This is a genomic window from Thermostichus sp. OS-CIW-31 (genome assembly GCF_054060305.1).
The window spans coordinates 1-103,608 of the sequence record NZ_JBSSDA010000011.1 but is presented as its reverse complement, the minus strand read 5'-3'; the positions used below and the strand labels follow the sequence as shown (position 1 = coordinate 103,608).

Annotated in this window: 88 protein-coding genes, 2 pseudogenes, 1 CRISPR repeat array and 1 riboswitch; of the genes and pseudogenes, 63 read left to right on the top strand and 27 right to left on the bottom strand. The window is 58.3% G+C overall.

Features of this window, described 5'->3' with window-relative positions:
• Window positions 1–394: 394 nt before the first annotated feature.
• Window positions 395–667 (top strand): annotated as a pseudogene (locus tag ACVWY9_RS08375) (N-ethylammeline chlorohydrolase); the annotation flags it as partial.
• 68 nt (window positions 668–735) lie between these two features.
• The gene (locus tag ACVWY9_RS08370; RefSeq protein WP_041436618.1) at window positions 736–957 is read left to right on the top strand and encodes an amidohydrolase family protein; all 222 of its coding nucleotides are present in this window, start codon (window positions 736–738) and stop codon (window positions 955–957) included.
• Between the two features lie 210 nt (window positions 958–1,167).
• Here ACVWY9_RS08370 and ACVWY9_RS08365 read toward each other — a convergent pair whose 3' ends face one another.
• The 3 genes from ACVWY9_RS08365 to ACVWY9_RS08355 all read right to left on the bottom strand — a co-directional run bounded on the left by ACVWY9_RS08365 (window position 1,168) and on the right by ACVWY9_RS08355 (window position 4,430).
• Window positions 1,168–1,971 carry a hypothetical protein gene (locus ACVWY9_RS08365; RefSeq protein ID WP_457388050.1) on the bottom strand — a complete coding sequence of 268 codons (804 nt, stop codon included), beginning with the start codon at window positions 1,969–1,971 and terminating at the stop codon, window positions 1,168–1,170.
• 263 nt (window positions 1,972–2,234) lie between these two features.
• Complete coding sequence (nrdR, locus tag ACVWY9_RS08360) at window positions 2,235–2,777, bottom strand: transcriptional regulator NrdR (RefSeq protein ID WP_011433544.1); 543 nt, start codon at window positions 2,775–2,777, stop codon at window positions 2,235–2,237.
• A 75-nt stretch (window positions 2,778–2,852) separates the two neighbouring features.
• Window positions 2,853–4,430: a cryptochrome/photolyase family protein gene (locus ACVWY9_RS08355; RefSeq protein WP_457388049.1), complete on the bottom strand. Its 1,578-nt coding sequence runs from the start codon at window positions 4,428–4,430 to the stop codon at window positions 2,853–2,855.
• A 136-nt stretch (window positions 4,431–4,566) separates the two neighbouring features.
• Between ACVWY9_RS08355 and ACVWY9_RS08350 the strand changes: the two genes are divergently transcribed.
• Complete coding sequence (locus tag ACVWY9_RS08350) at window positions 4,567–6,990, top strand: hypothetical protein (protein ID WP_457388048.1); 2,424 nt, start codon at window positions 4,567–4,569, stop codon at window positions 6,988–6,990.
• Here ACVWY9_RS08350 and ACVWY9_RS08345 read toward each other — a convergent pair.
• On the bottom strand, window positions 6,872–7,900 hold the full coding sequence (locus ACVWY9_RS08345) for a LysR substrate-binding domain-containing protein (RefSeq protein ID WP_457388047.1): 1,029 nt from the start codon (window positions 7,898–7,900) through the stop codon (window positions 6,872–6,874). The two genes, ACVWY9_RS08350 and ACVWY9_RS08345, sit on opposite strands and share 119 nt — an antisense overlap.
• A 263-nt stretch (window positions 7,901–8,163) precedes the next feature.
• On the opposite strand from ACVWY9_RS08345, the gene ACVWY9_RS08340 reads away from it, so the two are divergent.
• Together ACVWY9_RS08340 and ACVWY9_RS08335 are read left to right on the top strand one after the other, a co-directional pair.
• Window positions 8,164–9,885: a hypothetical protein gene (locus ACVWY9_RS08340; RefSeq protein ID WP_457388046.1), complete on the top strand. Its 1,722-nt coding sequence runs from the start codon at window positions 8,164–8,166 to the stop codon at window positions 9,883–9,885.
• Window positions 9,886–9,922: 37 nt separating this feature from the next.
• Window positions 9,923–10,288: a hypothetical protein gene (locus ACVWY9_RS08335; protein ID WP_011433539.1), complete on the top strand. Its 366-nt coding sequence runs from the start codon at window positions 9,923–9,925 to the stop codon at window positions 10,286–10,288.
• Between the two features lie 283 nt (window positions 10,289–10,571).
• Here ACVWY9_RS08335 and argS read toward each other — a convergent pair whose 3' ends face one another.
• On the bottom strand, window positions 10,572–12,368 hold the full coding sequence (gene argS, locus ACVWY9_RS08330) for an arginine--tRNA ligase (protein ID WP_457388045.1): 1,797 nt from the start codon (window positions 12,366–12,368) through the stop codon (window positions 10,572–10,574).
• Between the two features lie 320 nt (window positions 12,369–12,688).
• Between argS and ACVWY9_RS08325 the strand changes: the two genes are divergently transcribed.
• The 3 genes from ACVWY9_RS08325 (at window position 12,689) to ACVWY9_RS08315 (ending at window position 16,415) form a co-directional block, all read left to right on the top strand.
• Entirely contained in the window at window positions 12,689–13,771 is a 1,083-nt protein-coding gene (locus ACVWY9_RS08325; protein ID WP_457388044.1) for an ABC transporter substrate-binding protein, read from the top strand.
• Between the two features lie 479 nt (window positions 13,772–14,250).
• Window positions 14,251–15,075, top strand: coding sequence for an electron transfer flavoprotein subunit beta/FixA family protein (locus ACVWY9_RS08320; RefSeq protein WP_414416737.1), 825 nt, complete (start codon window positions 14,251–14,253; stop codon window positions 15,073–15,075).
• 221 nt (window positions 15,076–15,296) lie between these two features.
• Window positions 15,297–16,415 (top strand): electron transfer flavoprotein subunit alpha/FixB family protein, encoded by a 1,119-nt coding sequence (locus ACVWY9_RS08315; protein WP_457388043.1) that lies wholly within the window; start codon window positions 15,297–15,299, stop codon window positions 16,413–16,415.
• A 22-nt stretch (window positions 16,416–16,437) separates the two neighbouring features.
• On the opposite strand, the gene ACVWY9_RS08310 is transcribed toward ACVWY9_RS08315, so the two are convergent.
• Window positions 16,438–16,722, bottom strand: coding sequence for a YggT family protein (locus ACVWY9_RS08310; RefSeq protein ID WP_011433534.1), 285 nt, complete (start codon window positions 16,720–16,722; stop codon window positions 16,438–16,440).
• 233 nt (window positions 16,723–16,955) lie between these two features.
• On the opposite strand from ACVWY9_RS08310, the gene ACVWY9_RS08305 reads away from it, so the two are divergent.
• The 6 genes from ACVWY9_RS08305 (at window position 16,956) to ACVWY9_RS08280 (ending at window position 28,084) form a co-directional block, all read left to right on the top strand.
• Window positions 16,956–18,098 carry a response regulator gene (locus ACVWY9_RS08305; protein WP_414350115.1) on the top strand — a complete coding sequence of 381 codons (1,143 nt, stop codon included), beginning with the start codon at window positions 16,956–16,958 and terminating at the stop codon, window positions 18,096–18,098.
• A 188-nt stretch (window positions 18,099–18,286) separates the two neighbouring features.
• Window positions 18,287–18,664, top strand: a complete 378-nt coding sequence (locus ACVWY9_RS08300; protein WP_457388042.1) for a response regulator — start codon at window positions 18,287–18,289, stop codon at window positions 18,662–18,664.
• Complete coding sequence (locus tag ACVWY9_RS08295) at window positions 18,661–19,026, top strand: response regulator transcription factor (RefSeq protein ID WP_011433531.1); 366 nt, start codon at window positions 18,661–18,663, stop codon at window positions 19,024–19,026. The genes ACVWY9_RS08300 and ACVWY9_RS08295 overlap by 4 nt, the downstream gene beginning before the upstream one ends.
• A 115-nt stretch (window positions 19,027–19,141) precedes the next feature.
• The gene (locus ACVWY9_RS08290; protein ID WP_011433530.1) at window positions 19,142–19,660 is read left to right on the top strand and encodes a CheW domain-containing protein; all 519 of its coding nucleotides are present in this window, start codon (window positions 19,142–19,144) and stop codon (window positions 19,658–19,660) included.
• 291 nt (window positions 19,661–19,951) lie between these two features.
• Window positions 19,952–22,444 (top strand): methyl-accepting chemotaxis protein, encoded by a 2,493-nt coding sequence (locus tag ACVWY9_RS08285; RefSeq protein ID WP_457388041.1) that lies wholly within the window; start codon window positions 19,952–19,954, stop codon window positions 22,442–22,444.
• Window positions 22,445–22,636: 192 nt separating this feature from the next.
• The gene (locus ACVWY9_RS08280; RefSeq protein WP_457388040.1) at window positions 22,637–28,084 is read left to right on the top strand and encodes a response regulator; all 5,448 of its coding nucleotides are present in this window, start codon (window positions 22,637–22,639) and stop codon (window positions 28,082–28,084) included.
• Window positions 28,085–28,156: 72 nt separating this feature from the next.
• Here ACVWY9_RS08280 and upp read toward each other — a convergent pair whose 3' ends face one another.
• Window positions 28,157–28,792 carry a uracil phosphoribosyltransferase gene (gene upp / locus ACVWY9_RS08275; RefSeq protein WP_457388056.1) on the bottom strand — a complete coding sequence of 212 codons (636 nt, stop codon included), beginning with the start codon at window positions 28,790–28,792 and terminating at the stop codon, window positions 28,157–28,159.
• A gap of 114 nt (window positions 28,793–28,906) precedes the next feature.
• On the opposite strand from upp, the pseudogene ACVWY9_RS08270 reads away from it, so the two are divergent.
• Window positions 28,907–29,560, top strand: a pseudogene (locus tag ACVWY9_RS08270) (metallophosphoesterase family protein); the annotation flags it as partial.
• A 440-nt stretch (window positions 29,561–30,000) separates the two neighbouring features.
• Window positions 30,001–31,612: direct repeats of the CRISPR family, unit length 36 nt; unit sequence GTTTCCAATTTCTAGGGATCCCCCCGAAGGGGGAAC.
• 549 nt (window positions 31,613–32,161) lie between these two features.
• On the opposite strand, the gene ACVWY9_RS08265 reads toward ACVWY9_RS08270, so the two are convergent.
• The gene (locus ACVWY9_RS08265) at window positions 32,162–33,067 is read right to left on the bottom strand and encodes a cation diffusion facilitator family transporter (RefSeq protein WP_457388039.1); all 906 of its coding nucleotides are present in this window, start codon (window positions 33,065–33,067) and stop codon (window positions 32,162–32,164) included.
• Window positions 33,068–33,202: 135 nt separating this feature from the next.
• Here ACVWY9_RS08265 and ACVWY9_RS08260 point away from each other — a divergent pair, with 135 nt between their 5' ends.
• Both ACVWY9_RS08260 and ACVWY9_RS08255 read left to right on the top strand, forming a co-directional pair.
• Complete coding sequence (locus tag ACVWY9_RS08260; RefSeq protein WP_457388038.1) at window positions 33,203–34,609, top strand: UDP-glucose dehydrogenase family protein; 1,407 nt, start codon at window positions 33,203–33,205, stop codon at window positions 34,607–34,609.
• Between the two features lie 24 nt (window positions 34,610–34,633).
• Window positions 34,634–35,581: a UDP-glucuronic acid decarboxylase family protein gene (locus ACVWY9_RS08255; protein ID WP_457388037.1), complete on the top strand. Its 948-nt coding sequence runs from the start codon at window positions 34,634–34,636 to the stop codon at window positions 35,579–35,581.
• Window positions 35,582–35,629: 48 nt separating this feature from the next.
• Here ACVWY9_RS08255 and ACVWY9_RS08250 read toward each other — a convergent pair whose 3' ends face one another.
• Complete coding sequence (locus tag ACVWY9_RS08250; RefSeq protein ID WP_457388036.1) at window positions 35,630–36,010, bottom strand: ArsR/SmtB family transcription factor; 381 nt, start codon at window positions 36,008–36,010, stop codon at window positions 35,630–35,632.
• A 128-nt stretch (window positions 36,011–36,138) separates the two neighbouring features.
• Between ACVWY9_RS08250 and ACVWY9_RS08245 the strand changes: the two genes are divergently transcribed.
• The 4 genes from ACVWY9_RS08245 (at window position 36,139) to ACVWY9_RS08230 (ending at window position 39,926) form a co-directional block, all read left to right on the top strand.
• A complete protein-coding gene (locus tag ACVWY9_RS08245; RefSeq protein ID WP_414413400.1) occupies window positions 36,139–36,855 on the top strand; it encodes an MBL fold metallo-hydrolase in 717 nt (238 codons plus the stop codon).
• A gap of 139 nt (window positions 36,856–36,994) precedes the next feature.
• Window positions 36,995–37,477 carry a DUF29 domain-containing protein gene (locus tag ACVWY9_RS08240; RefSeq protein WP_414352140.1) on the top strand — a complete coding sequence of 161 codons (483 nt, stop codon included), beginning with the start codon at window positions 36,995–36,997 and terminating at the stop codon, window positions 37,475–37,477.
• 56 nt (window positions 37,478–37,533) lie between these two features.
• On the top strand, window positions 37,534–38,115 hold the full coding sequence (locus ACVWY9_RS08235) for a rhodanese-like domain-containing protein (protein WP_414330942.1): 582 nt from the start codon (window positions 37,534–37,536) through the stop codon (window positions 38,113–38,115).
• Window positions 38,112–39,926, top strand: coding sequence for a SulP family inorganic anion transporter (locus tag ACVWY9_RS08230; protein ID WP_457388035.1), 1,815 nt, complete (start codon window positions 38,112–38,114; stop codon window positions 39,924–39,926). The genes ACVWY9_RS08235 and ACVWY9_RS08230 overlap by 4 nt, the downstream gene beginning before the upstream one ends.
• Here the strand turns inward: ACVWY9_RS08230 and ACVWY9_RS08225 are convergent.
• Window positions 39,904–41,163, bottom strand: a complete 1,260-nt coding sequence (locus ACVWY9_RS08225; RefSeq protein ID WP_457388034.1) for a hypothetical protein — start codon at window positions 41,161–41,163, stop codon at window positions 39,904–39,906. The genes ACVWY9_RS08230 and ACVWY9_RS08225 overlap by 23 nt on opposite strands.
• 227 nt (window positions 41,164–41,390) lie before the next feature.
• Between ACVWY9_RS08225 and trxA the strand changes: the two genes are divergently transcribed.
• Together trxA and lipB are read left to right on the top strand one after the other, a co-directional pair.
• Window positions 41,391–41,711, top strand: coding sequence for a thioredoxin (gene trxA, locus ACVWY9_RS08220; protein ID WP_457388033.1), 321 nt, complete (start codon window positions 41,391–41,393; stop codon window positions 41,709–41,711).
• A gap of 13 nt (window positions 41,712–41,724) precedes the next feature.
• On the top strand, window positions 41,725–42,480 hold the full coding sequence (gene lipB, locus ACVWY9_RS08215) for a lipoyl(octanoyl) transferase LipB (RefSeq protein ID WP_457388032.1): 756 nt from the start codon (window positions 41,725–41,727) through the stop codon (window positions 42,478–42,480).
• Here lipB and ACVWY9_RS08210 read toward each other — a convergent pair.
• Window positions 42,477–42,926 (bottom strand): tetratricopeptide repeat protein, encoded by a 450-nt coding sequence (locus ACVWY9_RS08210; protein ID WP_457388031.1) that lies wholly within the window; start codon window positions 42,924–42,926, stop codon window positions 42,477–42,479. The two genes, lipB and ACVWY9_RS08210, sit on opposite strands and share 4 nt — an antisense overlap.
• 291 nt (window positions 42,927–43,217) lie before the next feature.
• Complete coding sequence (locus tag ACVWY9_RS08205) at window positions 43,218–43,799, bottom strand: Uma2 family endonuclease (protein WP_011430559.1); 582 nt, start codon at window positions 43,797–43,799, stop codon at window positions 43,218–43,220.
• A 133-nt stretch (window positions 43,800–43,932) separates the two neighbouring features.
• Between ACVWY9_RS08205 and purB the strand changes: the two genes are divergently transcribed.
• The 7 genes from purB to ACVWY9_RS08170 all read left to right on the top strand — a co-directional run bounded on the left by purB (window position 43,933) and on the right by ACVWY9_RS08170 (window position 52,201).
• The gene (gene purB, locus ACVWY9_RS08200; RefSeq protein WP_457388030.1) at window positions 43,933–45,228 is read left to right on the top strand and encodes an adenylosuccinate lyase; all 1,296 of its coding nucleotides are present in this window, start codon (window positions 43,933–43,935) and stop codon (window positions 45,226–45,228) included.
• Window positions 45,229–45,238: 10 nt separating this feature from the next.
• Entirely contained in the window at window positions 45,239–46,219 is a 981-nt protein-coding gene (locus tag ACVWY9_RS08195) for an aspartate carbamoyltransferase catalytic subunit (RefSeq protein WP_457388029.1), read from the top strand.
• A 508-nt stretch (window positions 46,220–46,727) separates the two neighbouring features.
• Window positions 46,728–47,789: a phosphate ABC transporter substrate-binding protein PstS gene (gene pstS, locus ACVWY9_RS08190; protein ID WP_457388028.1), complete on the top strand. Its 1,062-nt coding sequence runs from the start codon at window positions 46,728–46,730 to the stop codon at window positions 47,787–47,789.
• A gap of 148 nt (window positions 47,790–47,937) precedes the next feature.
• Window positions 47,938–48,921 (top strand): phosphate ABC transporter permease subunit PstC, encoded by a 984-nt coding sequence (gene pstC / locus ACVWY9_RS08185; protein WP_457388027.1) that lies wholly within the window; start codon window positions 47,938–47,940, stop codon window positions 48,919–48,921.
• 38 nt (window positions 48,922–48,959) lie between these two features.
• Window positions 48,960–49,853 (top strand): phosphate ABC transporter permease PstA, encoded by an 894-nt coding sequence (gene pstA, locus ACVWY9_RS08180; RefSeq protein WP_414521868.1) that lies wholly within the window; start codon window positions 48,960–48,962, stop codon window positions 49,851–49,853.
• A 70-nt stretch (window positions 49,854–49,923) separates the two neighbouring features.
• Window positions 49,924–50,721 carry a phosphate ABC transporter ATP-binding protein PstB gene (gene pstB, locus ACVWY9_RS08175; RefSeq protein ID WP_099883872.1) on the top strand — a complete coding sequence of 266 codons (798 nt, stop codon included), beginning with the start codon at window positions 49,924–49,926 and terminating at the stop codon, window positions 50,719–50,721.
• 112 nt (window positions 50,722–50,833) lie between these two features.
• Window positions 50,834–52,201, top strand: a complete 1,368-nt coding sequence (locus ACVWY9_RS08170; protein WP_457388026.1) for an FAD-binding oxidoreductase — start codon at window positions 50,834–50,836, stop codon at window positions 52,199–52,201.
• Between the two features lie 158 nt (window positions 52,202–52,359).
• Here the strand turns inward: ACVWY9_RS08170 and ACVWY9_RS08165 are convergent, their stop codons facing one another.
• From ACVWY9_RS08165 to ACVWY9_RS08155, 3 genes are all read right to left on the bottom strand, one after another.
• Window positions 52,360–52,794 carry a DUF29 domain-containing protein gene (locus ACVWY9_RS08165; protein WP_457388025.1) on the bottom strand — a complete coding sequence of 145 codons (435 nt, stop codon included), beginning with the start codon at window positions 52,792–52,794 and terminating at the stop codon, window positions 52,360–52,362.
• A gap of 355 nt (window positions 52,795–53,149) precedes the next feature.
• Window positions 53,150–54,205: a permease gene (locus tag ACVWY9_RS08160; protein ID WP_457388055.1), complete on the bottom strand. Its 1,056-nt coding sequence runs from the start codon at window positions 54,203–54,205 to the stop codon at window positions 53,150–53,152.
• Between the two features lie 79 nt (window positions 54,206–54,284).
• Entirely contained in the window at window positions 54,285–55,421 is a 1,137-nt protein-coding gene (locus ACVWY9_RS08155) for a citrate synthase (protein WP_457388024.1), read from the bottom strand.
• A 321-nt stretch (window positions 55,422–55,742) separates the two neighbouring features.
• Here ACVWY9_RS08155 and ACVWY9_RS08150 point away from each other — a divergent pair, with 321 nt between their 5' ends.
• The 3 genes from ACVWY9_RS08150 to ACVWY9_RS08140 all read left to right on the top strand — a co-directional run bounded on the left by ACVWY9_RS08150 (window position 55,743) and on the right by ACVWY9_RS08140 (window position 56,787).
• On the top strand, window positions 55,743–56,234 hold the full coding sequence (locus tag ACVWY9_RS08150; RefSeq protein ID WP_457388023.1) for a hypothetical protein: 492 nt from the start codon (window positions 55,743–55,745) through the stop codon (window positions 56,232–56,234).
• Window positions 56,188–56,478, top strand: a complete 291-nt coding sequence (locus ACVWY9_RS08145; protein WP_148202743.1) for a hypothetical protein — start codon at window positions 56,188–56,190, stop codon at window positions 56,476–56,478. Before ACVWY9_RS08150 ends, ACVWY9_RS08145 begins: the two co-directional genes overlap by 47 nt.
• A gap of 108 nt (window positions 56,479–56,586) precedes the next feature.
• Window positions 56,587–56,787, top strand: a complete 201-nt coding sequence (locus ACVWY9_RS08140) for a hypothetical protein (RefSeq protein WP_414380794.1) — start codon at window positions 56,587–56,589, stop codon at window positions 56,785–56,787.
• 97 nt (window positions 56,788–56,884) lie between these two features.
• Here ACVWY9_RS08140 and ACVWY9_RS08135 read toward each other — a convergent pair whose 3' ends face one another.
• Together ACVWY9_RS08135 and ACVWY9_RS08130 are read right to left on the bottom strand one after the other, a co-directional pair.
• Window positions 56,885–57,613: an SDR family oxidoreductase gene (locus tag ACVWY9_RS08135; RefSeq protein WP_457388022.1), complete on the bottom strand. Its 729-nt coding sequence runs from the start codon at window positions 57,611–57,613 to the stop codon at window positions 56,885–56,887.
• An 84-nt stretch (window positions 57,614–57,697) separates the two neighbouring features.
• The gene (locus ACVWY9_RS08130) at window positions 57,698–58,933 is read right to left on the bottom strand and encodes an anion transporter (RefSeq protein WP_457388021.1); all 1,236 of its coding nucleotides are present in this window, start codon (window positions 58,931–58,933) and stop codon (window positions 57,698–57,700) included.
• 315 nt (window positions 58,934–59,248) lie between these two features.
• On the opposite strand from ACVWY9_RS08130, the gene thrB reads away from it, so the two are divergent.
• Window positions 59,249–60,175, top strand: coding sequence for a homoserine kinase (thrB, locus tag ACVWY9_RS08125; RefSeq protein WP_414329601.1), 927 nt, complete (start codon window positions 59,249–59,251; stop codon window positions 60,173–60,175).
• A gap of 24 nt (window positions 60,176–60,199) precedes the next feature.
• Here thrB and ACVWY9_RS08120 read toward each other — a convergent pair whose 3' ends face one another.
• Genes ACVWY9_RS08120 through ACVWY9_RS08110 form a run of 3 tightly spaced genes read right to left on the bottom strand, consistent with a single transcriptional unit; the run spans window position 60,200 to window position 61,971 of the window.
• Window positions 60,200–60,757: a diacylglycerol kinase family protein gene (locus ACVWY9_RS08120; protein ID WP_457388020.1), complete on the bottom strand. Its 558-nt coding sequence runs from the start codon at window positions 60,755–60,757 to the stop codon at window positions 60,200–60,202.
• On the bottom strand, window positions 60,741–61,232 hold the full coding sequence (ybeY, locus tag ACVWY9_RS08115) for an rRNA maturation RNase YbeY (RefSeq protein WP_457388019.1): 492 nt from the start codon (window positions 61,230–61,232) through the stop codon (window positions 60,741–60,743). The genes ACVWY9_RS08120 and ybeY overlap by 17 nt, the downstream gene beginning before the upstream one ends.
• 25 nt (window positions 61,233–61,257) lie before the next feature.
• The gene (locus tag ACVWY9_RS08110; protein ID WP_414423894.1) at window positions 61,258–61,971 is read right to left on the bottom strand and encodes a bifunctional 4-hydroxy-2-oxoglutarate aldolase/2-dehydro-3-deoxy-phosphogluconate aldolase; all 714 of its coding nucleotides are present in this window, start codon (window positions 61,969–61,971) and stop codon (window positions 61,258–61,260) included.
• A 677-nt stretch (window positions 61,972–62,648) separates the two neighbouring features.
• Between ACVWY9_RS08110 and ACVWY9_RS08105 the strand changes: the two genes are divergently transcribed.
• Window positions 62,649–63,782 carry a peptidoglycan DD-metalloendopeptidase family protein gene (locus ACVWY9_RS08105; RefSeq protein ID WP_457388054.1) on the top strand — a complete coding sequence of 378 codons (1,134 nt, stop codon included), beginning with the start codon at window positions 62,649–62,651 and terminating at the stop codon, window positions 63,780–63,782.
• Here the strand turns inward: ACVWY9_RS08105 and ACVWY9_RS08100 are convergent.
• Entirely contained in the window at window positions 63,773–64,423 is a 651-nt protein-coding gene (locus ACVWY9_RS08100) for an ABC transporter ATP-binding protein (RefSeq protein WP_011433492.1), read from the bottom strand. The genes ACVWY9_RS08105 and ACVWY9_RS08100 overlap by 10 nt on opposite strands.
• A gap of 168 nt (window positions 64,424–64,591) precedes the next feature.
• On the opposite strand from ACVWY9_RS08100, the gene ACVWY9_RS08095 reads away from it, so the two are divergent.
• From ACVWY9_RS08095 to ACVWY9_RS08070, 6 genes are all read left to right on the top strand, one after another.
• A complete protein-coding gene (locus ACVWY9_RS08095) occupies window positions 64,592–64,774 on the top strand; it encodes a DUF3285 domain-containing protein (RefSeq protein ID WP_457388018.1) in 183 nt (60 codons plus the stop codon).
• 226 nt (window positions 64,775–65,000) lie between these two features.
• Window positions 65,001–66,134, top strand: a complete 1,134-nt coding sequence (locus ACVWY9_RS08090) for a histidine kinase (protein ID WP_457388017.1) — start codon at window positions 65,001–65,003, stop codon at window positions 66,132–66,134.
• A gap of 574 nt (window positions 66,135–66,708) precedes the next feature.
• Window positions 66,709–67,809 (top strand): serine hydrolase, encoded by a 1,101-nt coding sequence (locus ACVWY9_RS08085; RefSeq protein ID WP_457388016.1) that lies wholly within the window; start codon window positions 66,709–66,711, stop codon window positions 67,807–67,809.
• Window positions 67,810–67,938: 129 nt separating this feature from the next.
• On the top strand, window positions 67,939–69,345 hold the full coding sequence (locus ACVWY9_RS08080) for an NAD-dependent succinate-semialdehyde dehydrogenase (RefSeq protein ID WP_457388015.1): 1,407 nt from the start codon (window positions 67,939–67,941) through the stop codon (window positions 69,343–69,345).
• Window positions 69,345–69,671, top strand: a complete 327-nt coding sequence (locus ACVWY9_RS08075) for an RNA-binding S4 domain-containing protein (RefSeq protein WP_457388014.1) — start codon at window positions 69,345–69,347, stop codon at window positions 69,669–69,671. Before ACVWY9_RS08080 ends, ACVWY9_RS08075 begins: the two co-directional genes overlap by 1 nt.
• Window positions 69,668–70,861, top strand: a complete 1,194-nt coding sequence (locus ACVWY9_RS08070; RefSeq protein WP_457388013.1) for an RNA-guided endonuclease InsQ/TnpB family protein — start codon at window positions 69,668–69,670, stop codon at window positions 70,859–70,861. Before ACVWY9_RS08075 ends, ACVWY9_RS08070 begins: the two co-directional genes overlap by 4 nt.
• Here the strand turns inward: ACVWY9_RS08070 and ACVWY9_RS08065 are convergent.
• Complete coding sequence (locus tag ACVWY9_RS08065) at window positions 70,833–71,174, bottom strand: hypothetical protein (RefSeq protein WP_457388012.1); 342 nt, start codon at window positions 71,172–71,174, stop codon at window positions 70,833–70,835. The genes ACVWY9_RS08070 and ACVWY9_RS08065 overlap by 29 nt on opposite strands.
• Before the next feature lie 205 nt (window positions 71,175–71,379).
• On the opposite strand from ACVWY9_RS08065, the gene ACVWY9_RS08060 reads away from it, so the two are divergent.
• Together ACVWY9_RS08060 and ACVWY9_RS08055 are read left to right on the top strand one after the other, a co-directional pair.
• Complete coding sequence (locus ACVWY9_RS08060) at window positions 71,380–72,129, top strand: WecB/TagA/CpsF family glycosyltransferase (RefSeq protein WP_457388011.1); 750 nt, start codon at window positions 71,380–71,382, stop codon at window positions 72,127–72,129.
• 193 nt (window positions 72,130–72,322) lie between these two features.
• Window positions 72,323–73,009 carry a cell division ATP-binding protein FtsE gene (locus tag ACVWY9_RS08055; RefSeq protein WP_011433482.1) on the top strand — a complete coding sequence of 229 codons (687 nt, stop codon included), beginning with the start codon at window positions 72,323–72,325 and terminating at the stop codon, window positions 73,007–73,009.
• A 177-nt stretch (window positions 73,010–73,186) separates the two neighbouring features.
• Here the strand turns inward: ACVWY9_RS08055 and metE are convergent, their stop codons facing one another.
• The gene (metE, locus tag ACVWY9_RS08050) at window positions 73,187–75,451 is read right to left on the bottom strand and encodes a 5-methyltetrahydropteroyltriglutamate--homocysteine S-methyltransferase (RefSeq protein ID WP_011433481.1); all 2,265 of its coding nucleotides are present in this window, start codon (window positions 75,449–75,451) and stop codon (window positions 73,187–73,189) included.
• Window positions 75,452–75,907: 456 nt separating this feature from the next.
• Window positions 75,908–76,112: riboswitch (cobalamin riboswitch) on the bottom strand.
• 248 nt (window positions 76,113–76,360) lie between these two features.
• Here metE and ACVWY9_RS08045 point away from each other — a divergent pair.
• From ACVWY9_RS08045 to ACVWY9_RS07990, 12 genes are all read left to right on the top strand, one after another.
• Window positions 76,361–77,986: an ABC transporter substrate-binding protein gene (locus tag ACVWY9_RS08045; RefSeq protein ID WP_457388010.1), complete on the top strand. Its 1,626-nt coding sequence runs from the start codon at window positions 76,361–76,363 to the stop codon at window positions 77,984–77,986.
• Window positions 77,971–78,972, top strand: coding sequence for an ABC transporter permease (locus ACVWY9_RS08040; protein ID WP_457388009.1), 1,002 nt, complete (start codon window positions 77,971–77,973; stop codon window positions 78,970–78,972). The genes ACVWY9_RS08045 and ACVWY9_RS08040 overlap by 16 nt, the downstream gene beginning before the upstream one ends.
• A complete protein-coding gene (locus tag ACVWY9_RS08035; protein WP_011429071.1) occupies window positions 78,969–79,862 on the top strand; it encodes an ABC transporter permease in 894 nt (297 codons plus the stop codon). Before ACVWY9_RS08040 ends, ACVWY9_RS08035 begins: the two co-directional genes overlap by 4 nt.
• Before the next feature lie 4 nt (window positions 79,863–79,866).
• Window positions 79,867–80,796, top strand: coding sequence for an ABC transporter ATP-binding protein (locus tag ACVWY9_RS08030; RefSeq protein ID WP_457388008.1), 930 nt, complete (start codon window positions 79,867–79,869; stop codon window positions 80,794–80,796).
• Entirely contained in the window at window positions 80,783–81,457 is a 675-nt protein-coding gene (locus tag ACVWY9_RS08025; RefSeq protein ID WP_011433476.1) for an ABC transporter ATP-binding protein, read from the top strand. Before ACVWY9_RS08030 ends, ACVWY9_RS08025 begins: the two co-directional genes overlap by 14 nt.
• 93 nt (window positions 81,458–81,550) lie before the next feature.
• Window positions 81,551–82,462 (top strand): cell division protein FtsX, encoded by a 912-nt coding sequence (locus ACVWY9_RS08020; RefSeq protein WP_457388007.1) that lies wholly within the window; start codon window positions 81,551–81,553, stop codon window positions 82,460–82,462.
• Between the two features lie 61 nt (window positions 82,463–82,523).
• Window positions 82,524–83,126, top strand: coding sequence for a hypothetical protein (locus ACVWY9_RS08015; RefSeq protein ID WP_238376736.1), 603 nt, complete (start codon window positions 82,524–82,526; stop codon window positions 83,124–83,126).
• Window positions 83,127–83,183: 57 nt separating this feature from the next.
• Window positions 83,184–84,368, top strand: coding sequence for a pyridoxal phosphate-dependent aminotransferase (locus tag ACVWY9_RS08010; protein ID WP_414399639.1), 1,185 nt, complete (start codon window positions 83,184–83,186; stop codon window positions 84,366–84,368).
• 158 nt (window positions 84,369–84,526) lie between these two features.
• Complete coding sequence (locus ACVWY9_RS08005) at window positions 84,527–85,327, top strand: ParA family protein (protein WP_414351212.1); 801 nt, start codon at window positions 84,527–84,529, stop codon at window positions 85,325–85,327.
• Between the two features lies 1 nt (window position 85,328).
• On the top strand, window positions 85,329–86,162 hold the full coding sequence (locus tag ACVWY9_RS08000; protein ID WP_457388006.1) for a hypothetical protein: 834 nt from the start codon (window positions 85,329–85,331) through the stop codon (window positions 86,160–86,162).
• A 303-nt stretch (window positions 86,163–86,465) separates the two neighbouring features.
• Window positions 86,466–88,091, top strand: coding sequence for a peptide chain release factor 3 (locus ACVWY9_RS07995; protein WP_457388005.1), 1,626 nt, complete (start codon window positions 86,466–86,468; stop codon window positions 88,089–88,091).
• Window positions 88,092–88,361: 270 nt separating this feature from the next.
• Window positions 88,362–89,498 (top strand): aminotransferase class V-fold PLP-dependent enzyme, encoded by a 1,137-nt coding sequence (locus tag ACVWY9_RS07990; protein WP_457388053.1) that lies wholly within the window; start codon window positions 88,362–88,364, stop codon window positions 89,496–89,498.
• 422 nt (window positions 89,499–89,920) lie between these two features.
• On the opposite strand, the gene ACVWY9_RS07985 is transcribed toward ACVWY9_RS07990, so the two are convergent.
• Window positions 89,921–90,916, bottom strand: coding sequence for a hypothetical protein (locus ACVWY9_RS07985; protein ID WP_457388004.1), 996 nt, complete (start codon window positions 90,914–90,916; stop codon window positions 89,921–89,923).
• Window positions 90,917–91,222: 306 nt separating this feature from the next.
• Between ACVWY9_RS07985 and ACVWY9_RS07980 the strand changes: the two genes are divergently transcribed.
• The 3 genes from ACVWY9_RS07980 (at window position 91,223) to ACVWY9_RS07970 (ending at window position 94,557) form a co-directional block, all read left to right on the top strand.
• A complete protein-coding gene (locus tag ACVWY9_RS07980; RefSeq protein ID WP_457388052.1) occupies window positions 91,223–92,416 on the top strand; it encodes an RNA-guided endonuclease InsQ/TnpB family protein in 1,194 nt (397 codons plus the stop codon).
• Window positions 92,417–92,548: 132 nt separating this feature from the next.
• Complete coding sequence (locus ACVWY9_RS07975) at window positions 92,549–93,562, top strand: ABC transporter ATP-binding protein (protein ID WP_414380813.1); 1,014 nt, start codon at window positions 92,549–92,551, stop codon at window positions 93,560–93,562.
• Window positions 93,563–93,702: 140 nt separating this feature from the next.
• The gene (locus ACVWY9_RS07970; protein ID WP_011433465.1) at window positions 93,703–94,557 is read left to right on the top strand and encodes an ABC transporter permease; all 855 of its coding nucleotides are present in this window, start codon (window positions 93,703–93,705) and stop codon (window positions 94,555–94,557) included.
• Between the two features lie 24 nt (window positions 94,558–94,581).
• On the opposite strand, the gene ACVWY9_RS07965 is transcribed toward ACVWY9_RS07970, so the two are convergent.
• Window positions 94,582–94,797, bottom strand: a complete 216-nt coding sequence (locus ACVWY9_RS07965; protein ID WP_011433464.1) for a hypothetical protein — start codon at window positions 94,795–94,797, stop codon at window positions 94,582–94,584.
• Between the two features lie 116 nt (window positions 94,798–94,913).
• Between ACVWY9_RS07965 and ACVWY9_RS07960 the strand changes: the two genes are divergently transcribed.
• The 4 genes from ACVWY9_RS07960 (at window position 94,914) to ACVWY9_RS07945 (ending at window position 99,104) form a co-directional block, all read left to right on the top strand.
• Window positions 94,914–95,564 carry a class I SAM-dependent methyltransferase gene (locus tag ACVWY9_RS07960; protein ID WP_011433463.1) on the top strand — a complete coding sequence of 217 codons (651 nt, stop codon included), beginning with the start codon at window positions 94,914–94,916 and terminating at the stop codon, window positions 95,562–95,564.
• Between the two features lie 114 nt (window positions 95,565–95,678).
• Window positions 95,679–96,701 carry a thiamine-phosphate kinase gene (gene thiL / locus ACVWY9_RS07955; RefSeq protein WP_457388003.1) on the top strand — a complete coding sequence of 341 codons (1,023 nt, stop codon included), beginning with the start codon at window positions 95,679–95,681 and terminating at the stop codon, window positions 96,699–96,701.
• A 201-nt stretch (window positions 96,702–96,902) separates the two neighbouring features.
• Window positions 96,903–97,496: a hypothetical protein gene (locus tag ACVWY9_RS07950; protein WP_457388002.1), complete on the top strand. Its 594-nt coding sequence runs from the start codon at window positions 96,903–96,905 to the stop codon at window positions 97,494–97,496.
• An 84-nt stretch (window positions 97,497–97,580) separates the two neighbouring features.
• Window positions 97,581–99,104, top strand: coding sequence for a S10 family peptidase (locus ACVWY9_RS07945; RefSeq protein WP_457388001.1), 1,524 nt, complete (start codon window positions 97,581–97,583; stop codon window positions 99,102–99,104).
• Between the two features lie 370 nt (window positions 99,105–99,474).
• Here ACVWY9_RS07945 and ACVWY9_RS07940 read toward each other — a convergent pair whose 3' ends face one another.
• Window positions 99,475–101,451: a protein kinase domain-containing protein gene (locus ACVWY9_RS07940; RefSeq protein ID WP_457388000.1), complete on the bottom strand. Its 1,977-nt coding sequence runs from the start codon at window positions 101,449–101,451 to the stop codon at window positions 99,475–99,477.
• Between the two features lie 142 nt (window positions 101,452–101,593).
• On the opposite strand from ACVWY9_RS07940, the gene ACVWY9_RS07935 reads away from it, so the two are divergent.
• Window positions 101,594–102,475: an inositol monophosphatase family protein gene (locus tag ACVWY9_RS07935; RefSeq protein ID WP_457387999.1), complete on the top strand. Its 882-nt coding sequence runs from the start codon at window positions 101,594–101,596 to the stop codon at window positions 102,473–102,475.
• Here the strand turns inward: ACVWY9_RS07935 and ACVWY9_RS07930 are convergent.
• Entirely contained in the window at window positions 102,430–103,413 is a 984-nt protein-coding gene (locus tag ACVWY9_RS07930) for a glycosyltransferase family 2 protein (RefSeq protein WP_457388051.1), read from the bottom strand. The genes ACVWY9_RS07935 and ACVWY9_RS07930 overlap by 46 nt on opposite strands.
• Between the last annotated feature and the right edge of the window lie 195 nt (window positions 103,414–103,608).

Sequence of the window (103,608 nt, the reverse complement as noted above, 5' to 3'; positions counted from 1 at the left end):
AACTCGGACGTGAAACGCATCAGCGGCGAATCTACTGGCAGGGCGACCTGCTGGCAACCTAGCTCGGTGCCAGGCCCACCACCCTAACCCAATCAAGAGGAACCCAATTAATAGGGGGGTTGGCTTCCGTCAAGCCTCTCTACCTGAAAGCTGACACCATTGGGTGAAGGCAAGCTAGTGAGGTAACAGTTTTGTCGACCATTAGCTTGCCATGTTACCTGCTCTACACCAGTTGGCTCGTTCTGCTAGAGCGGTCTTCGTGTACGGCATGGGAGAGGGGGGGGATGTAATCCAACTTCACGATCCCTATCCGTAGTTACTCTTGGCATCTATCGACATCTAGCAGCAGCAGTGAGCTTGCAGTCGGGGTTACGTAGGGATCCTCAGCCCACAGGTGATCGACGAACCGAGGGGAGTGGGAGAATCCCTGGCGGACACGGAGGCTTTGATCCAGGTTTGGCATGGACGCGGGGAGGGGCAAATTTACATCTGGGTCAGGTTCCATGCTCCTTATTCTGGCCATCCTGAGAGTTTTGTCCAGGGATCCGCTCTAGCCCAAAGGTATGGAGTGGGGCTGCACACCCACTTGGCGGAAACTCGCCGGGGAGTGGAAACTCTACAGGCTCGCTATGGATTGACCCCGGTGCAGTGTTTGAAACGCTGGGGATCCCTGAGTGCTCAGACCTTGGCCGCCCACTGTGTGCATGTGGGGGCTGAAGAAATCGAATCGAGGAGATGCGGTTGGCGGTGTTTCTGCAGCGGTTGGGATCGGGGGATGGAGCTGCTCTGCCGGCGCAACAGGCTTTGTGGATGGCTACACAAGGCAGTGCCGCCTGTCTGGGTCTGGAAGGGGAAATCGGCAGCTTGGAGGTGGGCAAAAAAGCGGATTTGATCTTGCTGGATTTGCGCGTGGGCACCGCTAACCGCTATGCCAAAAAGCTCGCCACCTGCTTGTGAGAACCTGTGGGCTGCATTTTGACCGTGACTCTATTGCACAGCTCAAAGCGGCCCTCGTCGGGCATATGCTCGAAGAATGTGTTAGGCGTCAGAGGAGCAGCGACAGCCTGGATCACAGATATAACCCCTGGTCATTCGTCAGTGGTGCGGAGCGCATTGGGGGCATCCTAACCCCGCCAGCGGGCTTTTGGAGCATCCTGTGAATAGCTCTCAGGGTGCTTGCACGGGCGGTGGGTTGTTGCGCAAAAATGGCTGTACGGCTACAAATCCCAACCCAAACGATCCAATGACTAAGACGACTGCAGCGGCCATCCAAAGTACGGCAGAGCCCTGGGATCCGTGATGTTGCTCCCGTACCCGCTGATAAATGCCGGTGGAATAGGCTGAGGAGTCTGCCTCGCCGAGATAGGGATCCGGGCCGCCCCTATCCTGCATCAACTCGTCCAGGGAAGGAACCTGGTAGCCAGTGCGGGGGTAGGGCTCGGCAGAGGTGTGGGTGGAAGGGTGGCGAAGGGAATCAAAGGAGGACGGGGCAAAGCCGTTGGATGAGAAGGAGGGGGTCTCGTTGCGGGTCTGTCGGCGCTTGAGGCGATTCAAAAAATCGTAGCTGGGAGGGGCTTCCGGTTGGCCGGGATTGGCAGTCGGGCTGTTCTGTTGGAAAGAGGCTTCAGAAGCTGCAGCAACTTGGGCAGCCTGGCCATTTGCGTCAGCAAGCCGTAGGCTGATTTGCTGCAGGCGCTTCAGGGTGTGGCCCAATTGCCCCTGGAACTCTCGGGTGATGGCAGCGAGCTCTCCAGACAACTGCTGATGCAGAGCGCGCAGGTGCTGGTTTTCCGAGGAAAGCAGGCTTACCTGCTGACGGGCAGACTCCAACTCTTCGGCCACTTGTTGATACACCTGAATCGGCACCACCCCTGGCCCCGTCTCCATTGCGGCAGGGGAGCGAAAGCCACTGGGGTTACTGTTGCTGTTGCGAGCGCCAGAGGGGCTAGAACCCCGAAAACCGTATTGCATAAATTGGGATCGACTCGGAAGGACAGGGGGCTGGGACAGCTTGACACAGAGGGATCCAAGATATCAGGGATCTCCAAGGATAGTGCTGAACACCGGCAATCTAAAGGCGTGCAGCTCTAGCGTTAGTGTAAGCCGCAATTACTACCCCAAGCATACCGCTAAGCCTTTGGAATGGGCGATCCCTTCACAGCAATTTTTCCCGCCCACAAGCGCCATTTCCCCGCTGCTTCCAGGGAGGGCCGGCTTGCGCTGTCGTTCCCACGTCACGAATACTCTCCCACCAAGTCCGGGGAGCCTGAAGATTCGGAATCTGAGGCAGAGGAGTCCTGCAGCAGCCGCTCCAGATCCCGTCGCAGAGGTGGTTCCAACTGTTCCAGCTCATTGACAAAGTCTTTTATACCCTGAAACTGGCGATAAACGGAGGCAAAGCGCACGTAGGCCACCTCACTTAGGTGTTGCAGGCGCTCCAGCACCATCTCGCCGATGCGCAGGCTGGTTACCTCTTGGGCATCTTCCAATTGCAGTTTTTCTTCGATCTCATTGACCAGCTCTTCCATCTGTCTGACGGTGACGGGGGTTTTTTGGCAGGCACGCATCACCCCTTGCAGGATCTTGTTGCGGTTGAAACTTTCGCGGGATCCATCCCGTTTAATGACCATGATGGGCATGAACTCGATGCGCTCATAGGTGGTGAAGCGGTAGCCACAGGACATGCATTCTCGCCGCCGCCGCACACTCTGGCCACCTTCTGCCGAACGAGATTCCAAAACTCGGATTTCTTGTTTGCTGCAGCGGGGACATTTCATGGCTTGCAGTCCTTACAAAGCGACAGGTGGGTAGGAGGGTGCCTCAATTTTACCGGATGCTTAATCTTCTGGTGCTTAGACAGATTGCAAATGAGATGGACTCTGTTCGTCGAGTGCAGATTGCAAGGGATCCCACCAAGCAGCGGCTTGCGCCTGGATCTGGGCCTTCAGCTCCGGTTCCATGCGATCCAAATGGATCAATACCCATTTCATTCTGCCCAAGGGGGCTAAAAGGGATCGCTGACGCAACAGGAAGTCCCAATACAACGTATTGATGGGGCAGGCTTGTTTGCCAACCTTTTCGCTGGGATTGTAGCGGCAATGGCGGCAGTAGTCACTCATTTTGCGGATGTACTGAGCAGAGGCGGCATAGGGTTTGGTGGAGAGCATGCCCCCATCGGCAAAAAGGCCCATGCCGATGACGTTGGGCTGCATCACCCAGTCGTAGCTGTCGATAAACACATCCTGAAACCACGCTTCTACTGCCTGGGGCTGAATGCCACTGATGAGGGCGAAATTGCTGAGCACCATTAGCCGCTGGATGTGGTGGGCATAACCATGACGGCGAATTTGATCCAGGGTGTGCTGCAGACAGGCCATGTCGGTTTTGCCCGTCCAAAAAAACTCTGGCAGGGGTCGCTGGTGGCCAAAAAAGTTGTTCTGGGCATAGCCGTTGGGCATTTGGTATTCGTAGAAGCCGCGCATGTACTCCCGCCAGCCCAGGATCTGGCGGATGAAGCCTTCGGCGGAGGGCAGGGGGATCCCACCCTGATAGTAAGCCCGTTCGGCGGCGGCAATGACTTCGTGGGGGGTGAGCAGGCCCAAGTTGAGGTAGGGAGAAAGCAGCGAGTGGAAAAGGAAGTCTTCCCCGGCTTGCATGGCGTCTTGCCAGGGGCCGAAGTGGGGCAGGCGCTCGTGAATGAAATGATCAAGCACTTGCAGGGCTTGGGCGCGGGTGACGGCCCAGCCAAATCCTTCTAGAGATCCGAAGTGATGGCCGTAGTGTTGCTTAACTTTTGCGATGACAGCCTGGGTAATGGCATCGGGGGAAAAGGTGAGGGGCTGGGGGTAGCGCATTCCCGGTTTGGGGGGATGGCGGTTTTCCCGGTCGTAGTTCCAGCGCCCCCCCAGGGGCTTGGGGCCGTCCATGAGAATGCGAAAGCGTCTTCGCCCTTCGCGGTAAAAGTCTTCCAGGAGCAGGCGCTTGCGACCTGAGGCCCAGTCGATAAATTGACGAGTACTCCAGAGGAAGTGGTTGTTTTCCACAACCAAGAGGGGGCAGGGGAGGGTGGATCTCAGATTTTCCACCTCCTCCCGGATGGGAATATCGGCGGGCTGCATGAGGCGGATCTGCTGCAGTTGATGTTGCTTGGCCCAGGTTTGCAGGGGCTCGGCATAGCTGTCGGCTTCCACATAGGTGACCGGGTAGCCCCGCTGTTGCAGTTCTTGGGCAAAGTGACGCATGGCCGACCAGACCAGCACCAGTTTCTGCTGATGGTGGTTGCGGGAGCTGGCCCACCGGTGAGATTCGATGAGAATGACGGGAACTCGGTCTGGGGATAGGGTCGAGAGGGAAGCGAGGGCGGATTGCTGGGGGTGGAGTTGATCCGCAAGGATCCAAACCCCTTCTGGGCCGGCAGATGGAGCGATCATGGGATGCTGAAGCTCTCGGTCTATGGGAGGAGCGCTGAGAATGACACAGGTTGAGTTTAGCTCTGGGGGGCAAGGCCAGGTGGCAGTTGCAAGGGATCCCAATGTCTGCTGAATCTCTGCGGATTGTTTTCAAAGCATGAACGGTAAAGACGAGGAGAGAGAGACATTGCCGGAGAGACCCCACAGGCCGGGGATCCCTTTCCTGCGGTGGTGGGCCGGGCTGGGGATGGTGGCCCTGCTGCTGCTGGTGATCTGGAATTGGACGGATCCCTTGCCGCCAGCCTGGGATGAGGCGCAGCATTTGTTGCAGGCGCAGGCTTTTGGGCTTCACCTGCAGCGGTTTCGCTGGGATGGGCTGTGGGGGCAGCAGTTTTTGCATTTGAACCAGCGCTACCCCCCTTTGGCCTATTGGCTGGGGATCCCCTTGGCGGCTCTGCATCCCTTCAGCCGGGCGGACGGGCAGTTGCTCAACTTGGTGTTGCTGGGGGTTCTGGTTCTGGCAACCCAGCGGCTGGGACAGCGGGTCTATCGCTCCTGGGAAGTGGGCTGGCTGGCGGCGGCGCTGCTGCTCCTCTATCCGGGGATCACGGCTTTGGCCCACGTGTACATGTTGGAGTTGCCGCTGGTGGTGGCGGTGACGCTGGCGTTTTGGGCGCTGTGGGCCTATGGGGAGAAGCCTTCCTGGTGGGGGGCGGTGGGGGTGGGGGCGGGGGTGGCGGCGGTGCTGCTCACCAAGTGGACAGGGGTGCTGTTTTTGCTGCTGCCTTTGCTGGGGATCCCGCTGTTGCCGGGCAAGAGGATCCCTTGGTTGGTGCGGCTGGCCCACTTGGCCTTGGGGATGGGTGTGATGCTGCTTTTGTGCTGGCCCTGGTATGGGGCCAATTGGCTGTTTGTGCTCAGCAATGGCTGGGCTTACGCCGAGACTGCCCACTACTACATCACTTGCCCAGCGGGATCCCTGTGCTGGTGGACTGCCTACTTGCGCCTTTTGCCCCTGCAGATGAGCCCTTTTTTGTGTGGGTTGCCGCTGCTGAGCGGGTGGGGATCCCTGGACAGGCGAGAGGCAGTCTTGTGGGCCACCTACGGTTCGGGCTACCTTCTCTACACCCTGGTGGACATCAAAGATGTGCGCTTCACCCTACCCCTGCTGCCTCTCTTGGCCGTGTTATCAGCAGGCGGGATCCAAAAGGCTTGCCGGTGGTTGGAGGAACGCTGGGGTGCGTGGGCTTTGCAAAGGGGAGTCTGTGCAGGGCTAGTTCTGGGCTGCTTGGCCTTGGCCAATTTGGGTCGGCCCCTCACCCCAGGGGTGGCCCCTCTGTGGACGGGGATCCAAATGCATTGGCAGGGGAAGCACCCCACGCAGGAGCTGACCCAGTGGATCCAATCCTTGATCCAGCCAGGCTTGACCACCACGCTGGGGGTTCTCCCCAACACAGAGCTGATCTCTTCCGAAACCCTCACCTACTTAGCAGCTCTCCAGCGCTGGCCGGTCACGTTCCGCGCTGCCGGGCAAACCCCCTGGCCGGAGTTGGAGCTATCCTTGCTGGATGGGTTTGTGGATGCCGAAGGGGAACAGGGAATTATCGGCCCTTATGGCCCGACTAAGGAGCAGATCCGGCAGCACCTGCGCAGCAGCCCAGACTGGCGACAAGATCCGGCAGTGGAGTTGCCTACCTTGGGTCGGCTGCACACCTACTTCCCTCGCATGCCAAGAGTGACGGTGCAGAAGTGGCCTCTGGAAGCTGAGGAGGTGGAGCTGGTGGAGGTTGAGACGCTGTCGGAGCTGGGGATCCCCGCCTGGAAGTTACGCTGGCAAGGCCCAGCTCAGAACTTGGCCCAAACGCTGGTTTGGGCGCGGCTGGAAGACGGGCAAGGACGGGTTTTGGAGAAGCGGGCCTGGGTGCTGGGGCAGAATCGCCTGCAGCTCAACTCAACAGGCGGCTGGCTGGTGGAAGAGATCTTGACGCTGCCCACAACCGACTTCCCAAGAGGTGGCCTTCTCCACCTGGAATGGCAGTCGCCCAAAGGGATCCGGCATTCCCTACACCAATCCTGGAGAGGATCCCTGTCGAGCTTCCCGAAGGAGGGATCCCCCCTTGTAACGGATCCCTTGTTTCCTCTCCGCGAGGCGGCCAGAGCTGCTGCCGCTGGGGATCTGCAGGCCCTCTCCCTTTACCTCAATGCCTGGACAACCCTGCAATACCCGACTTTTTTGACGGATCCAGATCGCATCCTGGTACGGCAACTGCTGGAGGGGGAACGGCAACAGGCTGCTGCCCAAGGCCAACCGAGCCAGCAAATCCAAAGCCACTACCAACTGGGCTTGATGTTGGCGGCGCTGTTACAACCAGAAGCAGCTCAGTTGCATTTTCAACAGATCGTCGAGCTGGATCCGGAAGACGAGTGGGCGCGGGCTTACCTGGGGTTTTTGCGAGTATTGTTCACTCACGACTTTGAGGGGATCCGGGGGTTGCGACAAGAGCTCTCGGCTGTGCTTCAGCCTCTTTGCCGGAAAGCGGATTTGGATTGGGATTTGAATTGGATTTGTGCTGCTCTTTAGCCACAAAGTCCAGCTCCATTTGAGAAACCTGGGAAAGAAGAAAGTCGGCAAAAGCTTTGGCCACCACCGAAAGACGTTTAGAGCGCAAATAGACCAAATGCCAGAACCCCCGAATGGGAAACTCTTCCACATCCAAAATAGCCAGATGATGCTGCCACCCCCCCAAGGCCAACACATGCTGAGACAAAACCGAAATGCCCAATCCACCCACAATGCCCTGGCGAATGGCTTCGCTGCTGCCTATCTCCATGCGGATGTTGAGCTTTAGGTTATGCTTCTCAAAAAGCCGCTCTACAGCCATGCGGGTGCCGGAGCCGGGTTCACGGGCTAAAAAAGGTTCTTGGGCAATGCGCGCCAGAGGGATCCGCTTTTGGCCCACCAGCGGATGATGAATGGGGGCCATCACCACCAAGGGATTTTCCAGAAAAGGTTGCGCCACCACGTCCAGATCTTCTGGCGGCATCCCCATCACGTAGAGATCGTCCATGTTGTTGCTCATCCGCTCCAAAACCTGCTGGCGGTTGAGCACCTTAAGAGCTACGTCAATGCCGGGATACTGCTGACAAAATGGCCCCAGCAGACGGGGAATAAAGTATTTGGCAGTGGTGACCACTCCAATGCTCAGCCGTCCCTGCTTTAACCCCTTCAGGTCGGCAAGGGTCATCTCAAATTGATTCAATTGTTCAAAAATCTTCTCGCAGGTTTGGTGTAAAGCTTGCCCCGCTTCGGTGAGATACAGCCGCTTGCCCACCTGTTCAAACAACGGTAACCCCACGGCTTTGCTCAATTGCTTGATCTGCATGGAAATCGTGGGTTGGGTCAGGTAGAGCTCTTCGGCAGCGCGGGTAAAGCTCAGGTGGCGGGCGGCAACCTCGAAGATTTGCAGTTGATGCAGGGTAATGGCCTTCATGGACAATCAAGAAAAGCTAAAGGTTTACTACTAAATCATAAGCGCTAATCTATGCCTTTTGGCGAGATCCCCATGAGAGCCTGGCTAACGGTCACAGTGGCGGAAGGGGCAAAACCGAAGAGCAACCCCCTACCACTCGGACTTAAGGTAGAGATCGACCAAGGGATTGCGCCGGTCTGGGCACGGGCGGCTGTTTTTTTTCAATAGCCGCTCTCTGGGCAGGAGAAGAGTACGATCGCAGACATTCTCGGTGGAGGTTGAGGGTGCTGAGACTGCCGAAAAACCAAGGGATCCGCTGGCTTGCGGGTGTGCTGGGCGCGCTGATGTTGCTGGGATCCGGAATCACGGCCCAGGCTCAGTTCTTGTGGCCCGGCCATTCCCTTTTCCCCAGCTCTGGTTCCGTAGACAGTGCGGAACAGAGGGGATCCCACTTGGCTGCTCGGCTCGACGCCTACTGCCGACAGCCGCCCGAGGAGGTAGCGCGCAAGGCTCAACTGCGCCAGCAGGCTGCCCAGTCGAATGCTGCTTGGGCCGAGTACACCCAAGTTTTGGCCGAACATGGCGCTGCCTTGGTCGCCTGCCGCAGCCAACGCTGGCCCCAGATCCAGGCCATCTGGGTACGTCTGCACCCTTGTGATGCCAATCCGGGCGTGTTGGATCAGGTATTCGACCAAGTAGTGAACCTGGGCTACAACCGCGTCTTTATCGAGACCTTTTACGATGGCCGCTCCATTTTGCCGGATGGCGCAGGGGGGATCTGGCCCAGCTTACAGCCCAACGCCGACTTGTTGGATCTGGCTCTGAAGGCGGCACGACGCCGCGGTTTGTCTGCTTATGCTTGGGTGTTTTCCCTCAACTTCGGCTACACCTACGGACAACGGCCCGATCGACAGGTGGCCCTGGCCCGCAACGGTCGCGGCATCACCACCGTCTTGGATCCCGCTACAGCCCTTTCGGAAGACCTGGGCAGTCCTGGCGAGGTATTTGTGGATCCCTTTCATCCCTTGGCACGGCGGGATTTTGCCGAGTTGGTCCGCCGCATTCTACAGCGACAGCCGGATGGGATCCTTTTCGACTACATTCGCTATCCGCGTGGCTCAGGGGGATCCAGCGTGGCAGCCACCGTCCGAGACTTGTGGATTCATGGAGAGGCCGCTCGGAAAGCCTACCTCGATTTGGCAGAAAATCCAGCAGGTCGGGCGCTGCTGGAGCGCTATTTGAGCCAGGGCTACATTGCAGTGGCAGATGTTCTCCATCTGGATGCCACCTATGCCGAAGAGCCCAGATGGCGTCAGCCAGGGGATCCCTGGCCCAGCCCGACCGAGAAATGGGCGCTTTCCCCAGAGTTACTGGACTGGGCTGCCCAAGACATGGCCAGCAGGAATTGGCAGGGGGATCAGCTTTCCTCTGCAAAAGATTTACCAGAGAGTCTGGAGAAACCGGCGGATTCCAGTTCTGAGGCAGCAGCACCAACTCCTGCCCCTTCCCCCACCCCCAGCGCCGCCGTTCGCCAAGAACGTTGGCAGCAGCAGCTTTGGCAGCTGAGCGTCGAGTTTGCCCGCTACGGCGTTCTCGATTATCTACAGCAGGCCGCCCAACCCGCCCAGAGGCTGGGGATCCCGGTGGGGGCTGTCTTCTTCCCAGAAGGCAACCAAGCAGTAGGAGAAGGGTTTGACGCTCGTCTGCAACCCTGGGACCGCTTTGATCCGGGTATGGAATGGCACCCAATGGCCTATGCCAAGTGCGAGGATAGCTCCTGTGTGGCGCAGCAGGTGGAGCAGGTCCTGGCTGTGGCCTCTCCCCAAACCTTTGTCTGCCCGGCCATTGCCGGTCTATGGGGACAAGCCCAGCGGCAACGCCCCAGCCTGGAAACCCAAACAGCAGAGCTGGCCCGCCGCTTCCCGCAGTTGCCCTGTGTGAGTCACTTCGCCCTCTCCTGGATCGAGCCGGAGCTGGAGCGCAGCCGTCGCACCTGTCAACTCTAACGCCCATCCCAATCTGAAAGTTAGGAATTCTGAACTTATGAGCCCTGAGCAATTTGATCTGATTAACCGCCTGTTTCAACTGACCTTTCAGATCGGGGATCGCTTGGGCTGTGAATCCTCAGATCCTGCTCAATTGTTGCTGACCAACCGGCCCAGCCTGGAATCCAGTTGCACATTCTTTCCTTCCGATTTCACCTACGAAGCCTTGGATCCCCAAGTGTGGGCCGACTACATGGCGGAAGTTCCGGCCTTAGCGCAGATGGCGAATATTTTGCAACCTTATCCTTTCACCTGTGGCATTTATCGCCAAGACGAGGTTTCGTGGTGGATTTGCGCCTTTTGGGCAGCCCAAGAGGACTTGGGAACCAACTTGCTCTTGCGCGCCCACAGAGTCGAAACTTAGGCGCTTGAGCCCTATCTCCTCTCCCTCATCGAGACGGGGATCGGCGTTACCGGAATCAAAGGGGCTGATAGCAGTCGTGGTTTTTATTACCATCTATTTCAACTGATCGCGCTAGCGGGCCAGAGGCCTTAGCAGGAAGCAACCGGTCGTTTGTTTCACCTTGACGGTGAGATAAATGACTATGCGTTGTGGAACGGTTTATTGCAATTGACCTACTCGCGACCGCTATAGCTGGCTTCCGCCCAGAGCGTGAGCTGGGGGCCTTACGGCACTCCTTCGTAAATCACATAGACTCCGGCGCGCTCAGGCCGAGAATGCCGGTGAGGACGTTAAACAAAACCTGCTGCGTGGCCTGCACCAATTGGATGCGGGCTTGGGCCAAAAGGGGATCCTCTTTCAAGAGCGGCAAAATACGGCAGTTGTCGTAAAACTTGTTGAAATCGGCGGCGATGGCTTCTGCATAGCGGATGATCTTGTGGGGAGCGCGCTCTTCGGCAGCGGCGATCAGCTCATCCGGCAAGGCCAACAAGCGCAGCAGCAGGGCCCGCTCTTCTGGCTCTTTGTAGGGCAGTTTTTGTTGCTCCGTCAAAGGGACTTTGTTGGTCAGTTCAACCTTTTCTTCTTCCTGTAGCCGCCGCAGCAGAGTGCAACAGCGGGCATGGCTGTAGTGAACATACACGACCGGGTTATCGAAAGTTTGCTTGACGGCCAAATCCAAATCGAAGTTGATGGGGCTGTCCATGCTGCTGCTAAGCAAAAACCAGCGGGCTGCATCGACCCCCACGCCAATTTCTGGATCTTCGATCAGGTCATTGAGTGAGACAAAGTTGCCGGTGCGCTTGGACATGCGCACTTCGGTTTTCTCACCGGTTTGCGGGTCGGTTTTGAACAATTTGACAAATTGTCCAATCAAGATTTCCAGCTTGACATCTGGGCTGAAGGCACCCACCGCCGCCTTTAAGCGGCCGATATAGCCATGGTGATCCGAGCCAAGAATGTTGATCAGCCGGTGATATCCCCGCTGCACTTTATCCCGGTGGTAGGCAATATCGGCGGCTAGATAAGTGAACGAACCATCGGCCTTTTGCACCACCCGATCCTTGTCGTCGCCAAATTCTTGGGTTTTGAAATAGACGGCCTCTTCGGCCCCTGGCTTGGGATCCTCACCCCGCGGCGCTTTGGCTTTGTAGAGAAAGCCGCGCTCTTGCAGCTCCTGCAAAGCTTGCTGGATGGCGCTCAGGCCTGTCTGGGGATCGGGGGTGTGCAGGCGGCGCTCGCTAAACCAGTGATCAAACTCGGTGCGTAGTTGTTGCAGGGTCTGCTTTTGCCAGGCCAGCATTTCCCCATAGGCAAAATCGGTGTACTCCTCTAGGGTGGTGGGCAGAGGGCGGATCCCGGCCTTGACCTGACCCAACAGCCGCCGGGCAATATCGACCAAGTAACTGCCATGGTAGGCATCTTCGGGCAGAGCCACCTCTTCCCCCTGCAGTTGCCGCACCCGCACCTCCAGAGACTGGCCCAAGAGCCGCATCTGGTTGCCGGCATCGTTGATGTAAAACTCCCGCTCCACCTGGTGGCCCGTCCAGTGCAGCAAGTTGGCCAACGTAGAGCCAACGGCAGCCCAGCGCCCATGGCCGACGTGCAAAGGCCCCGTCGGGTTGGCGGAGACAAACTCCAGCAGAATGCGCTCAGGATGGGGAATGGCTGTTTTGCCGAAGTGTTCTCCCAGATGCAGCAGCTCCTGCAGGCGCTCGGCCAAAAAGGGATCCCCCAGCCGGAAGTTGAGATACCCTCCTCCCGCCACCTGAGTTTCGATGTCCGGCAGATCCAAGTGTTTTTGCAGGGTTTGGGCGATCTGGGCCGGTGCTAGGCGGCAGAGCTTGGCCATGCCCAGGGGGGTGGGACAGGCGTAATCGCCGTAGCGAGGGTCGCTGGGGATCTGGATCACGGGGGCAATCGCTGTGGCTTGCTGGGGGGCCAGGGATCCCAGTTGCCCCGCCTCTGAGGCCCGTCGAATGCTCTCGGCTACGGCGGCGGTGAGAAACCGAATCAGCGAGGTGGATACGGGTTGAGTGGCCATGGCTGTTCGTGTCGGCAGACGTCGAGAGAGGTTCCAGGGATGCCTGGGGCAGTAAAAGCATCATCATATCGACAGCCAACCGGCTCTGACAAAATCTGACAAAAGAATAGATGCTCCTCCAGCCAAACTTTGCTTTTGCTCGCCTGCTTTGCGAAGATGGCTCTGACAAATTGACGGGACAGAGCTTTAGGCCAAGCTTTTGGGTACAAAGTATCACCGAATACAAAAGTTTAACTCTGCTTTGCTAAGTTGTTTGGCGGTAATGCTCGCCTTCCCGCTTGCGGATTTCTGCTGAGACAGCTGCTGTGGAGTTTACTAGTATGTCCATCCCGAAATCGTCGCGTCGTCAATTCCTTCAATCTGCTGCTGCGGCTGCCTCTTGGGTTGCCGTTGGAGGGCTAAAGGCGAGGGCTCAGAGCCGCGGGCCGCTTCTGGTTTCCCAGGGACTGACGCCCCTGAAGTTTACCCTCTCTTGGTTGCCCTCTTCGATGGATACCCCCCTTGTAACGGCGATCTTGAAGGGCTACTTCGCCGAAGAGGGGCTGGAGGTCACCTACGAGCGCGGCTATGGCTCCGCCGATTCCATCACCAAGATTGCCGCTGGCCAGTACGACCTGGGGGAAGGGGATCCCTACTCCATGATCGAGTTCAATGCCAAAAATCCGGACGTGCCCTTGGTAGCGATCTATGTCCACTTCAATCGCTCTCCCTTTGGCATCTACACCTTGAAAGATAAGGGCATTGGGGAGCCGGCCCAACTGGCGGGCAAGAAGCTGGGAGCGCCAGCAGGGGATGCGCCGCGTCGGCTCTGGCCGGTCTTTGCCAAGCAAGTCGGCATCGATCCGGGGTCGGTGGAGTGGCTGACCATGGAGCCACAGTTGCGCGAACCTTTCCTCATCCAAGGTCGGGTGGATGCCATCAGCGGCTTTATGACCTCAGCCATGCCCAATCTGGTGCGGGGCGGCGTCAGCTTGGAGGACATCACGGCTTTCCTTTACAACGACTACGGCCTTGAGCTGTATGGCAATGCTGTCATCACCCGTGTGCAATTGCTGCGTGAGAAGCCTGAGCAATTCAAAGCTTTCTTGCGGGCCTATGTCAAGGGTTGGCAAGACACTATTCGTGATACCGATGGCAATATGTTGGCCCTTCTGGACAAAGCCAAGGCCGACGGACAAGTGCTGGATACGGCAATTGAGAAATTGCGCCTTACCCTGGCAATGCCGCGCCTGTTTGTTACCGATGAGGTGCGACAAATTGGTTTGGGGGATGTAGTGCCCGCGCGTATGGAAACCTCGATTGCTCAGGTGGTGGATGGCTTTGGCTTGCCCACTAAGCCCTCTCTAGAGCAAGTGTTTGATGGAAGTCTGCTCCCACCCAAGTCTGAGCGGATGATTGGATAATCTGGGTTAGGCCAGCAACGATTTTGAAGCCTCTGTCTATTGGCTTGCCGGTGCAGGCCAACTTATCCTGCTTGCTGGGAGGCTATTTCTGGCTGCAGGTGCGGTCTGCGTCCTTATTGGATCCCTCATCCGCGAAGTATCCCCAAAGCTTTTCGTGGCAGGGATCCCAGGCTGCTCCCGAAAGAGGCCGACGGGAGACCTGTTCGCGTTGGTGGATGGGAGACCGGAAGCGGCATGGAGCAGTAGGGGAGTGTCTCGAACTTTGTTTAGGGTTACCCAAGAACGCCGTAAGGCCCCTGCCTTTGGGCATGGGGAGCATGTCAATGAAATCAAACCTGAGAAACAGATGTATTGGGAAGAGTAGCTTAGGGGTGCTTGAAGTCGAGATAGCTTTTCCGATCCCGAAAAAAAGCTGAATAAGTTTGTGGTGCTCAGGGATCCCTTTTAACCTGGAGGGGATCACTAGGGAGTTTAGGCCCTTGGAAACTTTTGTTCTGATTAAGCAAGTTCCCGATCAAAACGCCAAGGCCGGCATCAACAGTGACGGCACGATCGATCGCGCCAAGGCCAAGCGGATGTTAAACCCTTTTGATCGCTATGCACTGGAAGCAGCTCTGCAAACCAAACGGCAACACGGGGCGAGAGTAACGGCAATTACAATGGGGCCACCCCCGGCCATTGAGGTGCTCTACGAGGCCATTGCCCACGGGGTGGATCGGGGTATTTTGATGACCGACCGCCGCTTGGCCGCTTCCGATACCCTAGCCACAGCGTATACCCTGGCCCAGACGGTTCGCTATGCTGGCCGGCCCGATGTGATCTTCTGTGGGCTCCAGACCACCGACGGCGATACGGCCCAGGTGGGGCCGCAGTTGGCGGAGCGGTTGGGGATCCCTCAGGTCACCTATTGCGAAGCCTTCGAGATTCGGGATGGGATCCTGGTGGCGCGGCGGGCCATCGAAGGGGGATCCCAAATCGTGATGGTGCCCCTGCCGGTTTTGATCACGGTGGCCAATTCCGCTCGGCGTTTGGCCTACCCCACCCTACGGGGTGTGCAGCGGGTGCAGCGGCTGATGCGGGATGAAATGGCACGGGCCGAGGCGATCCAGATCCTCAACTTGGACGATGTGGGGGCAGACCCGGAGCGCTGCGGTCTCAAGGGATCCCCAACCATCGTGGCTGCCACCGAAAAAGTGGGGGAAATTGGCGGCAACTGTCAGGTCTTTCAGGGACAATCCGTCCCCCAACTGGTCAACCAACTAACTCAGGCCGTTGACCTCTTCCGCTACGCGGCAACTTCCTAGATCTTCTGCCTTGCATCCCTCTGGCCAATTCTTATCCCCATCACCTTTCAATCCTCATCGTCTCATCTATCGATCCCAGGGTGGCTAGCCGGCGAAAGCTCCCGGTTTTGGGCAGTGAAAAGTTAACTCAGAAAGACTCTGCTGACCTCGTCGCAATTGCAACACCCAAGATTGCCCTCGACCCGATTCAATCCCGATCTCAACCTAGGAGTCACAGTTTTATGGATCGCAAGCGGATATTGGTCTTCGCGGAGCAGGTGAATGGAGAATTGCAGCCCATTGGCTTAGAGTTGTTGGGGGCCGGGCGGCGGCTGGCCGATAAGCTGGGAGCCACCTTGAGCGCTCTTGTGCTTGGATACAACATTGCCCACTTGCCCCCAATTCTGATCGGCCACGGGGCAGATCAAGTCTTCATCGCCGATCACCCCGAGTTGGCCGAATACCGCACCCTGCCCTACCGCCGGGTGATCACAGACTTGATCAAAAGCTGGCCCCAACCACCCCACATCATCCTGCTGGGATCCACCACCACCGGGCGAGATCTGGCCCCTCGCTTGGCCGCCCACCTGGAGACCGGCCTGACCGCTGACTGCACCGAGCTGGACATTGGCCCCTTCGAGTACACCAACAGCAAAGATCCCAGCAAGTCCGGCCTCTTCCCCGACTGCCTTTATGCCATCCGGCCCAGCTTCGGCGAATCTCTCAAGGCCCGCATCCTTGGCCCCTGGAAAAACCCGCAAATGGCCACGGTGCGCCCAGGGGTGATGGTGCCTCTGCCCTGGGATGGATCCCGCCAGGGGGACGTGATCCCGGTGCCGGTCAACTTGGATCCCGGCGATCTGCGCCTGCAGATTGTGGAAACGGTGCGCAACCTGTCCCAGGCGGTAGATCTCACCCGCGCCAAGGTGATCGTTTCCGGCGGCTACGGGCTGGGATCCCCAGAGGGATTTGAGCTGTTGAGGGAGTTGGCCGCTTGTTTCCCCAACAGCGCCGTCGGCTCCTCCCGCAAGGCCGTGGATTCTGGGTGGATCCCCTATGCCCACCAGGTGGGCCAAACCGGCAAGACCGTCCGCCCCCAGCTCTACATCGCCTGCGGCATTTCTGGGGCCATTCAACATCGCGTGGGCATGGACAAATCCCAGACGATCATTGCCATCAACAAAGACAGCGCCGCTCCTATCTTCAAATTTGCCCACTACGGCATTGTCGGGGATCTCTACCAGGTGGTGCCGGAGCTGATCCGGCAACTGCGACAGAGACAGGAGGAGCTCCGAGAAGGCGCCGAGGGCCAGCCTTTCCAGAGCCTCGGCGAGCGGATCCCAATTTTGCAGAGTCGATGAGAGATGGTTGGCAAAAACGCTCTCAGTGCAGGGCCATTGTCAGCAGCCCCTGCTGCCCCAGCAACACCTCCCGCAACAGGGTAACCAGGCCCACCCAAACCACAGGGGCCATGTCCACACCTCCCAGCGGCGGGATCAGGCGACGGGTCGGGCGCAACAGAAACTCCGTCAGGCCGACCACCAACGAGTAGGGCAACCGAGAAGTATCCAGTTGCGGATACCACGACAGAAAGATGCGCAGCACAAACAGGAGGGTGTAGAGCGCCAACAGTGGGCCAAGCACCCAAGAGGTGAGAATTGGCAGCATAGGTTACTCAAAGAACAGGTTTACTGGTGGCAGTTCTCTCCATTCTGCTCTAATTGGGAGGGTCTGCTGGAGTCCAGAGATACCTCGGGGAATGCAGGCGCTCGGCCCAAGTCAAACCCCAACTTTTTTAAACTTTAACCCTCTTCCCGAAAATGGCCTTACCGGCGGGGCAGCAACAGTTAAAGACTAGCGTCATAATGGACGTATCTTGCTGGACTGCAGGCAGGGATCCCATGCAAGGAAAACTACAAGAGATCGATATCCGCAGCATCCTTCAGCTCATCGAGCTGGGCCAGCGCACCGGTGAGCTTTTTGTAGAGGCCAGCCCCTCTGTCTACTGGTTTGTCTTCTTCCTGAATGGGCGGATTATCTACGCCTCTGAAACGGAAGGGAACATTGCCCGCCTCAGAGACTATCTGCACCGCTTCAAGCTGGAAGCCGCCCTGGAGGAAATTCAAATTCCCCACAAAGCCGCGGTCAACGCCCCCGAATACAACCGCCTCTGGTCTTTGCTGGAAAGCCACAAGCTCAACCCCAACCAGGGCAAGCAAATCCTGCTGGGCATGGTGCGGGAAGTCCTCTTCGACCTGCTCAGCCTCCACCAGGGTTCCTTCATTTTCGAGGCTGGATCCCCCCTGGCCCCCCAATTGACCACCTTCCCCGTTACCCCCCTGCTCACCGAGATCGTAGCCCAAGTGCAGGAGTGGAAAAAGCTGCACCCCTACATCCAAGCTCCCAACCAAGCTCCCACCATCGTCAACCCCCTGCCGCTCCAGCAAAACCTGCCCGCCCCCGTCTTCAAAGCCCTGAGCGAGTGGTCAGACGGCAAAACCAGCATTCGCCAGATGGGTCGCTACCTGGGTCGAGACACCCTGGCGGTGGCCAAGGCCATCTATCCCTACGTCCGCCAAGGGGCCATTCAACTGTCCGAGCCCGTCTTGATCGCGGAGCCCAAGCCCAGCCGTCCCCTCAAACCCAGCGATAAGCCCAGCCACATCCTTTGCATCGACGACTCCATGGCCATCCAAAAAACCGTAGAGTTCATCCTGCAAAACGAGGGCTACCAGGTTACCACCATCGGCAATCCTCTCAAAGCGCTGGGACAGGTGTTTCTTCTCAACCCCGACATGATTCTCTGCGATGTGGCCATGCCCAAGTTGGATGGGTATGAGCTGTGCGCCATGTTGCGCAAATCCAGCCAGTTCCGCGAAACCCCCATGATCATGCTGACCGGCAAGGATGGCTTCACCGATCGGATTAAGGCCCGCATGGCCGGAGCGAACGAATTTTTGAGCAAACCCTTTGCGGAAAAGGAGTTGTTGACCATTGTCGAATCCTACGTGGGCCCTCCCCCCAAACGGGGCGGTGGCGAATAGGCGTTGGGGTAGCCAAAATGTTGGCACAGAAGACTATAGGCGAAGTACTGGACAGAAGAGTGGCCTCACCGAAACAATAGGGGTAGCATGGCCGGCCCGGAGCCAGGGAGCCAGGTGAGGTTACAAGAGCAAACCTCAGTCAAAGCAGCCCGACGGTTGCGCGGGAGTGCAAAAGGAGCAAGACGGCGATGAGCAAAGTGCTGGTGGTGGATGACAACCGTACCTACCTGGAGACCATTTCCAGCTTGCTTTCCGAGAACGGTTTGGAAGTCTCCACAGCAACAGACGGCGTAGAGGCAATGGAGTGCATTCGCCAGCAGAAGCCTGATGTGGTGGTGCTGGATATTGTCATGCCGCGCATGAACGGCTACGAGGTATGCCGGGAAGTGAAGGGGGATGAAGGTACCAAACACATTCGCATCGTCATGTGTTCCACCAAAGACCAGACCTTTGATATCGAGTGGGCCAGGCGCAACCAGGCGGATGCCTATGTAACCAAGCCCTTTAAGCCCCAAGAGCTCCTGGCGACCATCAAACATCAATTGCGGGAGATGAATCGGAAATGAGTCGCGTTTTGGTGGTGGAAGATAGCCAATCCCAGCGGGAGATGATCAGCAAGCTGCTGCAGGAAAACGGCTTCGAGGTGATGACTGTGGAAGACGGGGTGGAGGCCGTAGAGGCGGTGAAGCAAAACAAACCCGACCTGATCGTGCTGGACATCGTCATGCCGCGCATGAACGGCTATGAGGTGTGCCGTCTTCTCAAGGCCGACCCTCTCACCCAAAAAACGCCCATCGTCATGTGTTCTTCCAAGGGCGAAGAATTTGACCGCTACTGGGGGATCCGCCAGGGAGCGGATGCCTACATTGCCAAGCCTTTCCAGCCCCAGGAACTGGTGGGTACGATTAAGCAATTACTGAGAGGCTGAGAGCTGCCCCTTCTGCTTCCACGCCTTTCGGTAGGTCCTGAGAACGACTCTGCGTTTTAAGCAGGGAGGGGGGCGGGATCAACAGTCCACAAGACTATCCATGCGGGGGAGCATCATGCTGGGGGATCTGGATTTATTGATGGGGGATGAGACCCAAGAGTTGCGGGAGATGGAGGCTCCCGAAGGTGAGCTATTCCTAAAGTTCAAGATTGCCACCGGGGAGGAATTTGCGCTGCCAGCGGTATCGGTTGTGGAGGTGATGAGCATTGGCCCAGAGAAAATCACCCCCATGCCCAATGTGGCCCCAGTTTTGCTGGGCACGCTGAATTTGCGGGGCGAGATCATCTGGGTTGCAGACCTGGGGCAATTTTTGGGGATCAGCCCGCCCCTGAACATCGACCGAGCCGAGATTCCTGTGGTGGCCGTGATGGATCAACAGGATTTGCTCATGGGCTTGGCTGTGGATTTAATTGTAGGCATGGAGTGGCTGAAGACTGAATTGGTGCGGCCTGCCCTCACGGCTCCTGAGTCCATGGCTCCTTTTTTGCGAGGGGAATGGGTGGTGCCCGGAACGGGATCGCGCTTGCCATTGCTGGATCAGTCGGCCATCCTGCGATCCAATCGTTGGGGTTGACAGACGGCCCCCTGGGAGCTCAGCGGGAGGAAAGTGTATAGTTCCTATCAAAGATCCAAGCTAACTCCAGCCACAATGGGGAAAGTTGGACCAAATCTATCCCCTACCGATGCGTGTCGAGGCTGTTGAGGGTAAGCCCTGAGACGGCGGCAGAAAGGCCCACTCTTGCTTGACTGAATGTGGAAAAGGGGGGATAGCCTGCATCCATGGGGTTTTGAGGTGTTGGGGGCGTTCCGTTTGCATCTGTGTTGACGCGTGAACAGAGGTAGGCAAGCAGTGAAGGGAGGATCCATGGTTCCGAGCGCGAACAGTCAGAGAGACTACACCGATGCGATGGCCGCCTTTTGGCAGGGAGACTACGTCCGGGCGGTGCGGTTGTTCAACCAAGTGGCCGCTGCTGAACCGCAAGATACTGCTGTCAAGCTGCTGCTGGCTTTGGCACAAAAACAAGCTGGGCAGTTGTTGGAAGCTCGCCAAACCTACAACACCATTTTACAAACAGCCAGTGATCCCGATGAGCTGGAGTCGGCCCGGAAGGGTCTAGAAGAGCTGTTGCAAATGGCACCGGAGCTGGCGGATCTTCCCGATTCCCCAGAAGCGGACGAGTTTCGCCCTCCAGATGAGTTTGCACCTGGGTCGGATGCCTTTTCGGAAGAGGCTTTCTCTGCTCCCGATCCCTTCTTGCAGTTCGAGGAGATGGGGGAAGAGGAGGCGGATCCCTTTGCTCAGAATCCCTTTCCACTGGAGGCAGACAGCCTTGGCAGCGATTTCATGGGGGAAGAGAGATTCAGGGATCCCTTGGAGACCGGGCTGCAAATGCCGGAGGCTGATCCGCTGGGTTTATCTCACCCGATGCCGACCCATCCTCGGGTAACACCACCGGCCCTCTCGCGACGGGCAGGCTTGGAAGAGGGCGGGCCTCAAACCGATCCGGTGGTCGAAGATGACTTTGCCTTCCTCAACGAGTTCGATCGAGAGCATCTGGAAGCCCTAGAAGGCGACTCCGACTCCATTACGCAGTTGGCCGGCGATGCCGATTTTCCCGATGAGATGGGCTTCTCCCTGCCCGGTCTTGAGGAAGAGGAAGGGGGATCCCTGGAAGAAGGCCTGCCGACCGAATTGGCTGCCCCCATGAGTGAGCCGATCCCCGCTCCCGACGAAGATACTGCCAGTCCCAGCCCTGGTCTTTTCGATCTTGACGAGCTAGACAGCTTGGATGGTGAACTTGCCGGCATGGATGGCGGCGAGCCGGTGGGGGCCTTCCACCCAAACGAGGGGGCGATTGGGGGGATGAGCCCAATGGCGGAGACCGGCAGCGGAGCGGCCCAAGTTCTGCTGCCCACGGCCTCCCTCCCTATTCCCAGTGTAGGTGAACAAGGGGCAAGAACCTCTGCCGGGATCGCCAACCGACCGATTGGGGATCGGCAATTGGCCATAGCGCTTATCCAAGGAGCTGTGAGTTTGGCTGCCGGCTTGGCGATTGGCCTTGGGATCCCGGCCAATGGGGGAGCTCGCTTGATTGCCGGGGTGATTGGAGGCGGGCTGATCGGCACAGGAGCAGGGGTTATCCTCGGGGCCAGCAGTGCCAAACAAATTCGCTCCACCGCCCAAGAGCTGGCCGGCCACTTTGCCGCCTTGGCCCAGGGGAATTATTCAGTACGAGCCACAGCCAACACCCAAGATGAGCTGGGGCGCTTGGCCGACAGCTTTAACCAGATGGCGGCTGCCCTTGAAGCCAACTTCGCCGAACTGAGCCAGCGGGCTGCCGAGCAAGGGCAAGCTAAGGAAGACCTACAGCGCCAGGTGATTCGCCTGCTGGACGACGTGGAAGGGGCTGCCCGTGGAGACCTGACGGTGCGGGCAGAGGTGACTGCCGACGTGCTGGGGGCTGTGGCCGACTCCTTTAACCTGACCATTCGCAGTCTGCGAGACATTGTCAGCCAGGTGAAGCGGGCCGCCGCCGCCGTGAACGATGCCGCCTTGCAGAACGAGGACTTTGCCCGCAGCCTCTCTGCCGACGCCTTGCGCCAGGCGGAGGAGATTTCCAACTCCCTCAACTCCATTCAGGAGATGACGGACTCCATTCAAGAGGTGGCCAGCAACGCCCGCGAAGCGGCCAACGTGACTGCCCAAGCCACAGAAGCAGCCGCTCGGGGTGGAGAAGCTGTGGACCGCACGGTAAGTGGCATCCTGGAAATTCGCGAAACCGTGGCAGAAACCACCCGCAAAGTGAAGCGATTGGCGGAATCCTCGCAGGAAATTTCCAAAATTGTGGCTTTGATCTCTCAAATTGCCTCGCGCACCAACCTGCTTGCCCTCAACGCCAGCATCGAGGCGGCACGAGCCGGGGAATCGGGACGGGGCTTTGCCATCGTGGCCGATGAGGTGCGACAACTGGCCGACCGAGCTGCCAAAGCCTCGAAGGAGATCGAGCAGATCGTGTTGCAGATTCAATCGGAAACCGGCAACGTGATGACGGCTATGGAAGAAGGCACCCAACTGGTGATCGAGGGGACGCGGCGGGCCGAGCAGGCCAAGAACAGCCTGGACGAGATCATCGAGGTCAGTCGCCGGATCGACGAGCTGGTGCGGGCGATCTCTCAGGCCACCGTGCAACAGACGGAAACCTCTCGCTCTGTGGCGCAGGTGATGCAATCGGTGGAGTTGACCGCCAACGAGACCTCTAAGGAGGCGCAGAAGGTGGCAGCTTCGCTCCAACAGTTGGTGAGCATCGCCCGCGAGTTGCAAACTTCTGTCGGTCGCTTCCGGGTTGGGGATGAATGAGCAAATCTGCTGTTTTGAGGGCATTCTAGGGACAAGGATCCCCATGCAGGAGACGTTATCGATCCTTAGCAAATGGCACCGGGATCCCCCTGTTGCAACTGTTGGCCGGACTCTTCGCTCAGGCGAGCCTCACCCTGTCCGGTCTGTTATCACTGAATGAAGACTTGTGGGCTGTAGGAAGGGCCTCCTGCCATGAATGAAGAAGCACAGAAGCGGATCCTCAGTTATTTCATCGAAGAAGCCCGCGACCACTTGGCAACAATTGAACAAGTGCTCCTCAGCTTGCGGGACAGTATGAGCGATCCCGAGCTGATCAACGAGCTGTTCCGAGCCGCTCACTCCATCAAGGGGGGAGCTGCCATGCTGGGCCTCACCAGCATCCAACGGACGGCCCACCGCATGGAAGATTTTTTCAACATCTTTCGCTCCCGTCCAGGCGGAGTGCCTGTCGATCAGCACCTGGAAACCCTGCTGCTGCGGGCTTTTGATGGGCTTTCGATGTTGTTGGAGGAGCTGCAGAGCCCCCGCGGCCTCACCCAAGAAGTCAGCAACACCACCCTGGCGGAACTGGAGCCGGTTTTTCAAGAGACCGAAAGGCACATTCAAAATCTTCTCGGCGAGGGCCCTGTTCCCAGCCTTGCTCCAACTCCCGTCTCGTCGCCGGCGGTTCGCACCCTGCAGCAGGACATGGCGGAGGTGGTGCCGCAGCAGTTGCGCCAGATGCTGGAGCTGTTTAAACAACGGGATCAGCCAGATGTCCGAGAGCGCTTGGCAGCGGCGAATGCCGTTCTCAAGGAGATCGGACAAGTCCATCATCTGGCGGGCTGGCAACAGTTGACGGAAACTTTCGAGCAAGCCCTGGGCAACCCCGATGCCGACCTGCGAACTTTGGCTTTGGTTGCCTTGCGGGATTTGAAGCAGGGACAGCAGCTCATCCTAGACGGCAAGGCCGAACAGGTTGCCCCTTCTTCAGAACTGCAACAATTGGCTCGCCCTGCCGCTCCCCCTGCCCCACCGGATCCTCTTGAGGTGGTGGTGCATCAGCAGATCCCGGCCTTGTTGCGCCAGATGCTGGAGCTGTTCAAACGTCCCGACGACCCAGCCACTCGACCGGCCCTGCAAGCTCTGGCCCAATCTTTGCAGGATTTGGGGCAATCTTCGGCTCTGGAACTGGGAGGCTGGACAGACTTGACCCGCTTGGTGGGCGAGATTTTGGCGGATCCCAGCCAGGATTTGCGGCAGTTGGCCCTGCCGGTGCTGCGAGATCTGAAGCAAGCCCACCAGGCTCTGGCCAATGGAGCGGCAAACACCATTCAGCCCTCGGCTGAGCTGCTGGCTTTCCGCCCTGTTCCGGCAGCCCCTGAAGAGCCAGAAGTCTGCGAGCCCTTCGAGCTTGGTCTGGCTTGGGAGTCTGAGGCAGAGCCGCTGTTCCCCCAACCCGAGGAGGGTGCCTCGGAGGATTGGGCTGTGGCTGCTGGGATCCCTGCGGAGGAAGGCGCTACCCCCGATCTGAGCTGGGAAGCGGTAGCCCTCGCCGAGACATCCTTTCAAGAGGATGAGCCCGGAGCTGCCCTGTCGCCGGAGCAGGAGAGCGCAGAGGCAAGTGGAGATCTGGCGGCGGAACAGCCCTCATCCCTTTGGGAAGTGGGCACTGCTGAGGACTCCGTCCCGCTGGCGGGAACAGATTCAGAGCACCGATCTGCTCCCGCGGAAGAGGGGGATCTGGATCTGAGTTGGCCAGGGATCCGAGCCGAAGCGGCTTGGGAGGAAGACTGGAGGACAGCTGCCGTGCCGGCAGAAAGCCCAGAAGAGGACGGGCAGGGAGCTGACTTGGCCTCTGTTGCGGACGACTTCGGTCGCGTTAGCGGAGCGGAGCTCTATGCCACTCCCTTGGATCTGGAGGAAGAAGCCACCTCAGCCTTTGACGAGCTGTTTGCCAACGCAGAAGCGCTGTCTGATATTGAAGAGTTCCCAACAGAGCTGATCCCCTCCTCTCCTGAGCCCCTCTTGCAGACCTTTGAGGATCTGAGCCCAAGGTTGGATGAGGAGAGAGCTGAGGCCGATCTGGCGGAGCTGTTTGCCGAAGTGGTGGGTGAAGGGGCAGAGGGGTTTGTCTCTGCTGAGCCTGCCTGGGATGCTGAACAGGAGCCGACTGCCCAGAGCGTTGCTGCGGAAATGGGCGAGGGATCCGGCTTTGTCCCAGACGAAGCCGCAAGTGCCGGGGTAGAGGCCCTATTTGAGCTGGAGGAACTTCCCGTAGAGAGTGCTTTCCGGCAGGAAGGGTCTCAGCTTCCGGACTTGGAGGCCGTTCCCGCTGGTGAGCTGGAGGCCGATCCTTGGGCGGCTGAGCCGTCTCCACCCCTTCAGGAAGCCCTTGAGGATGGGGAAATCGCAGCAGACCTTTGGGCTGAATTTCCCGCAGATATCCAGCTAGAGGATTTTTCCATCCCAGCAGATTATCTGGCAGAGTCGGGATCCGACGAGGTGGGATCCTCAGAGTTCGCTGACTCTGCTGCCTTCGATACTGCCGAAGACAGCCTGGAGAGCTTTTTTTCCACCCCTGCGGCAGAAGCCGATCCGGCTTGGTCGATGCCGGAAGCAAGTGAACCTTCCGTATTTTTGGATCCCTCTTTTGGCCCATCCCTGGACATCGCTGAGGCTGATGCTGCCGAAGCTGAGCAACTGGGGGATCTCTTTATCGGCGAACCCTTCCCCACGTCGCCCGACATGGCCAACGAGCCGAGGGAATCGCCAATTCCAGACTTCGGAGCCGAGCTGAGCCTAGGGGATCTCTTCGCCGGCGAGACCCTCGAGGAGGCGTCCGATGGGGACTCCATCCCCCTGACCCAATCAGCAGCTGGGGACACAGCAGAAGCCCAGGAGTGGGCGCTTCTGGAGGATCTGTTCCCGGTCCAGGAGGAGTCTTTCGCAGACCTGCAACCCACGGCTGAGGAGGCAGTCGCCCCTTCCCCCGAGCTCTCCTTCGACCGTCTCGATGCTCTGTTTAGCCAGGAATCCGACCCAGAAGAACTGAGCCTGGGGGCCAGGGGATCCCTCTCGGCCATGGATAGCGACAGCCAGGTGGATCTGGATGAGTTGAGCCAGTTCTTTGCAGAAGGGGAAGCGCCCCAAGAAGAACCCCCCTTGGATCTTGCCACCTTCCTGGAGGACACAGAAGCTTTGCAAGCGAGCAGCCTGGCGGAAGTGCCCGTGTCTGAGCCAGAGCCGCCGGTTGCCGCACTGGAGGAAGAAAATGCCCTCCAGCCTGCGGAGGACGATCTGGAAAGCCAGTTGGCCAGCCTGTTTGCAGAGGATGAATCCTTAGCCGTTCCTGTTGGCGAGGCCGAGACCCCAGAGGAAGAGGCGCTGGAAGCTGCTCCGGCTCCCCGTTTGGACGATTTGGCAGCTCTTTTCGATGCTGCTGAACCGGCGGCGGCTTTTGAGGAGACATTTGCTCCCACCCTAGAGCCTGCTGCTGCAGTGCCGGGCGAGGCTGGAAGCGATTTTGAAGCCCAACTGGAGTCTCTCCTGGGGGATCTCGATCGCGTCAGCGGTGCGGAGCCCTTTGTAGCTCCCAAAGCGCCTGCCGCTGCTCCTACACCTTCACCATCTGTTGCTGCTCCCGCTCCGGCGGTGACTGGGCCAACCTCACGGCGAGCTGCTGCCCTCAGCAACCCCGTGATGCGGGTGGAAGTACGTCACCTCGACTCCATCAACAACCTGGTAGGAGAGTTGGTGGTCATCCGCAACAGCATGGAGCAAAACCAAACCCGTCTGCGCCAGTTTCTGGATGGCCTGTTGGGCCGTGTGCAACAGCTAGGGGATCTGGGCCAGCGCATGCGGGATCAGTATGACCGCTCCTTGCTGGAATCGGCTTTGTTCTCCAGCCGCAGCAGCTCAGCCTATGGCGGCACGGTAACGGTGGGCTTCGGTCGAAATGGGGAGGGATCCAGCCGAGGAAGGCGGAGCCATTCCTCCGGCCAAGAGTTCGACAAGCTGGAGATGGATCAGTTTACGGCCTTCCACGCTCTGGCCCAGGAGATCATTGAGCTCATCGTGCGGGTGCGCGAGTCCTCCTCCGACATCGAGTTTGCCGTGGATGAGGCCGAGCAGATCACCCGCCAATTTCGCCAGGTGACCACCCAACTGCAAGAGGGCCTGAACCGGGCGCGCATGGTGCCCTTCTCGCAAGTTGCCGACCGCTTGCCCCGCGCCATTCGGGATCTCTCCATCAAAACGGGCAAGCAGGCCAGCCTGGTGGTGGAAGGCCGTGACACGCTCATCGACAAGGCCATCCTGGAGGAGCTCTATGACCCCATGACCCACTTGGTGAACAACGCCCTGGTACACGGGATCGAGACCCCTGAGGAGCGGCGGCGGGCGGGCAAGCCCCCTGAGGGCAAGATCACCGTCAAGGCCTTCTATCAGGGCAACCAGACGATCATCATCGTCTCGGACGATGGCGCCGGGATCCCGGTGGAGAAGGTCAAGGCCAAGGCCCAAAGGCTGGGGCTGCTGTCGGAGCAAGCCGACGAGGACGAAGTGTTCAACGTTCTCTTCCACCCCGGCTTCAGCGTTCGCGAGGCCAGCGAGGTGGACGATCTGGCCGGGCGGGGGGTTGGCTTGGATGTGGTGCGCCGCAACATCACCGATCTGCGCGGCAGTATCCAAGTGGATTCTGTGCGGGGCAAAGGAACCACCTTCACCATCCGTCTCCCCCTCACCCTGAGCATCTCCAAGGCCATGGTGTGTGTCAGCGACAAAGCCCTGATCGCCTTCCCCCTGGATGGCGTGGAGGAGATGCTGGATGTTCCTGCCGACGAAGTTCAGCCGGATGAGCAGGGGCGGCCCTCGATTCTCTGGCGGGATCAGCGCCTTCCCTTCCAGCCCCTCTCAAATCTGCTGGCCTACAGCCGCAGCCACAGCCGCAGCCGTTCCGAGGTGTACAGCATCACCCAGGATGAGGGCATTATTCCCATTGTCATCCTGCAAAGTGCCGGCCAGTATGTTGCCCTGCAGGTGGACAGCTTCGTGGAAGAGCAGGAAATCGTGATCAAGCAACTGCGCGGGCCTGTGCCCAAGCCGCCGGGCATTTCTGGGGCAACGGTGTTGGGGAACGGGCGGGTGCTGCCGATTGCCGACATCATCGAGCTGGTGGACATAGCCCACGGTCGCCGTCGGGATCTCAACCGCTTCTGGCTGGATCACCGGGATGAGGAGCCGACCCCGGAAGAGGTGCGTCAGACCACGGTGCTGATCGTGGACGACTCGATCACCGTTCGGGAGCTGCTCTCGATGTCTTTCCAGAAGGTGGGCTACCGGGTGGAACAGGCGCGGGATGGCCAGGATGCCTGGGAAAAGCTGCGCGGCGGCCTGCCCTGCGACCTCATCTTCTGCGACATCGAGATGCCGCGGATGGACGGCCTAGAACTGCTCACCCGCCTGCGGGAAGACAGCAACTTCAAGCATCTTCCGGTTGCCATGCTCACCTCGCGGGGGGCAGAACGGCACCGGCAAACAGCACGGGAGCTGGGAGCAACTGCCTACTTCACCAAGCCCTATCTGGAAGAGGAGCTGCTCAGCGCTGCTGCCCGCATGTTGAGGGGAGAACAGTTGTTGGCGCCCAACCCAACTTCCTAATCGCGACAGCGGTGCGGTTCCCGTTCAGTGTGGCGCAGCAACATAGGGTGCTGTAGGCATGGCACTCTCCCATCAGCGGGTGCCGAACAGGCGATCCCCTGCATCTCCTAGGCCGGGGAGGATGTAGCCGTGCTCGTCTAGGCCATCGTCTACAGCAGCGGTATAGATTGCCACATCTGGGTTCTGTTCGTGGAAATACCGGATCCCTTCTGGGGCGGCCACCAGGCAGATGAAGCGGATCGACTGGGGTCGGGTTTGGCGTAGGCGCGCTACAGCCGCTGCTGCCGAATGGCCGGTGGCCAACATTGGATCCACCACCAGCACCTCACGATCTTCGATATCGGTGGGCACCTTGAAGTAGTACTCGATGGGGATCAGGGTATGGGGATCCCGATATAGGCCGATATGCCCCACCCGTGCTGATGGGATCAGCTCCAGCATGCCGTCGAGGAGCCCTTGGCCGGCCCGCAGGATGGAGACAAGCATCAACTTTTTCTCTGCCGCCAACATCGGCGCCAACATTGGGGCCATCGGGGTTTGAATGGGCTGTAGCTTGAGGGGCAGATCGCGGGTCACCTCGTAGGCCATCAAGAGGCTGATCTCCCGCATCAGCGCTCGGAAGTCGGCGGTTGTAGTTTCAACACGGCGCATGAGGCTGAGCTTGTGCTGCACCAGAGGGTGATCGATGGTAATCACCTGGGCCACCATGCTGTGCTCCTGAGATAATCGGGATCCCGTGATGGATGTCAGAATAGCAGAAGCGCTTGCCCCCCCGGTGGGCCGAAGGCTTTGTCTGCTTGCTGTTGTCAAGGGGAGTAATCCGTGCAGATCCGCTTTGCTGTGGTGAGCGATCCCCACGTCGCCCTCCCTTCCACCCTTTGGGATCACCCCAGCCGATTTCACCTGGTAGAGGTGAGCATCCCGGCTCTGGAACAGGTTTTGCAGCATCTGGTGCAGTTGCCTCTGGATTTTCTGCTGTTGCCGGGGGATCTGACCCAGCATGGGGAGCCGGAAAACCATGCATGGCTGGCAGAGCGGCTGGCTCGACTGCCCTTTCCGGCTTTTGTGGTGCCCGGCAACCACGATGTGCCCCAGCCCGAGGCCAGCGGGCGCTCTATTGGTTTGGCGGATTTTCCCCGCTACTACCGAGCTTTTGGCTATGAGGACGGGCAGTCTTTGGATTACAGCCGGGTTCTGCGGCCAGGGATCCGTTTGATCGGCCTCAATTCCAACCATTTTGATGCTCAGGGTCAATTGGTGGGGTGTCTAACCCCAGAACAACTGACCTGGCTGGAGAAAGAATTGGCGGCAGCCGAGGAAGAGCTGGTGCTGCTGATGGTGCACCATAATGTGGTCGAGCATCTGCGCGGCCAGTCTCTCCATCCCTGGGGGCGTCGCTACATGCTGGAGAATGCCTCTCAGTTGCGGCGGCTGCTGCAAGCTTATGGGGTGCAACTGGTGTTCACCGGACATCTGCACATCCAGCACATCGCCCGACGAGGGGGGGTTTACGACATTACCACCGGCTCTTTGGTCAGCTTTCCCCACCCCTACCGCCTTGTCGAGATCCGGTCGGATCGAGAGACCGGAATCCAAGTCCATATCCAGAGCTACCGGGTGGGATCCCTGCCCGATTGGCCCGATTTGCAAGCGTTCTCCCGGGAGTGGATGGCCCAGCGCAGCGAACCAGCGGTGGTTAAGTTTTTAACCTCCGCACCGCTGAATTTGCCTTTGGAACAGGCACAAGCCTTGGCCCCACAATTGCGCTACTTTTGGGCAGCGGTGGCTGCCGGGGATCCAGACCTCACTTTCCCCGACTTTCCCCAGCCAGCAGGCCGATTTCTGGAGCGTTTCAGCCGTTGTTTTCGCTGCCCGCCTGATAACCAGGCCCAGTTTCGTTTGACTTCGATTTTCTCTTTTCCAGTTTCTAAGGATCCCCCCGAAGGGGGAACAATCACAGAGAGAATTTTGAAGCCGTTAGGACTTATTGGAAAGGTTTCCAATTTCTAGGGATCCCCCCGAAGGGGGAACGGTTATTAACCCGACGGATAAAGTCATGCTGTGGGAAAGTTTCCAATTTCTAGGGATCCCCCCGAAGGGGGAACAGGTTCTGCTGAATAATGTATAGGTTTATCATCTACATTTGTTTCCAATTTCTAGGGATCCCCCCGAAGGGGGAACTCTGTAGATGTTCCAGAGTACTGAGGTAGCCACCCAGTGTTTCCAATTTCTAGGGATCCCCCCGAAGGGGGAACTACCGCGATAAGTGGTTAGTGATTGAAGAAGGCTACGGGTTTCCAATTTCTAGGGATCCCCCCGAAGGGGGAACTCCTCCCTGTTTAAGGGGGACACCCACAGAGGAGTGTTTCCAATTTCTAGGGATCCCCCCGAAGGGGGAACGGTACAGAATCTACCCGACTTACCGACAACGTAGAGAATTAGTTTCCAATTTCTAGGGATCCCCCCGAAGGGGGAACCACAACTTGAATAGCCCCGGCACCGTGGGCTATAATAAAGTTTCCAATTTCTAGGGATCCCCCCGAAGGGGGAACTAGTAATTGCCGATGATGGCAGTCACTACGTATCGGAAGAGTTTCCAATTTCTAGGGATCCCCCCGAAGGGGGAACGGTGACTCCGGTTACCCGGAACCGCCCCGCACTGGGGCTCGTTTCCAATTTCTAGGGATCCCCCCGAAGGGGGAACCGTTCTCCGTCAAGGAGGCGCCTGTTGATCTGAAGAGTAAGCTCGTTTCCAATTTCTAGGGATCCCCCCGAAGGGGGAACTAGTTTGTTGATTGTGAGTTTCTTGGGTGGTCTAGTTTCCAATTTCTAGGGATCCCCCCGAAGGGGGAACTTTGGAGTCTCTTTATGCAAACGCAAAATCTTATTAGCGTTTCCAATTTCTAGGGATCCCCCCGAAGGGGGAACTTCAACAAGCGAGTGGAAAGATACTATGCGGTAGTATGTTTCCAATTTCTAGGGATCCCCCCGAAGGGGGAACTTCAACATAGTTTCCTTAGTCTTCCCCGTCCCGTCGAGGGTTTCCAATTTCTAGGGATCCCCCCGAAGGGGGAACCTGCATGGACGACTGGGAAGCTGTCCGCATTTTAGCGGCAGGTTTCCAATTTCTAGGGATCCCCCCGAAGGGGGAACTAAAAACCCCGTCCTGGCTAAACTCATAGTCCAGGATGGTTTCCAATTTCTAGGGATCCCCCCGAAGGGGGAACAGATTAGTCAGCTAGTTGGTTTAGTTGTCGAAGTTGATCGGGTTTCCAATTTCTAGGGATCCCCCCGAAGGGGGAACGTGTACCAGGTGACCATCTTCAAAGCCATCGAAACCGGAGCGTTTCCAATTTCTAGGGATCCCCCCGAAGGGGGAACTCTTAACGGGGTTCTTAAACCTCCATTAAGAACCCTGTTTCCAATTTCTAGGGATCCCCCCGAAGGGGGAACTCCACGAAACTCGGTGGCCTCAGCCCCGAGGTGGCAGCGGTTTCCAATTTCTAGGGATCCCCCCGAAGGGGGAACCCACCCCTATTAAAGCCAAGCAGGGCAAGGGATGCAAGACCCGTTTGCGAGGGATCCGGAAAAAAGGGGGCAAAAAGAGTTTCGGCGAGGGGGTTTTGGGGCCGGAAAGCCTTGTGGCACAAGGCGTCGAGGGATCCGACGAAAGAATGGGCTTTTCCGAGATTTTGAGGGACGCTCGCAGAGGCGTTGATACCGTTTTGGTGTTCTTTTGGAAACATCAGGATCCCTGAGGTTTGGCTAGGCTATCTGTTGGCAGGTGGCGAGCTGATACATTTACGCTGAACACTGCTGAACATCACTGTTCAACTATGCAGCGATGGCATTCTGTTTGTTTCCAAACAGAATGGCGGTATCCCGCAAAGCTTTGAGTAGAATACCCAAAGCGCAGTTTCCGTGTCGTCTTACTACCAATTTTCTGCTTTGCTTTGGCTACCATGTTGGCAGACTCGAAAGTAAACAGAAAGATCAACTGGTAGTAATCCGTACTGAACATATTATACATTATTTTCAGTATAGTTGAGCTTATTATTGACTAGAGTCATGCTCCTGCTAGGGTTGCTCGATATGGGAGCGGGGCTCCAGGTGGATGAGGATCCGCGCTGGCCCGTAGCGCTCCTGCAAGAGGCGTTCAACTTCCTCAGTGAGGCGGTGGGCGGACTCGATATCCTGCGGCTCCACCACCAGGTGCATCTCGATAAAGACCATTTCCCCTGGGATCCCGCGGGAAGTGATGTCATGGCAGTCGAGCACGCCTGGCACGCTCAGGATCAGATCCCGCAGGGCCTCGGCAGGGATCGCCACCCGGTCGGTGAGGTAGGGAAGATTCTCCTGCAGCACTTCCCAGCCGCTTCGGAGCACCAGCAGCGCCACCGGCAAAGCCAGGGCTTGATCCAACCAAGGGATCCCCCAATAATGCATGCCGGCCAACCCCAGCAACACCGTCAGCGTCACCCCAACGTCGCTGAGGGTATGGCGCGCATCGGCCAACAGCAGCGAGCTGGATAGCGCTTTGCCCCAGCGGTGCTCGTAGAGGGCGACAAAGACATTAATGCCCAGCACGCCCACCATCATCCCCAAGGTCAGCTCATCGATCTGCAGGTGGGGCTGGGGCTCCCAAAACCGCTCCACGGCTGTGCGCAGGATCTCCAGGCTGGCCATCCCCAAAAAGGCGGCGATCCCCAGCGCTCCAATGGCTTCAAACTTGCGATGGCCGTAGGGATGGTCGTCATCGGGCTCTGGCGAAGAAAAGCGCACGGCCACCAAGCCCAAAATGTTGCTGGCGCTGTCGGTGGAGCTGTGCAGGGCATCGGCAATTAGGCTTAGGGATCCCGTCGTCAGCCCCAGGATTAACTTGATCAGAAACACCAGGACACTTAGCCCCAGCGTGACGTACAGCACCCTCTGCACTTGGCGCTGACGGCGGCTGGCTATGGCAGCAGAATCCAGAAAGCTCACTGCAGCTCGGGCGGGGATCCACAGATATCCTGCTTTATTCTGTCACCGACCTCAATAGGGGTAAGGGAGGGTACCCTAAAAGCAAGCTGCCAAGGCTTAGTCAAGTGGCCGCCGATTGGGGAGCGAACTCTGAGTATGCACGTTGCTGTGGTAGGCGCTGGCTATGTGGGCCTGGTAACAGGGGCTTGCCTGGCTCACCTAGGAAATAGCGTTATCTGTGTGGACAACAACCCCGCCAAGATTGAAGGGCTGCAGCGGGGTCGCCTGCCCATCTACGAGCCCGGCCTGGAAGAGCTGGTGCGGGAGGGAACTGCGGCGGGTCGGCTGCACTTTAGCACCGATCTGGGCTCTGGGATCCAGGCCAGCGAGGTGGTGTTTATTGCCGTGGGCACCCCGGCCCTGCCCAGCGGGGATCCCGATCTGCGCTACGTGGAAGCAGTGGCGCGGGAAATTGGCCAGCATCTGGACGAGCACTATCGAGTCATTGTCAACAAATCCACTGTGCCCATTGGCTCTGGGGACTGGGTGCGCATGCTCATTTTGGACGGGGCCGCCGAAGCCGCCAAGCAGCGGCTGAGCAGCCGAGAAGTGGGGAGAGATCCAGAGGCCAGATCCCTGACCTTGGAGCTCTCGCCTTGGACGCCGCAGTTTGACGTGGTGAGCAACCCCGAGTTCCTACGGGAGGGCAGTGCCATCCAAGATACCTTCTACCCGGATCGCATTGTGATTGGCTCCAACAGCCCCCGCGCCATTGAAATCATGCGGCAGCTGTATGAACCCATCCTCAACCGCCAGCAGGGCCTGCAAGGGGATCCCGTGCCTTTGCTGGTGACCGACCTGGCTTCTGCCGAAATGATCAAGTATGCCGCCAACGCCTTCCTGGCCACCAAGATTAGCTTCATCAACGAAATGGCCAACATCTGTGAGCGCACCGGCGCCGACATCACCCAGGTGGCGGAAGGGATCGGCCTAGATAGGCGCATTGGCCGCGCCTTTCTCAACGCTGGCATAGGGTGGGGCGGAAGCTGCTTCCCCAAAGATCTGGCGGCTCTTATTCAAACCGCTGCTGACTACGGCTATGAGGCCAAGCTGTTGCGGGCCACGGTGGAGGTCAACCGAGAACAGCGGCAACGTTTGGTGGAAAAGCTGCAGCAAGCCCTCAAGGTGCTCAAGGGTAAAACCATTGGCCTACTGGGTCTGACGTTTAAACCCCACACCGACGACCTGCGGGATGCCCCTTCCCTGACTTTGATCGAACAACTCCACCGTCTGAGGGCCAAGGTCAAGGCATATGATCCGATTGTATCCGCCTCGGGGATGCGGGAGGGGCTAGCCCATGTGGTGGTGGAAACGGATGTGTTCCGGCTGGCCCAAGATTGCGATGCCCTGGTGTTGGTGACGGAGTGGCCGGAGTTCTTGTCGCTGGATTACCGACGGATTGCAGAGCTGATGCGGCGGCCCTTGCTCATCGATGGCCGTAACTGTCTGGATCGGGAGGCGGTGCGGCAGGCGGGCATAACCCTCATTGGAGTGGGCTGGTAGGTGCTGGGGAAATCAGGGGAAATCATGAAGATCCTGGTTACGGGTGGCCTCGGATTTATCGGATCCCACTTGGTAACCCGCCTTCTGCAAGAAGGCCACTGGGTCATTTGCCTGGACAATGGCTCCACAGGCCGGCAGCTCAATGTCCAGGCCCATCTGGACAACCCCGCCTTTCAGCTCATCTGGCACGACGTGGCGGATCCCTTGCCGCCCGCTTTGGAAGAGGCCGGGATCCAGCAGATCTACCACCTGGCCTGCCCCGCTTCTCCCCCCCACTACCAAGCGGATCCCATCCGCACCATCCGCACCAGCCTCTGGGGCACCTACCACCTGCTGCAACTGGCCCAGAAAACGGGAGCGAGGTTCCTGCTGGCCTCGACTTCAGAAGTGTACGGGGATCCCCAAGTGCATCCCCAACCGGAAGACTACTGGGGCCACGTCAACCCCATCGGCCCGCGGGCCTGCTACGACGAATCCAAGCGCTTGGCGGAAACCCTCACCTTCGACTGGCAGCGGCAATACCAGACGGAGATCCGGGTGGCCCGCATCTTCAACACCTACGGCCCCGCCATGCGGGAGGACGATGGCCGCGTGGTGAGCAACTTTATCGTCCAGGCCCTGCGCGGGGATCCCCTGACGGTCTATGGGGATGGATCCCAGACCCGCAGCTTTTGCTACATCTCCGACCTGGTGGAAGGCTTGATCCGGCTGATGAACAGCCCCTACCCCGGACCCTTTAACTTGGGCAACCCAGAGGAGTTCACGATCCTGGAGCTGGCCCAGCAGGTGCTCGCCCTCACCGGCAGCCCTTCTCCCATCGTTTACCGGCCTCTGCCAACAGATGATCCCAAGCAGCGGCGGCCCGACATTCGCAAAGCCCGCGCCCTCTTGGGTTGGGAGCCTCGGATCCCTTTGCAAGTTGGGCTGCAACAGACCATCCCTTACTTTCGTCGGCGGCTGGGGCTGGAATAACCTTCGGGTGCTCGCGAAATCCCAACCTACTTGAGAACCCTTTCCGCCTCAGCTCGGTTGACCTGGGTGAATGGCTGCCAGCGGCTCCAGTTGGCGGGCTTGCTGTTGTAGCCGACTCACCAACTGCCGACATACCACTTCGCACAGCTCAAAGCACATGGGATCCGCAATTTGGTAATAAACACTCACCCCCTTGGGCTGACGGCTGACGATCCCTGCCTGGGTCAGGATCTTGAGGTGCTTGGAAACATTGGCCTGGCCCATACCCGTAGCTTCCAAGATTTGGGTGACGTTCTTGGGCCCCGAGCGCAACTGACACAGGATCTGCAGGCGGCTGGGTTCCGCCAAAACCTTGAAGTACTCCGCCACGCTGTTGAGAACCTGCGGCGTCAGGATTGTGCGACACTCATTCACATCCGCTCTGCTCACCGACTTTCTCCCATCAACAAACCTGCTTGCGCCGTCCATGCAACTTGATTTTAACACTAGATAGTTATATAGTGCTCCTAGAAAGTCCAAGTTCACGTCGGGCTTTCGATACCAGACAGGAGGGCACTATGCTATTTCGCCAACTGTTCGACGCAGAAACAAGCACCTACACCTATTTAATCGCGGATCCGACAACTCGCGAGGCCGCCCTGGTGGATCCGGTACTGGAGCAGGTGGAGCGGGATTTGAAGCTGATTCGGGAATTGGGTCTAACCTTGAAGTACTGCCTGGAAACCCACGTTCACGCGGATCACATCACGGGAACCGGGAAGCTGCGGGAACTGACCGGTTGCCAAGGGGTGGTGCCAGTACAGGCCAAGGCTCAATGTGCAGATCGTTTCATCGGTCATGGGGAAACGCTGCAAGTGGGATCCGTCGTCATTGAAGCCATCGCTACCCTGGGTCACACCGACAGCCACATGACCTACCGCGTCAATGGGGATCGCGTCCTTACCGGAGATGCCCTGCTGATCCGCGGCTGTGGGCGCACGGATTTCCAAAGCGGGGATCCCGGCCTGATGTACGACCATGTTACCCAGCACTTGTTTACGCTGCCCGACGAGACTTTGGTCTACCCCGGCCACGACTATCGCGGGCACACCGTCTCCACCATTGGCGAGGAGAAGCGCTGGAACCCGCGCTTTGTGGATCCGGAAACGGGCAACCTGCGTTCCCGTGAGAGCTTCATTGCCCTGATGAACAGCCTCAACCTGCCCCAGCCGAAGAAGATCCAGGAAGCGGTGCCGGCCAACGAGCAGTGCGGCCAAGTGGCAGCAGCGGTTTAATTCCTTCTGGGCAGCGAGGTGCAGGGTAAGCCCCCGCCGGCTGGGGAGCCCATGTGAAACTCCGATGGTGAGGGCCCGCTGCTCTGGGTAACCTTCTCTCAATTGGCTTGCCAGAAATGGAGAGTTTGAGCGTGGATAAATGGAGAGTTTGAGCGTGGATCGAGAAAGTCTCTATGAGAGCGATTTCTACGCTTGGATCCAGCAACAAGCTCAATTTCTGCGGGATCGGGCCTGGGAGAAGCTGGATCTGCCCAATTTAGTCGAGGAGATTGAATCGTTGGGCAGGCAACAGCGGCAGGAACTGCGAAACCGACTTGCAGTTTTGGTTGGGCATCTCCTCAAGTGGGAGTACCAGCCAGAGGGGAGATCCGCAAGCTGGCTCCTCACCCTCCAGCTGCAGCGGCAGGAAGTTCTGGAGCTTCTTGAAGAAAGCCCAAGTCTCAAGCCCTATTTGCCAGAGGCCATCTCCAAGTCTTACTTGGGAGCGCTGAAGCTGGCCCTGGAGGAGACCAAGCTGCCCAGAAAGATTTTCCCCAAAACCTGCCCTTATTCCTCAGAGCAAATCCTGGATAGCCGGTTTTACCCCGGTGAGCCCAGTCATTTGCTTGAGGAGGGGGATTAATCCCAAAAATCGCTGCATTTTGCATTTTAGACAACGCTGGAAGCAAGGAGACAACCATGACCGTAACCCAACAAAACCCTATCCCTTCCGCTTCGCAAGAACGGGATCCCCGTCTCAAGGAGATCGATGCCCTGACCTTAAAACAGTGGCTGGATCAGGGGCGAGTCCAGCTCATCGATGTGCGGGAGCCGGGAGAATATGCCGATGAGCGGATCCCGGGGGCCATCAACATGCCCCTATCTACCTTTGACCCGGCCAAAGTGCCTGCTTCCACGCCAGAGAAGCCGGTGGTGTTGCACTGCCGCATGGGCAGCCGCTCCATCCGCGCCGGTTGTCAGTTGCTAGACCGCGGTTGGCCGGAGGTCATTAGCCTCAAGGGCGGGATCGAGGCTTGGAAAGCGGCCAAGCTGCCCGTTACCCGCACCCAAAATGCGCCCATCTCCATCATGCGGCAGGTGCAGATTGCGGCGGGATCCCTGGTGCTCACGGGAACTCTTTTGGGGGCCTTTGTCAACCCCTGGTGGCTGCTGCTGAGTGGCTTTGTGGGCGCTGGGCTGGTGTTTGCGGGTGTAACCAACACCTGTGGCATGGCTCTGCTCTTGGCTCGCATGCCCTGGAACCGAGGTCAGGCGCTATGAGTGGGATCCCTTCTACTTCCTCTGGGGGGCAGGGGATCCTGGCGCGGTACCTGCCCTTTGCCAAGGAGTCCCTTTGGGTCTTCCACTATCAACGATCAGATTTGCCGGGAGATCTGATCGCCGGCCTTGTGGTGGCCATTCTGTTGGTGCCCCAGAGCATGGCCTATGCCCTGCTGGCCGGGTTGCCCCCCCAAGTGGGCCTGTACGCCAGTATTTTGCCGGTGATCGTCTATGGACTACTGGGATCCAGCCGCGCCTTGGCGGTAGGGCCAGTGGCCATCATCTCCCTCTTGGTGGCGGCAGGGTTAGAGCCCCTGGCCGGTCGCGTCAGCGGGACGGAGTCCTTGCCGGGCAGCCCGGAGTATGGACAGTTGGCTTTGGGGCTGGCCTTGGAAGTGGGTTTGATTCAAGGGGCGATGGGGTTGTTGCGGCTGGGATTTTTGGCCAATTTCTTAAGCCACACGGTGGTGACTGCCTTTGGCAGCGCGGCAGCTTTGATTATCGGCTTCAGCCAGCTCCGGCACCTCTTGGGAGTCAAGATTGCCAATACGGAGTCCTTCTTGCTGTTGGTGCAGCGGCTGTGGCAAAGCCTGGACAAGGTGAACTGGGTAACCTTTGGCTTGGGGCTGCTGGCCATATCCCTGCTGGTGTACGCTCAGCGAAAGTTGCCCCACCAACTGCGGCGTTGGGGTGTGCCTCCAGGTTGGGCCTTGATTTTGACCAAGGGGGCACCGCTAGCGGCTGTGCTCGTGACCAGCCTGTTGGTCTGGGGCCTAAACCTCTCGGAGAGGGCAGGGGTATCTGTTGTTGGCTCCATTCCTTCCGGGTTGCCCCCCTTGGGCTTTCCCTCATTGAGCTGGGGACAGTGGACAGCGCTTCTGCCCACCGCCTTGGCCATTAGCTTGGTGGGCTTCACGGAGAGCTATGCCGTGGGGCAGTCCTTGGCCAGCCAGCGGCGGCAGAAGGTGGATCCCAACCAAGATCTGGTGGCTTTGGGGGCAGCCAACTTGGCAGCAGCCTGCAGTGGCGGCTATCCGGTAACGGGAGGCATCAGCCGGTCGGTGGTGAACTTTCAAGCAGGCGCCAACAGTGGCCTGGCCTCCCTAATCACCGGCCTGTTGGTGGCTTTGACGGTCATCTGGCTGATGCCCCTGTTCACCTTCTTGCCCCAGACCACCCTGGCGGCCATCGTTCTGGTAGCAGTGCTGGCCCTGGTGGATTTTCACCCCCTGCTGCAAAGCTGGCGCTACGACCGCGGCGATGCCCTGGTTTGGTTGGTAACCTTTGCCAGCGTTTTGGGGATCGGAGTGGAGCAGGGGATCGGAATAGGGGTGTTAGTCTCCATCCTGCTCTTTCTTTGGCGGGCTAGCCGTCCTCACATTGCCATCGTGGGTCAGGTGCCCGGTACGGAGCACTACCGCAACGTGCAGCGCCATGAGGTGATTACCGATCCCCGTATCTTGGCAGTGCGGGTGGACGAGAGCCTGTTTTTTGCCAACGCAGCCTACTTGCAGGAGTATCTGCTGCGAGAGGTGGCGGCGCGACCCACAGTGGAGCAGGTGCTGCTCGTTGCCAGCGCCATCAACTTCATCGACGGCAGCGCTTTGGAAGTGCTGACCCAGTTGGTGGAACGTTTGCAGCAGGCAGGGGTGGGCTTTGCCATGGCCGAGGTGAAGGGGCCGGTAATGGATCGCCTCCAAAAGGCTGGGTTTGTGGAGAAAGTGGGCGCTGAGCGCTTCTTCCTCTCCACTCACCAGGCGATGCAAGCCCTCGGATCCCAGCAGAGCCTCAGTCAGGTGTCATCTTCCTGATCAGCACAAGGGGGGTTTGTTCAGCGGCATTGCCGGCGGGGTTCTTGCCCAGGGCTTGCTCCACCAGCTCCCGCTCTACGCCGGGGCTGGCTGCCAGGATCTTGACCTGCCCCAGATCGTTGGCATCCACGATGGCCACTTCGTAGCCCGTCTGCCGATGCAGATCCCCCACCAACTTGGCCGGATCCCGCGGCCCCAGCACAATGAACTGGTCGTAGGGAGGCAAAGTGCCAGTAACGTCGTCGATGAGATCGGCCTGCTCCCCCGCCAGGGCATAAAAGACCCCAGAGATCCCCAGCAGTTTGGCCAGGGATCCCACCACAAAAGCCCACACCACCCGCCAGGCCCCGGAGCAGTCGATCAAAGTCTGCATCCCGTAGCAGCTTGAAAGACTGGTCTTGGAGGGGAAGAAGTAGCACAGGGTGCGGGCCAGCCAGCCGGGTTGGACTTGGAGAGGATGGCGAAAGTTGCCCTGCACAATGGCCACGGCACTCTCGGAAATAGCCACCACATCCCCAGGCTGGACGTGAGGGCTCACGTACCGCTGCAGCACCTCGGCCAAGTCATCGCTGGGGGTCAGCAGATGGGTGGGAACAGGGGCCCAAAGGAGGGATCCCTGCTGCTGCCAGTTCAGCTCCGGCAAGGGATCCACCTCTTGCAACGGCAGGATGAGATGGCTGGTCTTGAGGGTGCGCCGCTGCCGCCCGTACTGAATGTAGTCCAACTCCAGCCAGGCAGAGCGCAAATGGGCCAGCCCTTCCCCCTTCAGCCCGATCTCAACCTCTAGGCCAGTCTGGTTCTGGGGGGTGATGATGTAGGCCTGCCAGTAGTTGTCTTGGCGGGGGGGAAGATCCGGATGGCGAGAGCGCAGGCGTAGGCGGGTGTGAATGCCTTCTAGGGATCCGGCGCTGAGCAAATGCAGTCGCGGCTCCACCTGGGCCAAGGTGACTTCCAAAAGGGGGTTGAGGTTGCGAGCCACAAACTCCGCTTGAATGACCCAGTGCTCGGGGGTGTGGCGGCTGATGCGCCAGCCTTGGGGCTCCACCACCAGGTGATCGGCGGGGCGGGTCTTGAGCCAGTAGAGCAAGCTGCCCAAACTCAGCAGCAACCCGGCCACTACCTGAGCCCAGCCCCAGGGATCCCAAAGCCAACGCCAAGCCCCCCATAGGCTGAGTCCTACCCCGGCCAGCACTGTGGCCAACACGCCACGATTCACCATGCTGCTGCTTGTTGCCATCGGGATCCCACTCCTCCAAGTCCTTAAACCCTGCTAAACTCTGCCCCTTTGTCCACCACAACACCCTAGACTACAGGTACGCTCTAGCTCTTCTCCTGAACCCTAGCCATCCTACCGGGAAACCGAAGCAGGCTGCGGCGAGATCTCCACACCAATTTTTAATCTCAAACAGTTAGCTTACAAATAGATTTCATCTCAGGCTTTTCAGAACACTCTGGGAGTTTCCTATGGCGCACAAACAGCAATTCAAAAGTTTTGCCGACATGATTCAGGGATCCAAAACCCCGATCCTGGTGGATTTTTATGCTTCCTGGTGCGGCCCTTGTCAGGTTATGGCGCAAGTGTTGGAGCAGGTAAAACCTCAGGTGGGGGATGCGGTTACTTTTGTGAAGGTTGACACCGAAAAGTACCCAACCATCGCTGCTCGCTGGGGCATTCAAGCGGTGCCAACGCTGATCCTGTTCAAAGACGGGAAGCCGGTTGACCGTATCGAGGGGCTGTTGCAGCCTCGCGCCTTGTTGGAGCGGTTGCGGGCGCAGGTTAACTAAACCTGTAAGCTAGGTGAACTTTTCTGGATCCCCCGTGCAACTGCCGCTTCTGCAGGTTCACCTGCCGGGTGAAGTGCCCTACCGCACTGCCTGGGCTTGGCAGCAGGCAAGACTGGCCCATATGATCCGGGATCCCCAGTTGCCGGACGGATTACTGCTGCTCACCCATCCTGCGGTTTACACCTTGGGGGCAGGAGCCGATCCCAAGTTTCTCAAGAGCCTTTCTCAGCCGATAGGATCCCCGGCTATCCACCCGGAATCTCCTTCTGAACAAGAGCCGGAAATCCTACGGGTGGAGCGCGGCGGCGAAGTGACCTACCATGGGCCGGGGCAGTGGGTGGGCTATGCGATGCTGAACCTAAAGCGCCACCGCCCAGATCTCCACGAGTACCTACGCCAGCTAGAAGAGGTGGTCATCCAGACCTTGGCCCACTTCGGCCTACAGGGGGAGCGGATCCCTGGCTTGACAGGAGTTTGGGTGCAGGGCCGCAAAGTGGCGGCCATCGGCATCAAGGTTTCCCGCTGGGTGACCTACCATGGCTTTGCCTTGAATGTCTGCCCCGATCTGTCGGCCTTTGAGGCGATTGTGCCCTGTGGGATCCCTGATCGCCCGGTGGGATCCCTGGTTCAGTTTTGTCCCCGAGTAACGATGGCTGCCGTAGCTCCGGTGCTGGTGGAGTCGTTCTGTCAGGTCTTTGGGCTGCAAGCTCAGGAAGTTTCCTTATCAGAGTGGTTGGGAGAACGCAAGTCTCTAAAGACTCAAGGCTAATCCACCCCCAACTGGCGCAGCAGTTGCTGCAGGATGGCCTGGTTGGCAAAGTTGCCACTCTTGGAGAAGAGAGCCAACGCCTGGCGAAAGTCGGCCATCGCCGCTTCTCGATCCCCCAACTGAAGATAGGCCACCCCGCGGCTAAAGTAGGCTTCTGGGATCCCTGCATTCAACTGAATGGCCCGCTCCGCATCGGCCAGAGCTTCTTCCGGCTGGCGCAACTGGTTGTAGACGTAGCTGCGGTTCACATAGGCCGGCGCATAGCTGGGATCCAACTGCACCGCCCGATCCAGATCCGACAGGGCAGCCACGGGATCCCCCCGCAGCAACTTGAGGGATCCCTGCCAGTTGAACTCGGAAGCGGTGTTTGGGGCCGAGGTCTTCTCAGGAGGAGGTGGGAAGGCAGGCAAAGAGATGGCAGGGGCAGGAGCGAGGAATGCTGCCAAGAAACCTATCAGAGCTATCCTTCCCCATCGACACTTGATTGTGCTCCGCACCGCTAATGACGTCCTCTTCGGATCCCGAACTATTTCAATATAGACCGTCGGCGAGAGGGGCAACCCCCTGCACTTAACTTGCAAGGGGTGCGGGGAGCTACAAGTTCCGCGCTCTGGCGGGAAAGTCAGGGTCGAGATACCGACTCCTCTGCCAAGTCGTTCTGTGACGCGGGGCAGGAATGCCCAATGGCAAGGTTGGGAGGCCCAAGCTCTATTGGCTAGAGTGAGGGCGGGGGGATGTTACAAGGAAAGCTTCTGGAATAGATGAGCCACCGGCAGGGCAAATCCTGGAATAACCTCTTCACCTTCTAGAAGATCAACCGATTTCAGGAGGCGGTCAGGCTCTTGAGAGCTGCGATACACCAGGACGTAGTGCTCGCTGGGGTGAACCAGCCAAACCAGGCGGCTGCCATTTTCAAAGTACTCCACCAGCTTGTCATGAATTTCTTCAACCGTATTGCGGGGGGAAAGCACTTCAACAGCCAGATCTGGAGCGCCTTCCAAAAATCCTGTGGGCAGTTCAGCCATGCCCTGCAAGCGTTCTTTAGCAAAAAAAGAGATGTCAGGGGAGCGCCAATTTCCACTCTTCATCTTAAAAGCAGTGCTGGAATCTAAAACGATCCCCAGCTTGTTGGACAAAACGTAGGGGGTCAAAGCTGCCAATAGGAGGCTGCAGACATAACCATGGAGTGCCCCCGCGCTTCCCATATCAATTGGCTTCCCATCGACAATCTCGTAGCGATGTCCCTCCCTGGACAACGCCATGAATTCTTCGGCTGTCCAAGCTCTTTTTCCCTGAGTTGGCACAGCTCCGACGGTCATCTGCAAACTCCTTGCTGCTCCTTCGACACCGCAAGCCAAGCCCGCAGGGATCCCCCAGCGGCTTTTCCTCGAGGGGGGACGCCAAAGGCTAAAATAGCCTAGCTCATCCTACTGTACCGACGGAAAAGGCACCTTGATCGAGCGCTACACTCTGCCCGAAATGGGCCAGATTTGGTCCACTGCCCACAAGCTCCAGACCTGGCTGCAGGTGGAGCTGGCTGTCTGTGAAGCGCAAGCGGAGCTGGGGCGGATCCCGCAAGAAGCCCTGCAGGAGATCAGAGCCAAAGCCGCCTTTGACCCGGCGCGGGTTTTGGAAATTGAGGCGGAAGTGAAGCACGATGTTATTGCCTTCTTAACCAACCTCAACGAGCACGTGGGCGAGGCAGGGCGCTACATCCACCTGGGCCTGACCAGCTCGGACGTGTTGGATACCGCTCTGGCCGTGCAGCTTGTGGCCTCGGTGGAGATCTTGCAAGCCCGCCTGGCCGACCTCATCGCTGCTATCCGCGACCAAGCTCGGCAGCACCGCTACACCCTCATGATCGGCCGCACCCACGGTGTTCACGCCGAGCCGATTACCTTTGGCTTTAAGCTGGCAGGGTGGCTGGCCGAGTGCCTGCGCCACCAAGAGCGCCTAGCTCGCCTGCGGGAAGTGGTGGCGGTGGGCAAGATCTCTGGCGCCGTGGGCACCTACGCCAACGTGCCTCCCCAGGTGGAGCAGTTGGCCTGCGCTCGCCTGGGCCTGAAGCCCGATACAGCCTCGACACAGGTAATCTCGCGGGATCGCCACGCTGAATACGTGCAAACCTTGGCTCTGATTGGCTCTTCCCTAGAGCGCTTTGCTACTGAAATCCGCCACCTGCAGCGAACAGAGGTACTGGAGGCTGAGGAGTACTTTGCCCCCGGCCAAAAGGGATCCTCTGCTATGCCCCACAAGCGCAACCCCATCAAGGCGGAACAACTGACGGGGCTGGCCCGTCTCCTGCGCGGGTATGCCGTCTCGGCCCTAGAAAACATTCCCCTTTGGCATGAGCGGGACATCTCCCACAGCTCCGTAGAGCGGGTCATCCTGCCGGATGCCTCCATCCTCTGCCACTATCTGTTGGTCAACATGGCGGAGCTGGTGGGCCAGCTGCAGGTTCACGCTCGCAACATGGAGCGCAACCTCAACCTCTACGGCGGCGTCATCTTCAGCCAGCAGGTGCTTCTAGCCTTGGTGGAGAAGGGCCTTAGCCGCGAGGAAGCCTACCGCCTGGTGCAGGAAAATGCTCACCGCGCCTGGAACCAGCCCGGCGGGGATTTCCGCGCCAATCTGCTGGCGGATCCCCGGGTGATAGCTCACCTCAGCGAGGCGGAACTGCAGGCTTGTTTTGATCCGCGGCGCCACCTAACCCATTTGGACGAGATCTTTGCCCGCCTGGGCATTTGAGGGATCCCCTATGGTTTGGCAGCGGCAACATGTCCTGGGCTTGGCGGACTTTACCCCCGAAGAATATCAAATCGTTTTGCAAACCGCTGCCAGTTTCCAGGAGGTGTTGACGCGGCGGTTGCCCAAGGTGCCCACCTTGCAGGGGAAGGTGGTGGTGACGCTGTTCTTCGAGCCTTCCACCCGCACCCGTACCAGTTTTGAGCTGGCGGCCAAGCGCCTTTCGGCCGATGTGCTCAACTTTTCCCCTGGCACTTCTTCCTTGGGCAAGGGGGAGACGCTTTTGGATACGGCCCGCACCTTTCTGGCCATGGGATCCGATCTCTTAATCGTTCGCCATGCCCAGGCAGGAGTGCCCCAACAATTAGCTGCCGAGATCGACCGCCGCGGATCCCCTGTGGGCGTTCTCAATGCCGGGGATGGACTGCACGAACATCCCACTCAAGGCCTGCTGGATTTGTTTACCCTCTGCAGCCATCTGGATCCCCGGCGTCCCCGTCTGGAGTTGCTGCAAGGGATCAAAATCGCCATTGTCGGCGATATTCTCCACTCGCGAGTGGCCCGCTCCGATATCTACGCCCTGGTGGCCGCCGGAGCTGAGGTTCACTTAGCCGGTCCTCCCACCCTGTTGCCCAAAGATTTTGCCCAGTTTGTACCCGGCCACACGCTCCCTATCCATTGGCAGCTGGAGCCTGCCCTAGAAGGGGCGCGTTTTGTTATCACCCTACGCCTGCAACAGGAGCGCATGGGCGAGTTCCTTCTCCCCAGCTTGCAGGAGTACCATCACTTCTTCGGCCTCACGCGGCAACGACTGCGCCTGTGCCACCCAGAGGTGAGGGTTTTACACCCCGGCCCGGTCAATCGCGGTGTGGAACTCAGCTCCGAGGTAATGGAGGATCCCGGCTTGAACCTGATTGAGCAGCAGGTCACCCACGGCGTGGCGGTGCGTATGGCCCTGCTGTACCTCATGGGGGGCGGGCGGATCCCAGCCTAGAGCCCAGATCTTTCTCTGCTCGGGGAACATGTAGAGCTGCCCCACGTCTAGAAGGTTGGAGTCTATCTTCTAACCAATTCTCTCTGCCAAAAGCCGAAAGAATCTCTGGGCGGGGCTTTTCCCGCCCTGCTGAAATCATGTCCAAGCTTGCCGAGAGGTGAGCAACATCTTTGTCTCAAATTTTACACATCTTGGATCTGGATCGAGTTTTTTTGCAGCCGTCTAAGCTTAGCTCTTATTCAAGTTGTGTCCGTTTGATTGGTTGTCAAATGAGATAGAAGTTCAGCAGTATAAGCCTTTTCGCGGATCCTGGGCTCCAGGATCCTGATTTTGCTGAAATCCAAACTGGCCAAAACCACCAGATGGAAAATCGAGGTTTGGAAACGAGCCAGCACACTCAAAAATATCGATTTTTCTCTTGACTTAACCCAAAGTTAACCTTTAGATATCCCTCCGTTAACTTTGAGGTTATAGGGTTGAAGATGTTGATTTGCCACAGATATTACCTATGCGAACCCTGCTTTCTGCTTTCTCCCTCACCGCTCTAACAGTAGGATTTCTAACAGCGACCTCGGCTCAAGCCCAAACCGTGCAAATCTCCGGGGCGGGCGCGACCTTTGCGGCTCCTTTGCTGCAACGTTGGTTTGACGCCTACAACCGCACCGTAGACCCCACTGTGCAAGTCAGCTATCAGTCTGTCGGTAGTGGTGCTGGCCTAGAGCAGGTGATCAATGGCACTGTGGACTTCGGCGCTTCCGAGGCGCCTTTCTCCGGTGCTCGCCTGGAAAACTTCCGAGCTAAATACGGCTATGATCCCCTACAGTTGCCTCTGGCGGGAGGGGCCATCGAGTTTGCCTATAACCTGCCCGGCATTGAAGACGGAGAGCTCATCCTGAAGCGGAAAACCTACTGCGGCATCGTGACCGGCGAGATCACTCGCTGGGACGACATTCGCATCAAGGCCGAGAACCCACGTATAGCAAACAAGCTGCCACCCCTGGACATCACCTGGGTACACCGCTCTGATGGTTCTGGGACTACCTTTGTGTTCACCAACCACATCAGAACTGTCTGCCCTAATTGGACAGCCGGTGCTGGTACTTCTGTCGAGTGGCCTGTTGGCATTGGAGCCCAAGGGAATGAGGGCGTAGCCGCCACCATCAAGCAGGAGCCAGGGGCAATTGGCTACGTGAACCAGTCCTATGCCAAGCTGGAAAAGATGACCACTGCTCGCATGGAAAACAAAGCGGGCAACATTGTTGAGTTCTCGACTGAGGCAGCTACCTCGGCGCTGAATGCTCCCATTCCTGATAACTTTGCGCTGTTGGTGCCCGACCCTGAAGGGCCAAATGACTACCCAATCGTGGGCTTGTTCTGGGTGATGCTGTACCGCGAGTATCCCGATCAGCAGAAGCTGACCAAGCTGGTGGAGGCTCTGAAGTGGACCCAGGGGCCAGAGGGTCAAGCCATCACCAAGGAGCTGGACTACATCCCTATGCCTGAGGCGGCTATCCAGCGGATCTTTGCAGAGCTGGATGCCATCACCGTTAACCCCAAGGCGGTGCGATGACTGGGTTGCAGCCTGAACTCCACTAGAGTGGAGCTGGTGGCCGGCTGAGGAGGCAGATGAGGCTTTCCCGGTCGGCTGCTGGGCTTACCTTGCACGGTGGGATTTTTAGGAAAGATTTTGAACCGAAGATGATCATGGGAGAGAGGCTATGACTTCAGCGGCTACGGGTTATGGTTCACCACCAAACCCGGATATCGATGTTGACATTGAGAAAAAGGCGAGCCTGTCTCGGGCTGTTGATGTGGGCTTTGTCCGCCTGACGCTGGCCTTGGCAGGGTTTGCCGGCATTATCCTCATCTGGGTGATTCTTCAAACCACCGAAGCGGCTCTGCCGGCGATTCAGCAGTTTGGCTTGGGCTTCCTGGTTACTGCCCGCTGGAACCCGGTGGAAAACATCTACGGGGTGCTACCACAGATTTATGGCAGTTTGGTAACCTCTCTGGTGGCTTTGATTTTTGCCATCCCTCTGGGCATTGGCACTGCCATCTTCCTGGCGGAAGGTTTTGCCCCCAAGTGGGTAACGGAGCCGATTGGCTTTGCCGTTGAGCTGATCGTGGCCACTCCCAGTGTGGTGCTGGGGCTGTGGGGGATCTTTGTGCTGATTCCAGCAGTGCGGCCCATCTTTCGAGCCATTAACCAGACGCTGAGTTGGATCCCTTTCTTGGGTGGCCCGGCTCCGCGGGGGCCCAGCTTGTTGATAGTGGCTATGGTGCTGGGGATCATGATCTCTCCCATCATCATCTCCATTACCCGCAGTACCCTTGAATCTCTGCCACGCAGCCTAAAAGAGGGGGCTTTGGCTCTGGGGGCAACCCGCTGGGAGACCCTCTTAACGGTGATGATCCCTGCCGGCCTGTCGGGCATTGTCAGCTCGATCATGCTGGCGCTGGGGCGGGCCCTGGGAGAGACCATGGTAGCGGCCATGCTTTCCGGCAACGCCAACCGCATCAATATCTCCCTAATGCAGCCGGGATCCACCATTACTGGCTTGATTGCCTCTCAGTTTGGCGAGGCAGGACGCTTGCAGGTTTCGGCTCTCATGTATGCCGGCGTGGTGCTGATGGTGCTGACGTTATTGGTCAACATGGTTGCCGAGATCATCATCCGCAAGTTTCAAAACTTGGAGCAGTAACTTGGGAAGCAGAAAGAAGATGAAGGAGCACTGTTATCATGTCCGACTCAGCACAGCTTGCCCCTGAGAAGGTTGACATCGACATTACTCGTGCCGCCATTGCCCCTGTCCGCAATTACACAGGCATTGTCCTAACCCTGCTGAGTGGCCTCTTTGTGGCGGTGATCATAGCTTCCCTATCTTGGGTGCTGTGGGATGTGGGCAAGGAAGGCATCCAGCGGATAAATTGGGATGTCCTCACCCAGACCCGCTACCCTGCCCCTGGCCTGGCGGAAGGGGGCTTTGGTCACGCAATTGTCGGCAATTTAATGGTGCTGGCTACGGGGGCGGCTTTGAGCTTTCCCTTCGGCATCTTGGCGGCAGTGTACTTGTCTGAATTCGGTCGCGGCACCCGCTTGGCTTATCTGGTTAAGTTTTCCTGCAATGTGCTCACGGGGGTACCGGCCATTCTCTGCGGCCTGTTTGCCTATGCTGTGGTGGTGAGGGGATCCGGCTTTTCGGCTTTCTCGGGAGGGGTGGCTTTTGGCGTGCTGATGCTGCCGATTGTCATCCGCTCCACCGAGGAGGCGTTGCTGCTGGTTTCGCCCGACATGCGCTTGGCTTCCCTTGGCCTGGGCTCAAATCGCTTTCAGACCACAATGCGCGTTGTTTTGCCGGCAGCGGCACCGGCCATCGTAACCGGGCTAATCCTGGCTTTGGCCCGAGCGGCAGGCGAGGCTGCACCTCTGCTCTTTACCGCCTTCAACAACAATTTCTGGTCTACTAATCTATTTGGCCCGGTGGCTACCTTGCCGGTGATGGTCTACTTTTTCTCCATCATTCCCTACAGGGTGCAGCAGGAGCTGGCTTGGGCGGGCGCTTTGGTTTTGTTAGCCATTGTTTTGGCGGCCAGCTTGATCGCTCGCTTTTTGGTGTACAAGACCAGGAAATAGCCTGAGGATTCTCAACAAAGTCTTGAATCGAACTCTTCGTCGAACTCTAGCTCTTTTTGTGAGTGCTGCCATGCAAACTCAATCTCTTAACCAGACCTCTTACGTTTTCAGGACCGAGAACCTGAATGTCTACTATGGCTCCAATCTGGCGGTAAAAAATGTTACTCTGGACATCCCAGCCCGACAGATTACTGCGTTTATCGGCCCTTCCGGCTGTGGCAAAAGCACGATCCTACGTTGCTTCAACCGCACCAACGATTTGATCCCCGGTGCTCGTGTAGAGGGCAAGCTCACCTACCACGGCAAGGATCTCTACGCCAAAGAGGTCGATCCGGTGGCGGTGCGGCGGCGTATCGGCATGGTCTTCCAAAAACCCAATCCCTTCCCCAAAAGCATTTACGACAACGTGGCCTACGGCCCGCGGGTGCTGGGGATGAAGGTAGACTTGGACGAGGTGGTGGAAACCTCGCTGAAACGGGCTGCCCTCTGGGATGAAGTCAAAGACAAGTTGAAAGAAAATGGTCAGTCGCTGTCGGGAGGGCAGCAGCAGCGCTTGTGTATTGCCCGCGCTCTGGCGGTACAGCCGGATGTGATTTTGATGGATGAGCCCTGTTCGGCACTGGATCCCATTTCCACCCGCCGTATCGAAGAGCTGATGAAGGAGCTGGAGGAGGAATATACCATCATCATCGTCACCCACAACATGCAGCAGGCCAGCCGCGTCTCGGATATGACGGCTTTCTTCAGTGTGGAGCTGGTGGGATCCAACCGTGTGGGCGAGCTGATTGAATTTGACAGAACTGAAGTCATCTTCAACAGCCCCACCAAGCAAGCCACAAGAGATTATGTGGAGGGCCGCTTCGGCTAATCGACCTGGCCGGACAGGGATCCTTCCCATACTGTTCTCGGCAAACCCTTTTGCAGGCAATTTCTGCCGATGATGGAGTCTGAAGAACCGTTGCACCCAAATACGGATACCCATGATCGTTGCCGCTCCTGACAAGCTGCAGGCTTTGCGTTCTGACTTAGAGGGTATTGAGATCATCACTGATCCGGCTCAGGTGGCCAAGTTGTCGTTGGATTTTTACCACTACAGCCCCGTGCTGAGCCGACAACTGAGCGACAAGCGGGGAGATTTGGTGGTGCGCCCCGCCGATGAGGCCGAGGTGATGCGGGTGGCAGCGGCCTGTGCCAGGCTGCGGATCCCGGTTACGGTGCGCGGTGCCGGTACCGGTAATTACGGCCAATGTATCCCGCTGGCCGGGGGTGTGATCCTGGACATGGGCAAGCTCAACCAGGTGCTTTGGGCAAAGCCGGGCTTGGCGCGGGTGCAGGCGGGGGCCAAGTTGATGGCCATCGACAAACACACCCGGGAGATGGGCTGGGAGATCCGCATGGCTCCTTCCACCTATCGCACGGCCACCATCGGGGGGTTCATTGCCGGCGGCAGTGGTGGCATTGGTTCTGTGACTTACGGCCAACTGCGGGATCGGGGCAACATCTTGGGGCTGCGGGTGGTCACCCTGGAGGAAGAGCCCCGGGTGCTGGAGCTGCGGGGAGATGAGGTATTCAAAGTAAGCCATGCCTGGGGCCTCAATGGGATCATCACCGAGGTGGAGATCCCGCTGGCGCCTGCTTATCCTTGGGCGGAGCTGGTGGTGGCCTTTCCCCCTGAAGTGGGCTTTATGCCCTGTGCCCATTTTGGCCAAGCCCTGGGAGATGCCGATGGGATCCTCAAGAAATTGGTCAGCCTGCACGCTTGGCCGATCCCCAGCTACTTTGCACCGCTGCGGGGTCATTTGCCAGAAGGATCCGCTGTGGCCCTGTTGATGGTGGCCGAATGCAGCCTGGAGCCGCTGTTGGAGCTTGTCCGGGAACATGGGGGCCAAGTGGTCTACCACAAAACTGCCCAAGAGGCCGCCAAAGGGATCTCGCTGGGGGAATTTTCTTGGAACCACACCACTTTGCACTGCCGCAGCGTGGATCCCAGCCTGACTTATTTACAATCGGCTTTTCCCGCCGATCGGGAGCTGAAGCTGGTGCAGCACATGTACGAGTATTTTGGCGACGAAGTGCTGATGCACCTGGAGTGGATTCGCATCAACGGGCAAGCTACCCCTGTCGGCCTGCAAATTGTCCGCTTTACCACCGAAGAGCGTCTAAACGAGATCATGCGCTACCACGAAGAGCAGGGAGTATTTATTGCCAACCCCCACACTTTCATCATCGAAGACGGTGGGCGCAAAGTGATGGATCCGCGCCAGATTCGTTTTAAAGAAGAAGTGGATCCCTATGGCCTGCTCAATCCGGGCAAGATGCGCACCTGGCAGGAGCGCGCCTCTGCTTGAGGAATAGCAACAGTAGCACAGCAATTGGCCTTGGTCTATCTGTATTGCCCATGTTTAATCCCTGATGGATTGTCTGGGCAGGACAACACCAGTCCAAAGCTCTACAGTCAGTACTGTGGGAATGCTGTCCACCGTTAAATGCTTTGTGGTGTGGACTGTCAAACTTCCGGCAGCCAGTCCTCTGCAAGCACCAACTCTGGAGAGTAGGGGCAGACATCTGGAAATGTCGAGATTTCTATCCCCGTTTGCCTGGCTGCTTGGCGGCGCGCCCGTTGATAACTCTCTTCAAGTTGCTCTACCAGATAACCTTTTAGGCTAGGGCTATCTTCTATGGCCAATCCGATTTGGGTTCGCGCATCTGTAATGGAATCTAGCCAGCTATCTGAACGGCGCTGAGGTTGATATTGCCACTTGAGTAGATGCAGCAGAAGGCGAGTTAATTGACTGGTAATCCCTCGTCGTTCGCTCTTACCCAAATTCTCAACCTCTTCAATTAAGTGTGTTAGGTCAATTTCATGCCAGCGCCTTTCCCGCAATAGCCGGGTTGTTTGGTCAATCCACAAGTTAAAGTCTGTCGAGTATAGATTGCTCATAGCTTTGTCCTGCTGAAAAATAGGGTCGCGATAATTATGAAATCCAGACTACGTCCTTCTTGAGTTTACTACAATAAAACCTGTAACACCTGAGTTCTCAACCGTCTGGGAGCAGAGTCCTCTGGTGACAAACCTTATCCAGGCAACTCTTTCTATGGTCATTTCGATTTAAAGCAGGACACTGCACCCACACTTAAAGTGCACCGAGCCGGAAGGCTTTTCAAGGACTCCGTCCCGCTGGCGCGATCAGGAGCCCAGGCGTCTTACCCTAAACTGAAGCAACTATATTTGACGAATATTTGACGGAGAGTGGATGGAGAGGGTGTCCCTGTGGAGAAAGGTTCAAACAAATGCTTTAACTGCCATAGTAGTTGATGGCTAAAGCTCCCACCAGAGTAAGCTGAAAGACCAAGATCACGAAGTAGAAAATGGCGCGGGGCTTGAACAGAGTGAGCATCAAGCCTATGGCTTTCAAGTCTACTATCGGCCCAAACACCATAAAAGCCAACAGGGATCCCGGCGTGAAGGTGGCGGCAAAGGAGAGGGCGAAAAAGGCATCCACCGTCGAGCAGATGGAGATGATCCCGGCCAGGGCCATCATGATCAGGATTGAGAGCAATGCATCTTGGCCATAATCCAGCACAAACGAACGCGGGATCACCGTTTGAATCAGGGCCGCCATCGCCGAGCCCAAGATGAGCACGGATCCCAATTCGCGGATCTCCCTGGCCCAGGTCTGCAGCAGGAGAACTCCTTTTTGTCCCCTGGAGGGAGAAGGCGCAGCGGCCAGAGCAGAGCGATACACATCTTCAGCCGTTTGTAAAGTGGCCAGGGATCCGCCAGAGGCCCCTTGAGCAGGGCTCTGGGATCCAATCCAGAAGGTGCCTCCCCGCAACAACGGCGAGCAGGAAGTGCTTTTCGGATCCGTCTCTTGGGAGCGATTGCGCTGCAGCTCCCGCCAGACTGACGGCTGCAACAGAGGCTGGAAATCCTTTTGCAGGCTGAAGATCAAGCCGACGACAACCGCAATGCCGAAGGAAAAGAGAACTCGGTAGATCACCAGCTCCGGCATGGAGCGAAAGGCAATCCAGGTGGAAAAGATCACCACCGGGTTAAACACCGGCGCCGCCAACAGAAAGGCCACCGCCACGTGGGGTGGGATCCCTTTGATCACCAGTTGACGGGCCACCGGCAGGTTGCCGCACTCGCACACCGGGAAAAAGAATCCTAAAGCGCCACCGGCCACCGCGCTGCCGATTTTGCCTTTGGGCAGGAAACGGGCCAACTGGGATCCCTCGACAAACACCGCCAGCAGCCCCGATAGAAACACCCCCAGCAGCAGAAATGGCATGGCCTGCACCACAAGGCTCAGAAACAGGGTGAACCCGTCTCGCCAAAGGGGAGAGTCCAAGAGGCTCAACACACCACCTCACGCACGACTTGGGCCTTACTGAGTTTGGATCTCGGCCCAGCGCCCTGTCAAACGGCTCTCAACCCCGCTCTTCTATAGGGATGTAGCGTTGCTGGCGTTCACCTGTGTACACCTGGGTGGGTCGGAAAAGCCGATTATCGGACAACTGCTCCCGCCAATGGGCCAGCCAACCCGCCGCTCGGGCAATGGCAAACACCGGTGTAAACAAATCTTCTGGGATCCCCAGCTTGGCGTAGACCAACCCTGAGTAGAAGTCCACATTCGGGTAGATCCCCTTCGGCCCCAGCAACTCCTCGCACACCCGCTCCACCTCCAGGGCAATGTCGTAGTACTTGTCGTGGCCGTAGCGCTCAAACAGCTCCTCAGCCAGCCGCTGCAGGATGGTGGCCCGCGGATCCTTCACCTTGTAGACTCGGTGCCCCATGCCCATGATGCGCTGTTTTTTGGCCAGTTTCTCCTCGATAAACGAGCGCACATTTTCCACCGAGCCAATTTGCCGCAGCAGCATCATCACCTGTTGGTTGGCCCCCCCGTGCAACAGCCCCGAAAGGGTACCCACCGCCGTGGCCAGGCTGCTGTAAGGGTTAGCCAGCGTGGAAGCGCTCACCAGAAGGGCAAACGTGGAGGCATTGACCGTGTGCTCGGCGTGCAGGATCAGGCAGATGTCAAAAATGCGGGCCAACCAGGGATCCGGCTTCTTGCCCGAGAGCATGTATAGGAAATTGGCAGCATGATCCAGGTTGTCGTCCGGGGGAATGGGATCGTTGCCCTGTCGCATCTGGTGGAACATGGCCACCATGGTCGGCAGCTTGGAGAGCAAGCGGGTGACGGTGCCGAATACATAGTCGGGATCCATCTCCCGCAGCGGGTAAAACAGCCCCAAGCCCGCCACACAGGTTTGCAGAGCATCCATCGGGTTGCCCGACTCTGGAAACGACTTGATCATGTCGCGGATGCGGTATTTCACCCGTCGATGACTGCGGATTGCCTGATCAAAGTTGTCCAGCTCCGATTGGGTTGGCAGCTTTCCAAAGATCAGCAAGTAGGCTGTCTCCAGAAAGGTACTGTGGGCGGTCAATTCCTCGATGGGGATGCCCCGATATTCCAGGATCCCCGCCTGGCCATCCACAAAACTAATGTTGGAGCGTGTGGCCGGAACGCCTTCCAAGCCTGGTCTGTATTCGCCATCCGCCATGGTCGGATCCTTAGAGCAAGTATTTCCTAGATAATGATGAATCAAGGGTTGCCAAAGGTGCCTGGAACCCAACCCCTTGCTCCCCTCGGGCAGTACTGACCCCGCTTCGCTACAGTAAAGCAAATTTTGGATCCCTGTAGCCAAATGCTGCCCCTGTCATCCTTCACAGAGAGCTGGGCTGGGATCCGCCTTCTATCTTGCAACAGCTCCCGCTGCCCGACGCAAAAATTGTTGCTATGGTGAGAACTGCGCCCGGCTTGAGGGATCTTGGCGCCTGTCGGAGCCGTGAAAGTTCGCTCCCCCGCTTGGAGATCGGCATCGATGTCGGATACTGCTCAAACTCACCTTGGCTCCAGCCCAGTGCAAGGACTGGAGTACGTGGTGCTGGGAGTGGCCACTTGCTTCCAGCAGGATCAGGAAGGTCGCCTGGTAGAGGTTTTGGTGGCCGAGCCGGTGCCTGCTGCCGATTTGGACTGCCTAGCCCAAGAACGCCGCAGCACTTCCTATGTTCTCCTCTACGCCACAACCTACGCCGAGATCGTGAACAACGGGATCCCAACTTTGCCTGCCGATGTTTTCCCGCCAGGGGTGTTGTTGGGAGAAGACTTCGTGGAACGGGTGCAAGCAGCGGCCCGCACCTATCGCAACAAGCCCCAGTTTCGCCACATCCCCTTACACCAAACCTGCACTCCAGAGCGGGGGGTGTTTAAGCTCAATCACAGCGTTGAGCCCCGACGGATCCTCAATGCAGTTGTAGAGGTGAAGGATGCCGACAACATCAAACAGCACCCCCACACCCATCAACGGCTCTGACTCACTGGGCTGTACGGGTCAGACGTGCCCTGGAAAGCAGGTTGAACCGCCACTCTGGGCTAGGCTTCGGGATCCCTCTACCCTTCTGGAGCAGGTACGCAGCGGTCAGGTTTGGCTGGTTAAGGGAATGGGATCCCATGGGCTGTTGCTGGAGAAAGCTCATATTGTCGAGCTGCTGGAGTTTGGTGCAGCCGTTGGCCTGGCCATCGATCGCGATTGCCGAGCGGTTTTGCCGATCGCGTAAGCGGGACGGAGTCCTTTTGGCCAAGTGTATCTGCAGGCCCCTGCCACTTTTTTGGAGCGTTAGTGGGGCTATCGTCGTCGCGCTCGCAGCACCGAGATCCTGCAAAAGTTGACAGAGGCTTACCCCAGCCGGCGGCGGGCTACCCTTCTCTGGCAGCATCTTCATCAGCAGTTTGGGCCGGCGTTGCTTGCTTCTGTGCCGGACGAATGGCTAGGACGGTTGGTGGGGGTGTCGGGAGATCTGATCCAACGTTGCCGCCAAGAAATGAGGATCCCTGCTGGCGCTTTGGGCTGCAGAGAGCAAGATTGAGACGGGGGGAGCCCAAGAGAGAAACTCGAGCGCTTGTTTCACCAAAAGACAAGCTGCTGCCGCCTCAACCCCAGCAAAAGGACGGCAAAACACTTGGTCAAAGGAATTGGTGGCTTTCCGGCTGCAACACTATCTCGCTCGGTACAGCACCAGCGGGCGCTGTAAGGGCAAAGCAGATGGCTTCCGCAGCCGTGGCAGGGCTGAGCATCTTGTCTCGTTGCACCTTCAGGCTGATGGGATCCCAGAAGGGTGAGTCGATGCCCCCGAAGTAAAACAGCGTAAATCTGACCCCAAAGCGCTTCAGCTCATCGGCCATGCACTTGCTAAACCCGACCACCCCAAACTTGGCCGCACAGTAAGCAGAGGCCATCGCCATGGGATAACGTCCAAGGACGCCGGGAAAATTGAGGATGTGGCCGGATTTTTGCTCCCGCATGGGGTTGGCAGCCAGTTGGCTGGTGTAGAAGCTGCCCTTCAGGTTGACCGCCAGCATTCGCTCCAGGTCTGCGGGGGTTAGCTGGGGAGCAGGCTTCAGGATCCCGGCCCCGGCCAGGTTAATCAGCACGTCAATGCGCCCATGCTTTTGCACCGTTTGGTTGACCAGGGCCTCTACCTGGGCATAGTCCGTCACATCAGTGGGGATCCCCACTCCAGAGGCAGCCCCCAGAGAGAGCGATTTCTCCACCAGAGTTCGCAGAGGCTCCTCTCGCCGAGCGGCCAACACCAGATGGGATCCAGCCTGAGCCAGCATGGGCACAAGGGCACTGCCGATACCCCCCGTTGCCCCTGTGATCAGAATGACCGCCTGCGATAGTGGAGAAGACACGTTACGTTTCTTAAACTCTTTTTCCCATCATACACAGGGATCCCGACAAGCCAGTCACAGCCCCACTGGATCCCTCGACAGAGGTCATCTGAGCGGTGGAGAAGACAGGAAAGGCTGGTACAGCCACAACCCACTGAACCCCAGGGTTAGGAGAGTGAGGGGCAGGCCAAAGCGCAGATGTTCCCCAAACGAAAGCACATAGCCTTTTTTGGCCGCTGCCTCGACTGTGATCAAATTGGCCACCGCCCCAAATAGTGTCAAATTGCCTGCCAAAGTGGAGCCGGCAGCCAGCAACAGCCAAGCGGTGGTCTCCTGTCGGGGCAGGAACGATTGCAGCAACAGCACCGCCGGCACATTGGAGATGAGGTTGGATAAAACGGCCACACTACTCAGCAGGGCAAGAGGGGATCCCGCCAGACTCTCTGCCAAGGATCCCAAGCCCATCCCCCAAGCAGTGACCAGCTCTCGCGTTGCCCGCGTTAGGATAAATAGCCCGGAAAACATCACCAGCAGATTCCAGTCCACCTGCCCCAAAAATCGCTCCGGCTTCAGCCTGCGGGTAATCAACAACAGGGCTGCCGCCACCAAGGCCGATTCTGCCAAGGGAAGTCCGGATACAAAGGCCACAAACAGCCCCCCCGTAATCACCACGCTCTTGCGCAACAGGGGCGGGTAGAGCCGCAGCGGTAGCCAAGGCACCTGGGCAAAGGGTTTCAACGAGCGCACCTCAGGGTAGTACAACCACAGCAACCCCACTTCCAGCAGCAGCCCTACCACGGCAATGGGGGTCATCTGGGCAGCAAACTCCAGGTAGCCGATCCCAGAGAAGGAGCCGATCAAAATATTCTGCGGGTTGCCGCTCAGGGTGGCGACGGATCCCAGGTTGGTGGCTGCCGCCAAGCCCAGCAGATAGGGAATCGGGTTTAACCCCAACACCGTTGTGACTTGCAAAGTTAGGGGGGTGAATACCAGCGCCAGCGTGTCGTTGAGCAGGAAAGCCGAGAGCAGCCCGCTGCCGAACACCAGCATGATCAACAGACCAAAGGGGCTGCGGCTCACCCGAATCAAGCCCAGCAAAGCCAACTGAAAAGCCCCCCCATAGGACAAGCTGGCATTTACCACCATCATGCTCAGGAGAAACACAATCGTGGTCGGGTCAATGGCTTCCCAAGCCTGCCGTAGCGACAAGGTCCCCAAGCCAATCAACAGGGCGGATCCCACCAGGGCGATGGTGGCCCGGTTCATACGCAACCTAGGCAGGGATCCCAGTCCCAACCCGACATAGCTCAAACCCAACACCAACCAAGACAGTCCCTGCACCCCCCGATCCCTCCCGCACTTCTTTCAGGATCCCTGATGGGTTCAGCCAATGGCAAAGGCTGGAGTTGAAACAGGCCCAACATTCCCGATACTCAATGAAGTCACAAATAAGTCACAAGAACCAATCATGGTCAGAAACCTTTCGGGATAGTCCAAAAGCTCCGCTGGATCAGCGCGTTTGCCTCGGCGAGCTGCAGACCGAGCAGAGGTGGCGAGAATATCCAAGGTCTGGCCATCGTTCGTAGGATAATGGGAGCCCGTAGGCACTAACCCGCAAACATTGAGTTACCCACCGTTCACTGAGGAGTTGTCCCCTTGGTCAAAGAACGCGTAGAGGTGATCGTCCCGGCCACCACCGCCAACTTGGGGCCAGGGTTCGACTGCATCGGTGCAGCCCTAGAGCTCTACAATCACTTCCATTTTCGCGAGATCCCTTCCGGCCTCAGCATCCACTACCGTGGCAGCGACCACATCAGCCAAAGCAAGGACAACCTGGTGTACCGGGCTTTTTGCCGCGCCTTTGAGTTGCTGAGTAAGCCTGTGCCGGGGGTAGAAATCGAAATTACCCTCAACGTGCCCCTGGCGCGGGGGTTGGGCAGTTCTGCCACCGCCATTGTCGGCGGCTTACTGGGGGCCAATGCCATTGGAGCACTCAACTTAGCTCCCGAAACCCTCCTACAACTGGCCATTGCCCTAGAAGGCCATCCAGACAATGTGGTGCCCGCCCTGCAGGGCAGTTGTCAGCTTTGTGTGCAGGGACAGCAGGGGCAATGGGTGTTCTGTCCCGTGGAGTGGCATGAGAGCATTGGCATCCTGGCCGTAGTGCCCAACTTTAAGCTTTCCACCCAAGCGGCCCGCGAGATCCTGCCCAAATCCGTCAGCTTGGCGGATGCGGTTTTTTCCAGCAGCCATCTGGGCCTGCTCATTCGCAGCTTGCAGTCGGGGCGGGTGGACTGGCTGAAGGTGGCTCTGCAGGATCGGCTGCACCAGCCGGCGCGTATGGAGCTGATCACCGGGTTCAAAACGGTTCAAGCTGCAGCCATGGCTGCCGGAGCCTATGGGGTGGTGATCAGCGGAGCCGGCCCCACTCTTCTGGCCCTCTGTGCTCCCGAGAATCGGGAACGGGTGGGATCCGCGATGGTCAGCGCTTGGGCGCAGTTGGATATTGAAGCAGAGGCCAAACTGCTCAATCTGGATCGGCAGGGAGGACGGGTGGTGATCCACTCCCAGCCGTCTGGATAGGAAACTCCCTCTCCAATCGGGGAGCTACCCTGCTGCCGGGAAGCCATCTTGCAGCAGCAACACCAAGGGCGGAAGAAATAGCCAAGCCGCCACCATCAAGGACGCCGCTGCCGCCATCAACACCGCTGCCGCCGCGCAATCTTTGGCGATCTCGGCCAGGAGATGGTACTTGCTGCCCAGGGTGAGATCCACCACTGCTTCCAGAGCGGTATTCACCAGCTCCAGCGCCATCACCAAACCGCTGGTTAGGCTAATCACGGCCATTTCCAGGGCGCTCAGCTGCAGGCCCAGCCCAAGGCCAAAGGCCATCACCGCCATCACCATGTGAATGCGCAAGTTGCGCTGGGTGCGGATGGCATAGACCAAGCCCTTGCCCGCGTAGTAGAAACTTTTGCCCAAGTTGTCGGCCACTTGCCAAGAGGGGGGGCGTCGCCAGGGATCCATCCCCGAAGGCTCGGCAGTTGCTGCGGGATCGGCCTCAGAGATAGGCGCTGGGTCTACACCGGTGGGCCCGGAATGGACGCGCCGCCGGAACACCGCCAGGCGAGAACGCTCCGGCAACCGACTAGGGCTGTTGGCCATGGGCCACCTCCCCATCCAGTTGGATGGCGGCAAGCAACTGTCGCTGTTGCTGCAACATGCGCTGTAGGGACAGTTCATCCGGGTGATCCCACCCCAGCAGATGGAGCAACCCGTGGCTGGCCAACCAGACCAACTCTTGCGAAAGACGATGCCCCTGCGCCTTGGCTTGTGCGCGGGCGGTGGGCACCGAAATCACAATATCCCCCAGCAGGCGTACCCCCGTTACGTCTTGGATCTCAAAGGGGGCAAACATCTCCTGCGCGGCAAAGGCCAACACATCGGTGGGCTCGTCGAGATGGCGAAACTCGCGGTTGAGCTGGCGGATGTGTTCATCGGAAGTGAGGCAAAGGCTGAGCTCGCATGGCTCCTGGACTCCCAGCTCTTTCAGCCAGATCTCGAACCAATGACGCCAAGTGGCTTCTTCAACCGGGCTTGGGATGTTGAATTGCAGATAGAGATCTAAAAATCCATCCATGCGGGCCTCACTCACACCACGCCCCTTATTCTACTGGTTTGCCCAGATTGGGCCAGGTTTTGTTTCTCTGCTCCGCAAGCTGCTGCAGCGCCTGTCGTAGTCGATTCTCCAACAGATGGCAGCCTGAGTCCAAATCCTCTGTCGGGAACAGATCCCCGGCAATGCCCACTGCCCAGGCCCCTGCTTGCAGGTATTCCGCTGCCTTGGCCAAGGTGACTCCCCCGGTGGGGATCAACGGCAGGGATCCCAGCACCGATTGTAGATGGCGCAGGTAGCGGGATCCCCCCATGCTCTCCACCGGAAACACCTTCACTGCCGTTGCCCCCGCCTGCCACGCCCTCCAGATCTCGCTGGGGGTGAGGGCACCGGGCACGATGGGCAGCCCTACTTCCCGACCCCAACGGATGACTTGCTCATCGGTGAAGGGGCAAACGCAAAACTGGGCTCCTGCCTGCCAAGCCTGCTCCGCCATCTGTCGATTGAGAACAGTGCCCACCCCTATCCAACACTGCGGGTGGTCTTGTCGCAGTTGGGCAATCAGCTCCAGATATTGGGGAACTTGCGTGGTGATTTCAATGTGGCGGATCCCGGCCCGGATGGCCAGCATGGATCCCTCTAGGGCCTGGGCTGGGCTGGCCCAGAGGCGGATCACGGCAATCAGCGGCTGCTGCCACAGATGGAGTAACCAGGGGTGCTGTGACCCTTTTCTGAAACTGCACTCAGCATCCTCGAATGCCATCTGTAGGAAAATACCCGCTCAGTGTTTTGCAGTTGCTTGGGTTTAGCTTAAGTTTAATTGCAATCCAAAAACGAAAAAGTCAGCCTGCCAATGAAATAATGACAAACCATAAAGCCTAAACGTCTTTTCTTTCAAGGGAAAGCCTAGCAGATGACTCAGGAACAAGCAAAGCCGGTGTTTTATAGGGGCAACTGTTTGCGCGTTCGTGACCTTTGCCGGAGTGTTTGCTTTTCCCAGCTTTTCACGGCGTTGCTGGTTCCTGCTCTGGCCTTGTTGTCTCCCTAACCGGTGCTGAACTCAGCAGAGAAGAGGAGGAAGATTCCTCAAACCAAAGGCGCCGCAAGGTATCCCGTCTGTATGAGGCAACTTTTTGGTTGGCCTTCTAAGCGTGAGGTTTGCCAGCAGGTGAGCGGCCAGTTTATCGTCATTTCCTAGTTTTTCTAGTCCGTTGAGGTTGCTGCCGCTTGAGTTGCATGCCGTCAGGCCTGTGGGATCCGGAGGTGGAGTCGCTACTGTCTGGCTCTTCTGTTGCTGTTCGGAGTAGCCCTAAATAGCCAGCTCAGGCCCGATTCAGATCCGTGGGGATCTTTGTATCCTTAGGGTCGATGGGTCGGTTGCAGAGGGTGTGAGGAGTGACGAGTCTCAGTCGTGGGGCACGCAGACTGAAAGTGTGGGTGATGCTTGGATTGCTCACCCTCTTGCTGTTGGGGGGACTGGGGGGGGTTGCCCCGTCTCAGGCGCAGAATGTCAACCAATTGCAACAGCGGCAGCAGCAGATCCAGCAACAAATCCAGAGCACTCAGCGCCGCTTGGGAGAACTGCGCCAAGCAGAAGAAGAAGCCCGCCGCCGCATGGGATCCCTGCAGCAAAACCTTCGACAGACCGAATCCAGCCTTCGCGACAATCAGTATCGCTTGGAACAAGCTCAGAAAGCGCTGGAGCAAGCTCAAAGGGAGCTGCAGGAGCTGGAAGACCGCCTGAGACGGCAGCAACAGGGCACGGCGGCCCGTTTGCGCTACATGCAGCGACAGGGGGCTGAACATTGGTGGGCTCTGCTGCTCACCAGCCGTGACTTAAACGAGTTTTTTGACCGCCGCCACCAACTGCAACTGTTGATCGAGGCGGATCGGCAGTTGATCCAAGAGCTGCAAGCAATGGCCAAGGAGGTGGATCAACAGCGCATTGCTCTGGAGATGCAGCGCAACGAGATCTCTTTGATTTTGCAGGAGCTGGCCGCCCAGAAGAATCAACTGCAGCAGCAGGCTGCCGCCCAAGAGCAGCTGTTGAGCCGCTTGGCCAACGAACGCGCGGCCTATGAAGCAGCCCAACGGCGGCTGGAAGCCGATTCCCAACAGTTGACTCTCCTCATCCAGCAACTGATCGCCCAGCAGGCCCAACAGCAGGGGGGCAGGGATCCCGTTCAAGGGACGGGCCGATTCATCGCTCCGGTGCGCGGGCCGATCACCAGTGGCTTTGGCTGGCGGGTTCACCCCATCTACCGCAGTCGCCGCTTTCATGCGGGGATCGATTTTGGTGTGCCCACCGGCACTGCGGTGAGAGCCTCCGACCGGGGCACCGTCATCTACGCCGGCTGGTACGGCGGCTATGGCTACACGGTGATTGTGAATCACGGGGGCGGCATCACCACCCTGTACGCCCACAACAGCCGCGTTGCCGTTGGGGTAGGCCAGCAGGTACAGCGGGGGCAAGCAATTGCTGCTTCCGGCTCCACCGGCCTCTCCACCGGGCCCCATGTTCACTTTGAAGTGCGCGTCAATGGCCAACCGGTGGATCCCCGCCGCTACCTGTGAAGCAAAGCCTCCGTCGGCAACAGCTTCAGGGATCCCGCCTGCAATGTCCACCGCACATCGGCAATGGAGGACAGCTCCTCCGGGTCGTGGGAAACCACCAACACCGTCCAGGTGGACTTTAGCCGAGCCAACAGCTCGATCAACTGCCGTCGCACCGACCAATCCAATCCTGCCGTCGGCTCATCCAGCAACAGCAAAAACGGGCCACGGATCAACTGGACGGCCAGGGCCAAGCGCCGCTGTTGCCCGCCGCTGAGGCGGTTTGGGGAGGTATGTAGAGGGATCCCTTCCAATCCCACCTGTCTGAGGGCGTTTTCGATCTCTTTTCTCTGTAGCTCTGGATAACCAAAGCGCATTTCCTCCAGCACCGTCAAGCCGCAAAAGTGGCGCTCTGGAAACTGAAACACCAACCCCGCCATACTGCGCAAGCGGTTGGGGGAAAGTTCTGCCCCTCCCCAGGTAATCCGTCCTTGGGTGGGCCGCGCCAAGCCAGCCAAAATCTCCAGCAGGGTGCTCTTGCCCGCCCCACTTTTGCCCACGATCAGCCCCAACTGGTTCAGGCCCAACTCAAAGGAAAGATCGTTGAGAATGGGCTGGGAAACGCCTGCCGGATGGTAGGAAAGATGCTGAACTTGCAACATGGGGGGCAAAAGAGGGGGATGCTGTCGTTATTTTGGCACCGGAAGATCCCCGCGCGACAGCTATGGCCCTTCTTCAGCGGGAAGGTCGAAGCTTGGGAAACACCTCTATCCGGAGGAGCAGATTAAGCTAGCCTGAAGGTAGGGTAAATTATCGCTCTGGTTATCCTGATGGCGCAGCCTTCTTCTGCAGATTCTCCTTCGGTTGGGGCGGGATCCCCCCCCCAGCCGAGTTACACCCGCCTGGCCATGCGCAACATGGTGCGCAAAGGCAAGACTTCCCTGCTTCACTTCACCCTGACAGCGGTGGGGTTGGTGGCCCTGCTGGTGGGGCTGGCCTACCTGTTTCACTAAGTTCTGTTAAGTTCCGTGGGCGGGTTCTGGCCATACTCTCCTGCGGCTGTTCCTCGGCCGGGAAAGATACACGCTGAGGGGTCTTTCTTGTTACACTCCATGTCCCTTTTTAAGCTTTTCCCAAGGTTAGTGTTAGGAAGGAACAAGCAGCAATGGCTCCTACGGTTCGAGCGCACGGCAATCCCGGCTGCTGAAACGCCAACCTTTGGCTTTTGGATTTTGGCCTATGCAAACTTCGCCAGACCTCACCTCCGCTCGTTCTGTCATTCGCCTGCTGCTGTTCGCCAAGAGTCGAGCTGTTGTTGCCGAGCTTGAGGAGCATCTGCGCCAGCACATCCAGGGGTTGCCCGGCCAATACCCTGCTCAACTGGAAGTGGTGCCGCTGGAGGAGCACCCCTACCTGGCAGAGCATTACAAGCTGGTGGCCACTCCGGCTCTGGTCAAGGCTGAGCCCTTGCCCGCTCAAGTTTTGGCGGGCGCAGACTTGGCGACGCAGTTGGAAGTGTGGTGGCCTCGTTGGCAAGGCCAAGCGGCTTTGGCCGCCCATCAAGAAGGAGCAGGACGGGATCCCGCCTCCCCTCCGACCACCGAGGCGCTGTTGCAAATGTCGGAAGAGGTGTTTTTGCTGCGGCAGGAGCGGGCCCAATTGCGGGAGCAGTTGGACTTCAAAGATCGCGTTCTGGCCATGCTGGTGCATGATTTGCGCAGCCCCCTGACGGCCACGGCTCTGGCGGTCGAAACCCTGCAGCAGGGGCGGGAGGGATCCCTGGACAAAGCCCTGGAGCGGCAGTTGTTCGATCACGCCCGCCAGCAACTGCGCAAGATGGACAGCATGATCACCGATATCCTGGAGTCGGCCCGTGGCGCTGCCTCGGAGCTGAGAATTCGAGCCGTAGAAACCCAGTTGCCCACTCTGTGTCAGTCGGTGATCGAGGAGCTGTGGCCGCGCATTCAAGGCAAGCGGCTGCAGTTTCAAGCGGATATTCCTGTGGATCTGCCCTCTGTTCACGTGGATCCCGACAAGATCCGCCAAGTTCTGTTCAACCTGCTGGACAACGCCATCAAGTACACCCCCGCCGGGGGATCCATCCGCCTCGATGTCCTCCATCGCACCAGCCAAAAGGTGCAGGTGACCGTCAGCGATACTGGCCCTGGGATCCCGGAAGCCGACCAAGAGAGCATCTTCTCCGATTCTGTCCGTCTGTCTCGGGATCAACAGCAGGAGGGCTATGGCATCGGCCTTTCCCTCTGCCGACGGATCGTGCGCGCTCACTACGGCCAGATTTGGGTGGAGTCTTCCTTGGGCAAAGGCAGCAGCTTTCATTTCACTTTGCCCGTGTATCGGCTCTGCAAGGGCTAGCCGGGAGCTGGCTCCCCATGGGTGTGAGCCCCCTCAGAGAGAACAGATCTGACGGTTTTCCTGGACTTGGCAAAAGCGCTCCGTGCCGCTTCCGCGACTATTCCCAGCCCCTCTTCCAGAGGGAAAGGGGGGTCACGGATCAACCTAAGTTTTTAAAACGACTCCGAGTGGATGCTCTGGCAACAGGGACTCATCCTACCTTTGGCGGGGTTGTTGCTAGGCTTCGTGTCGCGAGGACGGTTTGATGGGCGTTTTGCAATCTAGGTCAGGGCAGGTTGGCCAATTTGTGGGTTTAATGTGGGTTTAATTAAGCCAAGCTCACCGGAGTGGAGTCGGTGAAACTGCCAGCAGTGTCTGTCAGAAGTATGGTGTTAAGGCAATCGTTCTTATGACCAGAGCAAGGGAGAGGAAAGGCACCGATCCATCCGCGCTAGCGGGCCGTGGGCCTTTGCCAGAGAAGTCTCGGGATCCCCGCCGCCCTCCACAACCTGCCAAGAACGCCGTCCCGCCTCCAGAGGGGTCAAAGCCGCAAACAGGTTCTGGTCGCCTGCTTCCTGCCCCTAGGGGATCCCTATTGGTTTCCCGTCCTCAACCGCTGCGTCTTGCCCGCCAAAAAGCCATTGCTCGTCTGCGCCAACGGGCTGCCCGGCCTCGCCGCTTGAGACGTTCTCCATCTCTCGGGCAAGTGTTGCTCAGGGGACTAAGCTTAAGTCTTATCCTGGGCCTGACGATGGCGGGCCTCTCGCAACTGCTGCAATCGACCACCGCTGGCCGGACAGAACAGTCCACGACGCAGCTTGGGGATCCTCCCCCGCCGGCATTCCCGAGTAACATTCTGCCGGGAGAAGCGATCCCGGCTTTGCAGGAGCGCTTGGCCGCTTTGGCCGACCAACCGGGTTTGACGGCAGGAGCCCTGTTTTGGGAGGTGGAAACCGGCGCCTTTGCCGGGGTTAGGCCGGATCAGGCTTTTCCTGCCGCCAGCGTGATCAAGATCCCCATTCTCTTGGCTTTTTTCCAGGCTGTGGAAACCGGGCAGGTGCGGCTGGATGAGAGGCTCACCCTGCGGGAAGATCTCAAGGGAGGGGGGGCAGGCGTGCTGCAAACCCGACCCCTCGGATCCCAGGTTTCTGCTTTGGAAGCGGCCACCCTGATGATCACCCTCAGCGACAACTTCGCCACCAACCTGATCATCGATCGCCTGGGTGGGCAGGAGGCTCTCAACCAAAAATTTCGCCAGTGGGGGCTACAACACACGCAAATTTCATGGTGGCTACCGGATCTGGAAGGCACCAACACCAGCAGCCCGCGCGACATGGTTTGGCTGCTCAGCCAGGTGGAACAGGGGCGCATGCTCAGCCGCCGCAGCCGCGACCGTTTTCTGGACATTCTCTGGCGCACCCAACGGCCCTCCTATTTCCGGCCCAACTTGGGTCAAGAGGTGCGCATTGCCCACAAAACGGGAACCCTGGGCTCCGTGGTGGGGGATGCCGGGATCCTGGATTTACCCAACGGGCGGCGCTATGTGGCGGCGGTGTGGGTGAAGCGAGAAACCCCCAACGACCCCAGAGCCGAAGGGCTGATCGCCAGCTTGTCGCAAGCAGCCTATGAGTTCTGGTCTGCTCCTGGATCCGCCCCGCCATCCCGAACAGACACCACCGGCAGCCCGCAACCCTGAGTCCCCCACTCCGCAAATCTTTCCATATTGCTACGCAACGCTTACGCGAACGCAGTAGCAGTGCGGAGCACTATTCCAGGCAGAGCACAAATGCCAGAGTGGAGAAACAGGCGTTGAGGGAAAACGATATTGCTACGCAACGCTTACGCGAAGGGGCACCTGGTCAGCATCAACCCCACCACCGGAGAGGAATTGGCTCGCTACCCCGTTTTCGACGCTGGGCAGATCCAAAGCTGTATCGCCCAAGCCCACGAGCGGTTTCAGAGCTATCGTCGGATCCCGTTTGCTCAGCGATCCGCCTGGCTGAAGCGGGTGGCAGGGATCCTGGAGGAGCGCAAAGCGGAGTTTGGCCGCCTGATCAGCTTGGAGATGGGCAAAACCTTGGCCTCTGCCGTTGCCGAAGTGGAAAAATCCGCTTGGGTTTGTCGCTACTATGCCGAGGAGGCAGAGGGATTCTTGGCCGAGCGCTCCATATTGCTACGCAACGCTTACGCGAACGCCAGCGATGCCAGCCGCAGCGGGATCCGCTACCAGCCGCTGGGGGTGATTTTGGCGGTGATGCCCTGGAACTTTCCCTTTTGGCAGGTGTTTCGCTGTGCCGCCCCAGCCCTGATGGCGGGCAACACCCTCTTGCTGAAACATGCTTCCAACGTGCCCCAATCGGCTTTGACCCTAGAGCAGATCTTTCGGGAGGGGGGATTTCCGCCAGGGGTCTTTCAAACCCTGCTGATCACAGCAGCCCAGGTGGCAGAGGTGGTGGCGGATGAACGGGTGCGGGGGGCCGCCCTCACCGGCAGCGAAGCCGCCGGCTCCAGCCTGGCCCGTTTGGCCGGTCAATATCTGAAAAAAACGGTGTTGGAACTGGGAGGGAGCGATCCCTTCATCGTGCTGCCCAGCGCCGATCTGGAGGCAGCAGTCGCCACAGCGGTCACGGCCCGTCTGATCAACAACGGCCAGTCCTGCATTGCCGCCAAACGATTTATCTTGCACAGGGCTATCGCTGAACCTTTCACGGCTGCCATGACGGAGCGATTTCGCCGGCTCAAGGTGGGGGATCCCTTGGATCCGCAAACGGACGTGGGGCCTCTGGCTACCCCCAGCATCCTGCAAGAGGTGGACGGACAGGTGCAGGCTTTGGTGCAAGCAGGAGCCAAAGTCCATATCGGCGGATCCCCCTGGGGAGGAAATTTTTACCCGCCCACGATCCTGAGCGACATCCCCCCGGATCATCCGGTGGCCCACCAGGAGGTGTTCGGGCCGGTGGCGCTGTTGTTCACCGTACCGGATGTGTCGGCAGCCATTGAGCTGGCCAACAACACGCCCTTTGGCCTGGGCGCCAGCGCCTGGACAACCGATCCAGAGGAACAAGAGCGCCTGCTGGAGGAGCTGGAGGCGGGATCCGTGTTCATCAATGGCATGGTCAAGTCCGACCCGCGCCTTCCCTTCGGCGGCATCAAACGCTCAGGGTATGGACGGGAACTGAGCCGGGAAGGGATCCTGGAATTTGTAAATGTCAAAACCTTTTGGGTGAAGTGATGGCGGAGACTGCTCAAAGGGATCCCCAGCCGGCGGCGGATCCTGTAATCAAGCTGGATCAATTCCTCAAGCTGGCGGGGGTTGTTCCCACCGGCGGGCAGGCCAAGCAGCTCATCCAAGCGGGGCAAGTGCGGGTGAATGGTGAGGTGGAAACCCGGCGGGGACGCAAGCTGCGCCCTGGGGATGAAGTGGCCGTGGGAGGTGGAGTTTGGCGAGTGCGCCTGGATAAGACCCCAAAGTCAGATCAGCTAGAAATCGCAGGAGCCCCGCACTGTACCCGTAGGGTCAGTGTCGGGAGGAATGCGGAAGTTATGATAGAACCATGACCCAAGTCCTGACCGTCTCCTGCAAGCTCAAGGTGTCCCAGTCGCAAGCCGCAAAGTTGGATGCGACAATGGATGCCTTTGTGCAGGCGTTGAACTGGGTCAACCAAAACACACCAGAAAAAGTAGTCAACGCAGTCAAACTCCAGTCCCTTTGCTATTACCAGATTCGCGCTCGGTTTGGCTTGTCCAGTAACTTGGCTCAGCAGGTCTGCAGACGGCTGGCCGGTGCCCGTAAAGTTGCCCGACAGAAAAACCGTCCGGTCAAAGCGTTCAAGAGAGGCTTTGCGACCTACGATGCCCGTATCTTTTCGTTTCGCGAGAAAGACTGGACGGTGTCGCTGACCACGGTGGAGGGTCGGGAGCGCTTTGAGCTGGCGATTGGCCGCTACCAGAGAGAACAGTTGGCAGGCTCCAATCCCAAATCTGCCACTCTGGTCAAGCGCAAAGACGGTTCCTACTCCATTCAAATCTGTGTGGAAACGGAACCATGCCCACCGCAACGCACGGGTAGAGTGCTGGGGGTGGACTTGGGGAGGACGGATATTGCCCATACATCAGACGGGGACAATTGGAATGGACAGCAGTTGAACCGAGTCCGAGACCACTACTCTCGATTGAGGGCGGCACTCCAACGCAAAGCCAGTAAGGGCACACGCAGTTCGCGGCGCAGATGCCGTCAACTGTTGCAACGGCTGTCTGGCAAGGAGAGACGCTTTCAGGCGTGGGTCAATCATCGCATCTCCAAAGCTATTGTCTCTAGGGCAAAGGCGACAAACAGCGCTATTGCTCTGGAAGACTTGACAGGGATTCGGGAAAGGGTCAATCAACAGCCACGCAGCAAAGCCGAACGGCGCAGGGCCAACAGTTGGGCGTTCTACCAACTACGTCAGTTTCTGGAATACAAGGCGAGGGCTGCAGGGGTTTCTCTGATTCTTGTGCCGCCTGCTTACACGTCGCAGACCTGTCACCGGTGCTTACACATCCACCCTGAGCAGGGCAAGTCCTACCGCAGTGGCAAGTCGTTCAAGTGTGGGCACTGTGGATGGGAAGGAGATGCGGATTTGAATGGTGCGAATGTGATTGCGCTTTTGGGGGCTGTCGTAAACCAGCCTAGAGGTTCGGGCCTGTTTTGTTCTCTGGTAGAGCAGAGCAGGCTCAGGGCTACTGAAAGCCCGCTCCGTACCGCTTAGCGGTCGGAGCCGGGTAGTTTACGTTCTTGGTGGCCACTTCCAACACGATCTTGCCCACCTCGGTGTTGCTCAACTTGCCGGCAGCGGTTTTGTAGGCCCAGATCGCCTGCTGTTCCAAGTCGATGGCGGCGTTGAGAATGGCGATGTCGGCAGTGTTGGACTGAGCGGCACCGGGCAGGCTGCGCAATCCAATTGCTCCACCTACGCCCGCCAGCAAACCAGCCAACAACAAGCTGCGGCGGGAAGTTGCAGGGCTGGGATCCCATTCGGCGGCCAATTGAGGCAGAGCGAAGGGAGTCTTCGAAGTTTTCATCTTAAGTCTCCTGTCTCGAAAGATGGCAACCAACCTTCAGGGACTTGCTCTGGGTCGGGCAATTCCCTCTCGGCCTGGTCTGATGGGAATACGCCGCTGATGCCACGGCGGATGCCTGGGGGAAAAGATTTGGATTGTGTGCTCAGCTTTTGGGCTGGGCTATTTTGAAAGTTGGATTTCACTGGGGACAAGCGTTCGGTCGGTAGTGTCGTTAGCCATCCATTCGATTCTGGGCGTGAACTTACACATTGCTCTGCCGGAGGCCAGCCTACAGAGCTACGCCACCTGGATTGAGGCGCGTATTCGGGAGAGTCAGGGCGCTCAGGTGGTTACCTGCAACCCGGAAATGATCATGCAGGCGCAGCGGGATCTGGCCTTTGCCCAGGTGCTGCAGGCAGCAGAGCTGGTGATCCCCGATGGCATTGGGGTGGTGTGGGCTTTGCGACGGCAAGGGATCCGCGTCCAGCGGGTGCCGGGGATCGAGCTGGCAGAGGCCCTGATCCCGTTGGCGGCAGAACGGGGGTGGCGCTTGGCCCTGGTGGGGGGAAGGCCGGAAGTCAACCGGGCAGCGGTTCGACATTGGCAAGCCCAGTTTTCTGGTTTGACCATTTGGGGCTACCACGGCTACTTTTCTGGCAACGAAGAAAAAGAGCTTCTGCAAGCTCTCCAGGAATTTCGACCGCAACTGGTGTGGGTGGGGCTGGGATCCCCGCGGCAGGAGCTGTGGATCCAAAAGTGGCGTCCCCTTTTGCCCCAAGCCATCTGGATGGGGGTGGGGGGCAGCTTGGACATTTGGGCCGGCCAAAAACGGCGAGCGCCCCGTTGGTGGCGTGACCATCACCTGGAATGGTTGTATCGTCTCTATCAGGAACCCTGGCGCTGGCGACGCATGTTAGCTCTGCCCAGCTTTGTCTGGCGAGTGCTGTGGGATCCCTCTTCTCGTTTGCGCCCCTAGTCTGCCGGCGCTCTCTCCCTCCTCTGTCTAGGCGCTTACTATGGTGATCGGTCAGCACATCGGCTATCCTCCTCGCTTACACCGTTGGGCGGGTACGGCTCCGACCCCTCATCCCCCTGCCCCAGCCCATCCAGAGGCCACCCTGGGCTTTTACAGCAGCACCCAATCCGGATCCCTGCAAGCCCCGGCCAGCATGGTGTCCTTGCGGGGCGTGAGCAAGGTCTTTCCCAACGGCAACTTAATTTTTCAGGATGTGAACTTGGAGGTGCGCCGCGGCGAGTTTGTGTTCGTAACTGGGGTCTCCGGGGCGGGCAAGTCCACCCTGCTGCGGCTACTCTACGGGGCGGAACAGGCCACCGAGGGCACGGTCATCGTCGATCAAGTCTGTCTCTTTTCTTCTGAAGGGCGGCGGCGACCCTATCGCATCCCACCTCGTCCTCTGGCTATGTTGCGGCGGCGCTTAGGGGTGGTCTTCCAAGACTATCGCCTTTTGGCCAACCGCACCCTGGCGGAAAATGTGGCCTTTGTGCTGCGCGCCCAAGGGCTATCCCCCGCAGAAATCCGCCGTCGCATCGGGCCGACCTTGAAGATGGTGGGGCTGACCGAAAAGCGAGATCACTTTCCCCATGAGCTTTCGGGGGGAGAACAGCAGCGCCTCAGCCTGGCCCGGGCCATTGTCAACATGCCGGTGTTGCTGCTGGCGGACGAGCCAACAGGAAACCTAGATCCGGAAAACTCCCTCTTGGTTCTCCAGATTTTGGAGCGGCTCAATTCCTTTGGGGTGACCGTCATCATGACCAGCCATGACCCCTATCTGGTGGAGCGGGCCGGCCACCGGGTGGTGCGCATGGAGGGAGGGCGCCTGTATGATCTGCGCTGAGGGGCTACCGGGATCCCTACTTTGCTCTTCACAAGCTTTTTGAGATCCCGGAGAGCAGCTTTGCCGGTTGCATCAGCAGACCGTAGGCCCTAAGCCAGCCGCATCAGCACAACAGCGGCACCGCCCGCGGCGACTTGTCAAGCCAGCCCGACCAGTTACATCAGCGGGTCGTGGGCCTTACTCGCGCAGACCCTCAGGTTGGGTTTCCAGAAGCTCCTCCCCTAGCTGATGAGCGGCAGCCACCATATTTTTCAGTGCGGGGATCACCTCCTCCCAGCGGCGGGTCTTGAGGCCACAATCGGGATTAACCCAAGTTTGCTCCACAGGCAAGTGGGCCAGTCCTGTGCGCAGCTGCTGCAGGATTTGCTCAACGCTCGGCACCGCAGGGCTGTGGACATCGTAAACGCCGTTGCCCACCTGGTGACGATACCCAGCCTGGGCAATTTGCAGCAGGGTTTTGTTGTTGCTGCGGCTGTTTTCAATGGAAAGCACGTCGGCATCCAGCCGCTCAATGTGCTCGATGATGTCCCCAAACTCTGAGTAGCACATGTGGGTGTGAATCTGGGTTTCCGGCTTGGCCCCGCCGGTAGCTAGGCGAAAGGCATCCACTGCCCAGCTGAGGTATTCTGGCCAGCGTTCTTTTTTCAGAGGTAGCCCCTCCCGCAGTGCCGGCTCATCCACTTGCACCATCACCGCTCCAGCCGCTTCCAGATCTGCCACTTCGGCTCTCAAGGCCAGGGCAATCTGCAAAGCCTGCTCCCGCCGGGGAATATCAACACGGGGAAAGGACCAGTTGAGCATAGTCACTGGCCCCGTGAGCATGCCTTTCACCGGCTTTTGGGTGTGGGACTGGGCTACTTGGAATTCCCGCACTGTCATGGGTTGGGGGCGAACCACGTCGCCGTAGAGAATGGGAGGGCGCACGCAGCGGCTGCCGTAACTCTGCACCCAGCCGTGTTCAGTGAAGGCAAAGCCTTCCAGCTTCTGGGCAAAGTACTCCACCATGTCGGTGCGCTCAAATTCCCCATGCACCAACACATCCAGGCCAATCTCTTCTTGAATGCGGATGCACTTGGCAATCTCAGCGTCAATGGCTGCTTCGTACTCCGCCTGCGAAACCTCCCCTCTTTTGTACTTAGCTCGCCACTGCCGCACCTCTGGAGTTTGGGGGAAGGAGCCAATGGTGGTGGTGGGCAAAGGTGGTAGCTGAACCTGCCGACTTAGGCGCTGCTCGTAGGGCAGGAATCGCTCGAAGTCCTGGAGCTTGAGGTTGGCCAAAGCCTGGCGCACTTGGGGGTTGGGGGGGCTAAACTGCGCAAAGCTCTGCCATTGCTGCTGGATTTCCGCCTGCTGGGCAGCAGTGTCTTCGCCGTTGAGGGCTCGCGCCAGGAGAGCTACTTCGGCCAGCTTCTGTTCGGCAAAGCTGAGGACATTTCTGAGGGGTTCCGGCAACTGGGCTTCCAGAGCAGCGTCGTGGGGCACAAATTGCAACGAAGCGGAAGGCTGCACCCGTAGGTTGGGAGCTACCCCCTGCAGCTCCCGCAGGCTGGCCAAGACGGTCTCAGGCTGAACCTTCCAGACATTCCGAGCGTCCACTACGCCAGCACCTAGGATCTGGTCAGCCGGAAAGCCATAGGTTCTTACCAGATCCAGGGTGTGGCCACGGGTAAAGTCAAGGCTAATGCCGGCCACCGGCAGTTGCACCACCCAGGGGTAAGTCTCCCCCAGGTCATCGAAGTAGGTGACCAAGTGGACAGGGATCCCGGCGGTTGCCAACTGGCGGTAGCTCATTTCCACAGCTTCCCGCAGGCCACTTCCCTGGCTGGTAACCAAAATGGGATCGTGAATCTGGACTTCTGGGATCCCCAGCTGTTTTAACTCCTGGAGGAGATCCCGGTACAGAGGAAGGAGCTTTTCCAAGTCCGCCCGCAGATCCCCAGATCGCTGGCTAAGGCAGAGCAAAGTCACTGGACTGAGGACAACGGGGCTGGTGCGCTCCCCTAGGATCCCTTGGGCCCGCCGAACTCTTTCCAAAAAATCCCCAAAGTTAGGACTGGGATCGGCTTCCGGCTCAATTTCGGGTACCAAGTAGTGGTAGTTGGTGTCAAACCACTTGGTCATTTCCAAAGCCGGCAGGCCCTCCCGCCCCCGCGCCATGGCAAAGTAGCGGTCTAAACCCGACAGGCCTCGGAACCGAGAGGGGATCAGCCCCAGCCAGGTGGCCCAGTCCAGTACATGGTCGTAGAGAGTCTGATCCCCTACCGCAATGTGATCAATCCCAGCTTGTAGCTGAGTCTGCCAGGCTTGAGTCTCCAAATCCCAAAAGGTAGCCAGCAGAGCCTCTGACCCTAGGGCACCACTCCAAAAGCCTTCCAAAGCTTTTTTGAGCTCGCGGCGCTTGCCCATGCGGGCATACCCCAATGTCATGGTTTGTGCAGTCATGTTGTGTGCCATCCCAAATACTGAGTTTTCTAATTTTCCTGCGTTCAATTCGCCCTCAACTGGGATCCCGCCCGCCAAGGAAGAAACCGGCTGTTCCTCTCTTGCCTCTGGAACCCCAACAAAACACTGCCTTTTGCGCAAAAAAGATACTCAACGCAGCCAGCGATCGCAGTGGCTACTTGCCAGCCACCAATTGAAGTCAGGAAGCCTGACATCTCACTCTTTCCTTCGCGTAGGCGGGCTGTAGATCTTGATAGATCTTGGTGCAACAGCACCCAAAATTTACTCTCTCCCGGCCAACTGGCTCAGAGTCTTGCTTGGGTTCTTGGACTTATTTCTACTGCTGAGGAGTACCGAAAGCTTGTGGGAGCAACGCCGGGAAAATGCTCAGGATAACGAAAGCAGAAACGAGCTAAAGCCAAGACAGTTACCATCTGTACCTCGCAGATGTTGTGAAGTTTAGAAAAACCATCGGCGGGCATTCTGACTGACACGGTTTTGGGGGACAAGATCTGGATCGGCAGCGAATGACTCTAGAGATTTGCTGCAGAACTTCTCCTAAACCGGATCACAGCTGCGGGACAGCGGCAGATTCTCACTGCTCTTTCCCCGTTTCCTCTGGCGGCTGATCCCCGTCAGAACCGATAGCTGAGCTACATCGTATCACGGAGTTCAGAGACGGGAGTAGAGTGCTTCAATCATCACCAAGCCAGCAGCCTTTGGAGCTACCAGACCTCACCTTTCACCCAGCGGTCTTGCAGGAAGTCATCGGAATCCTCTAAGCATCCTCCCCCCCTGCATTGCTCTCAAGATAAGGCAGTGATAGCTTAGCTGCCATAAGTCTTGTCCAGGAGGCAAGGGGGTTTGCTCCTTTTTGCTTTGCTGAAAAAGCGACAGATCGGGGTTTCTATGGCATCAAGCTTAAAAGTAACTGTGTGGTCTGTGGGCCTCTTCTTGCTGAGCCAGATGTGGGCTGGATGCGCTCAGAATGCTGCTGAGCGGACAGCTTTCGATCCAAAGCTAGCAGGATCCAGCGATCAAATCGTGCTGGCCATTGGAGGGGAAAGGGAAGAAGGATTTGATCCCACCCTGGGCTGGGGACGTTACGGTTCGCCTTTGTTCCAAAGCACTCTGCTGCGGCGGGACGAGAACCTTGAGATTGTAAACGACCTGGCGACTGGCTACACTGTCAGCCAAGATGGCCTAACCTGGACGGTAACCCTACGAAAGGATGCAGTCTTCTCCGATGGAAAACCTGTCACAGCAGCGGACGTGGCTTACACCTTTAACCAAGCAGCTCGGAGTGGTGGTCTGGTCGACCTAACCGCCCTAAAGGAAGCAGTAGCTATCGACACTCATACGGTGGAGCTGCGGCTGCAAAAACCCCAAAGTACTTTTGTCAACCGCCTTATCACCTTGGGTATCGTGCCTCAACATGCCCACGGGCCTGATTATGCTCGCAAACCCATTGGCTCTGGCCCCTACCGACTGGTGCAGTGGGATGAGGGGCAACAACTGATTGTGGAGGCAAATCCCTTATATTACGGCCAGACTCCTGGCATTCGGCGGCTGGTTTTCCTTTTCCTGGAGGAGGATGCAGCCTTTGCAGCAGCCCGAGCCGGACAGGTACACGTGGTTAGCGTGCCTCAGTCTTTGGCTAAGCAAACTGTTGAGGGCATGAAGCTTCACGCCATTCCCAGTGTGGATAACCGAGGGCTGATGTTCCCCTTTCCCCCTAAAACCGGTGCGACAACCCCAAAGGGATACCCCATCGGCAACGATGTGACTTCTGACTTGGCGATTCGCAAGGCGGTCAACTTCGCCATTGACCGACAGGCGCTGGTGGATGGAGTCCTAGAAGGCTACGGATCCCCTGCCTATGGCCCAGTCAGCGGTTTGCCCTGGGAAGAGCCGACCGCCAAGATTGAGGACAACAATCCAGACCTGGCCCGTCAGATTCTAGCTGAGGGAGGCTGGAGCGATAAAGATGGGGATGGGGTAGTGGAAAAAAACGGGCTGCGGGCTGAGTTCACCGTGCTCTACCCGGCCAACGACAGTATTCGCCAAGCCCTGGCCCTAGCTGTTGCAGAAATGCTGCGGCCTGTGGGCATCCGATTCAATGTCGAGGGCAAAAGTTGGGATGACATCACTCCGCTCATGCACAGCAACGTGGTGCTGTTTGGCTGGGGCAGCCATGACCCAACTGAGGTGTACAACCTCTACCACAGCAAAGCGGCCCAGGGGGGATTTTTCAATGCCGGCTACTATGCCAACCCGTTTGTGGATCGAATGCTGGATCTGGCTATGGAGGCCCCCTCTGAAGCTGAAGCTATCCCCTTCTGGCGGGCAGCCCAGTGGGATGGAAAGCAAGGCTTTACTGCCAAAGGAGATGCAGCCTGGGCTTGGTTGGTAAACCTGGATCATACCTACTTTGTCCACGAGTGCTTGGATATAGGCCAGCCGCAGGTACAGCCTCATGGCCATGGTTGGCCAATCACAGCCAACATCACCCGTTGGAAATGGACGTGCAACTGAGGTCAGTTCTGCTGTTTCTGGCTTATAAGCTGACTCGGCTGGGGTTGCTGCTGGCGGCTGTGGCAGTCCTGACGTTTGCCCTGCTCAGCTTCTCCCCTGTTGATCCCGTACAAGCCTATGTAGGGGCCGACATGCTGCAGATCAGCCCAGCCCAACGAGACCTGATTGCCCAGCGTTGGGGGCTGGATCAGCCCATGCTGCTTCGCTTTGGGAACTGGCTTGGGCAGATGGTTCAAGGCAACTGGGGCACCTCAATGGTGTTCAATCAGCCAGTGGTGCAGGTCATTCAACAGCGGTTTGAGCTATCGCTGCCCTTACTGGCAATTGCCTGGCTGCTTTCCGGTTTCCTGGGAGTGGGGTTGGGGGTTTTGGACGCAGCGTTTCAGGGCACTTGGGTTGACCGCGGTATTCGTCTTTACGCCTACACCCTCGCCTCTTCTCCCCCTTTCTGGGTGGCGCTGCTACTCTTGATCGCGTTTTCGGTAGAGCTGGGTCTAACACCTATCTGTTGCGCCGCGCCACCTGGCGCGTTGGCGGAGGAGGTGACTTTTTGGCAGCGCTTACACCACTTGCTCTTGCCTGCTTTCACCCTAACTTTCATCGGCGTTGCCAACATCACCTTGCACACTCGTCAGAAGCTCATTGACGTGTTGCACAGCAACTATGTGCTGTTTGCTCGTGCCCAGGGGGAAAGCCTGGCTGGGATCCTGTGGTACCACGGCTTGCGGAATATCTTGCTGCCTGCGCTGACGCTGCAATTTGCCTCCTTTGGGGAACTGTTTGGTGGCTCAGTGTTAGTGGAACAGGTGTTTGCTTATCCAGGACTGGGACAAGCAACGGTACAGGCAGCTTTGCGCAGTGATGTGCCTCTGTTGGTGGGCATTGTGTTTTTCAGCGCCTTGTTTGTCTATGCCGGCAATACCCTAGCTGACCTGTCCTACCAGATTGTCGATCCACGCATTCGCCTTGGCGGGAGGATAGGATGATCCCTTTTGCATCGCCTCGTGTTGCTGCTGCTGATGCCGATGGGGGGATGAAATTCTCAGAGTCCTCTGTTAAAGGAGAGCGCAGGCGGCAGACTCTGTGGGCAATTGGACTGTGTGCTTTTTTTTTGGTGTCTATCCTCTGCAGCGCTGGGCTTATCGGCGATACCGGACTGAGCCCGAACCTAACTCAGCGGAATCAGCCTCCTTCCCTGGCCCATCCCTTCGGCACCGACTGGCTGGGGCGGGATATGCTGGCCCGATCCTTGCACGGGATGTCCCTTAGTCTGTGGGTAGGCATGCTGGCTGCCGCCGTCAGCGTGGTGATCGCCGCTGTTTTGGGTTTGGTGGGTGGCACGGTGGGAGGCTGGGTGGATGCCTCGATCTGCTGGATGATTGACCTATGTTTCAGCCTGCCTCACCTGGTGGTGCAGATCCTTATAGCTTTTGCTGTCGGCGGCGGAGTTCGGGGAGTCATTGTTGCCGTTGCCCTCACCCACTGGCCCAGCCTAGCGCGCCTGGTGCGGGCCGAGGTGTTACAGGTCAGCAGTTCTGACTATGTCCAGAGTTCTTACCGACTGGGCCGCTCTTCCCTCTGGGTTGCCCGCTACCATATGATGCCTCACATTTTGCCCCAGCTCCTAGTGGGACTTATTCTGCTGTTTCCCCACGCCATTTTGCACGAAGCAGCCCTCTCATTCATTGGGGTAGGTATTTCGCCGCACCTACCGGCCATCGGCATTATTCTGGCCGAATCCATGCGCCACCTCTCCACCGGCTACTGGTGGCTGGGGGTTATGCCTGGACTGCTGCTGCTGCTGTCGGTCAAGGCTTTTGACTGGCTGGGAGAAAACCTGCAGGCCCTTCTCAATCCGCGTACGGCTCAGGAGTAGGGAAATGTTGGTGGTCTCCGGCCTAAACATTAGGTTCAGCCGATACGAGCGGGGGCTGCGCCGCCGCTACCTTCAGGTGATTACAGATCTGGATCTGGAGGTTAAGGCAGGGGAGGTGGTGGCAGTGGTGGGGGCCAGCGGATCGGGCAAAAGTTTGCTGGCCCATGCCCTCTTGGGTCTTTTGCCAGAGAACGCTACCCTGCGCGGTACTCTCCTATTTCAGGGGCAGCCCTTGACCCCTGAGCGGTGTAGGCAACTGCGCGGCAAGGCCATTGCTCTCATCCCCCAGTCTGTGGACTACCTGGATCCCCTCATGCAAGTAGGATCCCAGGTACAGCGGGTAGCTCGGCTCAGCGGTGCCTCCCAAGGCGAGGCCCGTAGAGCAGTGAGCCGCATCTTTGCCCGCTATAGCTTGCCGCCGGGAACAGAGGGCCTCTACCCTTTCCAGCTCTCCGGAGGCATGGCACGGCGGGTGCTGGTATCGACGGCGGCAGTTAGCAGAGCCAAGCTGGTGATAGCCGACGAGCCTACGCCAGGCTTGGACGCGGAGGTGGTGGCTGAGACCCTTGCCCATCTGCGGGAGCTGGCCCAGGAGGGCCGAGGCGTTATGTTGATTACACACGATATTCAGGCGGCGTTGTCGGTGGCAGATCGAGTGGCAGTCTTCTATGCGGGCACTACAGTCGAGTTGGCCTCGGCTCAGGATTTCGAAAGGGGAAACTTGCGCCACCCCTACACTCAAGCTCTGTGGCGATCCCTGCCCCAAAATGAGTTTGCTCCCCTGCCGGGCAACCAGCCTGACCCTGAGGCACTGCCTGCGGGTTGTTTGTTTGGGGATCGCTGCCCCTGGGCAAGTGAAATCTGTCGAGCTGAGCGTCCGCCTCTGCGGGCGGTTGGAGGAGGTTGGGTGAGGTGTATCCATGCTCAAGGGTGAGCATCTCTGGTTTCGCTATGGACGGCATCTGCCTTGGGTGGTGCAAGATCAGACCCTTCAAGTAGAACTTGGGGAAGTCGTAGGGCTGATGGCTCCCTCTGGTTTTGGCAAAACTACTCTGGCCAAGTTGCTGGCGGGCTACCTTACCCCCAGCCAAGGTCGGGTGAGTGTGACAGGGCAGCCTTTGCCTCGGCGAGGGTACTGCCCAGTGCAGCTTGTCTTTCAACATCCAGAGCAGGCCGTTAACCCCCACTGGCGCATAGCTCAGGTCTTGCGGGAAGGGCCTCCTCCCCAGCCAGAGGTTCTCCACACCTTAGGCATTTCCCCCAGTTGGCTCAACCGCTATCCCCATGAGCTAAGCGGGGGAGAATTGCAGCGGGTTGTCATCGCCCGGGTTCTCAACCCACAAACTCGCTATTTGATTGCAGATGAGATGACAGCCATGCTCGACGCCAATACCCAAGCCCTGATCTGGCAAGCTGTCTTGGCCTATGGGCGGGCACATCAGATGGGGCTTTTGGTCATCAGTCATGATCGCTTTCTCCTGGAACGGCTCTGCAGCCGCTACGTCATCATGACCAGCCATGACCCCTATCTGGTGGAGCGGGCCGGCCACCGGGTGGTGCGCATGGAGGGAGGGCGCCTGTATGATCTGCGCTGAGGGCTGCCGGGATCCCTATTTTGCTCTCCACAGGCTCTGTTGAGCTCCAGGGGGCAAGGGTCTGAGCCCATTGATTGTTGGATGGAGAACAGCATGCAATCTCTCTCCCGATTTCTCAATAAAATCCGCTATCTCCTACAGGAGACTTTTTTGGGGTTGCGGCGGGGGGGCTGGCTGAACTGGGCTGCGGTGAGCACCCTGCTGGTGTTGCTGTTCCTGGTGGGGATCGGCGTTGAGCTGTCCTGGGGTGTGGATGCAACGGTGCAGTCTCTGGGGGGACAACTGGAGATCTCCGTCTATCTGGAGCCGGAACGACAGGGGGTGGAGCTGCAACCCCAGGTTGCCCAACTGCCTCATGTGGCCGAGGTGAAGGTCATCACCAAAGACCAAGCTTGGCGCACCCTCTTGATCGAGATGGGGATCCAAGACGAGGCGGCCATGGAAACCCAGTTGGGGGAGAACCCCTTGGTGGATGCTCTGCGGGTTAAGGCGGATTCCACCGAAGCCTTGGGGGAAGTGGCGGAGCAGATTCGCCAACTGGAAGGGGTGGATGAGGTCTACTACGGCGACCGCATTGTGGAGCAACTGGCCCAGCTCCAGGACATGCTACGGCTGGGATCCCTGACCATTACCGGCGTGTTGGCCCTGACAGCGGTGGCGGTCATCACCACCACCATTCGCCTCATCGTCATGGCGCGGCGGCGGGAGATCGAGGTGATGCAATTGGTGGGGGCGACAGCAGCCTGGATTTACTTGCCCTTTATTTTGCAAGGGTGCCTGTTTGGGGTGATCAGCGCAGTGGGAGCTTGGGGATTGATCTTGGGATCCCAGCAGTTGCTGCAGGAGCTGCTGGAGCAGTTGATTGCCTTGCCCTTCCTCAAGGTGATGCAGGCAGATCGCAGCCAACTGGAGTTTTGGCTCTTGCCGTCGATGTTGTTGGGGATGGGGGTTTTTCTGGGCACCACCAGCAGCTTGATCGCGGTGCGCAAGTCGGCAGGGCGATGAGCTGGAGGCGATGCTGAGGAAAGCCCTGGATATTCCAATCTGAGGATCGCCATAGGATAAGATGATGGACTCTACTTCCCTGGCTTTCCAAGATCTGGCCGCCATGAACCCATTGCCTCCTCCCGCCCACCCCTACCAGTTCCGCGCTTTGGGCCTGATTAAGGGATCCCTGAAATCGATCCCCAAGACTTATGCGCAGGCAACCTTGGTTGCCTCTGACGGAGCAGAATATCCGGCTACCCCCGGACGCGCCGAGCTTCTCGGCCCCTTCGAGCACTGCATCAAGAGCGGCCATACCTACTGGTACTACGTGCAGCCGCAGCCGCGTTCAGGGGGGGCTTTGGGCTTGAGCATTATCCGCATCCTGGCCCTGCCGGAAGAGGAGCAAGACCCAGAGTGGGAAGAAGAACCGTTTTTGCCTGCCCCTGAGGACACAGAGGAAGGCTTTAACATCCGCGGCATTGTCGAGCCCCACGATGGCTTTGTTGAGGTGACCGTGCGGCGCAAGCCCCAGGGAACCAAGCAATTTGCTCCTCTGCAATTGCGCTTGGAAGGGTTCTTGCCCGGAGCTGTGGCGGGCGAGTTTTGGGATCTGTTGGCAGAGCGAGAGGGCAACAAACTGCTGTTGGTGGATGGTACCCGCCTGTTGACCGCAGTAGCCTAGCTATCTAGATTGGCCCTGCTTGAGAACCTTAAAATAAACCAAAGAGCTTCCCAACCGATGGTGTCTGCTGCCGGCTTGTCCCAACGGGTCGCCCATCTATCCCCTTCCCCCACGCTATCCATTTCGGCTCTGGCTAAAGCCATGCAGGCAGAGGGGCTGGATGTGTGTAGCTTGAGCGCGGGCGAGCCGGATTTCGATACGCCTGACCACATTCGGGCCGCGGCCATCCGTGCTCTGGAAGAGGGCAAAACCCGTTACGGCCCCACCGCCGGGATCCCCGCCCTTCGCCAAGCAGTGGCCGATAAGCTGCGGCAGGAAAACGGCCTGGAGTTCAGCCACGACCAAATCCTGATCAGCAACGGCGGCAAGCAAACCCTGTTTAACCTGGCCATGGTGCTGCTGGATCCCGGCGATGAAGTGATCTTGCCTGTTCCCTACTGGGTCAGCTACCCCGAAATTGCCATTTTGGCAGGGGCAAAGGTTGTGCAGGTGCAGACGGAAGAGGCCCAGGGGTTCAAGCTCACCGCCGCCCAACTGCGCCAGGCCCTCACCCCCCGCAGCAAGCTGCTGATTCTCAACTCGCCGGCCAACCCCACCGGAGCCGTTTACCACCAGCACGAGCTGGCAGCTCTGGCAGAGGTGATCCTCTCCGCCCCCCATCTGTACGTGATCTGCGACGAGATCTACGAAAAGCTGGTTTATGGACAAGCCCGCCACATCAGCCTGGGATCCCTTTGCCCTGACTTGATGCCGCGCCTGATTCTCAGCAGTGGCTTCGCCAAAGCCTACGCCATGACCGGCTGGCGGGTGGGCTACTTGGCCGGGCCCAAGCCCATCATTGAGGCGGCCATCAACCTGCAAAGCCACAGCACCTCCAATGTCTGCACCTTCGCCCAGTACGGTGCTCTGGAAGCCCTGACCAGCCCCCTATCGGCAGCGGCTGTGGAAAAAATGCGCCAAGAATTCTGGCAGCGGCGAGATCTGATGCTGGACGGGATCCGCACCTTGCCGGGGGTGACTTGCCCGGAGCCGGAGGGCGCATTTTATGTGTTTGTCAACATCGGCCAAACCGGGTTAAGTTCGGTGGAGTTTTGCCGGCAGCTGCTCAAGGAACACCACGTGGCTGCTGTGCCGGGGGTAGCCTTTGGGGCAGATTCCTACATTCGCCTTTCCTACGCTGCCGACCGCACCACCCTCGAAAAAGGGCTGCAGCGGCTGCACCGGTTTGTGTCTTCCCTCTGAGAATTCAATCCGAGGATCGAAAAGAACTGAGGAAGCTCAGCTCCCAGCGGCTGGATCCCTGTAGGCCATTCCCAGCGGCGAGGTCCCTATCTGAAGTGTGAACACCATTGCTTAACCCTAGCTATAGTGTTAGGGGATGGGCTACGAGGGGATAACTCATGTCTGGCAGAACGGCGCTTGTCATCACCGTTGCCTGTTTGAGTGGGGGATCCGGAAAGACCACAGCCGCCCTCAACTTGGCCATCATGCTGGCCGAGCATGGCAAGACGCTGGCTGTTGACTTTGACCCACAGGGCAACCTGAGCCAGTGGATGGGCTGGACGGATCTGTCGGAGTCGGCCACCATTGCCGAGACGATTTTGCCGGGGGCGGATCGGGTTCACATTCGGGAGATTATCCGTCCGCCGTTGAATGAGGATCGCCAGGAGCGGCTGTGGTTGGCCCCCAGCGATTACAGTCTCTCGCGGGCCATGGATGCAATCGTGATGGAGCCGGGGCGGGAGCTGTTTTTGAAGCGGGCTTTGCGACCGATTTTGCCGGAGTATGACTTTTTGGTCATCGACAGCCCCCCCTCGAAAGGGTTGCTCACCTACAACAGCATTCTCAGCGCCGATCTGCTGGTGGTGCCGACGGAATGTACCCAAAAGGGGGTGATGGGGGCCCTAAGTACCCTGGTGCTGTTGAAAGAATTGGAAGAGCTGGATTTTCATGTGCCCAAGTTTTTGGGGGTGCTCCCCACACGGGAACAGTGGGTGGGCAACAACCGCACCAAAATGTCGCGGGCCGCGGTGGAAGCCTTGGCGGAAATGATGCAAGGGATCCCCATTTTTACGCCGGTGCGGCAAAGTACGGTCGTTCAGCAAACCAACAGCATGGGCTGGTCCTTGGCGGAGGCAGGGGAAGATCTCCTGGCCCAACCTTATCGCGAGATCCTCAAGGCTGTGCTGGAGGCCCGCTAACATGGCTACCGCCAAGAAGCCTCCCAAAAAAAAATTGCCCACCGGCCCCACCAAGGCGGATCTGCTCTCGCGCATGGGGGTGAATAAGCAGCCAGAGCCGATGGAACTTGCGCCTACGGCTGCCGATGGCGTTGAGGCTCCGCACCGTCCAGAGGACAACAGGGGGACGGATTCCCTGGATCTGCCTCACCCTGCGGCATTAGATGTTGAGCCCGATCCATCTGCCGCCGCCTCGTCCCCTCTGTGCCAGGTTGCCACAACCCCACCAGACGCAGGACGGATGCCTCTCCTGGCCAGTGTGCTCTCCACACCTGAAGCTCCTTCTCGGGATGCGGATCCCTTGTCCAACTTGTCGCCCGCTCCGGTCGAGGTGGAAAGGGTTGTCTCCCCACCCCAGGTCAGTCCGGCCAAATGGGCCGGTACTCCACCGCCAACCGAAGGGCCAGCCGAGCTTTTGCCCCCTGCTACCGCCGGCACCGGCAATGGGGTTCGCCGCAATGGCGCCTATCATGGGCACACTGCCCAGTCGGATCCCCGCGAGGCTCTGGATGCACAACTGGGCCTGCAAAAGCTTACCCTCAAATGGTCTGCCGAGAGGGTAGAAAAGCTGGGATCCCTGGAAAGCGCCACCGGGCTACCGGGCGAGATTTTGCTGGAAGTCCTGCTGGATCATTGGGAACAATTGCCCAAGCCCTTGCAGCAAGATTGCCTCCTGCAAGCCCACCGCATTCGCGTCGAGCGGCTGGTGATCAGCCAAAACTTCACCATTGCCACGATTGAGCAACTGCTCTTCACGTCAGCGTTGCGCAACAACAACGAGCAGCATCTGCTTTGAGTTCTGGCCGGTTGGCCTGGGAAATTCCCCCTCAAGATCTCCGCCAGTATGCCAGACAACAGGGATCCCTGTTCCTGTGCTAGGGTCAAAATGGTTCTGTTGGCTTTTCGCGCTTTTCGGCCTGTGCTCTCTCCCCCTCGCTACCTGGCGGCAACCCAAGCCCATTATCATCAAGTGCATTATTCACCCTACTTCTCACTTTTGTTTTTCTATCTTCTCCCTATTTCTCCCATCGTTTAGGGGACAGCATTGCAACGTCATCTTCTTTAAAACGACCAGGTTGTAGTGGAGCGGCAACAGTTGATGAAAGATCTTGATTTGACCAAAGCTGTAGAGCAACGGCGCACCTTTGCCATCATTTCCCATCCCGATGCGGGGAAGACCACCCTCACCGAAAAGCTGCTGTTGTACGGGGGGGCCATTCAAGAAGCGGGAGCTGTGAAGGCCCGTCGGGCGCAAAAGCGGGCCACTTCCGACTGGATGGAACTGGAAAAGCAGCGAGGTATTTCCATCACCTCTACCGTCCTGCAATTTGATTACCGCAACATTCGTCTCAATCTGCTGGATACTCCCGGCCACCAGGACTTCAGCGAAGACACCTATCGCACCCTGGCAGCGGCTGACAATGCCGTGATGCTGGAAGATGCCGGCAAAGGGTTGGAAACCCAGACCCGCAAGCTGTTTGAAGTGTGTCAGATGCGGGGGCTGCCGATTTTTACCTTTATCAACAAGATGGATCGCCCAAGTCGGGATCCCTTGGAGCTGATGGATGAAATTGAGACGGAACTGGGCCTCAAGCCCTATCCTGTCAACTGGCCAATTGGCTCAGGCGAGCGGTTTACTGCGCTATTTGACCGCCGAACTCAGGAGTTTCATTTCTTTGAGCGGGTATCTGGGGGGCGGCTAAGAGTTCAAGATACCGTCATTAAACTTGGGGATCCGCAAATTGAGGAGTTGATCGACAAGGACTTGTATTACCAATTCAAGGAAGAGCTGGAACTGCTGGATGGTCTCATGCCCACCTTGGATCTAAAACAGGTGCATTCTGGCAAACAAACCCCGGTCTTTTTCGGCAGTGCCATGACCAATTTTGGGGTGGAGCTTTTTCTCAATGCGTTTTTGGAGTATTCCTTACCGCCAATGCCTCACGAGAGCACTGCTGGGCTAATCCCGCCCGAACATCCTGAGTTTACGGGCTTTGTCTTTAAGCTGCAGGCCAACATGGATCCCCGCCATCGGGATCGCGTTGCTTTTGTGCGCATCTGTTCCGGCAAGTTTGAGAAGGATATGGTGGTCAACCATGCCCGCCTCAATCGTCCCATTCGCCTATCTTATCCCCAGAAGTTGTTTGCTCAAGAGCGCATCTCCATCGATGAAGCTTACCCTGGGGATGTGATCGGCCTGAATAATCCCGGCATCTTCACCATTGGGGATACCATCTACACCGGCCCGAAGCTGCGCTACGCCGGGATCCCTAGCTTTTCTCCTGAGCTGTTTGCCTACTTGAAGAATCCCAATCCTTCCAAGTTTAAGCAGTTCCAGAAAGGGGTAGCGGAACTGCGGGAAGAAGGGGCTGTACAAATCATGTACTCTATCGACGATTCCAAACGGGATCCGATTGTGGCAGCGGTGGGCCAGTTGCAGTTTGAGGTTTTGCAGTATCGCCTTGAAAGTGAATACAACGTCGAAACCCGACTGGAGATGTTGCCCTACACACTGGCTCGCTGGGTCGAGAATGGCTGGAAGGCGCTGGAGAATATTCCCAGCTTGTTTAACACCCTAGTTGTTAAAGACATTCAAGACAGGCCCGTTCTTCTGTTTAAGAACGAGTGGACTTTACAGCAATTTGCTGCCAGCAACCCTAAAATCAAGCTCAGCAAAATTGCCCCTATCTCGGATCTCGGCCCAGAATTGGGTGACGGCCAATAGATCAACCTAAGAGAATCCGTCTCAAAGAGCCTTAGGTTCTGACATTCAGTCGAGATGCCATTGGTCTCCACATCAGCGGTGTTGATAGGTGTTGATATCTTCGGATTTCTGAGCAAACCCCTCACACAGATCGCAGCAATTCCCCCATCTTTTTCCTGCATCGTCCAGGGACAGAGGGAGTGAACCATGCCTTTCTTCTCCAACCTGGGATCCGATTCTCCCCACTTTGGCGCTGCCCTCAGTGCTTGTGCGCCACTTTGCGAACGCTCCTTGTGGGGACTGGATCCGCAAGCCGTTTTTTTGAATCACGGCTCCTACGGCGCGACCCCGAAAAAGGTGTTGCAGGCCCAGAGTGTATGGCGGGAACGCCTTGAGGCTCAGCCGGTGCAGTTTATGGGAGAGGAACTTCCTCGAGCCTTGCGGGCGGCGGCAGCAGAACTGGCCCATTTCGTCGGGGCCGAACCCGAAAATTTGGTGTTTGTGGAAAATGCCACCAGCGGGGTCAATGCCGTTTTGCGCTCGCTGCGGTTCCGGCCAGGGGATCAGATCGCCTGCACCAATCACGGTTACGGGGCCGTTCGTCAGGCGCTACAGTATGTCTATGCCCAGTGGGGAGCCATCCCGGTTGAGGCGCAGATCCCTTTCCCCATTGCGGGGCCAGAGCAGGTTATCGCGGCCTTCGAGGCCATCCTCACTCCCCAAACTCGCCTGGCGGTGTTGGATCACCTCACCTCGCCTACGGCTCTGATCTACCCCCTGCCTGAGCTGATCGGCCTCTGTCGGGAGCGCGGGATCCCGGTTTTGGTGGATGGCGCCCATGCCCCCGGAGTTCTCCCCTTGGAGTTGGAAAAGCTAGGAGCCGATTGGTACACCGGCAATGCCCACAAGTGGCTGTTTGCCCCGAAAGGCTGTGCCTTTTTGTGGGTGGCCCCCTATCGACAGGCCCAAACTCATCCTACGGTGATCTCCCACGGCTATGGGCAAGGGTTCACAGCGGAGTTCGACTGGGTGGGCACACGGGATCCCAGCGCTTGGTTGGCCATTTCAGCAGCCCTGGCGTTTATCCAAGGGGTGGGACTGGACAACATCCGTCAGCACAACCACACTCTGCTGCTGCAGGCGCGGCAGTTGCTCTTGGAGGCTCTTGAGGGGATCCCGCCCGCCCCCGAAAAGATGTTGGGCTTTATGGCCACCCTACCCTTGCCGCCATTTTGGCAGCAGTGGATCCCTGAGCTTCCTCTTGAGGAGCGCGCCCGTCGGCTTCACGATTACCTCTGGTACAAGTACCGCATTGAGGTTCCGATCATCCCCTTCGCCGGGCAGCTTTGGGTACGCATCTCGGCCCAGGTCTACAACCGTTTGGCAGAGTACGAACAGTTGGCGCTGGCCTTGCAGCATCTGCCCTGAGGTTTTGTCGGTTGAGCCGCTTTCACGACATTGCAAGTATAGTTGCTTCGCACACCAGTAAAACGATTCCAAATCTATGGTCAATTCAGTTGAGGATGAGATGACGTTGCAGGTAGGATGGCATGCCAGTAGACCTCAGAAAGAAGCCTTGACCTGAGAGAGAGTCGTAGGGCATGTCCAGGAAGGGAGCAGACCCACAGACGTACAAAGCCGGTCATACAGCGGAAGGGAAGGGTATGGGAGTCGGTAAAAGCAGCGCGGAACGCTTGGGGAGCGTCTCAATCTAGTTTGAAGCGACCGCAGTGCTTTCAAGAGGGCAAGGATGCATGCAGATGGAGGAACTTCTGTTGATGAAGTGACAAGGCCTGCTTTTGCGAGTCGGACTATTCTACTGGCCAGTGTCTCATTGCTATTTGAATTGACTATCTGAAAAAGTCAGAAAACGTATCCCGCAGATCCGAAAGCCGATCGTTGAAGCAGGTAAGCCGATCCCCTGCGGAGTTCACCAGCGTCAGATCTGCCCGACCGGTTGCCCCTTCGGATCCCAGTAGAGGAACGCTCATGCGGCTGGGATCGGCGGGATTTTGGGAGACGCGGATCACGGCTCGATCGCGGTTAAATTGATAAGCCTCGGCCACATAGCGGATGGGCTCGCTCAAGGTGGGATCCACCGGCAGCCCTGGGGCCGGCAGGAGATCCACCAGCTCGGTGAACGTGCCACTCCGCAGGCCCACCACGGCAGCAGCTCCCAACTGGTTACAAATGGCAATGAGAACCGGCTCTTGGGCAGTGGCGGTGAGGTTGGCCAAGGTAACCGTGACCGTGGCGCGGCTGGCTGCCGGCGGGTAGGTGACCTCAAAGGTGCGGGCAAAGGCATTGCCCAGCTCGTCGCGGGCGCGAAAGCGAAGCTGCCCGGTGTAGGGCAGGATGGAAGAAAAGTAGATGCCAAAGCGGTCGCTGGGACTCCGTCCGGGGATATTGGCCTGTCCGGGGACATAGGCAAGGGCAGCCCGGCTTTGCCACTGATTGGGCGGGGTGTAGGGCAGCAGCGGGCCACTGGTGAAGTTGGGGGGTTCTTTGGGGGGCAGATCCGGCTGGCCATCTCTGTTCAGATCCAGCCCATTGCCCAAGAAGGCCACCGAGCGCTGTAAGAGAATAGGACGGTTTTGGTTATCCAAAAGGGGATTCCGCCTTTCTGCCAGCCCGGCATTGTCCACATAGACATTAAGGGGGCGATTTAGGATTTGGTTATCCCGCTGCCGCCGCATGTTGAACTGTAGGTAGGGCCCCACTGCGCCCGCTGCCGGGGATCCTCCTGTGATTTCAAAATCATCCGCCCGCAGGAAGACATTTTCCAGGGGGCCCAGAGGAGTTGTTCCCTCGCCGCAACCGACCAAGCCAAGCGCTAAAATGGCCAAGGCTGTATAAGCTACAACAGAGCATCCTTTTTCGATAGGGGAATCCGAGCTCCCACAAGTCGGCAGCAGGGGCCGGCAGGCATGCTTTGGCTTCAGCATTCATCTCCTCTCCACAACAGACACCTTGGCGAGGGTTCGACCCAACCGGACTGAGTTGAGGATGGGCGGGGATCCCTCTGCACTCATCGGATTCGCCTGAACCACTATACCGTGAGCCTCGGTTCAGCTAGAAATCGCAGGAGCCCCGCACTGTACCCGTAGGGTCAGTGCCGGGAGGAATGCGCTTTGATGAAGTACAATAGACTTATGAGCCAAGTCCTGACCATATCCTGTAAGCTCAAGGCGTTCCCGTCACAAGCCGCCAAATTGGACGCGACGATGGATGTCTTTGTGCAGGCATTGAACTGGGTCAACCAGAACACGCCGGAGAAGATCGTCAACGCGGTCAAACTGCAATCCCTTTGCTACTACGAGATTCGAGCTCGGTTCGGCTTGTCCAGTAACTTGGCTCAACAGGTGTGCAGACGGGTGGCGGGCGCTCGCAAAGTGGCGAGACAGCGCAACCGTCCAGTTAAAGAGTTCAAGCGTAGGTTCGTTACCTACGATGCACGTATCTTCTCGTTTCGCGAGAAAGACTGGACGGTGTCGCTGACCACGGTGGAGGGGCGAGAGCGCTTTGAACTAGCCATTGGCAACTACCAGCGTGGGATGCTGGCTGGCTCTAACCCCAAATCGGCCACCCTAGTCCAGCGGAAGGATGGCTCCTACTACATCCAGATTTGCGTAGAGGAAAAGCCACCCAAGCAACAAGATACCGACAAGGTGATCGGGGTGGACTTGGGCAGGACGGATATCGCCCATACGTCAGAGGGGGACAACTGGAATGGACAGCAGTTGAACCGAGTCCGCGACCGCTACTCCCGGTTGAGGGCGGTACTCCAACGCAAAGCCAGTAAGGGCACCCGCAGTTCGCGGCGCAGATGCAGAGAACTGTTGCAACGGCTGTCTGGCAAGGAGAGGCGCTTTCAAGTGTGGGTCAATCATCGCATCTCCAAAGCTATTGTCTCTAGGGCAAAGGTCACAAACAGCGCTATTGCTCTGGAAGACTTGACAGGGATCCGGGAAAGGGTCAATCAACAGCCACGCAGCAAAGCCGAGCGGCGTAGGACCAACAGTTGGGCGTTCTACCAACTACGCCAGTTTCTGGAATACAAGGCGAGAGTTGCAGGGGTTTCTCTGGTTCTTGTGCCGCCTGCTTACACGTCGCAGACCTGTCACCAGTGCTTGCACATCCATCCCGATCCTGCGCAATCCTACCGCAGTGGCAAGTCGTTCAAGTGTGGGCACTGTGGATGGGAAGGAGATGCGGATTTGAATGGTGCGAATGTGATTGCGCTTTTGGGGGCTGTCGTAAACCAGCCTAGAGGTCCGGGCTTGTTTTGTTCTCTGGTAGAGCAGAACAGGCTCAGGGCTACTGAAAGCCCGCTCCGTACCGCTTAGCGGTCGGAGCCGGGTAGTTTACCTCCCACCATCCCTAGGGGGCTGGCGGCAACGAGCAAGAAATGGTGGCGATCCCTGGCCTCATCTCCCGAACAGGCTTGATAGCCTAGAGGAAGCGAGATGTGGATACCCATGTCAGATACTCCTGCGGTCTTGGTAGAGCAACTTCAAAAGCGCTACGGATCCACAGTGGCCGTGGCGGACGTCTCGTTTCAGGTGGAACCCGGCCAGATCTACGGCATTCTCGGCCCCAATGGGGCCGGCAAGACCACCACTTTGCATTGCCTTTGCACCTTGCTTCGTCCCGATGCGGGCCGGATAGAGGTGTACGGGATCCCAGCCAGCGAAAACCCCAAAGCGGTACGAGAAAAACTGGGGTTTGTTGCCCAAGAGGTGGCTTTGGATAAGGTGCTGACCGGGCGAGAATTGTTGCAGTTGCAGGCCGACCTCTACCACCTGCCGCGCCCCCTGGCCCAAGAGCGAATCGCTGCCGTCCTGGAGCTGCTGGGGCTGACCGACCGTGCCGACCAGCGCATCGGTACCTACTCCGGCGGGCTGCGCAAACGCTTGGATCTGGCGGCAGGACTGCTCCATCAACCCCAGGTGCTGGTCTTGGACGAGCCCACGGTGGGCCTGGACATTCCCAGTCGGTTGGCCATCTGGGATTTTCTGCGCCAACTCAAGAACACAGGGATCACAGTGGTGCTCAGCAGCCACTACCTGGAGGAGATCGACCTGCTGGCGGATCGGGTGGCCATCATCGACCGGGGCAAGGTGATTGCCGAGGGAACCCCCGAGGAGCTGAAAACCCGCGTCGGCGGCGAGCGCATCACCGTCAAGCTGCAGGAATTTGCCCCGGCAGAACTGGCCCAGCGGGGTGCCCAACTGCTGGGATCCCTGCCCTTTGTCCAGAAGGTGGTGATCAACAGCGCCCAGGGCAACGCCCTGAACCTGGTGGTGCAGCGGAATGGAGAGGATCCCCTCAGCCAGATTCGCGCCCACTTGCAGGCTCATGGGCTAGAGGTGTTCAGCAGCACCCAGTCTCGTCCCAGCTTGGATGATGTGTATTTGGCGGCAACCGGGCAAACCCTCATGGATGCGGAGCTGGCCGCTGCCGAGGCCAATCTGGGCAAAAAGAAAAAGTAACTTCATCACCTCATGCTCGAGCCCCATTGATCCCTGTACAAAGGCATATCGAGATATTTATTGGTTGTATTGGTTGATGGATTAGATACTGCATTCATTCATCACACATTCATTGATCACAACTCTACAGGAGCTTGGGTATGACCTCTGCCTCTTCCCCGGTTCAATCTAACCCGATCCCCCTTCTGACGGCTGATTTTTGGCAGGAGACCTTTGCCCTCACCCGCCGCTTGTTTATCCAACTGCAGCGTCGCCCCACAACCTTGCTGGCCGGCATTATCCAGCCGTTGCTCTGGCTGATTCTATTTGGAGCCTTGTTTCAGAATGCTCCTGCCGGCATTTTCGGGGCCGGACAAAACTACACCCAGTTTTTGGGGGCGGGAGTCATTGTGTTTACGGCTTTTGGTGGAGCTTTGAATGCTGGGGTGCCGGTGATTTTCGACCGAGAATTTGGCTTTTTGAACCGGCTGTTGGTGGCTCCCCTCACCTCTCGTTTTTCCATCGTTCTCGCCTCTAGCCTGTTCATCGTCAGCTTGGCGCTGCTGCAGACGGCGGTGATTGTGGGGGCAGATTACGCCCTTGGGGCCGGGATCCCAGACGGGCCAGGCTTGGCGGTGGTGGCCTTGATCGTGGGCCTGTTGGTCTTGGGCTTCACGGCCCTGAGCTTGGGCTTGGCCTTTGCCATGCCGGGGCACCAGCAATTGCTGGCTTTCATCTTTTTGGTCAACTTGCCCCTGATCTTTTCCAGCACGGCCTTGGCTCCCCTGAGCTTTATGCCCACCTGGCTGCGTTGGGTGGCCAGCCTCAACCCCCTCACTTTTGCCATCGAGCCCATCCGCCATGTTTACCGCAGCAGCCATTGGAGCTGGGCCGATGTGGTGCTGCAGGCTCCCTGGGGCGATCTCACCCTGGCGGGATCCCTGGGCCTTTTGACGGGGTTTGTGGGGGTGTCGGTTCTACTGGTGCAGGGGGTGTTGCGCAAAAGCTTGGCCTGAGCCTCTCTGCCCAGGCTGTGCCGCTCAAAGCCACTGGCGGGAAACGGACTTCTCCATAGCCGCCTGTGCCCGCTGCACCAGAGCCAGGGGGCTGTCCTGGGCTGGGGAAACGCTGAGAGAAGGAGTAAGGCTGCGAGCCTGCAGAGCCATGTGGAGCTGCAGTTCGGTTACGTACTCCCGCAGGCCAAAGTTAGACCCAGAAGAAGAAGGAGCCGCTGAAGAGGGGTGAGACACAGACATCACGGCAAAGAGTCCTTCGCGAAATGGCCACTGTTGCTCTGCTAAGGTATCACGCCCACCCCTTTTCCGAAGCTTCCAAAATGTTAGCTTTGATTAAGATTTGCAACCGTTTGGCCATGGTGGTGCTCAAGGATTGGCAGCGCTCCAAGTTGGATCCCAGCGACGATGCCCTCTTTTACAGCTATCCTCGCTTCGTGACTCATGTGGATTCTGGCTTCATTGGCCAGCTCACCGATCTATACCGCGAGCATTTGCGGCCCCAGACCCGCATTCTCGATCTGATGAGCAGTTGGGTCTCCCATTTGCCGCCTGAGATGGAGTTTGCCCATGTGGAGGGGCATGGGATGAACCCGGAGGAACTGGCGGCCAACCCCCGGCTGGATCACTTCTTCATCCAAAACTTGAACCAAAACCCAAGTCTGCCCTTCCCTGATCAATCCTTCGACGCGGTGCTAAACACGGTCTCGGTGCAATATCTGCAGCAGCCAGAGCAGGTGTTTGCCGAGGTGTATCGCATCCTAAAGCCCCAGGGCCTCTTCATCGTCAGCTTCTCCAATCGCATGTTTTTCCAGAAGGCGATCCAGGCTTGGCGGGACAACTCTGAGGCGGGGCGAGTGGAGTTGGTCAGGCGCTATTTTGAGTCAGTGCCAGGGTTTGCGGTGGTGAAGGTGATCCAGCGGCCTGCCCCTATGGGTTGGCTGGGCTTTTGGGCAGGCGGAGGCGGGGATCCCTTCTATGCCCTGATTGGACAGCGGACGGCGGGGTAGAATTCTCCAGCTTGCCTGTGGCGTGCAGGCGGGATCCTTGGAAATATCCAACAAGACTCCAGCATCCACCAGATCTTGCAGCTGTGTTATCCTCGCTACCCTCAGAGGTCTGTCTTGTTCTCCGGTCTTTCTGACAGTTCTTCCCCACAAAACGGCAATCCTTCCCCCCTACCCATCTCGGCAATTGGGGAGGCGGGGCTGCTGCAGATCGTGCAGCGCTACTGTCCGGCCCAGGTGGTGGGAGACGATGCGGCGGTGTTAGCTGCTCCGGAGGGGCAGTTGGTGGTGACAACCGATGTGTTGGTGGAGGGAGTTCACTTCAGCGATCTGACGACCCCGGCCCATGCGGTGGGCTGGCGCGCGGTGGCCGCCAATCTGTCGGATCTGGCCGCGATGGGATCCCGTCCGCAGGCGTTGGTGGTGGGTTTGGGCTTGCCGGGCTCCACGCCGGTTGCTTGGGTGGAGGAGCTTTATCAAGGGATGCGGGACTGTTGCGCCCGCTGGGAATGCCAACTGGTGGGAGGGGATCTGTGTCGGTCGCCGCATCGGTTCGTGGCGATCACGGCTTTGGGAAGGGTGCAGCCGGGGCGGGCTATTCAGCGCAGACGGGCTCAACCCGGCGATTGGCTGGTGGTGACAGGGTCGCATGGAGATGCGCGGGCAGGCTTGGAACTGCTTCTCCATCCTGAACAGGGATCCTCAGCCACGGCAGCCGAGCGCGAGCAGTTGATCAGGGCTCACCAATACCCACGCCCGCGACTGGATCTGTTGCCCCTCTTAGAAGGGATCCCGGATCCCTTGCGCATTGCCGGCATGGATACCAGCGATGGTTTGGCAGATGCCCTGGTGCAGGTGTGTCAGGCCAGTGGGGTGGAGGCAAGGATTGCCGTGGAGCGGATCCCGATTTCAGAAGCTTTGCGGCAGGCTTTCCCGGCCCAAGCCTGGGAATGGGCGCTCTATGGAGGCGAAGATTTTGAGCTGCTCCTCAGTGCCGAGGTGTCGGTGGCCAAGCATCTGTTGGAAAGATTGCCGGGGGCCGTTTGGATTGGAGAAGTGACAGGCTGGGATCCGCAGGGAACCGTCTGGCTGAAGGACGGGCAAGCCCTCAGCCGTCAGCAAGCCTTCCAGCATTTCTAAGAGGCGTTGTGCTGCAGGATGGTCACCCAAACTGCCAACAGTTGAAGACAAATCGACTTGTGGGAGAAAACAAGCCCTAGGAAGGATTCGATAACCTAGAAGTGGAGAGAAGCTGAGACAAGGAAGCAAATTGACTTGGAATAGCTTCAGGCAACTGCTCAGAACTCGGCAGAACTTGGAGAAGCATTGGAGACTCTACTCATGAAAGCTATCTTAACAGCAGCCATTCTTGGCCTGGCCGGGATCCCTTCGTTGGCCCCCTTGCCCAGTTCGGCTCAGCCGCTTTTTGAATTGGGTGCCTACCGCCTTGAGCAGGGGACGATTATCCCGGTCGGCAGCCTGAGTAGCGAAGGGCCGCAATACTTTTATCCCGACACCGTCTATCCCCTGGAAGTGGCCGTTACTCAGAACATTTTTGACAGCCAGGGGCGCTTGGTGATCCCGGCGGGTAGCCGCATTTTTGGACAGATGGAACCTGCACCGGGCGGATCCCGCTTTGTCGGCACTTCCATTGTTCTCGGCGGTCGTACCTACAGCCTGCGGGCTTCCTCCAACATCCTCCACGACGAAAAGGATCCCCGTCAGTATTCGGCTGAGGCCATCGCTCAGGATGCAGCCATTGGGGCAGCCGCGGGAGCCATTTTGGGGGCCATCACGGGCAGAGTCTCGGTGGGCAATGTCCTGGGAGGTGCCGCGACCGGAGTGGTGGTGGGCAATGTTACCGCTCCGCAGGTGGTGGTGCTGCGCCCCGGCCAATCTTTCAATCTAACTTTGGAAGCTCCGCTGACTTTGTGAGGTGCCGTTTGGAGATTCCTCTGGGAGTGTTGAGGGTCGGCAACTTGTGATTCACTGGGGATCAGATTGCGGATCCCTGTTTTCATGGCTACTGAATCTAAGCCCACTTCCCCCCTCTCCTCCACCGAGCACAGGTTTACGGCTGGAGAGGAGAGCTTTACCTACAGAGCGCTGGCCGGTTGGCAGACCCTTTTTCAGCGGGAAAAGCCGGTGGCCGAGATCTTTCACGTCGCCTATCTAAAGCAAGACTCCGCCTCTCAGCACCGCCCTCTCACTTTTGTGTTCAACGGTGGGCCTGGGGCAGCTTCTGCCTACCTGCACATGGGAGCGCTGGGGCCCAAACGGATTGGCTTCGGGCCCAACGGCAGTTTGCCCCCCTCCCCGGTGCGGCTGGTGGACAATGCCGAAAGTTGGTTGCCCTTTTCCGACCTGGTCTTTGTCGATCCGGTGGGGACGGGGTTCAGCCGCGCCCTGCCCAAGGATTCTCAAGACCCCAAAGATTCCCGGGAGAAATCCGATCCGGCATCCAAGCCCCCTCAGCCGGATGCTAAGGCGGAGGAGCCTCCTAAGGAATCGCCCTTCTGGGATGTGGAGCGGGATTTGCAATCCTTGGGAGAATTCATTCAGGGCTTTCTTTCCCGATACAAACGCTGGCTCTCCCCCATTTTCATTGCCGGCGAAAGCTACGGTGGGTTTCGGGTGGCGCGGCTGGCCAAGGAGCTGCAATCCAAGTTTGGCGTAGGCTTGTCGGGGGCCATTCTCATCTCGCCTGCACTTGAGTTTGGGTTGCTGGAGACCAACGATTACAACCTCAGCACTTGGGCAACGCTTTTCCCTTCCTACGTAGCTACAGCAGCTCATCATGGACGGTGTGGCTGGGGGGAGGATTTGCAGATCCTGCTGCCCAAAGCAGAACGCTTTGCCCGACAACGTCTGCTGCCCCTCTTGGCCATGGGGGAGGCAATGCCAGAGGCAGAACGGCAAGCGGTGTATCAGGAAATGGCAGCAGGGATCGGCCTATCTCCAGAATATGTAGCCCACAAAGGCGGGCGGATCGATATCGCCAGTTTTGCCCGCGAGCTGTTGCGGTCGCAGCGACTGGTGCTGGGGCTCTACGATGCTTCTGTAACCACGGTGGATCCCTTTCCGGATCGGCCTACCTTCGAGGGATCCGATCCCACCTTGGATGGGATCGATCGCCTGTTCACGGCAGCCATCAACAGCCACTTGCGAGAGACCTTGCAGGTGGAAACGGAGTTGACCTATCACCTACTGAACCTGGAGGTGTTCAAGTCCTGGCGGTTCACCCCAAAAGGAGAGTTTAAGCAAGGATTCATCGGGGCAATGGACGAGCTGCGCAGCAGCATGGCCCTCAACCCCCACATGCGGGTGAGCATTCATCATGGCTTTTACGACCTGGTCACGCCCTACTTTGCCTCGAATCACCTGGTGGATTTGATGAAGTTGGATCCGCGGTTGAAGGCCAACCTCACCCTACGTCATTATCGCGGCGGACACATGTTCTACACCTGGGATCCCTCGCGATTGGAGTGGTTTACAGAAATGCGTGAGTTTTACTCGAAAACAGCTTCCAGCTCAGAGTCATAACATACTCGCCGGGCGAGGATTCTGGTTCCTGGTTTTGCAGCAGCACTTATAGTCAATTCAAATGGCAATGAGACACTAGCCGGTGCAATAGCTCCGCTAGAAAGTTCCTCTATAGCGTGCATCCTTGCCCTCTTGAAATTTAGGCCAGGACAGTGGCCCACACCCAAAACGTTGCATGCACAGGGCCATAGGGCTTTTCTCAGTAGCTCAAACGACCCTACTCCCTACAACCAGTCGCGTAGCTCTGAGCTGGGGATCTCACGGCGCTCCCCGGTAACCGTGAGAAAAATCGTGAGAAAAATAATGAGCGGTTTTGATTCCTGTCTTTCCCTCTTCTTGAGAGAGAGAACTCAGATGGGATCCCTGTGGGCTAAGGGGCTTGTTGTTGATTTTGAACAGTAGGGATCCGGCGCAAATTCAAAAGCACCATTGCGCTAAGGGGGCGCGTGTTGGCCAGTAGCCCCACGATCAGCAGCAGCCAACTGTTCAAGGTAGTATTGTCCAGCAGCCAACCCATCAACAGAGCCGATCCTGCCCCTTCGGCAACTGCCGCCAAGATCCAAGCCCGGCTACCTTTCCAGCGCTGAGACCACAAGGCCCATTGCAGCCCACCAACGCCGACCCCCACCAGCAAACCGCGCAGCGCATCTCCCATTGCCTGCAAGACATTTTGGAGCCAGGGATCCGTCGGGTTAAAACCAGAGGTTGCTACCCCCACCTGGGGAGCGAGGAAATCCGCCGCCGCCCAGCCCAAAGCCGTGGCCAGCAAAGTTGCAGCCACCCATCCCACCGAAACCTGCCGCCGCAACACCAGCCACTGCAGCAGCCCCATCAGCAAGCCAAGGCCGGCTCCAGCCACCGCCCCTTGTAATGATCCCAAAGCCGCCAGCAGAGGCGCTGATGCCCCCAGCCCCAGGTAGCCGATCCCAGCCGCCCCCAAATTGGCCAAGAGCCAACTCAACGCTGACCCTTTGCCCAGGCGGGGTGCATTCAGGGGTGCATCCAACAGATGAGAGCCGGACTTGCTGTTGACATGTTCCTGCCCAACCTTCTGTTCCACCTCGCGCAGCCCCTGTTCCGCTGAAGGGTTACCCGGCTCCAGCCGCAGCACCCCTTGATAATCCATCTGGGCAAGGCCCCAATGCCCCTGTCGTTGGTGGGCCAGGCCGCGGTAGAGATAGTAGCGGGCTTCGTTGGGGGCGCTCTGGATCAGCTCATTGAGCAGATGGACGGCCATCTTGTACTCGCCTGCCTCGATCAGCCTTACCGCCCGTTGTAGCTTTTCTTCCTCGTCTGGGGCGGCTCGACCCATCGGCTGTTGGGAAGTCGGCTGGCCAAATCCGGTCGGGATCCGCTGGGGACGAACACCTGGAGATGCAGGAGATGAACTTGAGGGAACGAACGGGGCAGGAGGGGCGATCTTGTTTCCATAGACAGCCTGTAGCTGCTGGCCGAGCCCTTCCATGTTGGCCGGGCGGAGGGCAGGGTCTTTCTCTAGGCACTGGAGGACAACCTTCTCCAGAGCAGCGGGGATGGGGTGGGCTAGCTTGTGGTCTTGGAAGGGGCGGGGCTTTTGAAAGTTGTGGACGTGGTACCAGCCCTGCAAGGTGTCGGTATCCGGCTCGAAGGGCAGCGCACCGGTTAACAGCTCGTACAGCACCACCCCCAGGGAATAGATGTCGGAGCGGCCATCCAGCTTTTCTCCGCGCATTTGCTCCGGCGAGGCGTAGACCATCGTGCCTAAAAAATAGCCCGTCTGCGTCAGGCCACGAGAGGTCTCCCCCATGAGCTTGGAAATGCCAAAGTCCAGGATCTTGACCCGCTCTTTCCCATCGGGCCCTTTCTGCACAAAGATATTGCTGGGCTTGATGTCGCGGTGGATGACGCCGCGAATGGAGTGTTTGCCCAGATCCATCTGAAAGTTGTGGGCGTGGTGCAGGGCAGAGCAAATCTGCAGAGCCAAGTTCACCACCCGCTCTGGGTGCAGGGGGCCTTCCCGAGCCAGCACATAGTCCAACCCCTGGCCGCTGTAGGGTTTGGCATTCAGGTACTCCATCACCAGGTAGGGCTGGTTTTGGTACAGGCCGTAAGAGCGCACCTGCACGATGTTGGGGTGCTCGCCCAACAGAGCGCTGACCCTGGCCTCATCCATGAAGCGTTGCTGCAGTTGCTGGTAGTACTCTGGGCCCATGTCCGGGGGCGGCGGGCGCAACAACTTGACGGCCACCAGCTCGTCATTGAGCTGGGTATCCACCGCCTCGAACACATTGCCGTAGCCACCCTCGCTGATGTGGCGGGTCAGCCGGTAGCGGTTGCCAATCAGTTGTCCAATCAGGCGCTGGTTCATGGAGGAGGGTGGCCAGCTGGGGAGTTTACCTGTGATTTGATTCTATTCAGCTTATGGGCCTAGAACCTGCTTGTGAGGGATCCGCTTGCCATTGCGAACCCTTTTTCACCCCAAAAGCCAGGGATCCCGCTAGGATTGGGGCATGAGTGCTCCTTCTGCAACTGCTGCTCTATCCCCTTTCTGGCTGGAGGTTACCGAGTTTGCCTTGCAGGCTACGGCCAGCGTGGGATCCCAGCTCTTGGCAGACTTTGGCCAGGCCCACCCTACGGTTCGCGCCAGCGGGACGGAGTCCTTAAAAGCCGACGGCAGCTTGGTAACCTCTTCTGACCAGTGGGCGGATCGCGCTTTTCAAGGGGCCATTGCCGCTGCCTACCCCGATCACGGTTATCTGAGCGAGGAATCCAACCACATTTTTCCCGAGAAGGAGTGGTGTTGGGTAGTGGATCCTTTGGATGGCACCACCAATTTTGCCCGTGGGATCCCCATTTGGGGCAGCTCCTTGGCTTTGCTGCATTGGGGCGTGCCGGTGTTTGGCTGTGTCCATCTGCCGCCCATCCGCCAGACTTTTTACGGTTATTGGCCTCGGTTTCCTGGGGATGCAGCAGCAGGAGCTTTTCTCACCCGCCACGACCGGGATCCCGCCTGTCCCCAGCCAATCCGTCCTAGCACCGCCTCACCCGGCCCCAACCAATTGTTTAATTTCTGTTCCCGCAGCAGCCATTGGATTAGCCCACACTTCCCCTGCAAAGCGCGGATGTTGGGGGGTGCTGCCTACAACCTGCTGGCGGTGGCCGGTGGCAGCCTTCTGGGGGCGGTGGAACGCTCGCCCAAGATCTGGGATGTGGCGGCAGTGTGGGCCATTGTCAAGGGGGCCGGCGCCGTTTGGGAACCCCTGAGCTGCACCGATCCGGATCCCGGCCAGCCTCTCATTCCCGGCAAGGATTATGGCCGACTCACTTACCCCGCCCTGGTGGCAGCTCAAGCCGAGTGGATCCCCTTATTTCGCGCTTTCATCGCTCTGTAGCCTTCGTAAACGGCCTGCACGTTGTACCAGTTGAGGAAAAAAATCCGGCACAGCTCCAAGGCCAACTGCGAGCGGCCATGCCGGATCAACCAGCGCAGCAGCGGTTCCACCCGTTTCTCGTTCAGCCAGCCCCCCAGGGATAAAAGCCCCCACAGGAATTGGTGTAGGGGTGTCAGTTGGATCATCAGGCGCACGGCCCAGGTAGGGTGTTTTTGGTAAAAGAGAATACCCATGCGGCCCCGTTGCCGTTCCCGCTCGATAAGGGCCGGGATCTGCTGCAGCTCAAAGGGCGGATGCCAGTGGTAGCCGGTGGCCTGGGGGCACTTGACCAGGCGCAGGCCCAAACGTTTTAGCCGCACCCCCAGCTCCAGGTCTTCCCAGCCGTAGAGGTGAAACCGCTCGTCAAAGGGGCCGGCGGGGGTTTCGCAGGCCAGCTCCAACCAATGGCGGGCAATGGCCACGTTGCCGGTGGCGAAAAAGGCTGCCGAAAAATCGGTGGGCTTGAAGGGTTCGGAGCGGGGATCCTGAAAATTGCTCGTGTTGATCACCCGCCCGTAGGTGAAGACCTTGGCCTCGTGGGGGGAGCGGGGATCCCCTGTAACGCCGTGCCGCCGCAGCATCTGGGCGTGGCTGGCCAAGAAGTGATCCACCACCACCAGGTCGCTGTCGATAAAGACGATGAGGGATCCCTGGGCGTGGCGAAACCCCAGGTTGCGGGCAGCGGCGGGGCCGCGGTGCTCCTGCTGCAACAGTTTCCACTGGGGCAAGCCAACGGGGTTGTTCTGCAGCCATTCCACTGTGCCATCGGTGGAGCCATCGTCCACCACCACCACCTCGTAGCCCTCGTAGGGGCCGGCCTGCTGCTGCGCCAAGGCCCGCAGACACTGCTCCAAAATCGGACGGCGGTTGTAGGTGGGAATGATGACGCTGATGTACACCGGGGATCCCTGGAGATGGCCGTGCAACCTTAGAGCAAAAGTTGAGCAAAACGCTTCAGGGAGGAGGGGTTCGCGCTGCCTGTTAGGCTAGAGGGCTTTTAGGAGCATGACTCTAGTCAATAATAAGCTCAACTATACTGAAAATAATGTATAATATGTTCAGTACGGATTACTACCAGTTGATCTTTCTGTTTA

What these genes read in the sequence shown, in the direction of transcription:
- ACVWY9_RS08195 (WP_457388029.1), top strand. Translation starts at nt 45,239, where the DNA reads ATGGTTTGGCAGCGGCAACATGTCCTGGGCTTGGCGGACTTTACCCCC.
- ACVWY9_RS08005 (WP_414351212.1), top strand. Translation starts at nt 84,527, where the DNA reads ATGTCTGGCAGAACGGCGCTTGTCATCACCGTTGCCTGTTTGAGTGGG.
- metE (WP_011433481.1), bottom strand. Translation starts at nt 75,451, where the DNA reads ATGACTGCACAAACCATGACATTGGGGTATGCCCGCATGGGCAAGCGC.
- ACVWY9_RS08065 (WP_457388012.1), bottom strand. Translation starts at nt 71,174, where the DNA reads ATGAAAACTTCGAAGACTCCCTTCGCTCTGCCTCAATTGGCCGCCGAA.
- ACVWY9_RS08230 (WP_457388035.1), top strand. Translation starts at nt 38,112, where the DNA reads ATGAGTGGGATCCCTTCTACTTCCTCTGGGGGGCAGGGGATCCTGGCG.
- ACVWY9_RS08325 (WP_457388044.1), top strand. Translation starts at nt 12,689, where the DNA reads ATGTCCATCCCGAAATCGTCGCGTCGTCAATTCCTTCAATCTGCTGCT.
- ACVWY9_RS07940 (WP_457388000.1), bottom strand. Translation starts at nt 101,451, where the DNA reads ATGAACCAGCGCCTGATTGGACAACTGATTGGCAACCGCTACCGGCTG.
- ACVWY9_RS07970 (WP_011433465.1), top strand. Translation starts at nt 93,703, where the DNA reads ATGACCTCTGCCTCTTCCCCGGTTCAATCTAACCCGATCCCCCTTCTG.
- ACVWY9_RS07950 (WP_457388002.1), top strand. Translation starts at nt 96,903, where the DNA reads ATGAAAGCTATCTTAACAGCAGCCATTCTTGGCCTGGCCGGGATCCCT.
- ACVWY9_RS08155 (WP_457388024.1), bottom strand. Translation starts at nt 55,421, where the DNA reads ATGGCGGATGGCGAATACAGACCAGGCTTGGAAGGCGTTCCGGCCACA.
- ACVWY9_RS08165 (WP_457388025.1), bottom strand. Translation starts at nt 52,794, where the DNA reads ATGAGCAATCTATACTCGACAGACTTTAACTTGTGGATTGACCAAACA.
- ACVWY9_RS08010 (WP_414399639.1), top strand. Translation starts at nt 83,184, where the DNA reads ATGGTGTCTGCTGCCGGCTTGTCCCAACGGGTCGCCCATCTATCCCCT.
- argS (WP_457388045.1), bottom strand. Translation starts at nt 12,368, where the DNA reads ATGGCCACTCAACCCGTATCCACCTCGCTGATTCGGTTTCTCACCGCC.
- ACVWY9_RS08365 (WP_457388050.1), bottom strand. Translation starts at nt 1,971, where the DNA reads ATGCAATACGGTTTTCGGGGTTCTAGCCCCTCTGGCGCTCGCAACAGC.
- ACVWY9_RS08350 (WP_457388048.1), top strand. Translation starts at nt 4,567, where the DNA reads ATGAACGGTAAAGACGAGGAGAGAGAGACATTGCCGGAGAGACCCCAC.
- ACVWY9_RS08290 (WP_011433530.1), top strand. Translation starts at nt 19,142, where the DNA reads ATGCTGGGGGATCTGGATTTATTGATGGGGGATGAGACCCAAGAGTTG.
- ACVWY9_RS08095 (WP_457388018.1), top strand. Translation starts at nt 64,592, where the DNA reads ATGGCGCAGCCTTCTTCTGCAGATTCTCCTTCGGTTGGGGCGGGATCC.
- ACVWY9_RS08205 (WP_011430559.1), bottom strand. Translation starts at nt 43,799, where the DNA reads ATGACCGTCGGAGCTGTGCCAACTCAGGGAAAAAGAGCTTGGACAGCC.
- ACVWY9_RS08100 (WP_011433492.1), bottom strand. Translation starts at nt 64,423, where the DNA reads ATGTTGCAAGTTCAGCATCTTTCCTACCATCCGGCAGGCGTTTCCCAG.
- ACVWY9_RS08040 (WP_457388009.1), top strand. Translation starts at nt 77,971, where the DNA reads ATGGACGTGCAACTGAGGTCAGTTCTGCTGTTTCTGGCTTATAAGCTG.
- pstC (WP_457388027.1), top strand. Translation starts at nt 47,938, where the DNA reads ATGACTTCAGCGGCTACGGGTTATGGTTCACCACCAAACCCGGATATC.
- ACVWY9_RS08045 (WP_457388010.1), top strand. Translation starts at nt 76,361, where the DNA reads ATGGCATCAAGCTTAAAAGTAACTGTGTGGTCTGTGGGCCTCTTCTTG.
- ACVWY9_RS08225 (WP_457388034.1), bottom strand. Translation starts at nt 41,163, where the DNA reads ATGGCAACAAGCAGCAGCATGGTGAATCGTGGCGTGTTGGCCACAGTG.
- ACVWY9_RS07960 (WP_011433463.1), top strand. Translation starts at nt 94,914, where the DNA reads ATGGTGGTGCTCAAGGATTGGCAGCGCTCCAAGTTGGATCCCAGCGAC.
- ACVWY9_RS08070 (WP_457388013.1), top strand. Translation starts at nt 69,668, where the DNA reads ATGACCCAAGTCCTGACCGTCTCCTGCAAGCTCAAGGTGTCCCAGTCG.
- ACVWY9_RS08285 (WP_457388041.1), top strand. Translation starts at nt 19,952, where the DNA reads ATGGTTCCGAGCGCGAACAGTCAGAGAGACTACACCGATGCGATGGCC.
- ACVWY9_RS08170 (WP_457388026.1), top strand. Translation starts at nt 50,834, where the DNA reads ATGATCGTTGCCGCTCCTGACAAGCTGCAGGCTTTGCGTTCTGACTTA.
- ACVWY9_RS08240 (WP_414352140.1), top strand. Translation starts at nt 36,995, where the DNA reads ATGGAGAGTTTGAGCGTGGATCGAGAAAGTCTCTATGAGAGCGATTTC.
- ACVWY9_RS08335 (WP_011433539.1), top strand. Translation starts at nt 9,923, where the DNA reads ATGAGCCCTGAGCAATTTGATCTGATTAACCGCCTGTTTCAACTGACC.
- ACVWY9_RS07945 (WP_457388001.1), top strand. Translation starts at nt 97,581, where the DNA reads ATGGCTACTGAATCTAAGCCCACTTCCCCCCTCTCCTCCACCGAGCAC.
- ACVWY9_RS08245 (WP_414413400.1), top strand. Translation starts at nt 36,139, where the DNA reads ATGCTATTTCGCCAACTGTTCGACGCAGAAACAAGCACCTACACCTAT.
- ACVWY9_RS08015 (WP_238376736.1), top strand. Translation starts at nt 82,524, where the DNA reads ATGATGGACTCTACTTCCCTGGCTTTCCAAGATCTGGCCGCCATGAAC.
- nrdR (WP_011433544.1), bottom strand. Translation starts at nt 2,777, where the DNA reads ATGAAATGTCCCCGCTGCAGCAAACAAGAAATCCGAGTTTTGGAATCT.
- ybeY (WP_457388019.1), bottom strand. Translation starts at nt 61,232, where the DNA reads ATGGATGGATTTTTAGATCTCTATCTGCAATTCAACATCCCAAGCCCG.
- ACVWY9_RS08315 (WP_457388043.1), top strand. Translation starts at nt 15,297, where the DNA reads ATGGATCGCAAGCGGATATTGGTCTTCGCGGAGCAGGTGAATGGAGAA.
- ACVWY9_RS08355 (WP_457388049.1), bottom strand. Translation starts at nt 4,430, where the DNA reads ATGATCGCTCCATCTGCCGGCCCAGAAGGGGTTTGGATCCTTGCGGAT.
- ACVWY9_RS08370 (WP_041436618.1), top strand. Translation starts at nt 736, where the DNA reads ATGCGGTTGGCGGTGTTTCTGCAGCGGTTGGGATCGGGGGATGGAGCT.
- ACVWY9_RS08255 (WP_457388037.1), top strand. Translation starts at nt 34,634, where the DNA reads ATGAAGATCCTGGTTACGGGTGGCCTCGGATTTATCGGATCCCACTTG.
- ACVWY9_RS08310 (WP_011433534.1), bottom strand. Translation starts at nt 16,722, where the DNA reads ATGCTGCCAATTCTCACCTCTTGGGTGCTTGGCCCACTGTTGGCGCTC.
- trxA (WP_457388033.1), top strand. Translation starts at nt 41,391, where the DNA reads ATGGCGCACAAACAGCAATTCAAAAGTTTTGCCGACATGATTCAGGGA.
- ACVWY9_RS08345 (WP_457388047.1), bottom strand. Translation starts at nt 7,900, where the DNA reads ATGAAGGCCATTACCCTGCATCAACTGCAAATCTTCGAGGTTGCCGCC.
- ACVWY9_RS08030 (WP_457388008.1), top strand. Translation starts at nt 79,867, where the DNA reads ATGTTGGTGGTCTCCGGCCTAAACATTAGGTTCAGCCGATACGAGCGG.
- ACVWY9_RS07980 (WP_457388052.1), top strand. Translation starts at nt 91,223, where the DNA reads ATGAGCCAAGTCCTGACCATATCCTGTAAGCTCAAGGCGTTCCCGTCA.
- ACVWY9_RS08105 (WP_457388054.1), top strand. Translation starts at nt 62,649, where the DNA reads ATGCTTGGATTGCTCACCCTCTTGCTGTTGGGGGGACTGGGGGGGGTT.
- ACVWY9_RS08035 (WP_011429071.1), top strand. Translation starts at nt 78,969, where the DNA reads ATGATCCCTTTTGCATCGCCTCGTGTTGCTGCTGCTGATGCCGATGGG.
- pstS (WP_457388028.1), top strand. Translation starts at nt 46,728, where the DNA reads ATGCGAACCCTGCTTTCTGCTTTCTCCCTCACCGCTCTAACAGTAGGA.
- pstA (WP_414521868.1), top strand. Translation starts at nt 48,960, where the DNA reads ATGTCCGACTCAGCACAGCTTGCCCCTGAGAAGGTTGACATCGACATT.
- ACVWY9_RS08300 (WP_457388042.1), top strand. Translation starts at nt 18,287, where the DNA reads ATGAGCAAAGTGCTGGTGGTGGATGACAACCGTACCTACCTGGAGACC.
- ACVWY9_RS08075 (WP_457388014.1), top strand. Translation starts at nt 69,345, where the DNA reads ATGGCGGAGACTGCTCAAAGGGATCCCCAGCCGGCGGCGGATCCTGTA.
- ACVWY9_RS08000 (WP_457388006.1), top strand. Translation starts at nt 85,329, where the DNA reads ATGGCTACCGCCAAGAAGCCTCCCAAAAAAAAATTGCCCACCGGCCCC.
- ACVWY9_RS07975 (WP_414380813.1), top strand. Translation starts at nt 92,549, where the DNA reads ATGTCAGATACTCCTGCGGTCTTGGTAGAGCAACTTCAAAAGCGCTAC.
- ACVWY9_RS08260 (WP_457388038.1), top strand. Translation starts at nt 33,203, where the DNA reads ATGCACGTTGCTGTGGTAGGCGCTGGCTATGTGGGCCTGGTAACAGGG.
- upp (WP_457388056.1), bottom strand. Translation starts at nt 28,792, where the DNA reads ATGGTGGCCCAGGTGATTACCATCGATCACCCTCTGGTGCAGCACAAG.
- ACVWY9_RS08110 (WP_414423894.1), bottom strand. Translation starts at nt 61,971, where the DNA reads ATGGCATTCGAGGATGCTGAGTGCAGTTTCAGAAAAGGGTCACAGCAC.
- ACVWY9_RS08145 (WP_148202743.1), top strand. Translation starts at nt 56,188, where the DNA reads ATGCCGACAACATCAAACAGCACCCCCACACCCATCAACGGCTCTGAC.
- ACVWY9_RS08280 (WP_457388040.1), top strand. Translation starts at nt 22,637, where the DNA reads ATGAATGAAGAAGCACAGAAGCGGATCCTCAGTTATTTCATCGAAGAA.
- ACVWY9_RS08120 (WP_457388020.1), bottom strand. Translation starts at nt 60,757, where the DNA reads ATGGCCAACAGCCCTAGTCGGTTGCCGGAGCGTTCTCGCCTGGCGGTG.
- ACVWY9_RS08090 (WP_457388017.1), top strand. Translation starts at nt 65,001, where the DNA reads ATGCAAACTTCGCCAGACCTCACCTCCGCTCGTTCTGTCATTCGCCTG.
- ACVWY9_RS08055 (WP_011433482.1), top strand. Translation starts at nt 72,323, where the DNA reads ATGGTGTCCTTGCGGGGCGTGAGCAAGGTCTTTCCCAACGGCAACTTA.
- ACVWY9_RS07935 (WP_457387999.1), top strand. Translation starts at nt 101,594, where the DNA reads ATGAGTGCTCCTTCTGCAACTGCTGCTCTATCCCCTTTCTGGCTGGAG.
- ACVWY9_RS08025 (WP_011433476.1), top strand. Translation starts at nt 80,783, where the DNA reads ATGCTCAAGGGTGAGCATCTCTGGTTTCGCTATGGACGGCATCTGCCT.
- ACVWY9_RS08020 (WP_457388007.1), top strand. Translation starts at nt 81,551, where the DNA reads ATGCAATCTCTCTCCCGATTTCTCAATAAAATCCGCTATCTCCTACAG.
- ACVWY9_RS07995 (WP_457388005.1), top strand. Translation starts at nt 86,466, where the DNA reads ATGAAAGATCTTGATTTGACCAAAGCTGTAGAGCAACGGCGCACCTTT.
- ACVWY9_RS08305 (WP_414350115.1), top strand. Translation starts at nt 16,956, where the DNA reads ATGCAAGGAAAACTACAAGAGATCGATATCCGCAGCATCCTTCAGCTC.
- ACVWY9_RS08235 (WP_414330942.1), top strand. Translation starts at nt 37,534, where the DNA reads ATGACCGTAACCCAACAAAACCCTATCCCTTCCGCTTCGCAAGAACGG.
- ACVWY9_RS07965 (WP_011433464.1), bottom strand. Translation starts at nt 94,797, where the DNA reads ATGTCTGTGTCTCACCCCTCTTCAGCGGCTCCTTCTTCTTCTGGGTCT.
- ACVWY9_RS08295 (WP_011433531.1), top strand. Translation starts at nt 18,661, where the DNA reads ATGAGTCGCGTTTTGGTGGTGGAAGATAGCCAATCCCAGCGGGAGATG.
- pstB (WP_099883872.1), top strand. Translation starts at nt 49,924, where the DNA reads ATGCAAACTCAATCTCTTAACCAGACCTCTTACGTTTTCAGGACCGAG.
- ACVWY9_RS08150 (WP_457388023.1), top strand. Translation starts at nt 55,743, where the DNA reads ATGTCGGATACTGCTCAAACTCACCTTGGCTCCAGCCCAGTGCAAGGA.